At 33.5% G+C, this 115,343-nt stretch carries 117 protein-coding genes and 1 pseudogene (1 of these 118 only partly in view); 56 read left to right on the top strand and 62 right to left on the bottom strand.

Going from position 1 to position 115,343, the window contains the following annotated elements:
* Positions 1-365, bottom strand: partial view of an SDR family oxidoreductase gene (locus ACMT7R_RS00905; RefSeq protein WP_415309560.1) — the beginning only. It extends 469 nt beyond the left edge of the window; only the first 365 of its 834 coding nucleotides appear in the window; its start codon is at positions 363-365; the stop codon falls past the left edge of the window.
* A gap of 476 nt (positions 366-841) precedes the next feature.
* Here ACMT7R_RS00905 and ACMT7R_RS00900 point away from each other — a divergent pair, with 476 nt between their 5' ends.
* Positions 842-2,239, top strand: a complete 1,398-nt coding sequence (locus ACMT7R_RS00900; protein WP_415309559.1) for an amidohydrolase family protein — start codon at positions 842-844, stop codon at positions 2,237-2,239.
* A 472-nt stretch (positions 2,240-2,711) separates the two neighbouring features.
* Here ACMT7R_RS00900 and ACMT7R_RS00895 read toward each other — a convergent pair whose 3' ends face one another.
* A complete protein-coding gene (locus ACMT7R_RS00895; protein ID WP_415309558.1) occupies positions 2,712-3,086 on the bottom strand; it encodes a hypothetical protein in 375 nt (124 codons plus the stop codon).
* Positions 3,087-5,077: 1,991 nt separating this feature from the next.
* The gene (locus ACMT7R_RS00890; RefSeq protein WP_415309557.1) at positions 5,078-5,659 is read right to left on the bottom strand and encodes a hypothetical protein; all 582 of its coding nucleotides are present in this window, start codon (positions 5,657-5,659) and stop codon (positions 5,078-5,080) included.
* A gap of 487 nt (positions 5,660-6,146) precedes the next feature.
* Between ACMT7R_RS00890 and ACMT7R_RS00885 the strand changes: the two genes are divergently transcribed.
* A complete protein-coding gene (locus ACMT7R_RS00885; protein ID WP_415309556.1) occupies positions 6,147-6,674 on the top strand; it encodes a hypothetical protein in 528 nt (175 codons plus the stop codon).
* A 120-nt stretch (positions 6,675-6,794) separates the two neighbouring features.
* Here ACMT7R_RS00885 and ACMT7R_RS00880 read toward each other — a convergent pair whose 3' ends face one another.
* From ACMT7R_RS00880 to ACMT7R_RS00835, 10 genes are all read right to left on the bottom strand, one after another.
* Positions 6,795-7,070 (bottom strand): hypothetical protein, encoded by a 276-nt coding sequence (locus ACMT7R_RS00880; RefSeq protein WP_415309555.1) that lies wholly within the window; start codon positions 7,068-7,070, stop codon positions 6,795-6,797.
* Between the two features lie 129 nt (positions 7,071-7,199).
* A complete protein-coding gene (locus tag ACMT7R_RS00875) occupies positions 7,200-7,436 on the bottom strand; it encodes a hypothetical protein (protein WP_415309554.1) in 237 nt (78 codons plus the stop codon).
* A gap of 221 nt (positions 7,437-7,657) precedes the next feature.
* Positions 7,658-9,532, bottom strand: a complete 1,875-nt coding sequence (locus ACMT7R_RS00870; protein ID WP_415309553.1) for a YncE family protein — start codon at positions 9,530-9,532, stop codon at positions 7,658-7,660.
* Positions 9,533-10,076: 544 nt separating this feature from the next.
* Positions 10,077-10,241, bottom strand: a complete 165-nt coding sequence (locus tag ACMT7R_RS00865) for a hypothetical protein (RefSeq protein WP_415309552.1) — start codon at positions 10,239-10,241, stop codon at positions 10,077-10,079.
* An 851-nt stretch (positions 10,242-11,092) separates the two neighbouring features.
* Complete coding sequence (locus ACMT7R_RS00860) at positions 11,093-11,608, bottom strand: CHRD domain-containing protein (protein ID WP_415309551.1); 516 nt, start codon at positions 11,606-11,608, stop codon at positions 11,093-11,095.
* A 1,159-nt stretch (positions 11,609-12,767) separates the two neighbouring features.
* Positions 12,768-13,880: a glycosyltransferase gene (locus ACMT7R_RS00855; protein ID WP_415309550.1), complete on the bottom strand. Its 1,113-nt coding sequence runs from the start codon at positions 13,878-13,880 to the stop codon at positions 12,768-12,770.
* Positions 13,881-13,916: 36 nt separating this feature from the next.
* The gene (locus ACMT7R_RS00850; RefSeq protein WP_415309549.1) at positions 13,917-14,234 is read right to left on the bottom strand and encodes a hypothetical protein; all 318 of its coding nucleotides are present in this window, start codon (positions 14,232-14,234) and stop codon (positions 13,917-13,919) included.
* Positions 14,235-14,721: 487 nt separating this feature from the next.
* A complete protein-coding gene (locus ACMT7R_RS00845; protein WP_415309548.1) occupies positions 14,722-15,156 on the bottom strand; it encodes a hypothetical protein in 435 nt (144 codons plus the stop codon).
* A 98-nt stretch (positions 15,157-15,254) separates the two neighbouring features.
* Entirely contained in the window at positions 15,255-15,599 is a 345-nt protein-coding gene (locus ACMT7R_RS00840) for a hypothetical protein (RefSeq protein ID WP_415309547.1), read from the bottom strand.
* Between the two features lie 517 nt (positions 15,600-16,116).
* Entirely contained in the window at positions 16,117-16,371 is a 255-nt protein-coding gene (locus ACMT7R_RS00835; RefSeq protein ID WP_415309546.1) for a hypothetical protein, read from the bottom strand.
* Between the two features lie 400 nt (positions 16,372-16,771).
* On the opposite strand from ACMT7R_RS00835, the gene ACMT7R_RS00830 reads away from it, so the two are divergent.
* The 5 genes from ACMT7R_RS00830 (at position 16,772) to ACMT7R_RS00810 (ending at position 20,889) form a co-directional block, all read left to right on the top strand.
* On the top strand, positions 16,772-17,422 hold the full coding sequence (locus tag ACMT7R_RS00830; protein WP_415309545.1) for a DUF47 domain-containing protein: 651 nt from the start codon (positions 16,772-16,774) through the stop codon (positions 17,420-17,422).
* Positions 17,423-17,496: 74 nt separating this feature from the next.
* Complete coding sequence (locus ACMT7R_RS00825) at positions 17,497-18,504, top strand: inorganic phosphate transporter (protein WP_415309544.1); 1,008 nt, start codon at positions 17,497-17,499, stop codon at positions 18,502-18,504.
* A 446-nt stretch (positions 18,505-18,950) separates the two neighbouring features.
* Positions 18,951-19,322 (top strand): hypothetical protein, encoded by a 372-nt coding sequence (locus tag ACMT7R_RS00820; RefSeq protein ID WP_415309543.1) that lies wholly within the window; start codon positions 18,951-18,953, stop codon positions 19,320-19,322.
* Positions 19,323-19,344: 22 nt separating this feature from the next.
* On the top strand, positions 19,345-19,854 hold the full coding sequence (locus ACMT7R_RS00815) for a hypothetical protein (RefSeq protein WP_415309542.1): 510 nt from the start codon (positions 19,345-19,347) through the stop codon (positions 19,852-19,854).
* Positions 19,855-20,742: 888 nt separating this feature from the next.
* A complete protein-coding gene (locus ACMT7R_RS00810; protein ID WP_415309541.1) occupies positions 20,743-20,889 on the top strand; it encodes a hypothetical protein in 147 nt (48 codons plus the stop codon).
* A 302-nt stretch (positions 20,890-21,191) separates the two neighbouring features.
* On the opposite strand, the gene ACMT7R_RS00805 is transcribed toward ACMT7R_RS00810, so the two are convergent.
* Positions 21,192-22,304 carry a class I SAM-dependent methyltransferase gene (locus ACMT7R_RS00805; RefSeq protein ID WP_415309540.1) on the bottom strand — a complete coding sequence of 371 codons (1,113 nt, stop codon included), beginning with the start codon at positions 22,302-22,304 and terminating at the stop codon, positions 21,192-21,194.
* 89 nt (positions 22,305-22,393) lie between these two features.
* Here ACMT7R_RS00805 and ACMT7R_RS00800 point away from each other — a divergent pair, with 89 nt between their 5' ends.
* Positions 22,394-23,002 carry a TetR/AcrR family transcriptional regulator gene (locus ACMT7R_RS00800; protein ID WP_415309539.1) on the top strand — a complete coding sequence of 203 codons (609 nt, stop codon included), beginning with the start codon at positions 22,394-22,396 and terminating at the stop codon, positions 23,000-23,002.
* 229 nt (positions 23,003-23,231) lie between these two features.
* A complete protein-coding gene (locus tag ACMT7R_RS00795) occupies positions 23,232-23,387 on the top strand; it encodes a hypothetical protein (RefSeq protein WP_415309538.1) in 156 nt (51 codons plus the stop codon).
* Positions 23,388-23,534: 147 nt separating this feature from the next.
* On the opposite strand, the gene ACMT7R_RS00790 is transcribed toward ACMT7R_RS00795, so the two are convergent.
* Positions 23,535-24,554, bottom strand: a complete 1,020-nt coding sequence (locus tag ACMT7R_RS00790) for a D-glucuronyl C5-epimerase family protein (protein WP_415309537.1) — start codon at positions 24,552-24,554, stop codon at positions 23,535-23,537.
* Between the two features lie 287 nt (positions 24,555-24,841).
* A complete protein-coding gene (locus ACMT7R_RS00785) occupies positions 24,842-25,438 on the bottom strand; it encodes a TetR/AcrR family transcriptional regulator (RefSeq protein ID WP_415309536.1) in 597 nt (198 codons plus the stop codon).
* An 89-nt stretch (positions 25,439-25,527) separates the two neighbouring features.
* Between ACMT7R_RS00785 and ACMT7R_RS00780 the strand changes: the two genes are divergently transcribed.
* Positions 25,528-26,919: a phytoene desaturase family protein gene (locus ACMT7R_RS00780; RefSeq protein WP_415309535.1), complete on the top strand. Its 1,392-nt coding sequence runs from the start codon at positions 25,528-25,530 to the stop codon at positions 26,917-26,919.
* 560 nt (positions 26,920-27,479) lie between these two features.
* Here the strand turns inward: ACMT7R_RS00780 and ACMT7R_RS00775 are convergent.
* From ACMT7R_RS00775 to ACMT7R_RS00755, 5 genes are all read right to left on the bottom strand, one after another.
* A complete protein-coding gene (locus ACMT7R_RS00775) occupies positions 27,480-28,301 on the bottom strand; it encodes a hypothetical protein (RefSeq protein WP_415309534.1) in 822 nt (273 codons plus the stop codon).
* A gap of 449 nt (positions 28,302-28,750) precedes the next feature.
* Positions 28,751-28,954 carry a hypothetical protein gene (locus ACMT7R_RS00770; protein WP_415309533.1) on the bottom strand — a complete coding sequence of 68 codons (204 nt, stop codon included), beginning with the start codon at positions 28,952-28,954 and terminating at the stop codon, positions 28,751-28,753.
* A gap of 737 nt (positions 28,955-29,691) precedes the next feature.
* The gene (locus ACMT7R_RS00765) at positions 29,692-30,096 is read right to left on the bottom strand and encodes a hypothetical protein (protein WP_415309532.1); all 405 of its coding nucleotides are present in this window, start codon (positions 30,094-30,096) and stop codon (positions 29,692-29,694) included.
* A 311-nt stretch (positions 30,097-30,407) separates the two neighbouring features.
* Complete coding sequence (locus ACMT7R_RS00760) at positions 30,408-31,280, bottom strand: hypothetical protein (RefSeq protein ID WP_415309531.1); 873 nt, start codon at positions 31,278-31,280, stop codon at positions 30,408-30,410.
* Between the two features lie 258 nt (positions 31,281-31,538).
* Positions 31,539-31,883, bottom strand: coding sequence for a hypothetical protein (locus ACMT7R_RS00755; RefSeq protein WP_415309530.1), 345 nt, complete (start codon positions 31,881-31,883; stop codon positions 31,539-31,541).
* A gap of 497 nt (positions 31,884-32,380) precedes the next feature.
* Between ACMT7R_RS00755 and ACMT7R_RS00750 the strand changes: the two genes are divergently transcribed.
* The gene (locus ACMT7R_RS00750) at positions 32,381-32,779 is read left to right on the top strand and encodes a DUF1428 family protein (RefSeq protein WP_415309529.1); all 399 of its coding nucleotides are present in this window, start codon (positions 32,381-32,383) and stop codon (positions 32,777-32,779) included.
* Between the two features lie 497 nt (positions 32,780-33,276).
* Here ACMT7R_RS00750 and ACMT7R_RS00745 read toward each other — a convergent pair whose 3' ends face one another.
* Complete coding sequence (locus ACMT7R_RS00745; RefSeq protein ID WP_415309528.1) at positions 33,277-33,447, bottom strand: hypothetical protein; 171 nt, start codon at positions 33,445-33,447, stop codon at positions 33,277-33,279.
* Positions 33,448-33,785: 338 nt separating this feature from the next.
* Between ACMT7R_RS00745 and ACMT7R_RS00740 the strand changes: the two genes are divergently transcribed.
* The 3 genes from ACMT7R_RS00740 (at position 33,786) to ACMT7R_RS00730 (ending at position 35,701) form a co-directional block, all read left to right on the top strand.
* Positions 33,786-34,016 carry a hypothetical protein gene (locus ACMT7R_RS00740; RefSeq protein ID WP_415309527.1) on the top strand — a complete coding sequence of 77 codons (231 nt, stop codon included), beginning with the start codon at positions 33,786-33,788 and terminating at the stop codon, positions 34,014-34,016.
* A gap of 524 nt (positions 34,017-34,540) precedes the next feature.
* Positions 34,541-35,206 carry a hypothetical protein gene (locus ACMT7R_RS00735; RefSeq protein WP_415309526.1) on the top strand — a complete coding sequence of 222 codons (666 nt, stop codon included), beginning with the start codon at positions 34,541-34,543 and terminating at the stop codon, positions 35,204-35,206.
* A 69-nt stretch (positions 35,207-35,275) separates the two neighbouring features.
* Positions 35,276-35,701, top strand: a complete 426-nt coding sequence (locus tag ACMT7R_RS00730; protein WP_415309525.1) for a hypothetical protein — start codon at positions 35,276-35,278, stop codon at positions 35,699-35,701.
* A gap of 320 nt (positions 35,702-36,021) precedes the next feature.
* Here ACMT7R_RS00730 and ACMT7R_RS00725 read toward each other — a convergent pair whose 3' ends face one another.
* The 3 genes from ACMT7R_RS00725 to ACMT7R_RS00715 form a co-directional block, all read right to left on the bottom strand.
* Positions 36,022-36,759: an alpha/beta fold hydrolase gene (locus ACMT7R_RS00725; protein ID WP_415309524.1), complete on the bottom strand. Its 738-nt coding sequence runs from the start codon at positions 36,757-36,759 to the stop codon at positions 36,022-36,024.
* 86 nt (positions 36,760-36,845) lie between these two features.
* The gene (locus ACMT7R_RS00720; RefSeq protein WP_415309523.1) at positions 36,846-37,331 is read right to left on the bottom strand and encodes a hypothetical protein; all 486 of its coding nucleotides are present in this window, start codon (positions 37,329-37,331) and stop codon (positions 36,846-36,848) included.
* Entirely contained in the window at positions 37,297-37,554 is a 258-nt protein-coding gene (locus ACMT7R_RS00715; RefSeq protein WP_415309522.1) for a hypothetical protein, read from the bottom strand. Before ACMT7R_RS00715 ends, ACMT7R_RS00720 begins: the two co-directional genes overlap by 35 nt.
* 927 nt (positions 37,555-38,481) lie before the next feature.
* On the opposite strand from ACMT7R_RS00715, the gene ACMT7R_RS00710 reads away from it, so the two are divergent.
* The 3 genes from ACMT7R_RS00710 to ACMT7R_RS00700 all read left to right on the top strand — a co-directional run bounded on the left by ACMT7R_RS00710 (position 38,482) and on the right by ACMT7R_RS00700 (position 41,548).
* A complete protein-coding gene (locus ACMT7R_RS00710) occupies positions 38,482-38,703 on the top strand; it encodes a hypothetical protein (protein ID WP_415309521.1) in 222 nt (73 codons plus the stop codon).
* A 1,140-nt stretch (positions 38,704-39,843) separates the two neighbouring features.
* Entirely contained in the window at positions 39,844-40,212 is a 369-nt protein-coding gene (locus tag ACMT7R_RS00705; protein WP_415309520.1) for a putative quinol monooxygenase, read from the top strand.
* A 385-nt stretch (positions 40,213-40,597) separates the two neighbouring features.
* Positions 40,598-41,548: an alpha/beta fold hydrolase gene (locus ACMT7R_RS00700; RefSeq protein WP_415309519.1), complete on the top strand. Its 951-nt coding sequence runs from the start codon at positions 40,598-40,600 to the stop codon at positions 41,546-41,548.
* A gap of 258 nt (positions 41,549-41,806) precedes the next feature.
* Here the strand turns inward: ACMT7R_RS00700 and ACMT7R_RS00695 are convergent, their stop codons facing one another.
* Complete coding sequence (locus tag ACMT7R_RS00695) at positions 41,807-42,397, bottom strand: SRPBCC domain-containing protein (RefSeq protein ID WP_415309518.1); 591 nt, start codon at positions 42,395-42,397, stop codon at positions 41,807-41,809.
* 34 nt (positions 42,398-42,431) lie between these two features.
* On the opposite strand from ACMT7R_RS00695, the gene ACMT7R_RS00690 reads away from it, so the two are divergent.
* Positions 42,432-43,463: an AsnC family transcriptional regulator gene (locus tag ACMT7R_RS00690; protein WP_415310526.1), complete on the top strand. Its 1,032-nt coding sequence runs from the start codon at positions 42,432-42,434 to the stop codon at positions 43,461-43,463.
* Between the two features lie 428 nt (positions 43,464-43,891).
* Positions 43,892-44,656, top strand: coding sequence for a hypothetical protein (locus ACMT7R_RS00685; RefSeq protein WP_415309517.1), 765 nt, complete (start codon positions 43,892-43,894; stop codon positions 44,654-44,656).
* A 116-nt stretch (positions 44,657-44,772) separates the two neighbouring features.
* Here ACMT7R_RS00685 and ACMT7R_RS00680 read toward each other — a convergent pair whose 3' ends face one another.
* A complete protein-coding gene (locus tag ACMT7R_RS00680) occupies positions 44,773-45,282 on the bottom strand; it encodes a hypothetical protein (protein ID WP_415309516.1) in 510 nt (169 codons plus the stop codon).
* Between the two features lie 144 nt (positions 45,283-45,426).
* Here ACMT7R_RS00680 and ACMT7R_RS00675 point away from each other — a divergent pair, with 144 nt between their 5' ends.
* The 4 genes from ACMT7R_RS00675 to ACMT7R_RS00660 all read left to right on the top strand — a co-directional run bounded on the left by ACMT7R_RS00675 (position 45,427) and on the right by ACMT7R_RS00660 (position 48,150).
* Positions 45,427-45,723, top strand: a complete 297-nt coding sequence (locus ACMT7R_RS00675) for a winged helix-turn-helix domain-containing protein (protein WP_415309515.1) — start codon at positions 45,427-45,429, stop codon at positions 45,721-45,723.
* 66 nt (positions 45,724-45,789) lie between these two features.
* Positions 45,790-46,146, top strand: coding sequence for a hypothetical protein (locus ACMT7R_RS00670; protein WP_415309514.1), 357 nt, complete (start codon positions 45,790-45,792; stop codon positions 46,144-46,146).
* A 368-nt stretch (positions 46,147-46,514) separates the two neighbouring features.
* Positions 46,515-46,934, top strand: a complete 420-nt coding sequence (locus ACMT7R_RS00665; protein ID WP_415309513.1) for a hypothetical protein — start codon at positions 46,515-46,517, stop codon at positions 46,932-46,934.
* Positions 46,935-47,667: 733 nt separating this feature from the next.
* A complete protein-coding gene (locus ACMT7R_RS00660) occupies positions 47,668-48,150 on the top strand; it encodes a DoxX family protein (RefSeq protein ID WP_415309512.1) in 483 nt (160 codons plus the stop codon).
* Between the two features lie 291 nt (positions 48,151-48,441).
* On the opposite strand, the gene ACMT7R_RS00655 is transcribed toward ACMT7R_RS00660, so the two are convergent.
* Positions 48,442-49,047, bottom strand: coding sequence for a hypothetical protein (locus tag ACMT7R_RS00655; protein WP_415309511.1), 606 nt, complete (start codon positions 49,045-49,047; stop codon positions 48,442-48,444).
* Positions 49,048-49,339: 292 nt separating this feature from the next.
* Between ACMT7R_RS00655 and ACMT7R_RS00650 the strand changes: the two genes are divergently transcribed.
* A complete protein-coding gene (locus ACMT7R_RS00650) occupies positions 49,340-49,924 on the top strand; it encodes a hypothetical protein (protein ID WP_415309510.1) in 585 nt (194 codons plus the stop codon).
* 411 nt (positions 49,925-50,335) lie between these two features.
* Here the strand turns inward: ACMT7R_RS00650 and ACMT7R_RS00645 are convergent, their stop codons facing one another.
* Complete coding sequence (locus ACMT7R_RS00645) at positions 50,336-50,569, bottom strand: hypothetical protein (protein WP_415309509.1); 234 nt, start codon at positions 50,567-50,569, stop codon at positions 50,336-50,338.
* Positions 50,570-51,935: 1,366 nt separating this feature from the next.
* On the opposite strand from ACMT7R_RS00645, the gene ACMT7R_RS00640 reads away from it, so the two are divergent.
* Positions 51,936-52,694 carry a hypothetical protein gene (locus ACMT7R_RS00640; protein WP_415309508.1) on the top strand — a complete coding sequence of 253 codons (759 nt, stop codon included), beginning with the start codon at positions 51,936-51,938 and terminating at the stop codon, positions 52,692-52,694.
* A gap of 703 nt (positions 52,695-53,397) precedes the next feature.
* On the opposite strand, the gene ACMT7R_RS00635 is transcribed toward ACMT7R_RS00640, so the two are convergent.
* Positions 53,398-54,033 carry an MEDS domain-containing protein gene (locus tag ACMT7R_RS00635; RefSeq protein ID WP_415309507.1) on the bottom strand — a complete coding sequence of 212 codons (636 nt, stop codon included), beginning with the start codon at positions 54,031-54,033 and terminating at the stop codon, positions 53,398-53,400.
* 2 nt (positions 54,034-54,035) lie between these two features.
* Positions 54,036-54,335, bottom strand: coding sequence for a winged helix-turn-helix domain-containing protein (locus ACMT7R_RS00630; protein WP_415309506.1), 300 nt, complete (start codon positions 54,333-54,335; stop codon positions 54,036-54,038).
* A gap of 167 nt (positions 54,336-54,502) precedes the next feature.
* Here ACMT7R_RS00630 and ACMT7R_RS00625 point away from each other — a divergent pair, with 167 nt between their 5' ends.
* The gene (locus ACMT7R_RS00625) at positions 54,503-54,844 is read left to right on the top strand and encodes a hypothetical protein (protein ID WP_415309505.1); all 342 of its coding nucleotides are present in this window, start codon (positions 54,503-54,505) and stop codon (positions 54,842-54,844) included.
* Positions 54,845-54,949: 105 nt separating this feature from the next.
* Here the strand turns inward: ACMT7R_RS00625 and ACMT7R_RS00620 are convergent, their stop codons facing one another.
* Entirely contained in the window at positions 54,950-55,864 is a 915-nt protein-coding gene (locus tag ACMT7R_RS00620; protein ID WP_415309504.1) for a transglutaminase domain-containing protein, read from the bottom strand.
* Positions 55,865-56,299: 435 nt separating this feature from the next.
* Between ACMT7R_RS00620 and ACMT7R_RS00615 the strand changes: the two genes are divergently transcribed.
* The 5 genes from ACMT7R_RS00615 (at position 56,300) to ACMT7R_RS00595 (ending at position 59,897) form a co-directional block, all read left to right on the top strand.
* Positions 56,300-57,379: a multicopper oxidase domain-containing protein gene (locus tag ACMT7R_RS00615; protein WP_415309503.1), complete on the top strand. Its 1,080-nt coding sequence runs from the start codon at positions 56,300-56,302 to the stop codon at positions 57,377-57,379.
* Between the two features lie 469 nt (positions 57,380-57,848).
* Positions 57,849-58,367: a MarR family winged helix-turn-helix transcriptional regulator gene (locus tag ACMT7R_RS00610; protein ID WP_415309502.1), complete on the top strand. Its 519-nt coding sequence runs from the start codon at positions 57,849-57,851 to the stop codon at positions 58,365-58,367.
* Between the two features lie 62 nt (positions 58,368-58,429).
* A complete protein-coding gene (locus ACMT7R_RS00605) occupies positions 58,430-58,789 on the top strand; it encodes a hypothetical protein (protein WP_415309501.1) in 360 nt (119 codons plus the stop codon).
* Between the two features lie 5 nt (positions 58,790-58,794).
* Positions 58,795-59,433 (top strand): ester cyclase, encoded by a 639-nt coding sequence (locus ACMT7R_RS00600; protein WP_415309500.1) that lies wholly within the window; start codon positions 58,795-58,797, stop codon positions 59,431-59,433.
* Positions 59,433-59,897: an SgcJ/EcaC family oxidoreductase gene (locus tag ACMT7R_RS00595; RefSeq protein ID WP_415309499.1), complete on the top strand. Its 465-nt coding sequence runs from the start codon at positions 59,433-59,435 to the stop codon at positions 59,895-59,897. The genes ACMT7R_RS00600 and ACMT7R_RS00595 overlap by 1 nt, the downstream gene beginning before the upstream one ends.
* A 710-nt stretch (positions 59,898-60,607) precedes the next feature.
* Here ACMT7R_RS00595 and ACMT7R_RS00590 read toward each other — a convergent pair.
* From ACMT7R_RS00590 to ACMT7R_RS00560, 7 genes and pseudogenes are all read right to left on the bottom strand, one after another.
* Positions 60,608-61,501 (bottom strand): DUF72 domain-containing protein, encoded by an 894-nt coding sequence (locus ACMT7R_RS00590; protein WP_415309498.1) that lies wholly within the window; start codon positions 61,499-61,501, stop codon positions 60,608-60,610.
* Positions 61,502-61,571: 70 nt separating this feature from the next.
* Positions 61,572-62,171 carry a dihydrofolate reductase family protein gene (locus ACMT7R_RS00585; RefSeq protein ID WP_415309497.1) on the bottom strand — a complete coding sequence of 200 codons (600 nt, stop codon included), beginning with the start codon at positions 62,169-62,171 and terminating at the stop codon, positions 61,572-61,574.
* 761 nt (positions 62,172-62,932) lie between these two features.
* A pseudogene (locus ACMT7R_RS00580) lies at positions 62,933-63,139 on the bottom strand (GNAT family N-acetyltransferase); the annotation flags it as partial.
* Between the two features lie 91 nt (positions 63,140-63,230).
* Positions 63,231-63,398: a hypothetical protein gene (locus ACMT7R_RS00575; protein WP_415309496.1), complete on the bottom strand. Its 168-nt coding sequence runs from the start codon at positions 63,396-63,398 to the stop codon at positions 63,231-63,233.
* Positions 63,399-63,589: 191 nt separating this feature from the next.
* Complete coding sequence (locus ACMT7R_RS00570) at positions 63,590-63,742, bottom strand: hypothetical protein (RefSeq protein WP_415309495.1); 153 nt, start codon at positions 63,740-63,742, stop codon at positions 63,590-63,592.
* A gap of 35 nt (positions 63,743-63,777) precedes the next feature.
* On the bottom strand, positions 63,778-64,218 hold the full coding sequence (locus tag ACMT7R_RS00565; protein ID WP_415309494.1) for a hypothetical protein: 441 nt from the start codon (positions 64,216-64,218) through the stop codon (positions 63,778-63,780).
* Between the two features lie 845 nt (positions 64,219-65,063).
* Entirely contained in the window at positions 65,064-65,270 is a 207-nt protein-coding gene (locus ACMT7R_RS00560; protein ID WP_415309493.1) for a hypothetical protein, read from the bottom strand.
* Positions 65,271-65,750: 480 nt separating this feature from the next.
* On the opposite strand from ACMT7R_RS00560, the gene ACMT7R_RS00555 reads away from it, so the two are divergent.
* Entirely contained in the window at positions 65,751-65,894 is a 144-nt protein-coding gene (locus ACMT7R_RS00555; RefSeq protein ID WP_415309492.1) for a hypothetical protein, read from the top strand.
* A 67-nt stretch (positions 65,895-65,961) separates the two neighbouring features.
* On the opposite strand, the gene ACMT7R_RS00550 is transcribed toward ACMT7R_RS00555, so the two are convergent.
* The 3 genes from ACMT7R_RS00550 to ACMT7R_RS00540 form a co-directional block, all read right to left on the bottom strand.
* Positions 65,962-66,753 carry a hypothetical protein gene (locus ACMT7R_RS00550; RefSeq protein ID WP_415309491.1) on the bottom strand — a complete coding sequence of 264 codons (792 nt, stop codon included), beginning with the start codon at positions 66,751-66,753 and terminating at the stop codon, positions 65,962-65,964.
* Positions 66,754-66,755: 2 nt separating this feature from the next.
* Entirely contained in the window at positions 66,756-68,624 is a 1,869-nt protein-coding gene (locus ACMT7R_RS00545; protein ID WP_415309490.1) for a hypothetical protein, read from the bottom strand.
* Between the two features lie 133 nt (positions 68,625-68,757).
* Complete coding sequence (locus ACMT7R_RS00540; RefSeq protein ID WP_415309489.1) at positions 68,758-69,786, bottom strand: cellulase family glycosylhydrolase; 1,029 nt, start codon at positions 69,784-69,786, stop codon at positions 68,758-68,760.
* Positions 69,787-70,337: 551 nt separating this feature from the next.
* On the opposite strand from ACMT7R_RS00540, the gene ACMT7R_RS00535 reads away from it, so the two are divergent.
* The 3 genes from ACMT7R_RS00535 (at position 70,338) to ACMT7R_RS00525 (ending at position 73,314) form a co-directional block, all read left to right on the top strand.
* Positions 70,338-70,649 carry a hypothetical protein gene (locus tag ACMT7R_RS00535; RefSeq protein ID WP_415309488.1) on the top strand — a complete coding sequence of 104 codons (312 nt, stop codon included), beginning with the start codon at positions 70,338-70,340 and terminating at the stop codon, positions 70,647-70,649.
* Between the two features lie 157 nt (positions 70,650-70,806).
* A complete protein-coding gene (locus tag ACMT7R_RS00530) occupies positions 70,807-71,499 on the top strand; it encodes a hypothetical protein (RefSeq protein ID WP_415309487.1) in 693 nt (230 codons plus the stop codon).
* Between the two features lie 468 nt (positions 71,500-71,967).
* Positions 71,968-73,314 (top strand): thrombospondin type 3 repeat-containing protein, encoded by a 1,347-nt coding sequence (locus ACMT7R_RS00525; RefSeq protein ID WP_415309486.1) that lies wholly within the window; start codon positions 71,968-71,970, stop codon positions 73,312-73,314.
* A gap of 530 nt (positions 73,315-73,844) precedes the next feature.
* Here the strand turns inward: ACMT7R_RS00525 and ACMT7R_RS00520 are convergent.
* Positions 73,845-74,267: a DUF1428 family protein gene (locus tag ACMT7R_RS00520; protein WP_415309485.1), complete on the bottom strand. Its 423-nt coding sequence runs from the start codon at positions 74,265-74,267 to the stop codon at positions 73,845-73,847.
* Positions 74,268-74,847: 580 nt separating this feature from the next.
* On the opposite strand from ACMT7R_RS00520, the gene ACMT7R_RS00515 reads away from it, so the two are divergent.
* On the top strand, positions 74,848-75,414 hold the full coding sequence (locus tag ACMT7R_RS00515) for a hypothetical protein (RefSeq protein ID WP_415309484.1): 567 nt from the start codon (positions 74,848-74,850) through the stop codon (positions 75,412-75,414).
* A 530-nt stretch (positions 75,415-75,944) separates the two neighbouring features.
* On the opposite strand, the gene ACMT7R_RS00510 is transcribed toward ACMT7R_RS00515, so the two are convergent.
* Complete coding sequence (locus tag ACMT7R_RS00510; protein ID WP_415309483.1) at positions 75,945-76,202, bottom strand: hypothetical protein; 258 nt, start codon at positions 76,200-76,202, stop codon at positions 75,945-75,947.
* Between the two features lie 395 nt (positions 76,203-76,597).
* On the opposite strand from ACMT7R_RS00510, the gene ACMT7R_RS00505 reads away from it, so the two are divergent.
* From ACMT7R_RS00505 to ACMT7R_RS00490, 4 genes are all read left to right on the top strand, one after another.
* Positions 76,598-77,041: an MFS transporter gene (locus ACMT7R_RS00505; protein ID WP_415309482.1), complete on the top strand. Its 444-nt coding sequence runs from the start codon at positions 76,598-76,600 to the stop codon at positions 77,039-77,041.
* On the top strand, positions 77,013-77,402 hold the full coding sequence (locus tag ACMT7R_RS00500) for an MFS transporter (RefSeq protein ID WP_415309481.1): 390 nt from the start codon (positions 77,013-77,015) through the stop codon (positions 77,400-77,402). Before ACMT7R_RS00505 ends, ACMT7R_RS00500 begins: the two co-directional genes overlap by 29 nt.
* A gap of 729 nt (positions 77,403-78,131) precedes the next feature.
* Positions 78,132-79,010 carry a class I SAM-dependent methyltransferase gene (locus tag ACMT7R_RS00495; protein WP_415309480.1) on the top strand — a complete coding sequence of 293 codons (879 nt, stop codon included), beginning with the start codon at positions 78,132-78,134 and terminating at the stop codon, positions 79,008-79,010.
* Between the two features lie 236 nt (positions 79,011-79,246).
* Positions 79,247-79,483, top strand: coding sequence for a hypothetical protein (locus tag ACMT7R_RS00490; RefSeq protein WP_415309479.1), 237 nt, complete (start codon positions 79,247-79,249; stop codon positions 79,481-79,483).
* Between the two features lie 170 nt (positions 79,484-79,653).
* Here the strand turns inward: ACMT7R_RS00490 and ACMT7R_RS00485 are convergent, their stop codons facing one another.
* Positions 79,654-79,884, bottom strand: coding sequence for a hypothetical protein (locus ACMT7R_RS00485; protein ID WP_415309478.1), 231 nt, complete (start codon positions 79,882-79,884; stop codon positions 79,654-79,656).
* A gap of 317 nt (positions 79,885-80,201) precedes the next feature.
* Here ACMT7R_RS00485 and ACMT7R_RS00480 point away from each other — a divergent pair, with 317 nt between their 5' ends.
* Entirely contained in the window at positions 80,202-80,825 is a 624-nt protein-coding gene (locus ACMT7R_RS00480) for a hypothetical protein (protein ID WP_415309477.1), read from the top strand.
* A 421-nt stretch (positions 80,826-81,246) separates the two neighbouring features.
* Positions 81,247-82,533, top strand: a complete 1,287-nt coding sequence (locus ACMT7R_RS00475) for a PQQ-dependent sugar dehydrogenase (RefSeq protein WP_415309476.1) — start codon at positions 81,247-81,249, stop codon at positions 82,531-82,533.
* Positions 82,534-83,029: 496 nt separating this feature from the next.
* Here the strand turns inward: ACMT7R_RS00475 and ACMT7R_RS00470 are convergent, their stop codons facing one another.
* Both ACMT7R_RS00470 and ACMT7R_RS00465 read right to left on the bottom strand, forming a co-directional pair.
* The gene (locus ACMT7R_RS00470; protein ID WP_415309475.1) at positions 83,030-83,566 is read right to left on the bottom strand and encodes a hypothetical protein; all 537 of its coding nucleotides are present in this window, start codon (positions 83,564-83,566) and stop codon (positions 83,030-83,032) included.
* Positions 83,567-84,257: 691 nt separating this feature from the next.
* Positions 84,258-85,082 carry a class I SAM-dependent methyltransferase gene (locus ACMT7R_RS00465; protein WP_415309474.1) on the bottom strand — a complete coding sequence of 275 codons (825 nt, stop codon included), beginning with the start codon at positions 85,080-85,082 and terminating at the stop codon, positions 84,258-84,260.
* An 89-nt stretch (positions 85,083-85,171) separates the two neighbouring features.
* On the opposite strand from ACMT7R_RS00465, the gene ACMT7R_RS00460 reads away from it, so the two are divergent.
* Positions 85,172-85,831 (top strand): plasmid partition protein ParG, encoded by a 660-nt coding sequence (locus ACMT7R_RS00460; RefSeq protein ID WP_415309473.1) that lies wholly within the window; start codon positions 85,172-85,174, stop codon positions 85,829-85,831.
* A gap of 329 nt (positions 85,832-86,160) precedes the next feature.
* Here ACMT7R_RS00460 and ACMT7R_RS00455 read toward each other — a convergent pair whose 3' ends face one another.
* From ACMT7R_RS00455 to ACMT7R_RS00445, 3 genes are all read right to left on the bottom strand, one after another.
* A complete protein-coding gene (locus ACMT7R_RS00455) occupies positions 86,161-86,691 on the bottom strand; it encodes a hypothetical protein (protein ID WP_415309472.1) in 531 nt (176 codons plus the stop codon).
* A gap of 169 nt (positions 86,692-86,860) precedes the next feature.
* Positions 86,861-87,118, bottom strand: coding sequence for a DUF2283 domain-containing protein (locus tag ACMT7R_RS00450; RefSeq protein WP_415309471.1), 258 nt, complete (start codon positions 87,116-87,118; stop codon positions 86,861-86,863).
* A gap of 337 nt (positions 87,119-87,455) precedes the next feature.
* The gene (locus ACMT7R_RS00445) at positions 87,456-87,935 is read right to left on the bottom strand and encodes a DUF2299 family protein (RefSeq protein ID WP_415309470.1); all 480 of its coding nucleotides are present in this window, start codon (positions 87,933-87,935) and stop codon (positions 87,456-87,458) included.
* A 604-nt stretch (positions 87,936-88,539) separates the two neighbouring features.
* On the opposite strand from ACMT7R_RS00445, the gene ACMT7R_RS00440 reads away from it, so the two are divergent.
* Together ACMT7R_RS00440 and ACMT7R_RS00435 are read left to right on the top strand one after the other, a co-directional pair.
* Positions 88,540-88,923 carry a nuclear transport factor 2 family protein gene (locus ACMT7R_RS00440; protein WP_415309469.1) on the top strand — a complete coding sequence of 128 codons (384 nt, stop codon included), beginning with the start codon at positions 88,540-88,542 and terminating at the stop codon, positions 88,921-88,923.
* Between the two features lie 102 nt (positions 88,924-89,025).
* Positions 89,026-89,505: a pyridoxamine 5'-phosphate oxidase family protein gene (locus ACMT7R_RS00435; protein ID WP_415309468.1), complete on the top strand. Its 480-nt coding sequence runs from the start codon at positions 89,026-89,028 to the stop codon at positions 89,503-89,505.
* Between the two features lie 334 nt (positions 89,506-89,839).
* Here the strand turns inward: ACMT7R_RS00435 and ACMT7R_RS00430 are convergent, their stop codons facing one another.
* Positions 89,840-90,400 (bottom strand): hypothetical protein, encoded by a 561-nt coding sequence (locus tag ACMT7R_RS00430; protein ID WP_415309467.1) that lies wholly within the window; start codon positions 90,398-90,400, stop codon positions 89,840-89,842.
* A 233-nt stretch (positions 90,401-90,633) separates the two neighbouring features.
* Positions 90,634-91,065 (bottom strand): hypothetical protein, encoded by a 432-nt coding sequence (locus ACMT7R_RS00425; RefSeq protein ID WP_415309466.1) that lies wholly within the window; start codon positions 91,063-91,065, stop codon positions 90,634-90,636.
* Positions 91,066-91,911: 846 nt separating this feature from the next.
* Here ACMT7R_RS00425 and ACMT7R_RS00420 point away from each other — a divergent pair.
* Positions 91,912-92,163 carry a hypothetical protein gene (locus tag ACMT7R_RS00420; protein ID WP_415309465.1) on the top strand — a complete coding sequence of 84 codons (252 nt, stop codon included), beginning with the start codon at positions 91,912-91,914 and terminating at the stop codon, positions 92,161-92,163.
* Between the two features lie 588 nt (positions 92,164-92,751).
* Here ACMT7R_RS00420 and ACMT7R_RS00415 read toward each other — a convergent pair.
* Both ACMT7R_RS00415 and ACMT7R_RS00410 read right to left on the bottom strand, forming a co-directional pair.
* On the bottom strand, positions 92,752-93,204 hold the full coding sequence (locus tag ACMT7R_RS00415) for a VOC family protein (protein ID WP_415309464.1): 453 nt from the start codon (positions 93,202-93,204) through the stop codon (positions 92,752-92,754).
* Between the two features lie 426 nt (positions 93,205-93,630).
* On the bottom strand, positions 93,631-93,756 hold the full coding sequence (locus ACMT7R_RS00410; RefSeq protein ID WP_415309437.1) for a hypothetical protein: 126 nt from the start codon (positions 93,754-93,756) through the stop codon (positions 93,631-93,633).
* A 518-nt stretch (positions 93,757-94,274) separates the two neighbouring features.
* Here ACMT7R_RS00410 and ACMT7R_RS00405 point away from each other — a divergent pair.
* On the top strand, positions 94,275-94,730 hold the full coding sequence (locus tag ACMT7R_RS00405; RefSeq protein ID WP_415309463.1) for a hypothetical protein: 456 nt from the start codon (positions 94,275-94,277) through the stop codon (positions 94,728-94,730).
* A gap of 304 nt (positions 94,731-95,034) precedes the next feature.
* On the opposite strand, the gene ACMT7R_RS00400 is transcribed toward ACMT7R_RS00405, so the two are convergent.
* On the bottom strand, positions 95,035-96,099 hold the full coding sequence (locus tag ACMT7R_RS00400; protein WP_415309462.1) for an adenylate/guanylate cyclase domain-containing protein: 1,065 nt from the start codon (positions 96,097-96,099) through the stop codon (positions 95,035-95,037).
* 228 nt (positions 96,100-96,327) lie between these two features.
* Here ACMT7R_RS00400 and ACMT7R_RS00395 point away from each other — a divergent pair, with 228 nt between their 5' ends.
* Positions 96,328-96,510, top strand: a complete 183-nt coding sequence (locus ACMT7R_RS00395) for a hypothetical protein (RefSeq protein ID WP_415309461.1) — start codon at positions 96,328-96,330, stop codon at positions 96,508-96,510.
* A 15-nt stretch (positions 96,511-96,525) separates the two neighbouring features.
* Here the strand turns inward: ACMT7R_RS00395 and ACMT7R_RS00390 are convergent, their stop codons facing one another.
* Both ACMT7R_RS00390 and ACMT7R_RS00385 read right to left on the bottom strand, forming a co-directional pair.
* A complete protein-coding gene (locus ACMT7R_RS00390; RefSeq protein ID WP_415309460.1) occupies positions 96,526-96,777 on the bottom strand; it encodes a hypothetical protein in 252 nt (83 codons plus the stop codon).
* Between the two features lie 107 nt (positions 96,778-96,884).
* Positions 96,885-97,343, bottom strand: a complete 459-nt coding sequence (locus ACMT7R_RS00385) for a M23 family metallopeptidase (protein ID WP_415309459.1) — start codon at positions 97,341-97,343, stop codon at positions 96,885-96,887.
* A 119-nt stretch (positions 97,344-97,462) separates the two neighbouring features.
* Here ACMT7R_RS00385 and ACMT7R_RS00380 point away from each other — a divergent pair, with 119 nt between their 5' ends.
* Both ACMT7R_RS00380 and ACMT7R_RS00375 read left to right on the top strand, forming a co-directional pair.
* A complete protein-coding gene (locus ACMT7R_RS00380; RefSeq protein ID WP_415309458.1) occupies positions 97,463-98,071 on the top strand; it encodes a DDE-type integrase/transposase/recombinase in 609 nt (202 codons plus the stop codon).
* A 969-nt stretch (positions 98,072-99,040) separates the two neighbouring features.
* Positions 99,041-99,586 (top strand): isochorismatase family protein, encoded by a 546-nt coding sequence (locus tag ACMT7R_RS00375; protein ID WP_415309457.1) that lies wholly within the window; start codon positions 99,041-99,043, stop codon positions 99,584-99,586.
* 177 nt (positions 99,587-99,763) lie between these two features.
* On the opposite strand, the gene ACMT7R_RS00370 is transcribed toward ACMT7R_RS00375, so the two are convergent.
* On the bottom strand, positions 99,764-100,684 hold the full coding sequence (locus ACMT7R_RS00370) for an SDR family oxidoreductase (RefSeq protein ID WP_415309456.1): 921 nt from the start codon (positions 100,682-100,684) through the stop codon (positions 99,764-99,766).
* Between the two features lie 556 nt (positions 100,685-101,240).
* On the opposite strand from ACMT7R_RS00370, the gene ACMT7R_RS00365 reads away from it, so the two are divergent.
* Positions 101,241-102,794: an ATP-binding protein gene (locus ACMT7R_RS00365; protein ID WP_415309455.1), complete on the top strand. Its 1,554-nt coding sequence runs from the start codon at positions 101,241-101,243 to the stop codon at positions 102,792-102,794.
* A gap of 245 nt (positions 102,795-103,039) precedes the next feature.
* On the opposite strand, the gene ACMT7R_RS00360 is transcribed toward ACMT7R_RS00365, so the two are convergent.
* Positions 103,040-103,339, bottom strand: coding sequence for an antibiotic biosynthesis monooxygenase family protein (locus tag ACMT7R_RS00360; protein ID WP_415309454.1), 300 nt, complete (start codon positions 103,337-103,339; stop codon positions 103,040-103,042).
* A gap of 83 nt (positions 103,340-103,422) precedes the next feature.
* Here ACMT7R_RS00360 and ACMT7R_RS00355 point away from each other — a divergent pair, with 83 nt between their 5' ends.
* Complete coding sequence (locus ACMT7R_RS00355) at positions 103,423-103,881, top strand: hypothetical protein (RefSeq protein WP_415309453.1); 459 nt, start codon at positions 103,423-103,425, stop codon at positions 103,879-103,881.
* A 685-nt stretch (positions 103,882-104,566) separates the two neighbouring features.
* On the opposite strand, the gene ACMT7R_RS00350 is transcribed toward ACMT7R_RS00355, so the two are convergent.
* Positions 104,567-106,165 (bottom strand): ATP-binding protein, encoded by a 1,599-nt coding sequence (locus tag ACMT7R_RS00350; RefSeq protein ID WP_415309452.1) that lies wholly within the window; start codon positions 106,163-106,165, stop codon positions 104,567-104,569.
* A 443-nt stretch (positions 106,166-106,608) separates the two neighbouring features.
* Between ACMT7R_RS00350 and ACMT7R_RS00345 the strand changes: the two genes are divergently transcribed.
* Both ACMT7R_RS00345 and ACMT7R_RS00340 read left to right on the top strand, forming a co-directional pair.
* Positions 106,609-106,920: a hypothetical protein gene (locus ACMT7R_RS00345; RefSeq protein ID WP_415309451.1), complete on the top strand. Its 312-nt coding sequence runs from the start codon at positions 106,609-106,611 to the stop codon at positions 106,918-106,920.
* 108 nt (positions 106,921-107,028) lie between these two features.
* Positions 107,029-107,271 (top strand): hypothetical protein, encoded by a 243-nt coding sequence (locus ACMT7R_RS00340; RefSeq protein ID WP_415309450.1) that lies wholly within the window; start codon positions 107,029-107,031, stop codon positions 107,269-107,271.
* Between the two features lie 421 nt (positions 107,272-107,692).
* Here the strand turns inward: ACMT7R_RS00340 and ACMT7R_RS00335 are convergent, their stop codons facing one another.
* A complete protein-coding gene (locus ACMT7R_RS00335; protein ID WP_415309449.1) occupies positions 107,693-109,231 on the bottom strand; it encodes a hypothetical protein in 1,539 nt (512 codons plus the stop codon).
* A 927-nt stretch (positions 109,232-110,158) separates the two neighbouring features.
* Positions 110,159-110,917, bottom strand: a complete 759-nt coding sequence (locus ACMT7R_RS00330) for a DUF72 domain-containing protein (protein WP_415309448.1) — start codon at positions 110,915-110,917, stop codon at positions 110,159-110,161.
* Positions 110,918-111,192: 275 nt separating this feature from the next.
* On the opposite strand from ACMT7R_RS00330, the gene ACMT7R_RS00325 reads away from it, so the two are divergent.
* Entirely contained in the window at positions 111,193-113,289 is a 2,097-nt protein-coding gene (locus tag ACMT7R_RS00325) for a sensor histidine kinase (protein WP_415309447.1), read from the top strand.
* A gap of 623 nt (positions 113,290-113,912) precedes the next feature.
* On the top strand, positions 113,913-114,521 hold the full coding sequence (locus ACMT7R_RS00320; RefSeq protein WP_415309446.1) for a DDE-type integrase/transposase/recombinase: 609 nt from the start codon (positions 113,913-113,915) through the stop codon (positions 114,519-114,521).
* Positions 114,522-115,343 lie beyond the last annotated feature (822 nt).

The following is a 115,343-nucleotide window of genomic DNA, read 5'->3' as shown; positions in this document are numbered from 1 at the left end:
TGAGTTGTTCTTATTAGGCCATAAAAATTAGTTTCAAATTGTGTTTTTATTTCATCAATAGAAAGATCCTCAAGCGCTCCTGTCAGTCCATAACCTGCATTATTTACTAATACATCAATTCTATCTTTATCATCCTGTATTGTCTGGACTGCAATTCGGACTGATTCCTCGTTTGTTACATCCAACTGAACAAACTCTAGTGGCAGATTTTCTTCATCCTTAATAGACTCTAACTTGGATTTTTTCTGCAAATCGCGCATGGTAGCAAAAGTAAAATATCCATTTCTTGCAAGTACCAGCGCAATTTCATGCCCTATCCCACTAGAGCTTCCAGTAACTAAAGCTACCCTTTGATTTAATGTCATATAAAATAAGAGTGATTTCGCATATAAAAATGAAGAATCAAAATGCCATCTGACTTTTTAGTTCCTTTTGGTAATTTCTTTGATGGAAGATACATACCCTCATATACAAGAATTCGTATAGTTCGGGATACTAGTAACTAATATTATTCATGAGGAGCAGGTTATTTTGAGACTAATTAAATTATAACAAAATCATGTAATTTAATCAAGTTTTTTTTCCATATCTTCCAGCGACATGTTTTGCATTATTACAAAATCTTTAAACAGTCAGCAGAGCGATTATTTACTGCAAATATGGATGATTGGGACTAGATAGAGAAAGAACAACTAGATTTCTTAAAACGAATATAACTCTAAAAAGATTAACACGTATAATAACAAGAACTTACAATCTAAATCTGAGTAGTAATTTGCTATTAATGCTGAAATTTCATATATGTTGCAAGAAAAAAATAGCAATTTATTCCATAATTATTATGATTGTAATTTTTATAACTTGGTATCATATTTTCAGTATCTTTAGTACGGTCAAAGCAGAAACAATCGGATTAACGGATACTTACAATTTACCAAAAACATCGACATCAAAATTGATATCAATACAATCAAAAGAAGTAAATTTTACTCAAGACTCAAACAACTCATATGGTCCGTTAATTCTGTACAATGCCAATATTATTGATGGTAACGCTAATTTAAGATCCAATATCACAATAATAACCAATGGAGATAAAATCATAGAAATCATCGATAAAGATAAGCATAACAAATGTGATTTTTATAAAAAGTATCCTAATTCTGCACTCATTGACCTTTCAGGTAAATATGTTATCGCAGGTTTGATTGATATGCACGCCCATGTAGCAGGAGTCATGAAAGATTCATTTAACCAAACAAGATCCAATGATATGCTCCACGGTCTTTTGACTTTTGGAGTTACGACTATCAGAAATCCTGGTGGTCCCACTGAGCAATCTGTAGAATTAAAGAACAGTGTAGCCAGAGAAAGGATCATAGGACCTCAAATATTTACAGCCGGAACGTTAATAAACTCTGATATTATTTCAATTCCTTTTGTAGAAAAAAAAGTCAATTCAGTCATTGAGGTTAGCAAAGAAATTGACAATCAAGCCAAAGCGGGAGTAGATTTTATCAAACTTTATGTTGGATTGTCACCTGATTTAGTGAAGAAGGCAATAGATAAAGCTCACTCGTTGGGTCTCAAATTAATTGGCCACCTTTACTATACAAGTTGGACAGATGCGGCTAACTACAAAATTGACTTTTTAACCCATGGAGTTCCGGTGAGCCCGTATTTACTATCAGCTCAGAAAAAAGATATTTTTGTAAAATATGGTGACGAACCTTTTAATCATTTACTTTGGCTAGAGCTAGTCGATGTTAATGGTAAAGAAATCGATGAAATGATAGATGCGTTAGTAAGAAATAATGTATTTGTTGATCCTACGTTGAGTGTCTATGAATCAATAACAAATGACAATCCAATCAAGGGTCAATATACATGGCAAAAAGTCTTGGTCCTAACGAAGAAAATGCACGATAGCGGAGTAAAGCTTTTGGCCGGTACAGATATTCCAAACTTTGACCTTGTCCCAGGAAAAAGCCTTCATCATGAGCTTGAATTGCTTGCAGCAGCAGGAATACCCGCATCAAACATCATTCAAATGGCTACCAAAAATGGTGCAGAAGCCTTGGGGATATTAAACTCTACTGGAACGATCGAAGAAGGAAAACAGGCCGATCTATTGATACTTTCATCAAATCCGGTATACAATATTAGTAACACACAAGATATTGAAATGGTAATCAACAATGGTAAAATTGTTAACAGAAACGGTTTGCGGCTAAAATAAATATTTTAGATTATATTATTAACCTATTTTGAAATGCAATGCATTGATGATCCTACTAATATAGGTATTTGCTCAAAGAACTAAATGATCTTGACCCGTTTCATATATCAATGGTATTCTCAGAAATCAAAGAAAGGTCTTTGCAATTTATGTAGAAGGAAACTAGCAAACCATTCATCCAAGTAGGGATTTAATAAAAGATTGACAATTAATGGCCCAAATAGAAATATAGAATTGACCATTAAGTTGGCAAATGAAATAAACAAATGAGAAAGCAAGAGAATCAATTAAAGCATTGATGGGTTTCGTCGTTCGGATTGTATCTACAGAATAAATGACGAGTCTGTAACCAGTTATTAAGCAATACTATAAGAATTAAAAGTTTACGGTATTAAGCAATTTAACAGTTAGATCTCATACTTTGAAAAACCAGGCAGCCTTATTTAGAAAACAAAAATGAGATTAAAATGGTTTATTCGGATATTGCAGCAGAAAATACAGCAAATACAGGCACATTCCAATTACCGTTTGGGGATGGTGGTGGACTCAATAGGAATGAAACTTCTGATACAACTAAGTTATTATTTTGAAATGCTGTCAAGAAGGTATTACAAATATTAATATCTGAACTTAAGAACACCACCATACTTGGAGGAGAGTCTGTAAGTTGTAGACCTACACTACAACCCATTGTACTCTGAAATTGATAGTTCTCTACAATAGCTACATGGCCACTAAGTATTCCACTTAGTTGGGCATGTGAATCCACTGGATGATTTAGTGCTAAAGCGATCAAAGTCAACAACGATAAAGTTAGACCAAATTTTAGAAAAATTATATGACTCATAAATATTATGACCTTAAATACAGTAATATTTAAAGATATAATTATTAGGATAAAAAATCATTGAGTTTCAAACCCATTGTACACACGGGAATAAAAGACTATGACTATGACTAGGGTATGACAAGTTATTGAAGGTGATCTTATATTATTTCTTAATAATAGAACTAGTTCTAATATGCGTATCAAAATCTCAATTCTATGTATCATCGAATCTTGCTGACTATTATGATGTCATGACCAAATAACCTGTTACGATAATAAATCCAAGGATAATGAGCCTGGATAAATCTCAAAAAGAATTTTAGAAGTAATCGAATACACATTGTCTATATGTTTTGAGATACAACAGTTTCAATCAATCATAAATGGTATGAATGTGGCAACAACTTGCTTCTAAATCACTTTGATTTGAGGAGTTTAAAGTTAGAGAGCCACGTTAACTCGTGTTACCGACAGATGAGTTTTAATAATTATTATTATTTAACACTAATCAAGAGTATCTAGTACCTCATAATGCAAAGTATGATTCAAAAGAGTTATAACAAAAGTAAAAAACTCTAAGAATCAATATTTGTTCTATGTTATTTCCAATATTGGTATTACTTTAATAATGGCCTCTGATAGCGTTTATTCTTTTTGGTTAATGGGATAAAGATTTGTAATTTGACTTTCCCTACCAACACAAAATTTGATATGATTTATTTACATACGTTTGCATTAAATATATTATTACTATTATATATAGGAATTTGTTTTAGATATAATTTATAAAAAAAACCAAAGATTAATCAAAATATTCTACTTAAAAATAGAGCATAAAATTATTAGAAAAATATGGATGCATTGAGTAAAACACACATCTATCTCTTAACCCAATCGTCAAAGTTCCATCAACTAAATTCTTCGATCCACTTGTAGTCCGAATTTATTCATTAGAAATTTGGTAAATTTTCTCTTGTTCACTGTGGTCGGAGGGTTTATGGAAAAATTTAGTTGTTGCAGACATTTTTGGAAGAAACATGTCTAGCAAATATTATATGGATGTATGTAAGATTAAGGTTGAAATTGGGTGGGTTTGAAAATTTCTTTTTCACGATCTTGTTAAGATGGTAATGTATGTAACATTCTAAAATAAAGGAATGTATAGTGAACACGAATATAACGTTATGGTACAGTCAACACGTCTAAAAGAATACTGAAATATTTCTGACTGGAAGTGAAACGATCTTTATTATTAAATTCTGCTTGTTTTAGATGTGACGTTTTATCCGTACTATTTGTTTCAAATGAGTTAATGATGCGATTAAACATATTGCAATTCAATGTAGCATACCAAACAATTGCCACAAGTCTTGTCACAAAAAAGACTAAAGTACTATATTGTATTACACTATGTTATTGACACTTAGAATAAGATGTAAACAATGCGATTTTAACCATATTTCAAATATCTACAGATTGGAGGAACGCAACTTTCATAAGAATTTTTCAAACCTTGAAAGTTGTCCTAGTTGTGGATACGTATCTAAATGTAATGAATCAGATTATAATTTTAAATAATTTTACAAATTTTAAATTTTTTTTTGACCTCCTTCAATGTTGAGATTCAATTTCCAACGGCCAATCGAACATGATTTAGTGTGTTTATTGAAAGAAGAGGAAGAATAAGAGTCGTAGGCGGAGTAGACAAAAAAATTGTTAAATATACAATTCTTTTTTTGTGTCTATAAGATAGGTATACCTGTAAAAATTGACAAATCTTGACATACAATCGAGTTCTGCCGCTCTAAATTTGCCTTGCTGAAATCCATATCGGGATACATGGTGATACAAAGTGCAACCAAATTAAATTAAATACCCAGTTCTACTAATTCTGTATTATTTAGTATTTTTGATTCTGATGATTGTAAAGGCTAGGTACTAAATCCAATTTAATATAGACCAGTATTTAGAAATGGAAAATAAGGCAAGATTACACGCGGCCCTCATTTTCAATTTATAGACTGATTTTGCAATGATTGATTGATTCCTGAAATATTTCCTGGATCAATATTTAATTCACTCATCGTATTTTGTACCATAAGTGGAATCCATTTATCCATAAACTCAGAATCCTCGGACATCAAATTTGTAAACTCCATTTCCTTTTCGGGAGTTTGTTCTATACCATAGATCGGAGTATCACCAAAGTGGGCATTAATCTTTGAAGGATCCATAGAAATGGTTATTGTATTATTATTGTTTATAGTCCAAGTAGTAGGCACATTAGAAACAGGTCCGTCTCTCATGGTCACTGTCGCTGATCCTTGCATAATTGTATTATTACCATCCATTGTAACATCTTCCAAAGTTGCGTTGGATATCTGATGCATATGGTAGGCAGTTCCATTTTTCATTACCATATTAAACGTAGCATGAAAACCCGAATCTGAGAGATTGGAAGGATTGCCATAGCCCATATAACCGCCAGCCAAGACCCAGTCGTTGTTTATACTAGATATGGGACCATAACCATATTCATATTCAGTCATTGGTGCAGAAGATGCATAAGCACTTGATCCTGTTAAAGCCAATAAACATCCTGTTATCACAAATGTTGTCAAAATTTTAACATGTTTTGAGTAAGAAATCACAAGTACAAGTCATGGCAGACTGTTAATTAATGTTTATAACTGGATATATTCAACAGGATTTAAAAAGATGGTCAAAAACTGTAAACTATTTTATCAGTTATAAGATCCCGATAATTTTTAGTTGTTATGACATAATGGGTTATCAGGTGACATAAAGCCATCCTGGCTGCATCAAAGTATCTCAGGAAATTATGACAAAGCACATGTAAATCTATAATATTATGATTTACAGGTTAGTATCCAAATCATTTGACCTGTTACCTGGAACTCTTCTCTGTGACATGAATCAAGTTTGAATATAATTAATCGTCAATGAAAATATTGATTTATGATTTTATTAAGACAAAACTAAAAATTGAATCATCAAAACATCTTAAAAAAAGAATTCTTGTGATATATTTATATTCATCATTTCTTGACGTAGGTTATGCGAATCAAGTTAAACTTGGCTATTTTGGCCCAAATCATTCTAGTGCTTGGTGGTTTAGTTTTTTGTACTTCAATGTCTCAAGCAATGGCCCAGTCAAACTACACCATTAAAGTTGCAAAAACAACAGAAGGCGATTTTACTATTACTGACGGAGCTAGTTACATTGGAACCTACTTTGATACGACATATTCAATGACCGGTACAGTAAATGATTTTATCAAAGCCAAAGATGAGTTAATTACTTCCATACTTGACGATTTTGGCAAATCCTCAACAATTGGTTACATAAAGATGAACAGCACGACTACTCAAACAGATGCTAATGTGACCGAGATCGCGAATCCATTTGTAAGTAAAGAACAAATTGATGAAAAGATAAAATCAGTGCTTGCATATGCTTTGGACAAGATTGAGAATCCAGTTGGAATTATGCCCGATATAGGGGATTCAAGAGAGATTAGGTGTGTATTTGGCAACGTGTTAAACGACTTTTGGTGTGATATTCCCACCTTTATGAGCAGGTAAAACAAACACTAAGGAAGCAGGGTTTATTGAATCCTGTACCGTCTATTTTTCTTCAAGTTAGTTGAGTCTTATCTACTGCTAGAATACCATATTGACTAATTGTTGATAACAGTAGGTTTATTAGTCATCATTTAGGCCCATGCTTGTAATTCTATCAGCATATTTTTTATACAACTGATCAATAACTCTAATTCGCTGTGTATGTTTGCATTTCTTCGGATTCCCCGCCGAATACAAATATCCTTTGCAGGTGCAAAACCAATGATTATTATCCTTTAATCTATTAACCATATACCTTTCTCCTGTAGTAACCGATTTCACGTAGTAAACATCTTCCTTATCGTCATACTCTACAGATTTAGTAAAATTAGTTCGCTTTCTTTGATTAGAATCCATTTTTTTAAAAATTCCTTAATATGATCTCGCATACTAACCATATTAATTTATTATACATGTTTGTCTTCTCTTTTCATATTGGAGATGCAGAAATATTAGCACCCATTGTTGCATCAACTGACAATCCAATTAGTGAATCGCACAAACTATAGAAGACCAAGTAAAGTCAAAATGCAAAGTTGGCTTTAGAATAGCAGTTTGTTCGTACATTGCATTTGACCTCACAACTAATCTAATCAATCCACATGGATCAGATACTGTAACTTTAGAAACATCTGATGGTATGAAAAATATAACCGTGTCAAGATAGGTAGATAATGGTTTTATTCCTATCCATTGCAAAGATAACTTCTCTACAACAGACAAATATTTGGAATTAGAGTGCGACTTTACTAGGATACAAATGAGAGTAAAAAGGATTCTAAAACATTCAGTCTACTGCTATTCTGATTATCCATAGTATTTTCCATATCAGAGGGCTCAGGCAGCGGGCATAAAGATTCCTAAAGGTAAAGAAAAATAGAGCAATATATTCTTGATCAAAATCTGACTAATAAACAATCAAATAAATAATTGATAAAAAAGCTCTAATATTTTTCTGTCTCCGAAACTTTATTCATCAGCATATTATAATGAAGTTCGGTTATCTTGCCTTTTGAAAAAGCGTCTTTAATCTCCCTGATAAGTTTTAACTTTGATGAAAGATTAGCTCCTTTATCATCATCAAGTGAATCTATCTTTTTCATAAATATTTCGTGATATAGTATGGATATTTCTTCTTTTAAATTTGAATAATGAAATTGGCTTATCTTGCCTTTTGAAAATGAATCAGAGATTTCATCCTTGAGCTTATTTAGAGATTCAAGATCAACTTCGTCACGTCTACCTTCCTCGTATATGGTCTTTAATTTCTTTAGATGAATAATTGATTTTTTAATATCTCTTTTTGTTCTAGCCCACAAGATAATGCTTGGAATGGAAGCACCAATTATGGTAGATATAATTAAACCATATATTGGAATCCAGTATTCAATAGGAAGAGGAGCAGGCAATTCCCTAAAATTTGCAGTAAATGTACCATATTGATTTATGCAAAAGGATGTCTCAGCAGTATCATTATAGATTTGCCAGGTTTTTTGTATAGGCGTCATCAACGGATCAAAAGGATTTTTTGAATCTTCTACACATGGTTTCAGGGGCCTGGTGGTATTTGAGTCGATATTCTCATTCCAGTTTACAAACTCAAAACCACTATTTGCCTTTGCATTGCAGATCATTCCAGGTTCTTCGTAAAAGTATTGGTTTATTGGATATTCTATTTTCTCCTCTCCACAGATGATCCTCCCTGCGTTTAATGGAAATACATTAAAAGTTATTCCAACAGCAATTTTGTGTTTAGGGCCATGAATTGTAAAAAGGCTATCAGAATCCTCTGAAGTCAAATAGACAATGTTGCTGTTCTCATTGACTTCAATATTTGAAAGTGGCTCGGATATGTTGATGTTGGAAAGTTTATTAGTTTTTTCGTTCAACGAGTAAAGGTTATGTTTAGATAGTAAATAGACGACGTCGGAGTTTTCATTGACTTCTAACTCCAGGAGTGGTCCAAACAGAGGGATCACCTTATCCACTTTAATATTTGAAGTTCCATTTATAATTGAAACGTCGCGATCGGATATTATATAAACGGTATTGGAGTTTTCATTGACTTCCAAAGTACGTGGTGCATTGATTAATTCAATACCCGTCATGGTAGTATCATTATTCTGTTTATAAAAATTCTTCTCTGTGATTATATAAACAGAATGATCTTTTTCATTGACTTCAATATCGAGTGGCTCATTTTTATCTGGAATCGATATGTTTCCCAAAAGTTTAAGATCATTATCAAAAATGAGTAGTTCAGGAGGATATTGATTGATTACATAAACTTTCTCTGCTTCCTCATCTACTGCAATTTTGGTATAGTTTGCCTCTACATCATACTTCTTGACCAAATCAATACTTAGTGAATTGGAACCAGTATCGTCAATCAGTCTTATACCACCCTTTCCTGCCAAATACAGCTTACTTTCTTTTTCATTGACCTCAATATCGGTTAGTTCTTGCTCTAAAGGTATGTTTTGTAGTAACTCGTCAGTCCTTCCGTCTATTATGGAGATAGTTTCTGATGGAGATTTACCTGAAATGTATACATGGTGTATCTTGTCATTTTCTTCCACATCGTGGGGTATAGTATTAATAAAAATTTCCTTTAAGGTTCCCACATTGCTGTCTAAAATTGATATGGAATTTGACCGCTCGTTGGCGACATAGACTTTGTTTAAAAACTTGTCTACCTTTACCTCGTTTGGTTCTAGTCCTATTTCTAATTGTGGATTGGTTGTATGGTATTTTTCATTTATACTTTCTAAAGTCTGCCCTATTGCACTATCATTAATATAATAAAATAGACTAGCCAAAAAAATTATCACAGAAAGAAAGATAAAAAAACAATAGTAAGTCACCTACATCCACATCCGTAATCAGGTTACTAGTTGACAGAGTATTTCATAAACCATTCAATTTCCCATCTAGTAGATGTAGTATTTATAGGTTTTGTTGTATAACGCATCGTTACTACAACAACTTATCATGTGGTTTGTAAGTTAAAAAGCAAGTTCGATTTCATCAGGTTCGCTCTTCTGTTATTTGCTCGCTTTATTATGGTGAAAGAGGTCGGTCCTTTTCAGGCATAATCAACAATTGTCCACATATGTACGCAAAATATGTCCCTGAATTAATCAGAATATTTTGAATTTATGTGATCTTTTCTCACTATAGGAAAATATAATACTTAACTTGACAGTTTGAGATTTCAGACATGATGGTCTTTGAAAAGAATAGTCACAATTTTGGTATAGTTATCCTCATAAAATCAGTAATCTATGTCACTAAATTCTACCTATTGGAGAAGATGTCGAGAATCAAATCAACGACAATCAATCGTTTTTCATATCAGAAGATTTATCCAATCAAATATTTGCCAGTTCCACATGTTTGACAATAAAAATCATCTCCTCTCTTGTGGCTATCGAGGACGTAGAATTTAACACATTTGCTACAAAATACAAAATTAACTGGATTGCCATTCTTGTCTCTGGCATTCAACATTTCTTCCGTTATCTTCATCTAATGTTATCACCTAAAACAAAAGTCCTAATATAAGATATATGCAATATTCAACCTATTTGTCTTAACATCTTTCATAATTTTATATAACATTTATCTAGTAGGTTAGTTTTATGATAAATATTTACTATCTTAAAGAAACTAGAATAATTGTCTAGGAAAATGAAATATATTGTTATAACATTTTCGGGTTGCCAAATAGTAGAACCAAGAAAGGATCGACATATAAAAATTATTTAATCGCAATTCCTTTTTTTATTTATCGAAATCCACAAAAAAGGCGCTGGTGCATATTGTTGATTATTTTTCATGTAGCAATGAAACATAAGTGTATTGTTGACAGTCGAACAGTGTTAAATATCAAAGCATAATCAATACTCTTCTTTGCCCTATCGTTATAGTTATCTATGTATAGAATCTGTCATGACCTGAAAAAGATCCCCAGTGATGTGATTGGTCCTAAGCTGATAGAATATAAAAAATGGCTTGGCCAATCTTTGCGCTGCAGCTTTGCAATTAAAATTTTCTTGGTTCATGGTGTGAAAATTGTTACAGGATTCAAGCGCATCTATATCAAAATATTACCTGGTGTTCTGTTCATAGAACGGAGTCTGATTATGTTTTGGTCGACAGAGTCATCAGCGTTTCCATCACAATTATCAACTTCATGTACCCGATGGACAGGTTGTCTTGTCTTATGTATACCTTTGAAACATATCTCATTCTGTTTGTGTACTTTTAAACCGTAATAGATCCATTAATTACCTCATACTCAAGAGGAATATCATATAGAGTTGATTTTGACTAAAAAATTGGTATTATTCCAAATTTTTTAAAAAGAAATTGAAGAGTTATGGTATATCTGCTAATTGACCTCTTATTTCTCCGTCTGGATTTTGTTCGGTATGGACGTTAACATATGTGGTATTATTCTTGATTGCATCTATTAATTCAGCTACTGTTTTTCCTTGCATGGGGCCTTCCAGGTTATTTGCAGCTATACTACCGTTTATGGAAACACCGTTTTGAACAGGATTCAATGTAAACAGGGTTACTATTATTGGTCCATTCTCTCCAGGACTACCGCTATGTATATGAGCTTGTGTGACAGCCTGAATTCCAGAAGCATTCACATGGAAATCTATTGTTTCATTTCTTGGTTGAATTGGTACAAATATAGCTTCACCTAGTGCTTGAGTGTCAACCGGAGGAACTTCTTCTTGGCCCGTCAGATTGGCTGCAAACTCATGGTTTGCAAATACCGTGGAGGCAGCTAAACCAGTAAATATTGCGGCGGCAGTGATTCCAGCAATTGCCGTTATCATGGAAATAACCATATATTGTATTGTGTTGTTGCCGATTTTCATCAACTTATAAACAAAATGCTTGTATATAATATATTTGTCAGTATAGAATGTAATTTCCGAAAGATTTATGATTTTTGAGATTTGTTGAAAATTCTTTAATTCTTTAGAAATGTTATTTAATTTTGCATTATTCAATATCAACAGTTTATGGAAGTTATAACTAGATTTTACTAATAGGGTTGTTAATTCACGATTGATATTGGATTTATTACTACTTTTCAATCAATCTGTCAATGTTAATTCCCAATAGGAAATCTAAGGAAAAACATGATGATAAAGTAATAGCCTGCAAGAGCAACTGCTTGGATGAATACTTATAAACTTCGAGCTTACCAATTCGTAAACTACTCTTTAAGAAATGAGAACAAGTTCCAATTTGATTGTTAATTAATCAATCCTAAATAAACAACTTATTCGAATATTTGTGGTATATGGTCATCAGTACTAGTAGTAGTTATGTTATTATTATTGTTTGATTCACCATTTTTTCGTATTCAGTAATATCCTACTCTTTATTATTTTCTTCGCGTTGGTTTCCATTCCCTGCAAAGACAAACAGGAAACGAATAGACGAATAAAGTTAATCTATCTGTAAGTTTCATATTATTGATTAGCAATTATTGATCTTTAAAAATATTTCAATTACGAATGCAAATTACACAAAAGCATAGATTGAGGTACTGAAATTTGTTTGGATATAGAGTTTATAGGATTTACTACAGAATTGGATATAAAACTTGATTTATTTCGTTAAAAAATATAGGTATGTTTTGAAATTAAAGTAGTATGGTAATAGCCAAGATTAGATTTTATGGGTTGGCTTTAATAATTACATGAATTCTATTTGCTTCAGTTTTCCATGCAACAGATGTCAAAGCTACCATATTATCTGACATAGACGAGCCTACAGGAAACGCATATGAGGATGTATATATTGCTGAAGAAAAAAATGACACAGTTATTTCGGGACTGAATCAAACCCTGCATACTAATAATAATAATAATACCACAACTAAATAATACTTGCAGACGTTTTAGTTCCTGATACCATCTATAATATATCTTAATTTTAAGAATAAGATAATGAATTGGATCTAGTTTAGGTTGCTAGTAGGAAAGATTAACAAAATTTCAGATATTCAATCTAATTACATAACTTCTAGCAGATCTTGTAAGAATCAAAAATGTTTCGCTCAAAGTGTTCCCATAGTAGATGATTACGTGCAAACTTGTAGACCTTTAATCGTTTTTTGTGTAATTTGTTTAGATCTTCGAACAGTTCACCCAATTTGGCTACTAGATCAGAATAATTTTCAAATTGCATACAGTGTTCCTGAAGTGTTTCAGTAATAGATTTTAAACCGAGTGTATTTAAGACAAATAGCCCTGCATGTGCATATTCATATGCTTTATTGGGGCTGCTATACTGATGAAACCAATGTTTCCTGAAAGGTATTAGACCTATCGAATGATTTTGCATTTCCTGATACATTTGTTCCTTATTCAAATATCCTCTAAAAATTACCTTTTTGGAAGAATTGTCACTCCAGCCTAAGACAAACAATTGTCCAATATTTGAATTTTCAAAAATGCTAAATAGACCATCGATATTTCGATGACTGACTGTAAATTGACCTTTTGACTCTACTCCAGCGTATACTGAACTAGTAGATTCATAATAGATGGGTTCAGGTATAGATTCCACCTCTTTAATCGTGGGGAAATTGGGCACTAGGTAAATTTTTTTGCCGATTTTAAGCAAATCCTCAACAATAGAGTTTGAAACTGTAATAGTAGGCTGTTCTTCCACCAATTCTTTTTCAGCCTTGGACCAAATTCTCGCAAATCTATTATTAATTTGTTTTCTAAAAAGATTTTGACTCAAATGCTTGAACTCATCATTTCCGCGTCTCTTATGGGATTCAAAAGTTTCTAACCGAGTCTTGGTATACATCGTCCAATATTCATGGTTGTCATACACGAGTGGATAATCATCGATTTCTTTGACAATAGCGGCAGAGAAAATATTGTGAGCATGGATTATGTCTGGTTTAACTTCTTTTATAACATCAATTACTTGCTTCTTAACCGAGTTCCAATAGAAAGGAAATTTATTTCTAGCTCTTGTGCTCCAGTTTACATTATATACTTTGTTAAATATTGATTTGTGATTGAATGGGTTATTGCCTCCAAAATAAACTTCATCGCCCCTTTTTTTAGAACTATATGCAGATTTTTCAACCCTCCAATCGGGTAATGAAGAATCAGACAAATGTAAAATTCTCATCTTGAGTTTATAGATAATTTTCTAGTTTGTGAAGAGAGTTATTGCAATAATTTCTTTTTCAATGAACCTTTGAAAATCAGGTTTAAAGTACTTTTTTAAAGTGTGGTCGCCTGTCCAGATTTTCATCAGACTGTGGTGCTGAAATGTTAATTTCATCCAAATCTTCCAGTTATTCCATTGTTCTTCATTCAATTTATCTTGCTGATATTTATCGAAGCATTCAGAAAATGTGTTTAATAGATGATAAGCAAATGCTTCATTAGAATTCATGTTGCTTAATACTTTTATTTTTTCATTGCTCTGCTGCATTACCATGTGATTATATCCGAAATAGCTCACTCCAAAGAAACCATAGCCTTCTTGCGATGTCTCTTTGATTTCTTTAAGAACCCCAATTTGTTTGATAATTTAGACAATCTATTTACACTCCCCACGATTCTAAGATTACCATATACATGATTTTTACTCATCAATTGCTATATTCGCATTTTGAATGATTAATAGCATAAACAATTACCTAAATCAATTTTGTAAAATGTTATATTATATTTTTAGAAAATCCTTGCAGTTAACATTTGACAATTGCCATGAGAGAAGACATAGAAAATGTTTTCATAAATTATCATGTAAAATCAATATCTATGGACTATCGTTGTCCAAATACTATTGGACTTTAGCAACTATAATTTAGTTCATCCATACTAATGATTATTCTACTACAAGGTAAGAATTAACTATTGTTGTACTACATATGAAAGGCGATCTTTCGGACTCATGGTTGAATAAACGGAAATAGATAAAAAATCATAGAATTATAAATAAATAATTAGCTCTGTGCAGCTGCATTGCTACCAGAGTTTTCTTGGCTTTGAATGTTGATGTTGTTACCAGAGCCGATTGTGTCTCCACCAGATACTACTTGACTGTTTTGGCTAGAGGATTGTGATTGGCTAATGCTTTGTTCTGCAGAGTTTTCACCTTGACCAGTTTGTGCTAATGCATTGTTTCCGCTGTTAAACTGATGCTGGAAGTTTAAATTATTACATGACAGAAAAGTCGTTCCACCAGAAGCACACAGGGCGTTCTGAGCTGAGGATTGTGATTGAGATATGGACTGTTGGGCTTTGTTCTTCTTTTTAGTTGCAAAGGCGTCATCTATAGCCACTAATGGGCTTGCGAAAAGGGCTAATGCGACCACTATGGCGATTGATGCGACAATGTATTTGTTTTTGTTGTGAATATTTTTTGCTTTATTATTCATATATCTAGCTAAGATAGAAAAAATATATGGCATTTGCTAACTAGTTGCAATACTCTAATATTCTAGCAGTTTTGGAATTATTTCATAAGTTACGGTTATCAGTTCGACCAACAATGTGCTATTCCAAAGTGTTCTATATTATTATCTATTTTTTCTGATTGATTATCGATATTTAAAAGGAAAAGGTGTATCTGTCCATGAGGAAATTTGTAATCGATCAATTTTTGCAATACTTCTTTTCGTATATCAAGATTGATTCTAAATTCGTAAACGCTAATATCACATTCACTCAATTCGGGTTGAAACCTAATATGAAAAATATCTTGAGTTTGTATCATTTCTAATAAAACACTTGTTAATGCAGGTAGTAGGGGAATAAGCCTAGTCGGGTTATTCTCTATCATGTTATCATTCTTCTCTGTACTATCGCGATATAACGTCAAAAATACTCACCTTATGAAATAAGACTGCTAAATTTTCTATTTAACATTTCTTCAAATAAACGAGCCAGCCAATTGAAAATCCTCCTTGGATTGATCGGATTTCTAAAAATGAAATAACAAGTATTTGAATATACAATATCAAAATAATTGGTTTCACTCGTAATGATCGGATTATTCTATACAATACAACAATTCTAATAAAACTTCAGTACAATAAACTCTCAAATGATAATTGAACCTAGACGGCAGTACAGTATGTGTCATTACAATTTGAGATAGTCTATATCATGGCTCATGCATCAAAATGAATTAGTATAACGTGTGCACCACGCATAACCAAATCAGAATGATCAACGTCAAAGCTGGGAGAACTTAGCATTAGGATGGCATGAATCAAGATGATTTTCAAATTTCACTTGACATTTATTGTTATTCTCAATATTTGGATTGAGGAATATAATTAATTTAACTTGGATAATGTAAATATCGAATATCAAAAAAGTATATGTGGACTAGCTCATTTGCAACTGCCTTTTGACCAACCGACTTTGTATCCCTGAGCCACTTCACCTGTTCCAGGGTTATAAGACAGACAATGGTCATGATCGTACCAACCTTGTTTACATCCTTCTATCCATGCTTTTGACTTGCCCTTTTCATCTGAACAGTAGTGTGAAGCAGCATTTGCATTCTGATTAATCATCATTGGAGTCATTGCTATAGAGGCGATTGCGAGTGTTATCACCAATAGATTTATCGGATTATTCATCAATCTTTTAACATGCTCTTACATGTATATAAAGATTGTATCTGTTTTGGAGATTAGAGCATTTACGGACTTATCTTCCAAGATCCATTAAAAAGAGACGATATCTTTTTGAGTTATAAGAGATTACATATCAGTACGTAAATGATATCAATAATCGTTCTCAAGCGATGAGACTGGGTTCATCATGAAAGAGATGTTGCATAGAATCACATAAATCTCGATAATAGGCAATACAATACAATACAAAAGCAATAAGCTTCGAAACCAAAGATTTGGGAACAGATATTCACACACGGTCAATAGACTACCTAAAGTTACTTTAGGTTAAAGTGGGGTGTAATGTTGTCAAATATGGGCCAGAAAAGATAAGAATAAATGATGAAATTTCTTTTCAGAATGTCAAGTGGTTTCTAAGAAATGGCTCTCATGGATCAAAGGAAATGATAAGGTTATTATCCAGTTATTAGAGAAACAATCATCCAACCTAGTTGTGGCTACAAATTATTTGATTGAACTTGTACTTGAAAGTCAAGAAAAAAATATTTGCGAAGAAAAGGTTTCACAAATTAAAAATTTGGAACATGAAGGTGACCATATTACTCACTCTTTGTTTACCACTCTGTTTCAAACTTTTGTAACCACTTTGGACAGAGAAGATATTGCAGGTCTTGCTAGTGCAATAGATGAAGTATTAGATTATACTGAGGGGATAGCAGATCGATTCCTGCTTTTCAAGATAAGAAACCCCACTATTCATATGATTAATCTCTCCAAAATTCTGCATTCTGCAACAGAAGAGATACATGTAGTCACCAAAATATTAAGCGAAACAAAAAACGTTTCGGCATTGATATCACATTGTAACAGTCTAAAGAAATATGAACAGCAAGCTGATAATGTGTACAGAAGGGCAATAGCTGAATTATTTGAAACAAATAGTGATGCTATTGAAGTAATAAAATTTAAAGAGATATACGAGATTTTTGAGTCATCATTAGATAAATGTCAAGATGTAGCAGATATTGTAGAAGATATTGTCTTAAAATATGGATAGTTATTTGTTTGATATACAACTTAGATATTAAACGTAAAAAAATATAATCTATTGGCTAGTTCAATGTCAATATCATGGGAGAGGAATTGCTATATGTAACATTTGCTGCAATTATCTCTGCCCTTATATTTGATTTTGTAAATGGATTTCATGATGCTGCGAATGCAATAGCAACAGTAGTTGGAAGTAGAATACTAAAACCTTTACATGCAGTGACAATCAGCGCCATCACAAATTTTGTAGGTCCATTTATTTTTGGAACTGCTGTAGCCGCAACTATAGGACAAGGAATCATTAAACCTGAATTTGCGACTACAGAGGTGATATTTGCGGGCCTGGTAGGAGCAATAGTATGGAATATAATCACGTGGTATGTGGGATTACCTTCTTCTAGCAGTCATGCACTAATCGGGGGATTAATTGGTTCTGCGCTGGTTTCAGGCGGGATTCAAACTGTAGTTTTGGCAGGTACGATAAAGACCATTGTATTCATGGTTGTCTCACCTACAATGGGATTTTTGGTAGCATTCTTTTTAGTACTACTCTTGATTTTTATTTTTAAAAAAAAGAGAGCACAACTAGTCAACAGAATCTTTGGCAAATTGCAAATATGCTCATCGATATTTTTTTCTTTGACACATGGTGCAAACGATGGCCAAAAAACCATGGGTGTAATTACAGCTTTACTTATAACTGGAGGCTTTTTACAAACTGATGAATTCACTGTACCTATTTGGGTAATATTTAGTGCGGCATTAGCTTTAGGATTAGGAACTTTTTTTGGTGGATGGAGAATTGTAAAAACAATGGCATTTAAGCTCACAGATCTAAGACCGTATCAGGGTTTTTGTGCTGAAACGGGAGGAGGAGTCATCCTAGCAATGATGGCCTGGCTTGGAATTCCCGTAAGCACTACACATGCCATCTCAGGGGCGATAATGGGAGTAGGAGCTTCGAGACGATTGTCTGCAGTAAGATGGGGTATTGGACGACGAATTATATATGCTTGGATAATAACCATTCCGGCGAGTGCTGTTATCGCCGCTTTGACTCTCGTATTATTTAATTTTATTTTTAGATAGTCATCCACGTGAACTAAACTAATCAAGAAAACTGTTTTTTATATATTACCTATATTTGATGGCGTTCTTATACATTAGTATAAATTAATTATCTAAAAAAAAGAGTGTAATAATGCTAGTTAGTTATTCTTTTCTTAATCAAATACTTGGGTGAGGTAACGTTTACAAGTATCAAATAAATGGAAAACGATACGTTACATGATTTCTTGAGAATTTACTTTGCTAATAATATATGTCCGATAGTTTCCTTTCGAACTAAAGTTTTGCATTCCAAAAATAATCTCATTCGGTAGATCAATAGATCTGAAATATATTAAGCGACGCCGGCACTCAAATTATATGGTATTGTGTCGATTTTTGAACTATATTAACCCGCAACACATAGAATATATAGTTGTTAGGCGACAGTTCACAGCATTAATTACAGATAGGCGAATGTGAATAATATGGTAAATACTAATAGAAGACCCCTATATCTTGGGGCTGCAGTTTGTACTGGTGCAGCAGGAATTTTGCACCTCATGTTTGTTCCAAGCTCGATAATGGCAGGCATACAGTATACCTTGGTCTTTTTGATTTCTGGTCTGGCTCAACTTTTTTGGGTTTTACCAATGGTAAAAAGGTGGGGAAGGATTTGGAATATTATAGGATTAGCAGGTACGGCCGTATTAGTGGGTATGACTGGTTACGTTATCGTTGAATCGGTTAAAAATCCACAAATGACACCACCTGGGGTATTTGAATCAGCAATTTCAATAGAAATATGTCAGGTTTTATTTGTAATACTTACTGCCATAATTATATTTGCTAAAAGATAATATCCAAATATAGGTAATATTATTGGGCAGCAATAGAACAATTTCATTATTTTTTTCTTTGGTGACACTTGTTTTCCTATCTATATTTCCTCCCTATTCATCAGTAGATAATAACTATGTCATAAAGGCACAACAAAAGGAACAACTAATGGAATATACGAGAACCGGTGCGCCACTCAATATTGTCCCCGGTCTTACTAGCAATATTCTTACAAGTGTATCTTTTCTAATAGGAACATCATCATTCATTTTAGGATTGAGAATTCAAAGTACATCTAAAGCAATAGTGACAGTAGATGATACCGCCAAAAAAACAGGTCAACAACCAATTGCGTCTCAATTAACAAGTATTACCAAATATTATGAATTATTGATACTAGCACTGGTATTGCCTGCAATAGTCATCAACATATATGGAATACTTGCAGTTGCAAGTCATCTGTATTTTGAGGATGCTCCCTACTTATTGCTTCTTTTTGTTCTTTTCATTCCAATAGGAGTCATTTTGTTTCTCCTCAAAAAGCTTCATTGATAGAATCTTCCAAAAATAGTGCCAATCGCCAATATATTTAATAGCGGTATGATCAGGAGTGTGGATAGTGGCGGTTTGAATAAGAACGGCACTTTGTGAGATTTATGTCGCTACCGATTCGACTAATAGAATTGTTTACTATTTTTTCTTATAAAGCAAGCAAGAGTGTGGATTACCCTGTCACCATATAGAGTATTGTTTCTCAAAAAGGCTTTACCAACGCAAAACGAGTTCTTGGAATAAAATAAAGTAATGATAAAGGTTCTGTCGTTATTTGTCACAGGAGTATAGTAATATTATTTAGTTCGTAGTTTGGTTGGCTGACATAGACTTTCCAATTATTTGTTTTGCCTGGTCAATGTGATTCTTTGCGCCATCGTAGTCGCCATTATCTATTGACTTTTTTGCCTCATCCAAATGAAAATCTGCATCAGGACAATCGAAACAAATCGTCGCAGAAGACAGTTGATTAAAACTGAGTCCAATTATACCAAATAGACCAAAAGCGATTATAGCAACTGTGTAAGGTTTTTTAAGCTTAAAATATATCGATTATTTTTATCTATTCAAATGTAAAGATTTTAAGATAAAGAAACGACGTTGGTAACCAAAGTGGATATGAAACATATATCTTACCAATTTTGAATGCGCGATGTAGAAAATATGCTTTCAAAGTGGGGATGAATGCGGTCGTGGGAATCGATTCTTTTTGTAAGAGGTTCCGATGCGAATAAAAAATTTGAATTGCAATTACCATTGTGTAGTTATGACAATCATCTAGTCAACTACACTCTTATCTTACGTTCTTTTGAAACACAAATAGAGTCCTATCTTATGTAAGTCTCTTGCCATACCGCAAATAACAATATTATAAGGAGTATAAACCCAATGGCTGTAAGAATTTTGGCAATCTTTACCCGACCAGTCAAAGTGAATATCGCAGAAATTGCAAATGGTAAAATCATCTCCCAGGTTATAGCAAACGCCTCAGAAATTATTAGTTGTTTCTGGTATGCTAGGATTAATTGTAGTTAAACCCGCTAATATCAAGATACCAGCAATTACCGTTGCATCAATTCCAGCAATATCCCTATCTTCAAATAACTTCAAGTAAACACAAGATTAAAAATAAAGATATTGATTGCAGAGCTCGGTATATCTAGATGTAGGCATATTCTGATTCCAGAATTTTCAACTCAATTGAAACTGTACGCTTAGGATGATATTAGGTTTCAAAGGCACATCTGAGAAATTGACTCCCAGTAGATGGTAAAAAAAATGGATGTTTAATAGTTACATGAGGCGGTCTTGTTACTCCACGTATTTTTATTTGAGAACTAGTCTTGAGGGGGTTTTGCTTCATATACCATATTGACAAGAGTTTGTGTCACCAATCGAAAACTTTTGAATCCAGCTTTTTTCATCACCTCGGCAATTTTAGCTTGTCCAGCTTGGGCACCTAAAGCAAGCCCATTATTAGTCATTGAACTTAATACACATGCACAAGCGGATCCAGCGAACATGGCCCTTCCCAATGGAGTAAAGTTATTTTCCAAATTATCATTCGCTGAAGGTTCGACGAGCATGATGGTACCATCCTCCTTTAGAGAACACAAAGCATGCTGGGCAGCGCCTACTGGATCATCCATATCATGAAGTGCATCATAGATTGTTACAAGGTCGTATTTGGTATCTGGATAAAATAAAGGATAATCTTTTGCTGAATTGATTTCAAAACTGATTCGATCTTTTCCTAAGCCTTCGTTTTGTGCTAATACCCTTGCCTTGTCAATTGAAGGACCATGGTTATCAAATCCAATAAACTTTGAATTTGGATACGCCTTGGCCATTATTATGGTTGATAATCCATGCCCACATCCTACATCTGCAACTATCGCTCCCCTTTTTAACTTCTCTTCTACTTTGCCATTCTCCAAAGAAGGTATCCAGGAGGTGCTGATATTTGCTCGGTAATTAGGTCCAAAAAGTCTTTCAGTACCTTCAAAAAGATTATGGTCATGATCCCCCCACGCAAGGCCCTTTCCGCTCCTAAATGCACCAGATATTTTTTCTACATCTTTAAAATATGATGCAGCTGCTTGAAAACCTCCAACTAAGTAGAGTGGACTATTAATGTTGGCCAACACCATTGCGTGTTCATGCGGAAAACTGTATCTTTTGGTTACTTTATCATAAATTATGTATCCACCTGCTGCCTGATTTGCAAGCCATTCTCTAACACATCTTTCTGAAGTACCAGTTTTTTTTGATAATTCGTGGGAATCTAAAGGTGTGTCCGATTTGGCTAAAGCTTCATATAATCCGAGCCTATCGCCAACATTTACCATCACAGAACTTAATGTTGCGGCTAAATCTCCCATTACCTTTTCTGCAAACTCGTTTAGTTTTGCTTCATTAATCTTTTTAGTTTCTGTATTTTGTTTGAACATACAATCAATCTGTTCTATTCCCCTTATATGTTTTTTGATTGATCATTCAAACAAATAATATATAAGACCATCAGAATACTTTTAATAAAATGTCCCGATCCAAAGCAAGGGAAGAAAAATCTCGACTGATTATAAATACGGCCTTAAAAGTATTTTCAGAAAAAGGATACGATAATGCAACCATTGCCGACATAGCAAAATCTGCGAAAGTAAGCATGGGATTGCCGCTCTACTACTTTACTAATAAAGAGGAGTTAGCATGTGAAGCACTGGAAATCAGCTCAGAGCAAATAACGCTATCAATTCTTAATGATATCGCGGGAAACTCTCCGGAAGAGATTGCAACAAGTTTCATTAATTCGTTTAGAAAGAATATGAACAGGTATCCTGATTTTTATCCATTTTACTTTGAGATGTGGTCTGCAAGTAGAAGAAACAAAAAAATCAAAAAAGTGTTTAAAACCGCATTGGATAATACGATCAACACTACCAAGTCCGTCCTGATCAATGCTCAAGAAAAAGGTTTGATCACTGTTAGAGTAGAAGATGTAGAAAGTATTGCAGTTTCTCTGGTTTCCAAGGCTGATGGATTGGGATTATTACTTGTTCAGTATCCAGAACTTTTTGAAAATGAAAATATGTGGAAAATTGACATGAAAATGTGGCTATCAGTTCTCCAAGACAGAACAAAGGATTGAACCGATATTTGATATGGGTACAAAAAAAGGATTGGATGACTAGAATTCTGTTATCGAAAACGAAAGAGGAAACAACCTACAATAATTACGTGTAGATTAATAAAAATAATTAAAATGGGATTTCTCTTCTGCATGGACACGATTTGAGTGTGTCTAACTGTAGCAGAATAATTATTCTCGATATTAAGAAATATATAGACAGTCATACTTTTCTTCTATAGTTTCTGACATGTCATCGATTAATGACTGCGGAGAAAATGAATTTGCGTATGAAGAATCTAACTTGGTAGGAATATCTGAAAACACACCTGAAGAAAAGGATAAAAAAATACTTGGATCGATCAAAAAAGAAATTCTAGAAAATAAATCGGATAAGAAAGAATAACTCTCTCTATATATAGATATAGATACAAACAATATCTTCAAATACCAAAATAGAATGGCAAGAGTAAATTTAATTGAATGTCATTTCAATCCTACGTTGGGAGGTGTTACTTCAGACGCTAACAATATAAACTAATAATACTAATTTTTACATTTCGGATTTAGTTCTCAATTTTGATGCAGTTAATACCAAAAATATAGATATTGCCGTCATTATAGAAAAGTTCCATACTAAATGCCTCTTGTTAATGTCATCCCAGACCGAATTAGTTGATTCGTATAAAGCCCATTTCTTACTGTATGTTTGAAAAATTTCTTGTTTAGTTATATCATATAGTTTATTTAATAGGTCAATATGGATTTGGTGATACTTGAGTGCAGGAGTAAAGAGCACATCGTAATAAGAATATCCATTATTATCATATTTAGCCAAGTTTTTTATGACACTATTAACCCCGTTTACAAAGACATATTTCGCGTCGTCGGATCCGGTATAATTATAGTAGTCATATATACCCAATAAAGCAAATAACATTCCATTTAGAACCCTTGACACTTGTGAATTGTTATCGTCTGTTGCATATTCTTCATACCACCACTCAGTAGGTGAATCCTTGTAAGTAATCCCACCATCTCTTACATCTACATAAAAGGCATTTAAGAACTTGGTTGCAGTATCAAGATATTTGATGTCTCCTGTGAGCTCATGGGCTCTTAATAGCGGCATAAGGGCCTCACCATTTGCCATCGCAGATCTCCAAGGCGACTGTAAATTGTATTTTGGAAAATCAAAACTGTATTCTAATAGTGAATAATTACCATTAGATATAGAATTGTCCACAAGCCAATCAACGTTGTTGATAAAATATTGTTTTGCTGTAGTATTGCCTGAATTCTTGTATTCTTCATAAAAATCCATTGCGGTATGTACTGTAGTAACAGGATTTCTTTGTACTTCAATATCCATTCCGCTGATTCCTTCCTTATAGTTAACATAAGGTATTCCTCGCGCGTCTATTGATATATAATTAGAACCCTGTTTTGGGGAAATAATAGTATTGGCCATAAACAAGTCTTGGAAATATAATGTTACAATAAAAGCGGCTAGTAAAGAAAAAGATAAGACAAAAATAATCTTTATTGCTTTATTTTGATCAAGGAACTTCAATTATTTACATTCTAACAAATTCTTTATGAAGTTATTAGAAATTGCTTAAATTCATTAATAAAAAAATATAGGATTTATCAAATTATGACATTTTAGAAAGAGATATTACTATAATTATTTCGCCATTAGTATAATAGAAAAATTATTGTGTTATTGTTTGGATACTGGATCACGTAAAACTTTATCAAACGCCTATCATAGTATACTGCTACTACGTAAGAGATTAATTAGATGGGATCAAATCCCGCCACACAGAAAGGCGTACTATGTTTACACAAGCTTGAAATCTATGGTGATCCTATAAATGAGGATATCATATTTCTTACCTGTATCCAATATCCCTCATCATCCAAATCCTTGGATGGATGCATTAGCTTTTCAAAGGCAATTCCATTGAACAATGCCAAGAGTACTTTGGACATCTCCTCAGTATTTTTTGTATCGAGTTTCAATAATCCGTTTTGGACTGCTTCATCCAGTATTTTTTTGATTGATTTAGTTACTCTTTCGCTACAAATTATCAATTCGTTTTTGATCTTTTCACTTCTCCTTGATGCACACCACATTTCGAACAAGAATGCAAAAAAGTCAGGATTTTCCCTAAAGCTTTGTATACTATCCTTGATGATATTATCCGCTATCTCTTCTACGGTTTTTCCTCTAATATCCCTAATCGTAGATTGAATAATATTTTCTGAGGCATAAGCTAAGACTTTGCTTACCAAATCTTCCTTGTTAGAAAAATAGTAATGTAATATTCCTCTACTAACACCAGACTCCGTTGCTATGTTAGCTATTGTAGTATTTTCATATCCATTTCTAGAGAGAACTTTCAGTGAATTTTTCAAAATTTCATTTATCTTTTGTTGCTTGCTTTCACTCAATCTAATTATGTTAAAAGCATTCTGATAATATAAATTAGTTGGACCGCCAACCAAACATTAATAAATTAGAAGTTAATAAAATAAGTTGGATGACTAACCAAATCGTGAAAACACTAACGAATGAATCTAAGGACAAAGCAAAAGAGATAGCAATAATTGGTGGCGGCTTAGCTGGCCTGACCGCAGCGGTTTATTTGGCTCGAGATGGAAAAAAAGTTACGGTCATAGAAAAATCCAGTGAATTTGGTGGAAGAGCCAGAACTACTGTTAAGGATAAATTCTACTTTAATCAAGGAGCTCATGCTCTTTATCTGGATGGAATCGGACCAAAAATATTGGAAGAGATGAACATAAAATCCAGTGGCAAAAAAGTTGACGCTGCCAAATATTTTGTAACTAAAAAAGGAAAAATGTATAAAGTGCCTATAAAATTAAGTCAACTCTTTACTACAAGGTTACTAAATGGACTAGGCAGTAAAATCGAAGTCATAGGGTTTTTTACTAAACTAAACAAATTGAATCTGAAGGAACTCAATTCGATAAGTTTCCAGGGATGGTTAGATAAGAATTTCAAAAATTCTGATTCTAAAGATTTTATAAAGATGTTAGGTAGGATTGCCACATATACTTATAACGCAGAAAACGTGAGTGCAGGATTGGCTTTAAATCAGATTAAAATAGCTGTAAATGGGGGTGTTATCTATATTGACAAAGGTTGGCAAACCCTAGTAGAACAATTAGTTGAAATTGGAAAACGGAACGGAGTGAAGTATATAAACGGCAAGAGTGTGGTTGCCATAAAGCAAAGTTATAACGCGGATAGACAAAATACTCAGCCATTTTGGAATATCAGCTTATCTGACAATACTTCTTTTGAGTATCATAACATAATTATCGCTACTAATCCTTCCCATGTTTACAGTCTATTGAAAGATAACGCCCTAATTGATCCTGCATACCTCAATCAACTCGAAAAAATAAATAGACCTGCAAAAGTAGCGACATTAGATTTGGCACTAAGCGGCCTTTCTAATCCTAATGTTTACGGAGCATATGGTATGGACAATCCTTTGTATCTATCGCTACATTCTGCCTTTGCCAAATTATCGACCGACGGAAATGGAATTCTATTTCATGTAATGAAATATTTGGATCCTTCTGCGAAGCAAGATCCGGTACAGGATAAAGCAGAGTTAGAAGAACTTTTAGATATGGCTCAACCAGGGTGGAGAAAAATGGTTCTAAGGCAGCGCTTTCTTCCCAACATGATCGCTTCTAATACCGTTATTAACATTAATGATGGAATTTTGGAAAGTAGACCTGATGTAGTTGTACCAGGAGTGGATAATTTGTACATTGTCGGAGATTGGGTGGGACAAGAGGGGATGTTGGCAGATGCAAGCTTTGCAAGTGCAAAAGCTGCAGCATTAAAAATTTTGAACAAGAAAAAAGCAATACCAATACATGCTGGTACATTATAGGAGTATCAACTACGCCCTTTATCGTTTCTTGTGGAATATCCCATATTTTTTAATGAATGGAATACCACTGAGGTAAAGAGACCAAAAAAGGTGACATGTTACAAGAAACCTAATGCTTGTATATATGAAAATCAGTAACTGCAAGAATCTGGGCAACGTCTGAGTCTTTTTTTCTCTAACAAAAATTGAAGCGCCAGTTATTTTGTATCATGTTGGCTGATCGCCACTAACTTTGGGAAAGAAATCAAATAATATAACGGTTCAATTGATAGCTTTAGTAGTTTCATAGGAAATGATCCTAAAAACAAGTTGGAATGGAAGAATCATGTAGATATTAAGGATTTAATATGCCGATAGAACTAAGAGAAACTTTGGCAGTTCTCATAATTACTACATTGACATGGAGGCTTAGATCAGATAATTCATTTTATTTGATAATTATCATATTCATAAGTTACCATAAATGAATCAGATACAGTTCGTATGGCTAACAAACTAAAGTTTATTATGTTTAGAAAATACATCCCATTCATTTAATAGTTATATTTTTACTCAGAGGTTCATTTCAAGAATGGCTTAAAATCCACCAATCCAGGGATGTCCAACAGGTCGAGTTCATTTGCCATTTTTGTAGCTTGCTCAGTTTCCCCGTCTTCATTCATACATTTTGCATAAAAGACACAGTAGGGACACTTGGTGTTTCTCAGTTTTACATTAATCCTTGGTAATATAGCTACATCTGTTTCCTTAAGAGCTTTTAAAAAAAGGTTTTTTCGTCGCATCATCTCGTTTTTGAAAAGTTCTCTGGCTATATCGTCCTTTGGCAACGATACGGACCAACTTTCGATGTGAGGACCTTTACCATTAAATGGTCTGAAGAAATAATCGCCTTTTTCATCAGATTTTATCCAACGCATTTCTTTATTACCGTATCTAATTGATATGATCCCTTTTTCTATACCGGTTATGGTCATATAGTAAAGTAACTGTCTAAGATATGATTTGAATCTATGATCTGTGATATCCAATCTCTTGGTACTTTGCGTATCCTTTAGTTCTATAATTACATCCTTATCCAAAATATCTGGATGTGCAATCAAGCCGTCAAATTCTAAGTCAGCTTGTGCTACACCCATATTGGCAAGTTCAGTTATTACGAATTCGCTTGACTCTCCCCTTATGAAATGATGTATGGATTCTTCAGAAAGGGGTTCAAGATCTGGAAATTTACGACCGTAATATTGTTTTCGAATACATGTGGAAGGCAAGATATCAGAAACATGTACCTCATTCTCAGACCTCTTTCTTTTTTCATATCTGGATTTGAGTGAATTCTTTAGGAGATCTGTAAATTCACGGTCTGAGCGAATAACTATAGTCATAATAATGGACTATTTACATACATCCCTATCACAAATTAACATTACTTTGATGTCACTAAAGAACCAGCTTTCATTCTAATTGATTATAAGAGGTTGAAAAATTGCAATTCGGTACAAACTGTGCTCAAAACAATTATTATATCAAGCATCATTGAACTTAGACACGTGGGAATCAAGTTCGTAATAGTAACAGAAATCAAACATAATCAGGATACAACTGACTGATTGAATGCTGGAATTAGTTTAATTGTCAAGTTACAAATCAACAATAGTTGTTTAGAAAAATCAAATATCATATTACATACATATAGATTGCTTTCATGGTTGTCTAATTTCCTGTATATTTGCACGATATCCCATAGCATTCGTAACAACAAAAAAAGGTATGGAAATCTAATAATCTTTTTCGTCATCTGAAATGTTACTTGTTGTAATCGTTTTTGTTTTGTTTACATGGGACCCATAGGCACTACGCCGGTTGCATTTTCAGGCGGCAAGGTTTTATTTAACACATTTACTGTCGAATTTGTTTCATTAATAGTAGTTAATGGTAAATCAGATGTTGTTGGACTTTGAGCATGAATTGAGCTGGTTAAAAGTCCTATGGTTATGGTCATAGTTATGATTGCGATTGTAATCGTGAATATATTCATTTTGTTCACTACTTTCTAACATTTCTATCATGCTATTTAATGCATAATCTAATTGCTGTTTATCTTCTTGAATATTGGGCGATATTTGATCCAAAACCAAAAATAATACATATTCTAGGTTTTTGAAATACAGTTGTCGATGTATAAACACAATCTTCACACCATGCAAATGTTGAGGACGATTCTATTAACTACACCACTTCATGAATTTGTATATTTGACAAGAATTTCTAAAAACAAACAGTCAAGGTAGGCTCTGACTACCAATATTTGATGAGATAGACTTGGTATTTATATAACTATTTTTGCATCGGGCAAACTTGAGTTTGCATGAATTGCAAATAAGAAGACAGATCTAAGAATATAGCCATGAATCCAAATTAATAAGCTAGACAATGGAGAGAGGATTAAACTTGAGAACTGTAATGTAAACTGGGTTGTTTCATAATTCATCTGACTGCCTCAGTGACCAGTTCCAGGATTTCTTTTATTTTACGTTTGTGCGGATTTTATCTTTCCAATCGCAGGTAATTTTTTGACAAGTCTGAGATAGAATTTCTGAAAAATATTATATTCAAAATCATGTTTTTACTGAGTAAAGGCAACAGTTCTCATTATCGATTGGATTGTTCCCGGAAATGGCACATTCCTATGTAAATATATCAGGCGAATCCATTTCAAAGCAAAGTAAAACCAGTCAATAGAGGCCTGAGGATCTTTGAACAAAAGGATAAAAGTTATTTTTTTAACTTAAAAATTTTGTCATACTTTTGAAATATCTTGAAGCCAGATTTGACAAATTTAGTTGATTCGTAAATTTTTACAGATGGCTTGATAAATTTTAGAGGAAACAATACGGGTATAAGAACAGTCAAGAGAATATCTATCCAATACTCTTTTAAAAAGTAACTCAAGTCTCTACCTACATATAGATATTTAACAAACAAGTCCACCGAAAGTAATAAAAACAAAAGCCAAGGGACAAACTCGAAATAAACTTTGTATTCTTTCGGTATAGGTATAATAGGTTCACTCAATCCAAACAAGTCATAATCAAAGGACAGAAAACCAATTACTAACATGATTAACAATACGAATATCGCCAGATCGTTGACAACAAGTAATTTTTGAACTTCTTGCATTGTTATATCTTGAAAACAATCTACACATCACATAATATATTTAGAATGTTACAGGTATCCAGTTAAAATTTTGAAAATAATGGAGTTATCCAAGATCAACATGTTAAAGTTAATAATATTAATATATCGTAAATTGAGTCAAGACTCATTTGCCGCTGTCTTTAATCTAAATAAAAGATTTTGCGGAAGATGGAGATATATATCAAGTACCAACCATTAATTAGTCAAAATTAATAAGGAGAGAATCCAACTTACCCTGTGATTTTACCAAATCAATGAAAAAAAAGTAATTAAGTCAAAATATTTGGTTATCATCTTATTTTTAAAGTCTGAATCGCATTATCTATGACAGGTTGGAATTTAGACAGGTATGCATAATTTATCGTTTTATTTGAAGAGTATTCACTAGATAATACCAATTGTAGGATATACATTGTGGCAGGTGTATCATATTTGTAAGACTTTGTTATTTCCTCATGGCTAAAGTCAATGCCTTGTGCTATTGGTGCTTTATCGGCTGTTGAGCACTCCATTGTTGAAATTTGAAACTGCTTATCGTTTATCGTAGATGTTGAATTGGGGGTTATCTCTGCGCAATCAGTGGAAAAAGAGGATGGTCCAGATAGAGAGGATGACATTTGTCTTTCTCGTAGATCGTCCTTATCTTGTACAACAAGATTCAATATAGGTAGAGTTTCATTATTTGACAAAGAATTTAACTTTGTGAAAAATTCTTCAGTAGTTCCTGGAAGCATTGTAAGAATAATCCCGCTATTCCCGTTCATACTTTCTGTTGCATACCAACCCACAGGAATTTCAAATTCTGTTATACCATACTGAGGATTTGTATATTTGCCTGCAACGTCTTGCCTAAATTCAGATTCAGAGCTATCAGCAGATACAGTAATACTATCAATACTGCCGCTACCCAAAGTAGGATTATCACTTGAAATCTTGAAAACAGATGGTTCAACTTGACTATCAATAGAGATAAATTTAGGCTGATAAGGTTCTTCGAGTTTCATCAGATAAGAGGATTCGACGGAATCATGCATTGTAATGGAGAGAGCGTTTTCAGCGTTGTATACAACGGTTCCGGCTGTAAACACTCCAAAGAAAATGAAAATAACATGATAATAACGTCCAAAAGAAAGGTTATGTGAAACAAGGAATCTGTTTAACATCGGAGTGTATTAATTAAATAGTTATTTAAGAATATCTTTACAAGTGCAACCTTTTTTTGTTGAAAAAGAAAATAGACGGATATAGTTTAGCAATGGCAGTATCCTATAAAAAATCTCTAAGTGTTTCTCTCAGTTTCATACCACCTTGTTATCTCTGAGAGAGAACCAGACCTTCTAAGGCAGGCATATTAGACAAGATTTGACATCGGAGTGAAGTAGAATGAAAAACGAGATGCACACTGTAACAAGTCCCGTCTTTCAAGCAACAGGCAAGTGCCGTAAACTGCGGTTTGCAAGTTCGGTTTGCCTCGCACTGTAATTCACCTCCGTGTTTACAGCGGAAGTCTTGTATGCATTGTTCAAGAGTTTGAAATTCCGAATCATGGTGCGACGTTGGAGTGGGGGGAATAAATTTTTGCTGATCATCCTGTTGGTAATCAAATCTCTTACAAGGATTGTAACAGAGGACCCGTCTGTCTTTACTTCACATTTAAAAGTTCGAGTAGTCTTCTTTTTCTTGTTCTTTACTTTGGTATAACTTAGTGTCAAACCTTTACTAGCCCTATCTAAATTTATTAGTTTCTGAACAGCACTGTTTGTCATCGAAGCGACAGCTTGGTTACCATCTTCCTCGAAACTAAAATGATACCTCTAAGATTCTTGACTTTTATAGTGCGTAAAAGATCTTGTTTCTGATCAACCATTATGGTTCCTCCGATGTCAATACCGAACAGCTCAAAACCAATGTACCATTATTTGACATATCTTTCTCTAATTTGTTACTAATTATTAGACAATTCCTGCTACTAGGTAGTATTCATCTAACTTACAATCATTTGTCTAAATAACTTCAAATAATTCAAGTTCATTTCAAATATTTTGCAAAGCCATTGTATTATAGTCACTTTAATTGTTGACAATTATCTCTAATCAAGTACACATAGCATAATACGATGCAACGTTGAATAGAATCAACGATCTTCCTTATGAAGGAAAGACTAGAAAATTATTGTTATGATCAGTTATCCAAATAACTATGTAACGCCGGTATACTTTTGATCCCTTTGTTATTTTTATAATATCAAATCATTTCAATTCATATGAATAACCCAGATAACTACGAACATCAATTAGATCTAGGCAGCATAATCCAAATTGTTTTTATTCGTGTCCCAAAGAAGAATCGCGATGCGTTAGCAAAGATTGGCAAGGAGACTGATAATTTTTTCAGGAAACACGGAGTGTCAAAATTTGTGTATAGACTGAATGAAAAAGAAAACATTACGGATTTTGTAAATATATCAAAGATCATTTCTGCTAATGATGACGAGGATGTAAATTTAGAAATATTGTCATATAGGGATGTCAAGCATGTAGAAGATGTTATGAAGGCAATGCAAGACGATAAAAGAGCTAATGAGTTGTATATGGAATCTATGAAAATCATTACACCCGGATCAATAGTGTTTGGAGATTTTAGCCAGTTGAAAGCTAGTTGAAAGATTCACCATGAAGATAAATCAATAATCTATAATTTTTAAAATTTCATAGGGCCAGAAAATATTTTATAATTTTCCTAACTTGGGCTCTGATAGAATAGATTCTGCAATATGGTTTAAGATACAATGCAATTTTTGAATCAAATTCAAGGAATAAAAGGGAAAAGTTTCGAGTCACAGCATCATCACAATTATACAAGATACCATATGAATTAGGAGTATGCGGATTCGGTTTCCCGCAGTAATAGGGCTGTAATTTGCATTAGCATTTTTAATCAAAACAATTAGCATTTACATTTGCCAGTTCTAATTATCCAGAAAATACGGAATGAGGATACAGAGATCTATTATTCTTACGAAGTAACTGTCCGTCGCTTTACGGATAAACTACATTGACATGGTCTTGTGGACTTTTATATTATAACTTGGAACCCAGGATATCATGATGTTTGTTTGTTTGTTTGGATGTTAAAGTTATTAATACAGTCACAAATACTCTAAATCCCCTTGGGTAACATCCCCCTTAAATAATTGATTAATTTAACGAATTTGGAATAGGTATTTTTTATTGGTTTATCTGCCCCAGGATTCATAGGCGTATTTATCAAGCCGTTAGTCGATAAACTAAAGTGAGGAGTGTAAAGTGGTCTGACATAATAAGCGCCCAATTTTTCACAGATTTTCTAAAGAATCTGTACAATTATCAAAGTTCATACTAGTATGAAGAGGGAAATTCAAATCGATCTGTAAAATGATAAATATCGATAGTCACCATTTAAATAAAATGTTAAATACATATTATTAGAAAAGGATGACCCGGGTTTCTGTTCCGTTCACCGAAGGTCATTATTAAGGTAGAGAGGAAAGGCCAAACACGGAACTGGCTCATAATAGCCTCTCTATCGTTACAATTTGTTATACTTGATTTATTTCACATCACCTAAGGTCATTGTTACAAAACGAAATGAGCATACGAGCTTCATTTCCTACAGCTTAAGGCAATGAGATGGTGAAAAATTCAAATTTTATTAAGGAAACGGAAGAATATATCAAAAAGATAAATGCAGAGGCAGTGTATTTTACCGCAAATGAAGAAGAAAGAACAGCCATTTTTATAGCAGATATTTCCTCTGCAGATCAGATTCCCAAAGTTGCTGAACCACTGTTTTTTATGGGTGGAAAAGTATTTTGCAATAATTTAATGACCATGAATGATTTAAAAAAAGGATTATCTTGATCTAATAGTCAAATCAAGTTATAATATAACACAGTAAATTGAAATATTTTCAACGGTATGATCGCAGCTCTCTTTTATGCAGCGAACTAGATTTGTGCTCAAATTAATGTTAAATCGAGTTCTCATAATTGTGGTAATATCAAAGTGACAAATAGTATAGTTCTATAACATGGAATATCTCAATGAGTCGTTTGACCTGATCATGTATATTTGTGTTTAATGTCTGATAGTACGGATATAAATATTAGTAACCATCTTGGAGAGCAGGGATTAAGTTTCTCATGGTAGCATAGTTTTGATGCGTTCGTGGAAGACTTTAGTTGTTTTTCACTACTCAAATAACAAGGAATTTACCTACCTAGGTAAGTAGAATAATTATTTTCCCAAGCCTGAAACTCCTTAAATACCCTTAAATAATTTTTTGTATATTTAATGAATGCAAAGAATCTATGTTTAATCATTTTAAAATAATTATCATCCTCTGTGTGATTATTTATGGTATTGGTATTTCAAGTACATCGTTATTGCAAAACACAACCTTGGGATACGATACAGAAACGCGGATTGACAGAGATCATGTTTATTTCAAGAACATGGATTTTCAAAGTATGGCGATAACAATTTCAAGCCACGGGGAATATGAGTATACTTTAGTATCCATACCATCAATGTCAGATGATCAAGAATCACCAAATTCAAATACAATCATCGCAGACTCTTACAATCAAAGCATTACTTTAACAGAGTATCCCGTTCCAGAAGGTTCAAGACCCCATGACGTAGCTCCGGCTACATCAATGTCTTTTGTCAATAGTAATGTTTCAAAGAACTTGTTTAAGGATATTGTTTGGTATACAGCACAGTCTTCTGGAGAACTTGGAAAATTAAATACTACAACTGGAGAGACTTTGCATATCTTCCTTGGGGAAGGTTCGGCACCCCATGGTGTTATAGCAGGTCCGGACGGAGCACCATGGATCACCGACGGAGGTTTAAATGCGATTGTTAGAGTAGATCCTTTTACAAAGAATGTTACTGTTTATCCACTTCCACAAGGTGTTGGATATGCAAATCTTAATACGGCTACATTTGACAATAATGGAACTTTATGGTTTACAGGTCAGAGTGGAATATATGGAAGGTTGTTTCCATCGACAGGAGCCATGGAAATATTTGATGCACCCAAATGACCAGGTCCTTATGGGATCACAACTACACCAAACGGGTCGGTATACTATGCATCACTAGCAGGCAATTATGTGGGACTTGTAGACACAAAAACAGGACAAGTAACCGTTTTAGAACCTCCGACACCAGATCAAGGGTCAAGAAGAGCATGGTCGGACTCTAATGGGAATATTTGGGTATCTGAATGGAATGCTGGACAGTTGGGAATGTATGACTCTCAAAAAGATCAATGGAAGGAATGGAAATTGCCAGGAGGTAATCCAAAGCCATACGCAGTTTATGTAGACACAAATGACAAAGTATGGATAAGCGATTTCGGCTCCAATTCAATATTTAGATTTGATCCGTTGGATGAATCCTTTGATAAATTTGATATTCCTAGTCCAGAAGCTAATGTAAGACAGATTCTTGGTATTGAAGACGAAATATGGGGAGCAGAATCGGGTACCGACTATCTGTTAGTGATAAATACAAATGATTCGCCTGTAGCAGACTGAGTATGCTAAATTGATAAAACCAGTATTAGATTGTGAGGACAAATTATTTTTGGCATCATCCTCACAATAAACCGTTTTTAGTATGATAGTAACAAGTAATTTTTTAATACATAATTTAATACCATTGTGCGATAGCAAAGGGGATTAAGGACTAGGTTTCCGGTAACAATAGTAGGAGCAGAAGTGGTAGTGGTAGTAAATCTCTAATATAATGCAATATTATTGTCGTTAAAATAACCTAGAGTAGGTTATATTTCAAATATTAAATTTTAACTCTGTAAGAAAAGGTCAAAACGAGTCAAACAGTCTTTTCTAATTTCCTATCTGTTTTTTAACCAATCACCTACCTTGGGCCATAACTGCAGATGAGCCCTAGAACTTATACAAGCTCCAACATGACCGGAATCAAATTCTATAAAGGATTTATCTGTACTTCCTATTGCATTATTTATTGCCTTATTTGATTTAGGATCAACCAGATCATCCTTTTTTGCAATTACATTTAAGAAAGGCTGCCTAATTTTACTTAAATCAATCTTATCGTTTTTCCCTATTATCATTTCATTTTTTATAAAGAGATTTTTCTTATAACAGTCATTCACAAAATGTCTAAATATTTCACCAGTAATTGGAGGGCTATCATACAACCATGTCTCTGTGGCAAGAAATTGCACCATGGAATCGATATCTTTGGGTTTATCCCCTTCAAAGAAAAAGTGAGGGTATTTATGCAAAACATCTATTGGACTCCTAAGTAAAAAAGAGCTGTTAATAAATGCACTAGGAGTAATACCAAAGGCATCTACAATAGCATCTGCATTTATGTTTCTTGCCCATACACTCAAGAGATTATTGTCTATGCTAAAATCACCACGTGTGGCAAATGTTACTATGTTTTTTACCTTTTCAGGATGAAGAGCTGAAAACATAAGAGCCAAGTCACCTCCCCAGCAATAACCTAATAAGGACACCTGTTTTGAACCCGAATGTTTTATAATGTGATCAACAGCCTTGACAAGATAATTGTTCACATAATCCCCTATCGTTAACTCTGTCATATGAACTCCGGGTTCCCCAATCTGTCATAAATACATCAAAGCCTTGTTTTTGAAAATTCCTGACGATACTCGAATTTGGAATCAGATCAAGTATGTAGTTTCCGTTGATAAAAGCATAGATGATTAACAGGGGAGGTAGAATCAGCAGGAGGAGAATATTGATTAGATGATTGAGAGGTATCAGAAAATTTATTATCTATAGTCCTCTCTTCGCTCTCTCCTCTTTGCGTAGCATCATTTTCATGAGGCAAGTAATAATGAAATAATGAATACTTATTTTCAGAATGGATCTTGTGTGATGGTGTCCTATACATAATTTCTCTTACGGGTTCTACATATTCATTATTCCAAAAGGCAGTTGCATTGAACATTTTCTGAAAGAGCTGGCCTGCACCAGTGGTTTTTGCAAGGTTGCAATAACTTTCAATAAATTCTGAAAGCGAATTCACAAAGTTTTTTTCTCTAAAGTTTGTATCAAACTTGTCGCGTATTTCAGCAAGTATCACCTTTTCAGCTCTATTGTAGAACTCTTGTTGTTTAGAGTAGTCTATAAACGGCGGGGTTATTATCACCGATGACTTGTTTTTTTATTTCTTCTACTACATGTCTAGTCTCCGTAAATGACACAAAAAGGGCGTCGACAAACGAGCTGTTTAATCGTGAATAGAATTCCATCGATGCTGTAAATGCGTTAATATAAATATCTATTGACTGATGTTTATCATGCCCACCAGTGGCAGTTACATTTGTAATATTGGTCTTTTTATTGAAATTAGTGTTAGAATCTATATTCATACTCCCAATCAAGCATATATTAAGAAAGCCGATTCAATAATCCAACAAGGCGTTGTTTATTTAAGGTTCACCTCATCTTCTCTTTATGTAAAATATTGACTTGCTCGAATGAATTTATCTGCATCTATGAAAGTATAAGGTTGCCAGCATAGCATTAGTCATCTGGATAAACCTACTGGTCTAAAAATAATCCTTTTATGCTTATTTAGCATGGGTACATGGGGATTATATTCCCTGTAGTAGTAAGGACCCAATGCAGTTTGAGATGTAAAGTATAATCAAATTAAGCAGAAAAAAATATCCAAAAACTAGATCAATTGGCCTGTTTGAAAATTGAATCTAGAAAGTGAGATAGTGAACACAATTAGCATGTGCAGGCATTGGATCTTGGTATTGAGATCTGTTGGCGCATCTCAAGACCTTTATTGGCTTTCGCCAAAGCCTACATCCTTTTGCAGAAGGAGAATACATATACGTGAAATTATAATAAATTATTTTCTAAAGCGGAATTTTTTACCCTTGTATCTGATGTTCCTTTTTTATCCTTTGGTAATGGTGACAATTTAAGGACATAATTTAATAATTTTATTCGCTCCGAAAGAATAGAATTCCATAATAATAATAATTGAAAATTGATCATTTTTTGGTCAAAAAAATAATAGGATGATTTTCGTTATATATTCAATATTTAAGGATGTTAACGTGGAGTATATAATTTGTTGAAATTTTTTGGAGTTAAATACTAAAAATTGAACTGAAAGAAATAGTAATAAATAACTGTACACTTGCAAATAATTCAATTTGACCTCCAGCATCAGGAATTTTTAGAATAAATAGATATTGCTTAATAGAATTTAATTATGTGAGAGAAACCCAATTCTTTGAAAAAATTAAATACTCGTTTAAATAGCATTAATTATACGATAGATGATGAACAATAAATTGGTTCTTTCAGGATCTTGGGCTCTAATGATTCTTCTTTTGGCTACATATGTTGGATGGACACCTGGTGTATCTGCTCAAGGCAATTTAAATATAAACGAGTCACAAGTAGCAAATCTTGAAGGAGGTTTAGCTCAAATTTCTAATACAACTACAAAGGAAATTATTTCCTCCATTATAACGCCTTGGAACACAGGGAATAAATGATCAAAGTGATTGCACATGAGATTGACTATTTAATCAATCATATATAATTCGGCCGCTATTAATTCTTTAACAAAAGATATTCAACTAATAAAAAAAATATTTTGTTTTAGGTAAACTATAATATCGAGCAAACCAACACGAGATCGCTGTGGACTTTCATCTATTATGTTCTGGAAATTAATTACGATTCAATAATTCTTTGATGGATGTATATCCTTGACATACAGTACTCAAAGAAAATATCATGAGATCCTAAATGGATTTTTTTGAACAAAACTGAGAGGGTCGGCGTTATCGCTGACCATATTAGATATAGATACAGATTTAATAATGTTTTAATAACGATTTATCAAGAATTCGAATACAATCGTTTGCAGTTATTTGCTGGTTATTTTTATAGTCAGAGCTAAGCACTGTGTGTCATGCAAGGACAAAGACTCTACAAAAAGTGCAAAAGATGTGGTAATAGAGTATTTTTAGGCCACAGATCGCCAAGACTGGCAATCTGCCAGAGGCTATTTGAGTGACAATTTTTCGTACGTGTCTCCCGTTAATTCGTCTGATAACGCTGAGCCATATCTGAAATATTTTGAACGTCAATACCAGATAAGGGGATGAATTAAATTAAATATAAAGAAAGTTTTCGCAGATGGTAATGATGTTTGCATTCTCCAGGAGTTTAATTCTCAAATCACGTGTTTTTGGATAATAGTTGATAAGGATAGAAAAATAGGTTTGATTAGCGTGATTCTTGATCCAAGACCTTTCATGCAGCACAAGTAGATGCAACATCTTCTGATATATTAAAATAGTAATGACTTTAATAATTCTAGTATATTTGAATAGGTGAGTCGATTAATAGATCAAAGATATTTAACTAGATTTGGAGAATATTCTGTTCAGACTGTCAATAAATAACCCTAGTCCCTTTTGCAAGTCATAGCTAGCTTGTTCTATTATGGAAGTAGATCCAACGACTAGTAGAAGTATGGTAAATAGATAAACATAAGATTGGAATTAAAATTGTATCAAAGACCCGCGGCCAATTTTTCATCTTCATATGTATTAAATCATTAACAGGTGAAAAACAGGAAAACAAAATTGACAACCAACTTATACTTGGTTTGGAGTCAAATGATCATGTCCAAAAATATACATATTAGCGCTGAATTTACAATAGAAAAAGACAATGTTAAACAATTTAAAAAACTGATTAAACAAATGAGTAACATGGTTCAGGCAAACGAACCAAATACATCAGTCTATGAGGCATACTTTAGCGAAGATGGAACAAAATGTATGGTTCATGAAACATATACAGACTCTAAGGCAGTTTTATCTCACAACGACAGTATGGCTTCAAAAACCATTCTTCCCAGAATATTTAATATCGCTATATTAGATAAGCTTGATGTTTATGGTAATCCTAACAAAGAATTGAAAAATTTGCTAGCAGGTTTTAATTCACAGATATTTAACTTGTATACAGGATTCAATAGGGAGCTTTGAACGGATATATTATAACACTATACTTTAGTTTCCTTGATTAAGAACTTATATAAAGGCATAATTAAAAAAAACCACGTCTACAAAACTTTTTTTTTATATAATAGTTGTTGATTAATGATATTTTGATCTTGAATCTGTTGATACAAAAACTATTGTACAAGTCAATCACATATTACTCGTATTAGTAACAATATTAAGCAAAGTGTACACGTATGAATATCATTATCTTCTTTCACAGATGCAAATCTGAATCGTGTATAAGGGAATTCAAGTTATTATATGTATAATTCCTTAACTTCTTAAAGTATAAATAAGATCATTTAATATCAATAGGACAATAAAATTGTATTTAAGAAATAAATTAATTTTGTATACTATGGTGGTAATGATATTATTTAATGTATTATCAAACAACACTTTATTTGCTATGTTACAAACATATGGCAGTACAGAGCCAAACATCAATAATCCATTCGCATCTGCTTCTTCTTTTCAATCTAAAGCAGCTATTTTAGATAATATGCCATCCCACAACGTTACGGTAGATGATATAAATATTGCGTATAAGCAAATGGGTTATGCAGATGGTAAACCCATCATTCTGATCACTGGAGCCAGTTCAACTATGGATATGTGGAACCCTTTGTTGTTGGAAGCTCTGATCTCAGCAAATTATAAAGTAATCATTTTTGAAAATAGAGGAGTTGGCGATTCCACTGTAGGGACTAAAGATTTCTCAATTAATCAATTCGCAGATGATACATTGGGTCTGCTTAATGTATTAAGGATAGACAAAACTGATATCTTGGGTTGGTCTATGGGAGGATTCATCGCTCAACAACTTGCAGCGACAAATCCAGACAGGGTTTCAAATCTTATTTTGTATGCTACAAGTTGCGGAGGCTCAAACGACAGGCCGACTCCCCCTGAAATAATAGCGATTGACAAAAATACCACGATGTCTCAGTCAGAAAAAATGCAAAAACTAGCACCCATGTTCTTTGCTCCTGCTAGCTGGTTTGAGGCACACCCAGATTACACAAACTACTTTCCAATTCCCAAAGAATATCCAATTTCTCAACAAATTCACCAAAAACAATTAAACGCCTCAACCACCTGGGCTGGTACATGTAATACGCTCTCAAGTATCAACGTGCCTACCTTAATCATAGTTGGAACAAACGATGATCCAGCCCCCGACTCTTTGACATTAGCAGACGGAATTCCAGGATCCTGGCTCATTCGTATAGGAGAGGCAGGACATGCTTTAATGTACCAACATCCTGACGATTTCAATAGAGTATTGAAAACCTTTTTGGATATAAATAAAGAATAAGAATTTAAGAAATATTACAACCCTTTTGTTGATCTTTGTTCTATTGTATCGTTTTTTTTAAAATTTGGAGACCTTTCTCCTGTATGGGATTAGATAGTCATAAATATTGTTTGTTATTGTTTCTAGTAACAATATTATTATTTTTGTACGTTGAATTCCAAATGATACGAATTTGAGACCCAATAACTCTAAATCAGCCTAGCAAATACACCCACATTATTGATTTTTAGGTGAGGCTACCTATTATCTGTAGCCTACTCATGTGGAATATAGTTCTTTGACTTCTGCAAAGCGATGTGCCCAATTAGGGGGTTCTTGGTTGGACAGAACAGATTCAAGTCGATCTAGATACGCATGCCAACCAGGGGCAAAGGTTAAGGCTGTTGATTTTGTGAGATGAGTGTGAGTTACAACAACAAGCGTACCTGATTTACCGTCCACCTCAAACTCCCACCTGATAACCGATTCTGGTTCTCCTTTCGAGAACATTTGATTGGGAGCGATATGCCACTCATGTTCAAAAACACGGTAAAGATCATAGCATAGAACTTTTCCGGTAACATGGGACCCGGATACAACATTCAAAAGATCAATCGTACCATCCTTGTTCTTTTCAAATATCCCTTTGTAATCTGGCAGCCATCTGAATATCTCTTTTTGATCTGTAATTGCGTTCCATATTATCTCTTTTGGATGATTAATTTGTCGTTCAAATCTTATTGTTCCATAATTTCCGTCAATGATTACAGTTCCTTTAGAAGTAGATTTTAGTATTTCTTCGCGTCGTATCTCATTTGAGGATAATTGTTGCTTAAGATATTTGTTTGTTGTTGTTCTTATTTCTTTCATAACATAATGATGTCCTTACAGTTACTTATCTTTGGTGGAAGCAAAACTCCCAATATCGGACAACTTTATAACTCACTTTTACGACCAACAAATGATGAGTGAGCACAAAGGGGCAATCGTACTCGATAAAACTGATCTTACTATCCTTTCCACATTAGCTAAAAACAGCAGATCTTCATATAACAGTATAGGTTCAGAGGTCGACCTGACTTCAAAGAGTGTAAAGGCTCGAGTAAAGAAAATGATTCATCAGAGAGTCATCGAAAAATTTGTAGTTAGGGTTAATCCTGCAGCTTTTGGGTTCAAGGCAGTAATTGTACTTGTAAGTGCCAGTAATGGAATAAACAAAGATGAGGTGATCAAGCGCCTTAAACATCTTGGTAAGATTGCATACCATGTACATCATATGGGAAGAACGTGTGTAGCGGCTCTAGTTATCAAAAAACCATTCGATGAGATATTCGTTAAATCGTTAAGTCATCGCCTAAAACCTGCAACTGTATTGAGTACAATTGCTCTAGAACGCCGCGTTGAATCAATTAAACTGAGTGAAATTGATTTGAGAATAATAAAGTGTTTACTGTCCTCGGGAGCAAGAACAGAGATCTCTGATATTGCCAATGAAGTTGGTATATCAGAGAAAACCACAACCAGGCGTCTTACTAGAATGAAGGATTCAAACATTCTAGATTTCTCAATCCAGTGTAATCCATCTATGATGATAGGATATATTCAATTTGTTATTCTGATTATAACCACAAAATTTTATCGCCAGAGTGTACTTTCACGGATGAATGCGGAATTTCAGTCAAATATATTGTACAGTCCTAGTGTGATTGATTCAGAGGACAGATTGACTTTTGTACTCTATAGCGAAAATGTATTTACAATTGATTCTGTTTTAACTAATGTAGATTCCTTCGAAGGTGTTCAAAGTGCTGATATATACATACTTACAAAATTGCAATATCATGATAATTGGGTAATGAAAGAAATCAACAATAGGATTTCAAGTCGACAACCCCATTTGTATGAATCCATTAAAATAAATAATTCCATAAATTAATGACAGTTTTTGGCCATATAGATTAGGTATCTAACAGTAATCCGGTTATGAAATAAATAACCATACTAACCAAGACAATCTTAAATCAAGCCGAAACTAAAATAAAAAAAGATTGTTATTTGTTTTGAGCGGTTAGCTCTGTGATAAACCGTTGTCGCCGCCGTTTTCTTAGTTTTGTAAGCTAGAGTTATTGCATGATAGGAATGTTGTTTCACTTCAATAAGCAAACAAGGCATTTTGAACTGAAGACTGTGATTGAGAGATTGATTGCTCGGCTACATTACCACCTTTTTTCTTTTTGGTTGCAAAGGCGTCATATATAGCCACTAGAAGCCTTGTGATAAGTGAAAAAGCAGTGAAACGAAAAAGGGTTTAATCCGACGCAAGCATCACAAAAAGTTAAATAATGATTTAGAATTGGAAACATCATGGAAAAATCAGTTATAGTTGTATTGTTTATTTTACTTTTAATTGCAGTATTACCCACTAACGCCTTGCTTGCATCTAAAGGAACTGAGAGTATTGTAAATCAAGATATGATTAGTATGAACTCTAATATTTCTAGTTTAGTATACGATTTGAACTCAAGCCCATTTAATATTTCCTATGCTGACTGGACTGAAAAATGGTGGCAATGGACATATTCGATCCCTTGGAATAAGAACCCATCATATGATGATACTGGTGAGCACTGCGACGAAAACCAACAAGGTCCTGTATGGTTTTTGACTCAAGCATTTGAACATCCAGTCGAACGTACCTGTAACATACCTCAAGATACAGCGTTGCTAATTACAATACTAAATTCCGAATGTTCTTTTGCAGAATTTAAAGAACTAAAAACTGAAGAAGAACTACTAGAATGTGCCAAAAATATGCAGGATCTTGTTACTGGAGCAAAAGCTTCCCTAAATAATATCACTATACCTAATATGGATAAGTATCGCGTTCAAACTGATTTGTTTAACTTTACATTGCCTCAAGATAATATATTGAATATAACTGCTCAGACAACACAAGCCGTAGCGGATGGAAACTGGCTTTTTCTAAAACCACTGCCTCCAGGTAAGTATGAATTGAAGGTTAAAGGAGAAATAGATCCTAAAATATCTGTAAATGAAACAGGTGGCAATGAATACAATGGGCCAATTGGTTGGAATCAAACTACCACGTATAATTTATTGATAAAATAACAAATTCCACATTAAATCAACTATGCCCCCACATCACGCATATATATGCTCTTTTGACATCTATGCAATGGTAAATTTAGAATTCCCTTAATTTTATTCCCTTCTTCTGGACCCGGTCAAGTAATCTTTTCAGCTGAAGCGGCAACAGTATAGGTTACAGTGAACGGTTCACCCCCTATTGCGCCAGCTGTATGAAATACCACAGCATTACCTACAAAAGGTATACTACCAGAAGTATATGATGTCCCACTTTCTGGTTTCATCAAACTTATAGCAACCTCTGCATTACCAAACTTTTGTTTTAATGGTTCGCCGAATTGTAATAATGATTGACTCGAAACCGCGCTGCTGTTGTATCCATGAAGAACAGCTATTTCTACTGGTTTGCTTGCTGTCCAGGTGATATCTCCCCTCCAAATCGATCCATCGTCTCTAGGAGAAAGTGCCATCACTATTTGGTGTCCATCGTTTAATCCCGGTGTAGATGTTTTGGTATCCTGTATTATTGTGTAGTTAGAAAACTCCTCTACTTGCGCGCTAGCAGGAGATGACCACGTAAACAGAAAGAGCCCAGGAACTAGAAGGGCTACAGCCAAAATAACCATTTTCATGTTTTTAAGTACCATTGATGCTCGTAAACTATACATGTGCTATAAGGCTTGTTTACCTGTCCTACGTAACTTAGTTACGTGGACTTTATAGACTAAATATGAAAACAAATTAAGGATCATGAAGTCATATAACGCCATGTCTAGGATATTTGAATCAAATTGGTACATGTACATCGAGATCGGATTTACATGAGGAAGGACATTTTATTGAAGCTCAATGAATTTGGAGAGCTAAACCAGAGTCAATTGATGAGCTATTGTGGATTAAACAATGTCACCCACAAGCCAATTATCGACGATCTGGTAGAAAAAGGTCTAATAATTAGATTTGAAGAACCTTGGGGCAAGCAAAATAGAATTATAAAGTACAAAGTTTCGCAGAAAGGAAAAGAAATCGCAAAAGCAATATTTGAACCGTATGAATTACTGTTTCCAAGGAGAGCGGAGAAAAATTGAATAGGTTAACAAACACAGTTACGTCTTTTTTGATAACACACTGGAGAGGATATACAGACGACTGATATGACAGATCACAAGGAAGGGACCACCCGTGAAAGTCTACTTGAAATATTAGACAATGTCATCCATCAGTTTGATTTTACTAGAAAGTTGATGATTGTGATGATTATTTCATTTGTGATAATTGTACCGATAATTGCGATTCTAGGACTAATGTCACAATCAACTGCCGGTGTAGGGAAATTCATTCCGATCATAGGAGGTGCAGTATTTCTAGTATGGCTTGGAGTTGGTATCAAACAGTGGCTGGTATTTTCAAGATGGAAGCACAAGTATCAAGAATTTAATGCACTGCAGAAAAAGCTTGAAGAGAGTCTTGATTTTGAAAAGGACGACAATGAGAATAATAGTCCAAATTGATTCAGAAAGTCAGATAAAGTTTTTTGAATAGAAGATAAGTCATTATCAGTAGCCACACGGTGGAATGTGGACATCAGTAAGATTGAATACAGCTGCAAAAAGATGTACACTCCACAAAAGTATGGAATATAGAATCAATTTTACTCAAGTGTTAGGATAAAGATTCAAAACCCAGTATGAATAATAATACCATTATCATTTATAGGAGTATTTAGTTTAGGTGCGCAAGACGGATAAAGTTTCTAGTGAAAATGGGGTTAATCAGGCGCTTTAAATAATAGTGTATTAGACTCTTGGTTCGTTTAAAGTCTTAACAATGCTATAATCAGTATTTCTTAAATATGAATATTTTTTAAAAAGAAGGTTATATGCCTAGCGAACATACAAGGAGACAGTTTGTAAATTGGTTTAGGAAAACATATCCTCAGGAGTTTTATTATTTTCACAAGCTAGAGTCAAACCTTGCAAAACTATATTCACATGATTATCTGGCTTTGAATGAAGATGAATTTGCTGAGATCTCACTAAATATTCGAAAACTTCAAGGCGACAAATATCATTTAGTCGCCAATCCTTATGCGGCCATTTTCCTTGGCTCACTCTGCAAAACAATTATGGAAGAATTCGCGAGTAATTTAGAGTCCATTATCTCAACAAAAGTCCAAGATGAATTTGAGAAAAAACTATCTACCAAATGTTCAAAATGTGAAAATATGAATTTATCAGGATCAGTATTTTGCAATCTTTGTGGAATACGTTTAGATCCTGCCAACAAAAAATGGAAATAGAAATAATAAGAACACCTGACAATATCATATATCTATATTTATACATACTTTACATACGTTTTAGATTGATCTGTTATATGGTATTTTTTTATTTTTTTATTTTAAGTAAAATAATATTAATTTAATAAAAATAAAGATTTCAATTTGTTCTTCGTCAGAAGCTTGATCCCTGGTTTATAGTCAAAATTTCTTTGAACCTAGTGGATAGTACTATATTGGATCTTTAAGATTTTGAAAACAAACAATTTAACACAGAGTTTAAGGCTTCATAGATCTCTTCATATGACTAATATATGGTATCATACATCAAGATCGACTTTAATATATCCTGGAGTATGCGATTTAGCTTTTAAAGAAGCAACGAAAATACATGTAAATCATTTTGCAAATGATTTGATCTTTGAGGAGTTGTTGAAAAGTTAAACAAATTTAGACAGTGTAATGTCAAATGAAACTAAAATATTTGACAAAATTGTTTGAAATAATTCGGATGCCGGATCCCGGAGAATCATATTCATATTATCATATTATTAAAAGATAGATTATCATCGAGTTCAGAAATGCGAGAGAATATGATTTAAGGTTGAATAGAATCTAGTCACCAAGAATACAAACAAAAAATACTATAAAATCATAGATTGTCCTCATAGTTATCCAAAATAAAAAAGCTATTCATAACTTAACTGAAATTGGGTTGTTAGATTTGATTGAAAAAATATAAAAATTGTTGATAATGAATAACTATAAAAAGTATAATTTATTCTTTGTAGTGATGTACTTACAAAAGGTTTCTACTTTCGCTCCATTGCCCATTAGGATTATGGCAGGTGTTGCCTTTATTTTCCACGGCTTACCAAAATTTGAAAATCTTCAAGGAACTCAAGGTTTCTTTGCTTCCGTGGGTATTCCAGCAGAACTAGCCATGATAATAGGTCTATTAGAGGTAATAGGTGGAACATTATTAATTGTTGGATTAGTTACAAGGATAACTTCAATTCTCTTTATTATAGAAATGATTTGTGCTGTTCTAATAGTCAAATTAGGTAATGGTCTTATGGGACAAGGAGGTTACGAGGTCGATTTATTATTGATGTCTATCTCAATTAGTCTGCTATTATCAGGACCTGGCAGAGTATCTATAGAAAGGGACATATTAAAACGTGAGATCTTTCCCAAGATATCATACAAGAAAAATGGCAGTGCCCAATCCTCATAAAACGAATTAGTAAGAATCCAAAATTTCTCTTTTTCTGGTGGCGTGGTATAGCATAGATAATTCCAAAGAAAAAATTATCAGAAATGGCATATTCATGCGCAGCAGGGAGACGGTTCAAAATTGAATCTAACTACATCTACAAGATGGTCGGGAGTGTGTGAGTTATACCGGCATATAATTCAGATTCGTTGTTAGCAATTTTGCAGAAATAGTCACCTTATAGAAATAATTAATTATATCTAGATAATCAAACAAACTTAAAATACAGATAAAAAAAATATTGGTTTTGAACTAGTCTTGTGCTATTGCGTTACTTCCAGAATTTTCTTGGTTTTGGAAGCTAAAGTTGTTACCAGAACCTTCTGTATCTCCGCCGGATACTACTTGGCTATTTTGTTCACTTGATTGTGATTGAGCTATTCCTTGTGATGCTGAGTTTCCACCATCTCCATTACCATCCTGAGCTAAAGCATTGCTTCCAGAATTTTCTTGGTTTTGGAAGCTAAAGTTGTTACCAGAACCTTCTGTATCTCCGCCGGATACTACTTGGCTATTTTGTTCACTTGATTGTGATTGAGCTATTCCTTGTGATGCTGAGTTTCCACCATCATCATATTTATCATTGTAGTCATATTCGTCATCATCATCGTCATCGATTGTTTTAGATCCAAAATCACCATCATAATCCTCACCATAATGAAGTCTTAGATCTTTATCACATGCTTTTTCGTGATCTTCATAGTAATCTTCATCATCTTTGCATTGTTCACTATCCACACCATTGGTTGCAAAAGCGCTTTGAAAATTCGATCCTGCGGCGGATCCAAGCGTCATTAATACGGCAAATACTGCTACAACTAATACTGCAGTTAATTTTGTGTTATTTTCCTTTAACATTTTATTGCTGAATTTTTATGCAAGAATATTTGATATAACACTTTTTTAAGATATTTATTAAATTTAGTTCTAAAAGATAATTTTAGAATAATTTTCTACTAGGTTTATATAAAAAGCAGTAAAGAAGTGACTTAACCATAACATAAATATAAATATAAAATTTGAGATATTGTTAGGGTTTAATGCATGACTAATCTCTCCCTTTATCTTAAATTTATGCAAAGTATTAAATAAAATTTTTGCATAGATTACATGAATTTGAATTGGGGTAAAATTATATCTTGATCCCAAATTGGGAGTAGTATTCCACTATCCGGCTGAATGGAAGAGATTAGAAAACTACAAGATGCTATTTGATGTTGATGCCGTCTTGTTATTCAAAGAATGTACTAATTTTGGAATCGTAAGAGTTTCAGTAGATGAGCTAAAAAACCAAGTTAACGACATGTTACTATGTGGATGGATTCATCCTCCTCATCCTTCTTTTAGAAACAGCAAAAACCCACATCGGTATCAGTACTATCGTCCTCCCAGCTATCACCCACTTGCTATGGCCCTAAGATCATCTATTCAAATTGATGAAATAATCCTAGAAGATGTAATCATAAATAAACATCCAATAATAATAAATAAGAATAATAACGATAAAACTCAAAACATTAATTCGGCTAGCATTCTTCTCAGCATTAGAGATGACAAATCAGGATTGAATCTATTTCATGAAAGGTCAATAGTAATGTATGAAAATAATAAAAGTCATGATAAAAATGAGGATAGATGTTTCATGATTGCGTTTGTAGATTTACCTGATAATTTTGAATCTGGAAAAAGCCAGTCTCAATTAAAGCTTATATTTGATTCATTTAGGTTCATTTAGGGTACAATAAGAGGATATTTTAACCTCTATTGATAGGTATAGTTTTAGTAGTCATTATTAATTTTTGGTCATTCAGGTTAGGTGCATACATGTGAGCAATTGTTATTGAATTTAAAAGTCTTTAATACATATTGCAATTCATTATCATTGTCGTAATATGGTCTCAAATAATAGAATAGTAGAGATAATAAACAGTGATGCTAATGATTACCGGAGTGTAATCCTCAGTCTTGGTAAATAACCTCTAAAAATGATTCCTAGGATAACATATGTCAAAAAGAAAAAACAAATCAGCCGAGTTTGTTGTGGAGAATCCTCCTGTATAATTATTTCGCCAAATTTAATCTACTAACTCATTTTTTATGTAGAGGGAGACTTTTAAGATGTGTTTAGGACACCCCGTTATTTTCACTACTCTTTTGTGTAAAAGTCTATTTTATCTTCCAAGATTTTATACTCATTCTTATTATTATCATTAAGCGGCCTAGAATCTTGTCTATTGTGCTTACGAACCCCTATCACAGGTCCATTGCAATAATCACATATATCTAATATTACATCATAGTAAATCTCCTTCTGTTTATCAAGGGTAACTATCTTTAAAGGCACAACTACGATTGGAGTATTACATATACGACACTTCATACTTACTGAATAGTTATCGCAACTAATAAACCACTATGAATTTAAAATATTTTGGTTTATGATGTTTCTATTTTTTCGCCTTTCAAATGATAGTAAACAATAGCTCATAAATCAAATTAGAGTCTCAACGTATAATCAATCTTTTAGCAAAACAAGTTGAATCTGATAATACATTAGAAGGTAAAAAGCAATAGTGACACTATTGTTCAAAATACTAGGATACAGAACCGAATCTATTACAGGACTATCAGCAACAACTTTTCTTATTTGAGATTCATTGTCCATAGATAATAGAATCCAATACTATAATATACTGAATCTCATGTGTTAGGATAAAGATTTTGAATGCCAGCAACGTTTAAAGTTCTTAACATAGATTCAAACTATCATAACTGTTTCATTGTATTAAACCTCTACAAAAGATACAACATTAATAGTCAAGTTGAAATTACAGCTTAAATTATTACTAGAGAAAGAGAAAAATATGATATTGTCAACTTAGTGAATTGATAAATCGGTGGTTCTAGTCCAAGGATCTTGTCACGGTGGGTAGTGTTTGAATAAGATAGTTTCTTTTCCAAGGAAATACAATCATAAGATTTATGCTCCTATGTTAGATGGATTAGGCTTAACAAGTCATCTACTAGGTGAAAGGATTGATTTGTCTACACATATCGAGATATAGTTCAAGTGTTTGAAATTCAAAATCTTTACGACAGGTATCTTGTGAACGATAGTTATGATGTGATGGGTATCAGCGGTGTAGGTTAGAAAATACCGGATAGGAAAAAGTTCATGGTTTTTCATGATACATATATTCTGCTTGATGGCAAAAATGCTTTTGATTTAATACCTGGATTAAGAGATATTTATTAACCAAAACGTCTAAAAAACCAGAAAGAATGGTTTGTGGCTTCCTATATTCCAAAGAAATTTTGAGTTACCAACCCCGAAGATACAATATGATGAATGTTAGTTTATGCGCAATCCCATTTCATACTCATGATGAACCTCTGACTATCCAGTAAATTAAAGCAAAACAGCTACCTAAAATTATATTGTATGTACCGATTTTGGAGATTCCATGAAGTATTTTAGGATCAAAAGGAGCAAACAATAGGAGTTATTTTGAACTTAGAATGGGCCACAATTAAATGATTACTACACCAGAAGAGTTTTCCAAGTTATTTTTTAGGATAATAATATATGACTAGCATAATAGATTGATAAATCAATAAACTTGCAGATGTATCAAGTCGCCTAAAAAATGCAAATCGGTTAAATGCTTTCTAAATGTCTTTATTAACTTGTCTGACATTTTCATATCCCAATATAGTTAACTAAGAGACGAACAAGATAAACCAAAGTGGAGAAAACACAAATAATAAGAAACTTGGAAGCATTATTTCAGGTTTGTTATTCAAAAGAACAAAATTTCTTACGTACAGGAGGAGGTAAACAAAACGATGCAAGAGTAACTTTTCATAAACACTTGATAAGCACTCTAAACTCTACTATCCATTTAATGATATTTTCAGATACCACATTATCAACAGAAGATTGGTGGGCAAAAAAACTACCTAAATATAAGATAAATAAACGGATCTTCTCAACTAGTACACTAGAGTCTCGTCAAATAGAAAAAAGATATATTGATCGGTATTTGCAATTTTCTTTTTTTAATTCCGTTTTTCAAACCTTCGAGTCTTCGTTTAGAATAATTTGTGAAAAGTGTTTTGGAGATGAAAATTATATCAGTAAGGAAAATGGAGAGAAGAATAAACGAGACATAAAGGATTTATGTGAAGTGATTCTAAAGAAATTAGATTTATTGGATAAAGACAGAGAAAATTTTTTAGAAATAGTTATCCATTTCAAAAATTCCCTCCACAATAATGGAGTCTATATTAGTGAAAATCAAAAGTCTACTCCTACGACATACAGATGGAAACATAATTCATACTTATTTAGTCACAGCAAACAGATTAAATTAGAAAGCAACAGCGATCTTTGGACAGAATATATCAAATTTACACGTGAACTAATTAGTATTTTTACAGAAGTAATAGATCATCCTACTGTCAAGAAGTACAGGTTTATTGAAGATATCACAGAAATAGCATAATATACAATATAATTTCATGTTATGGACAAGTATATCTGTGCCTCACAATAACGATTCTCCTTTTGGGCATCAAATGCCTTGGGGTAATGAATTCTACTTCATTTATGTAATATGACGATCCACTGAGAATCACAATTGACATTTTTAGGTCCGATGTAATCCAGCTATAAACATTCTTAAATTTAATGAATTCATCGAGACGAACCCCCCCCCCTTACAATCAGAATTACTTAGTAGCTATCGCATGATTCACGGTCAATATATTCTGGTAACATAAAAACAAGTTTTATACCGATATCCTATCGGATTTTTCTGCCCCCCAGATAAACGAATTATGGTAGCAAGAGCCTATTCTAATACTTTATTCCTCGTATAATTTTGCAAAAATAGAGATTTAGAACTTTACTTGATTTTTATATATGCTCATTCAAGTAACGACAATACAGACCCATGTTAGATAAATTAGTAAAAGCCGATCAGTTCACAAAGAGTATGAATAAATTAACTTTTTATTGCTGGGAGTTGGCTTGATATTTGAAATTGTTCGAAATGAACAATCATCTGCACACTTCTTTCATGCAAGGCATGCATAATTGTGGGATTTGATACGAGTTTAATTTGACCTAAAATAGAAAAAACTTAATCTTATCCCATATAAAATCCAACAAGGGTTTCTACCATGGTGTTTTAGTTTTTGAATTCTTCATACTTCTTGATCCTCAAGTAAGTTGGTATCAAATGCTACTGCTTTATTAGGTTCGGATGCATAGATAACGCAATGATGAGCTTTTAAAAGATTTTGTATCCATTTTGGTCTCATCGATTTTTCTATTTTAGAGATATCATAAAAACATAATTGTGAATTATCAAAACTATCAAAGTTTTTATGCCCAACTTCTTCCAAAACAATTCCTAGTTTCATTCCTTCCATTGTTTCTGTATTCGTTATCGTTCTTCCTGCAAATCTAAATGGGGGCTTCATTCCTACAGTAGCATCTTTTCTTATATGTCTAAGCGTGTTCAAAGTTTCATGTTTGTTCTCATCTGATCTTTCGATGGTATAGATACGCAACAAGTTATTATTTTTATAAAATCTTACATCGATACCTTCCTTATTTAGTCTCTTTTCAATTTCATCTGGATTATCTGAGGTAAAGAAAATACATGATTCACCATTGGTGAGACCATTTAAAAAATACCTAGCTATTATTCGAAAGGCATATTTTTGATCATCATATAAAAGCACTATATGTCTATTTTTTTCTAACTGGTCAACAAATGTAAGTGGGCGATAATTCTTTTCACGATTCTCATCAGCAACTTCATCTTTTCTATTCATTGTTAATTTCTCAACCCCACTACTGTCGATGAATCAAAGTATCTTATACCCATTTCTATCAAAAAGGAAGCAATCCGGTCAAAATCTCTTATAAAGTCTCTTCCTTTTGGAGTTATTTGAAGTGGATCCTTTATTATCATCTTATTGGTTTCTAATTCATCAAGATACTTGACAAGTTTATCATATGCAAGATTGCTCCTAAGCTGCACGCGAGTAGGTTTTACTTTACCATTTCCACTACAGCTCTCGCTGTCAGCTAGCTCATCTAAAATACCTTTGAGTATATCATGATACAATTCCATTTTATTTCGCTTTGGCTTTGGCAGAGTAATTAACAACTTTTTTTCTTATTAATAAACCTCCCCTTGGGGAGTTATCCTTTTTATTCATCCTATCTAGTGTAATTTTGAAATATAATATGAATAATCAACAACACATTAACAAAAACCACTATAGTTTTTCTGAATTTATGATCGCACGATCTCCAAAAAGTAACTACGCAGCATTAACAGAACTTGAAAAAAAGTCATCTGAAATGTTTGAAAAAGAGGAGATACAATACGAGTTATTTCGACTTGCAGTAAATACTAGTTGGGAAGGATTTGAAAACATTTCAAAATTAGTTTCAGCCAGCTCAGATGATGAAGACGTATGGGTAACAATCATGTCATATAAGGACAAGAAACATAGAGATGAATTTGTAGTAAAAATGTCCAACGATAAAGAATGTCAACAAGGTTATGAAGAATGGGCAAAGCTTCTTTCCCCTGACTCAAAAGTAATAACAGGAGAATTTGACAGACAATTGTAAGGAAATTTATATTTTTTCAACTTATCAATTTTTATTTCCCTTTTTTTGCCGGTGCTATTTTGTCAATCTAATCATACGGATAAGCCTGCAATAAAAAAACTAGGGCTAAATTTTTTGATAAAACTTTTGGAATTTATCTAATTGGGTTTGTTTTAGTTCAGATCGACGATTTAGGACTTGATTCCATTTCATGGTATAAGAAGCTGTAACATCTTCCAAATTTGATTTAGAAAATGCAAGTACAAATATGTATTTCTTGTTCCAATTTTTTTCATAGTAAGAACAATGATCAAAGGAGATTGGATAAGTCAAAGTTGAGTCTATATGAATCCACCGTCCACCAATAAAAGACTCATTCCAGCAGTGATCCAAAAAATCATGTACAATTCTTGTTTTAATTGAAACAGAGTTTAGTATTGCTCCAAAGAGAAATGTCCATTCACTACATCTACCTATTCTATTATCAGCAATTTCTTTGATTTTACCATATCTAGGAAATGAAAATACAGCACTGCAAAAAGAACAATAATAATTTTCAATACCCCTTATCTCCCACGTATCACCAGGAATATATTCCAAAGCTAATTGTCGACCGCAGTTATCACAAGAGGGATTTTTGTCTACCCATCTCATAAAATCCTTTTTAAACCAAATTAATAACTCCTTTAAAGAGTCTAAAAAAGAAATGGGTAAAGATATAGTAGAAGAAGAATAAGAAAGATCTTCTTTAGTATTATAAGTATCATCATCCCCTCTATCATCAGCCAAATCATTGCAGATACTATGATTAGTGCTACTATTACTATTGTTGTATTTATCGAGGTTTGCGCCTTTAGATGTGTTTGTTTTTTTGAGTTCTATTTTTATATCTTTTTTTATTTTTTCTGGGACAAGCAGGTTAACATATTGAAGAATATCAGGATCATCGTATTGGCTTGTAACCTGTTTGTACAGAATGAAATGCTGTTTAGTAAAGGGATAACTAAAACTATTAGTGGATAAATTAAACAGATCAAACAATATATTTTGTATAAAGCAAACCAAGTAAAAAAAATTGATCTTTAATTAATGAATCAGTGAAAGATGAGATATCTTATTGTTCCATTCCAATTATGTTAACATTAAGTAAAAAATTTTGTGAAGTAAATTTAACAAGAATTAGTCCATTGGATAAGACAGATTTTTGTCCGCAAGTGTCATTCTTGGCACAAGATTCAAGCTTGAATAGAATCCATGATCAGGGAAGTTTCAAAATTGTAGATTTTCTTGACTACCCTTATCTATGATTATTGTCTATCATTTTGTCAACAATAAATAATCACTGGAAGCAACACTTGCAAGAATTCAAAGGATTAGGATCTGTGGGAATAAATCGTACGAATACATCCAAACACATTTGAATACATCAACACGCAAACAATACGTCTTTGTTATTAACTTCTGGTTTCAATTATCATGATGGGCAATATGCTTTCAACGATATCAATTCAAAGATCAAAAGCAATAATGCTAATAGCAGTGATTAGTTTTTCTTTCATTGCTTCCTCACATTATTTGGAAAATCATGAATCAGTGCTAGCCACAAAAGCAGCGACAACAGCAACAGCAACATCTAGTACCGCTAACCAAACAGCTACAACAGCAACAGCAGCAAATGAAACAAACTCAAATACTAAAGAATTCACATTGGTTGCCGAAGAGGCTACACTGGATATATCTCCAAGTAAGAAAATCAAAGCTTGGACATACAATGGAAGTATCCCAGGACCAACACTTAGGGTAACTGAGGGTGATAAAGTAATAGTCCACTTTATAAACAAGCTAGATTTACCTCATACAGTTCATTTTCATGGTGGCCATAACGGTACTATGGACGGAGTATTTGAGATTGTCCCACCAAATAAGACATTTACTTATGAGTTCACAGCAGCACCTTCTGGAGCTCTTATGTACCATTGTCATGTGATGCCAGTTGTTGAACATGTTAGGATGGGATTATATGGAGCATTCATAGTTGACCCCAAGGCACCTTTACCGCCTGCCAAGGAGTTTGTTATAGTATTTGGAGATTATGATACCAAAGATATACACACGTCAGATCCTGAGAGTGCTTTCTACAATGGCTATGAAAACATTTACTATGATAACCCCTTGCCAGTCTACACAAATGAAACAGCCAGGGTATACATGATTAACCTATCCCAACTGCCCGCATATGGATATCATATTCATGGAACTCTCTTTAAAACCTGGATTTCAGGCATCTGGATGAATGAACCGGTACATACTCAAACGTGGGCAACATCTTCAGGAGATGCAGCAATATTTGAAATGAAATGGCCTTGGGAAGGAAAATATGTATTTCACCAGCATGGTATTCCAGAGGACAGAGGCGCAATGGGATTCTTCAATGTGACTCATCCTGTGGCTGGTCTAGTGGATGGAAAAGACATTGCTATTTCAAAACCGGTGAATATGATTAGCTGGCAAGAGAATCTTACAAAGGTGTTGCAAAATGCTACATCAGGAAAGTGATGAGAACCAAAAATTGATCACTCATAGTGCAATCAAACAATGATTGAGGAGAATCGTCGTGAGGCAATCTAAAAAAGAGATGATACCACATTTTACAAAATATAGGACCGAATCCTCAATTATTTTAGATTTAGATCTCGTCAAGACTGTTGAGAGAAATTTAATTTTTTCTCTTTTTTTGTACTGCAGTGCTTTTTCACACAATATAGCATATTTATTTTAAGTGTGTGAAGACATAGTTCAAGATCGAATAGAGCCAATCATGGAACTAAACAAAATATGAAGGATATTTATTAATAAAAAAACAGGTAGACACACCTAATTTGCTACTAGACATTGGACGAAAATGTTGCGCTATCTGCAGCATTTTAATATCAAAAAATCTGACGAGCGATTTCTTTATTTAGAATCTAAATGATTAATAAACTAAAAGATAATATAAGATCTATCATATCATTAGATGAAAAGCATGGTAAAGGTATCTAGCAAACGCAAAGAAAGAATCCAATTACTCAACTATCTTGCTAGAGATATAAGCACAAAAACAATATTCTTTCATCAATGGATAGCAAACTATCTTGGACTAAGCGAGATCGACCATAAATGTCTTGATGTAATACTGAGATCAGAAAAACCTCTGACAGGAAACCAATTAGCGGGCGAAACTAGTCTTACCGCCGGTGCTATAACTGGCGTAGTAGATAGATTAGAGAAAGCAGGATATGTGTATCGGCAAAGAGATCAACAAGACAGACGTCTCGTATACATTGTTCCTTTTAGAGAAAAGGCGATGATGAACATAGGTCCCTTATTTGAAATAATGCAACAGAGTATGGATAAAATACTTTCAGAATATGATGACAAAAAATTAGAAGTAATATCTGATTATCTTTCTAAAGCCCTCAAGGCCGTGGAAGGCGCCACAATCCACGTACGGTCGATGGCAGAGTCAAAAAGAAAACAACGCAGTAACAACATTAACTTTTAAGTTCACAATCTAAATCATTTAGTAACTAAAACATTTATATAATTAACTAACTAAGAAAGTATATGGAAAAACAGCTTTTCGAAAGCAAGAAAATACAACTTGTTCTCAAAAGAAATAGACAGCAGGAGTTACATCTACATCTACCAGAAACAAAGAAGAAAAGCTCAAGCAATAATTTTTTTGACATATTTTTGGCGAATATCGGCGAGATCCACAACTGGTTTGATAAACTCAAGATTTCAGAACGGGAGTCAATTATAAGCACCCTAGATTTTACGAAATTATTCAAAGGAAAAAATCACGATCAAGAATTAAGGGTGGTTTTAGAGCAGAACGAAAATACATTTGTAAACAAGGATGTAGAATCGTTCAGCGATAACGTATACGGCCGCCAAAATCCATTAAACAACACGGAAAAATGATCCCTTTGACAATAACCAACTCGAGTAATAATAAAATATACAATAAGACAAATGCATACGAGGCAGCAGTACAACCGTCCAACAATGTACAGAAAGTTAGACAACTAATCGAGATACTCAATACGGGAAATTTGGAAAATGTACAGTATTTAATACATGAGAAATATTTCAATCATGAATCTCATATTGATGCGTCTTCCATTGAAGGTCTACCAGAAAGTGTATTACAACAGATTAAAATCCGAAACCAGCTTAGTGGTCCCGCAGAGTTTACTGACACGGTAAAATCATTACGAAATGCATTTGCCGATCTTAATTATGAAGAAAAAGAAATTTACTCAGATAATAACACGGTAATTGGGTATTATGTCGTTAGTGGAACCCATACGGGAACCTTTTTTGCATTTCCTCCAACTGGTCGCAAATTTAGGTACAACGCCATTCATACTCACAGGTTTGAGAACGGCAAGGTTATAGAACACAAGGCCTTGCGCGATGACTTGATGTTAATGCTGCAACTTGGACTTGTAACTCCTTTAGCACAATATGAATCACTTTTTAGACTTTGGAAGGGAGGCGGTGATGATGGGGATGATGAAGGGGACGGAAGTAATGATGGTGAAGGAGCACGTTTACAAAAATAATGTCTAATGAAGACATGATTGCGTTGCAAGCTCTATATAGAAAAAAAATAGAAGGGTGGAATGAGGCCGACGGGCAAAAATTTGCAGAACCATATTCGGAAGATGCAGATTTTATAGGATTTGATGGAACACACTTGTCTGGTCGTTGTGAAATTGCCGAATTTCATCAAATGCTCTTTGATAAATTTCTTAAAGGAAGTCTATTGATAGGTAAAATTAAGAGTATAAAATTTCCGATTCCAAATGTAGCCATCATAGTTGCCATAAGTGGAACAATTGAAGCCAATCAAACAGGCATAAATCCCGAGAGAAATTCCATACATACGATCGTTGCGATAAATCATAAAGATAGCAAACAATGGTATTTTACTGCTTTTCAAAATACTAGAGCGACGTATATGGGACGGCCTGAAAAAACGGCACAATTGACCCAAGAGATCGAACAATTAAGAAAATCAGGCTGAAAGACAATTCAGATAACTAATGAGAAAATTCAACTCTGGTAAGAACAATCGATACTTGTGATACTGGAATGCCTGTGATGAAAATAGTAATCAATGTAACGACCTTAATCTATTGATATTCTCATGTATGGTCAATGGATATCGAGATGTACTTTTGTAACACTTAATAGTGTCAAAATGTATATATAGTATGTGGAAAACAAGAAAGATTCTTCAAGTTCTATGATGTCTATATCTTCACTCTATAAGGCCATCGCAGCCAGGAAAGAAAACAAATAATTCTGTACAATAACTTAATTTTTCGTTCCAAATATTTTAATATATTTAGGTTGGATCCAAGGTCATCTGTAGGGACAAGCCTCGAAACATAATAGAATAGAATAGAATAGGATCTAGTGTCAAAATGATCAAGACATCGGGATAAAGTCAAAACCAGGAGAGTACAAAATTATTACGTACTATACACAACATCATCGAATATGAGCATGTAGGAACATCGCTTAAGCTTGAATAAAGTCTTTATTATGGTAATTTGGTACATAGTCGATTAGACAGCAATAAATATTGTGGATTTGCTATTGATTATTACTAAATACAAAATTTCAGCATTGATTTAATTACGGATGCAGTTGTCTTGGTACCCTTAGGAATGAGATGGCGGCACAGAGAAGAGAAGAAAAGAGTGTATAGGTGTGATTAACAAATAGCGGTCATAATAGATTATTTGACAAATACTTTTTGGCGTATTCTAACACCTTTTTTTCATTATCAGGTAGAGGTTTATGATTTATCATTTCTTTAAATTGTAAGGCGTTTACTAGTGCTTTACCACCATAATGATTATTAAAATATACGAAAATAGTATCGGTTTTTTGATTTATTCTTCCAATTTTTTCAACCCAAGGCTCTAGTTCCCTTTGAGAGTATAAATAATTATACCAATAGTGGCCTTGAGTTGTATTTCTACCGTGGAGTCGGACTACGCTAGTTGATCTAGAAGTTATATTATTTTCATTAGATAGAAACTCCAAGTGTTCTCTCTCAGGAGAATCAGTTAGAACAGAAGCAATGTCATAATGCTGTAGTAATTCTAGTACACCTTCCGTATTCCATGATGTATGTCTAAATTCGATTGCAAAATTATTATTACTCTGTACATTGGTATTATTCATTAATACATTAAGAAATTCTTCGAGTTTTTTAGATTCAGTTATTGTAAAACTTGGAGGTAATTGTATAATTATTGCTCCTAGTTTATTGGAATTTTTTAGGGGAGATATTTTGTCAAGAAATGTCATTAAATCGACCATTACATCTTTATTTATATCTAATCTTTTGTCGTGAGTTATTATTTCTGGAACTTTAACTGAAATCTTAAAGTCTGGAGGGGTTGTCCTTGCAATTCCCACAAACAAACCCTGAGTCATATGCTGATAGAATCTATTATAGAATGTAGCATCCATCTCAACTGTGTTAAAGAATTGTGAATAGTAGGTTAGTTTTCGTGTTTTATTATCAGGATAGAATACATTTCGCCATCCGCCTTTTTCAGATGAATCACCATAATTCCAACCCGAACAGCCTATGAATAATTTAGAAGACATTTGCTAGATCATATCATTAATAGAAAAAATGATAAAAAGATTTACGAAATTGTATAGAATAATTGTGTTTTCATTTTCTCTTTACTTGATAGTGAAGCAAAACTATTCCAGAGTCAAATGGTATCGATTCAATAAGAGACAGTTTACGAATCTCTTTTAGGTCCTTAAAAATGGTCTTTCCATTCCCAATTGCCACAGGATTTACAAACAAACAGTATTCATCGATCAAATTTTCTCTGATCAATGAAGAATCAAATGAGGCACCACCATAAACTATGATATCGCCTCCTTCTTGTTGGTTCTTTAACTTAGTAATTTCCTCTTTGAGATCACCTGTTGCTATTTTGGTGTTTGGCCACTCTGATTTGTTTAGTGTCTTTGTAAAGACAATTTTTGGTGTTTCCAGCATTTTTTTAGCAATAATATATTCAGGGTCTTGAGGATTATTTAGCACATTAGACCAATAGGAAATGAATTCACTAGTCATTTTTCTTCCCAGTAGAATGGTATCAACAGACTGATGTAACCTATTTACATATTCTTTGAGTTTTTCATCCCAATTCCAGACTAACCACTCCATTTCATTGTGGGGTCCAGCAATACAGCCATCTATCGACATTTGGACCTGTAGTTTTAACGTTCTTTTAGCATTTTGATTATCGCAGTTCATCTATTCTATCTCCTCCAGTCTTCTAATGATCCTGCTTGCTTATCTCATTCTTACTTAATTTCACCGACTCAAGAAAACGTTGTTGAAAGTTAGAATTAATCATGAGTAATGAGACATTTGGATCTTTATAAGTATACAAGGGATCGAAAGGGCTCTGTTAACTTAAGCGTTTGAATTAGGGTATTTGAATTGTCATTGGACCAAACTACTCACTTTCGACAAGTTTGTTTGGAGTTTATGCACGATTTGAGACATAATGTTCTGATATTATTCATCCTAATCCATATGAAATATTGGAAAACATTTGAAAAATTACGTTAAGTTAACAGGGCCATCGAAAGTATATTGTATGTATAAATTATTAGTATCCCAAATGTAAATACCCTGATATTACAAACCATATAGATTTGTTATATCAGTGGTTAGTGGATTTAAAAAATTCGACACTGTTTATTTCAAATATTTTCTCTAAGGCTAGATAAGTCCATGGAAATATGATTCAAGAGGAAATAGATTTAATAATACGTGATCAACTTAAAGACGTTTTGATTTAAGTTAATTATTATATCATTCCTATATCAAGTATTAAGTAGTTTGAGCTCGGGAAATTAGTGACGTTTTCGACCATGTTGGAGAGCTCATGAATGAAATCAAAATGAAAATTAGAAGTTTTCCTATTTTAAAGATTATATTTTTATTGCTTACTTGAACTGCTAAATGCAAGTTGCCTCCATAATTGATACTGTAGAAAAGAGTTGCAACTAGATTTTTTTTGTTAATAGATGGTGCGACCTGTCAATGAATCCGATCTTACTATAGAATTCATATGTATCAAGGTTTGCAGTAACTACCTCCAAATGAATCGCCTTGATCTTAAATGGTTTTGTATTCTGCAGGACTAATTCGATGGCTTTCTTACCAAGCCCTTTCCCTCTCATTGTTTCAACAATAAAGAACTCATCAATAAACGCATCTCGACTGTGAAATTCTAAAAATTATCCAAAAGTTAGTATGATATACCCGATATTTTTGTTTTTGGCATGATTCGCATCAATTAGATCAAAACCAAACCCTTCCTAGCAGGGACTTCTTAATCAAATCTTCCAGAGACTCCCTTACTAGACCAGCATCAAAATCATGTCCATCATATTTATAATAAGATTTTACAAGTTCCATGAGAGTGTCAAGATCTTGTGATCCGGGTTCAACTAAATATAAGCTTGACAAGTAATTTTTAGTTTATCTGATATACAAATATATTATATCTTAAACAGTTACTGGAAGTAATATCTTTGCTTAAAATTTTGTTCCATATTGAGAGATTATATACTTGGTGTTAAAAGCATACTAAAAGTAATAATAATATCTTTGTAAATCATAAACATACTGAAAAATCAAAAAAAGAAAGGGTTTTGGACTTAACTTTGGGCGGCTGCGTTGCTACCACTGTTTGTTTGGCTTTGAACGTTTACGTTGTTGCCAGAGCCGATTGTGTCTCCGCCAGATACTACCTGGCTGTTTTGGTTAGCAGGATTGTGATTGGCTGATGCTTTGTTCTGCAGAGTTGCCACCTTTTCCATTTCCACCTTGTTGTGCTAATGCGTTGTTACCAGCAGTTTTCTTGATTCTGGACGTTGATGTTGTTGCCAGAGCCGATTGTGTCTCCACCAGATACTACCTGGCTGTTTTGGTTAGAGGATTGTGATTGGCTGATGCTTTGTTCTGCAGAGTTGCCGCTTCCTTTTCCATTTCCACCTTGTTGTGCTAATGCGTTGTTACCAGTATTCTTTTGATTTTGGAAGCTAAGGTTATTACATGACACAAATGTTCCACTTCCAGATACACACAAGGCATTCTGTACTGATGATTGCGATTGCTCTATTGCTTGTTGAGCTACGTTACCATTTTTTTTCTTCTTGGTTGCAAATGCATCATCCATAGCCATTATCGGGCTGGTAATTAATGCCAAAGCGACCACTATTGCGATTGATGCGACAAAGAGTTTGTTTTTGTTTTTGTTGTGAATATTTTTTGCTTTATTATTCATATATCTGCTAAGATAGAAAAAATATATGGCATTTTCTAACTAGTTGCAATACTCTAATATTCTAGCAGTTTTAGAATTAAATTGCAAAGTAAGAAGACAACAGTACAAAATGCTATCGTGTTACTTCTCATTGATTAAGGAAAATGGGTGCTTGAGCTATACAGTAATCTAACATAATCATTTTAATAGAATATATAAAGAATGTGGAAAAGTATAAAGATTTTGGACTTGTTTAGATCATGTGTGCAAAGGCAAGTGTTCTGAGGAAAGATCCATCAATGCATCTACATTCATGAAACTAAACTCTAAATGCAGTGTTTGCCAAATAGCCTTTAACACAACCGAAATCAAATGTTATTGTTGTCATTCAAGACTAAGAAAAAGAAATTCATTGAGTAAAAGCGATTCATTAAAGACTATTCAAATCATGGCTTCCAAGAAAAGATACTAGTAAGAAAAAGTCAATAAATCAGGTTATGAATATCCCACTGCCAAGTGTAAGGGAGAATCAAATTCCAGTCAATTTCTGATTATCTCGCACATATGCCTGTATGTATTACCCGGGAGATGTCGTCAATACACACGACAGACTAATTAGATCCAGGCGAGTGCATGGAGGAGGTTTCAATTCCCGTTGTTATAATATCACTCCTAAACATAGTATCAACCATTTGGGTATATAGAAATAGAATTCAAGATCGAATAGAATCTAATAAATGAATATCATGACCGATGTGGACAGTAGGTTAGTGAATAACTTGATTAAACACAACAAAAAACATTGCTAGGTAGTATTAGCCTTTGCATATTTCAATTAGAAGAAACAAAAAAATATGTTTTAGAATTTAGTAATCTTTTACTTCTTCTTTAAATTTTTCTTTGTTGTATTCTGTACCCGTATCTTTATCTGGGTCCTTTATCTTGTTTGCCATGGCCTTCGCACCTGCTTTAATTTTGTCTCCTGCTTCGTCTAACGTGCTTTCTGTATCATTAGCGGCATCACTAACATCATCTTGAAGATCATCTTTTCTATTGAGTGGTTCTTCTGACATTGTAATTGTTAGTTTAACAATCTTTATATCCTGTATCCATAAATTTTCTAATTTATCAGAATATAATTGCTATTGATAATTGAATATGAAATTATCAATTTTTTTGAATTAACCCAGGTCCCTAATACATATTCCTTTGTCCTTTTTTTTGTACTGGCCAGTTTATGCACTTGTACCAGGTACTAATTATTGTTTTTATTATTAATACCCAATCTATTATTTTGGGAGAGTTCCTTGAGAGAAATTCACTTCTTATTTATACGGCAATACCAATAGAGTAAGGAGCATTTAGTTTAAGAGCGTGAGAATAGAATTTGAGGTTGAAGGGAATCTCATTTGCCAAATATTACTTAAAACAAATCGATGACTTTATTCTTTATTGTTTGTCTTGTTGCAAAGGCTCATGACGAAAATGTGGAATGACCTATAGGATCATAATATTTCTTAAATACCGTAGTAACTGAAAATGAAAACTGAAGCATGAACCTAAGTGAGGAGTTGGATATATCTAATATGATGACTGACTCGTGTTGTCCTCAAGATAAAGGATTTGGATTTTTTGATCTAATTAGGATTGCAGTTGTTGATGTTGTTGTTGTTCTTAACATTTTGGATTTGATATGACTATTGTTGATGCAATCATAATCATATTTACCACGGGGGGAAAATAAAAGTTTAGGCATTCTTTGCCTCAAGGTTTACGGTCACGGGGCATCATTCTAAATCTTTTGAGCAAATTCTCAGATCCTTTTTTTCTTACAAAAAATTGTTCTCTGTGTAATTTTAGCGGCCTATCCTCAGCTCTTGTTAATTCAATTTTTATCCGTGATGGAGTATTAATTTTGAATATCAATCCTTGTGAAGGATTGATATTAATCTTATTTGGAATGATTTCTTTGTTATTGCATTCTATATTAAATGGTGTAAGAATTTTCCTCATCTTTTCAAGTTCCGGATAGTTTACAACTAGTTCTGCCTTGGTGTTATTTACAGTATTTGTTATCAGGTATGTACCAGGTCTAATTATCATCGATGAAAAAATCACATCATTCTTTAATTCTTTGCTATCAAATGTTTTTGCTTGTGATCCGTTATCGGTTTGATAAAGTTCAATTGAATAACCTCCAGCACCTACAGAGACATAGAAAACAACATAACCTCCTTTTTTTATTGTATAGGAATCTGCAAGAGCACTCAAATCAATGTTTATCTGATTTGAAGTAACATCATTAGTCTCTTTATTAATATCAACATTTTGAAAAGAATCTCCGGAATTTATTTTAGCTAACGATGGAGATTTATTTAAAAGTCTATCCTCAACTATCTTTAGTTTAAATCTACCAACTATACTCGATCCTTTCATGACAATACCATGGTACTCTTTAAGATCTGTAAATCTACATACTATTGTTGAATGTGTAGTAAGAGATCCGCTATCGATATTGGTTTGGCTAAATAAAAATCGGTTTATCTTGAAGTTCATTTCTAATTACCTATATCTCCTTCGAGTATCAACTCATTACCATTGTTGTTAATACGAACATCCAGAAATTCAATAGGCAACTTTACTGGAATCAATGGAATAGCAGAATCTCCTTCAAGAACTTCCAACGGATCTTTAAGTTCCAAAATCGTTAGAGCAATGAACTGGGCCAATCGATCTATCAAGTCCTGAAATATGTCAGCATTGCTAATTAGACTCATGACAAACTCGCCCAGGTCGTCATCAATATCCAAAATGTTTCTAATTATTCCTTCTATCCCACCAAGTACTGAATCTATAAAGGATATTGCCCAATCGGGAAGTCCCAAAGAGCTAAGAAGACTAACTATTGCATTTACAATTAGATTGTGGAATAAGTCTCCAATCGAATCTGCGATGTCAATTATATCCAAGTCGATTGGTAGTGTGGGAACTAGAGTAAATTGCCATCTGTTTGAAACGCCTGAGCCAACTCCATAAAAGATTTTGGGAATGGCACTAAGAGTGATTTCAGACGTTATTAGTCCGCCGAGATCTATGGGTAAAGAAATATCAGGTTTTGCTTCAAAAATGTCAATTGATGGAGCACGGATCAAGCATCCGCCAAAAGGATTGGGTACAAGGCAAAATCCACCAATTGTTTGAGTAGGAATATCTATTGCTAAACTAAGTTGTAATTTATCCCATTTTAGGTCTAATTCACTTATCAGAATAGAACCATTATCACGCAAATCTACAATACCATTATCCAAATGTGCAGAAACTGTATAGCCAACTGAGAAGATACCTGATCCACCTGTTGGACGTGATGCTGTAAATTTAAAACCTTCAAGAAGTGCACCATATATTTTTTTGAATGTGGTTTCTGATATAGCGACTGTTAAATCGAAAGCACCGGTTCTTGATCTTGACTTGGTGGTTCTTATTATAGTTCCACTGCCACTACCGCCGCCACTACCGCCGCCACTACCGCCGCCACTACCGCCGCCACTACCGCCGCCACTACCCGGTGAGAATATGACGTTCAAGTTTAAATCATCGAGGTTGATAAAGGTCTTTAACTGATCATCTTCAATAGCCGGATTATTAGGAACGGTCGTTGCTCCTGAAAGTCGCAAGTTTCCTGACACCTGCAGATTCCCAGTAGACGGAGGAATGTCGATTACACCGAATGTCAGGTTAGAGACAATCTCTGCTACATGAGGAAATATTCCATGATTAAGTACTGACTTTGCATAACATTCTATGGCATTTTCCAGACCTTCAGGTTTTAAATCAACTATCTCGATGCCATCAATTTTAATCTCTATTTTTTGACTTGCAGGCATTCCAGATACTTTACTGCCCCCTGTAGCATACAGGTCAAGACAAAAGCATTCCAGTTTAGAGGTAGATGGTCTAATATTTGGTGGTAGCCTATTAGGCACAAGTGAGTTTGGCGGTCTCCTATTAAGTACAGGCAAGTCATTGATGCAATCCAAACCAGCACAAACCTTGAAGTGAACAGCTAACCTCTGACTAGCCAATGGATCAAGTTCTGGAGGCAATGGAAAAATATTACCTTGATGAAAATCAATCTCAGCTTTAGAAAGCTGAATTGCAAAATTAATGGCTAAATTACTTGAACTAGACTGACCTAATGGGAACCCAATGACAGGAAGGGGGTCAAGTATTGTAAGGAGGGGATTTTGTTGTCTATTTACTTCTGGGACGACTGTAATCTTTTCGCATAGTAGATTTGGATTTGAGGCCAAAAAAGAAGTACCATAATTAAAAAGAGATGGGCGCTGTTGCATTAGATGCTTGACCACTCTATTTATTCCTGCATCATGTACAGCAGCATAAATATCGCATTTTTCTGTAAGGCTCAATGAATTTTACTGGATAAAGATATACTTATCTTTTGCTTTAGGCAAAATCGAAAAAAGTTTGCCAATAGTCTACAAGGATCCCTTACCCTTAAAAGAAGGGCCTTGTACCAATTAGTTAAAGGTTAAGTTTCTTTCAGGAATTTTTTATGGCTTTGACAAAACTCTCAAAGTTATCATTAGGTGCTATTACCCCATCAACGTTTTTTGCCAAATTGAATGCAGGGTGATCATTGTCTTTAATATATGACCATTGCCAAAACATCACACCAAAAGGTAAGAACTTTCTGAAAGTTCTTAAATATCTTGCATGTTGACTTGAGCTAATTTTTACTCCTTTGCCTGTACCAGAATTATACTCGCCAGCCAGAACTGTATCAATTTTCATTAGCTTTGAGACCAATCTAAAATATAATATTGCTATGAAGTAGGGAGGATAGGGATGAATATCAAAGATTATCGTATTTTTTACAGGCAATAATGGTTTGATCTTGGCTTGTATCCAAGGAAAGTTAAGTGCAAGTAAACGACCAGCATAACTATAACAAAATATTAAAGGCTTGTCAGTAATATCTATAACCTTACTTAGCAAATTGTCATGATATTTTGAAACCTTCTTGAAATCACCATGCCTAAATACCTGGGGTTCGTTTAAAAGCTCAAATGCGGCAGTGGATTTCTTATTATCCACAGTCTGTATTACTTTTTGAATGAATTCAAACTGCTTGGTCCATCCATCCTCCCCGTCAGTTGACTTTATTGTTCTATCCCACCAATGATTCCAAAATTTTTCTACCTCTTTTTTCGAAGGATGTTTGTAAGGATCACGATTGAGTGAAATGTCTTGAAATATAGGAGATACAATAGAATTCGGAAAGCCTATTCCGTATCCAAGAAGCGAAGAACATTCCCATTGATGATTATCATATATACATGAAATATTGTTCTTATCAGCTTCATTTGAGATAAGATTTAATTCCTCAATAAAACCAGCCGGATCTTTTTCATAAGATTCCCAATAAACAGGTATTCTTACCATATCAATACCATGACTCATAAAAATATTGAATGAATCTTGTACGTACTCTTGCGGCGGTTGCAGAGGTTTTGAACGATTTTGATAGTCAGAAACCTTGATTCCATCAAAATTAAGTCCAATTCTCATTGTTTGTTTATTTATCTTTTGTTCGTTTAGCTATTAACATTTTTGGAAATTTGGATATCCATTTGCAAGTCAGGTTGTTATCCAAGTTCCTAGAGGTAGGTTGTGTAACATATAATTTCAAAACAAAAAGTATAATAGAATTATCATGATTGTGCTTATTATTTGATTGATCATTTAGGACCAATGTTTTGTATATTCAGTACTATTACGGGTAACATTATTAAATTCTAAACGGTTATCTCCGTAAGGGGCTAATTTATCAACCTGAATTGCAGGTTATTTATAATAACATGCAAATCTCTGTATGTCCAATCTACTAGTTATAGATATAGAAAAAAGTATAAAAGACTATTAGTTAGAGAGGATTCATATTTTGTTATTCAAGGTCAGAAAGTGGCCCATATGGAATCATTCAATTGAAATTATCATACGAGCATGTATTGTTTTAAAATATTAAAAATGGCGGAATTTTCAAACTTTCAAAGATATCATGAAATAAATTAGTTGTATATTGGATTAATACTTAAATACACAGAATCTAAAATACTGTCATGAAATTTGAATACATTTTTTTAACTTTGGCACTATCTATAGTTTGGGTTTCATTTTTTAATCAGTCTTACGCTCAAGTGACATGGAATACTATTGAGGAAGAGGATGGTTCATTCACCATTCAAATACCATCGAATTGGAATATAAGTGAAGTCTCTGACGCCGAAAAATTAGCCCCAATAGATTACATGTTGCGCTATAATGATAAAGGGAATTCATTTGCTTGGATTGAGCTTTTGATTAGCGAACCGTCTCTATTCAAACGCAAGTGCTGCTTTAGAATCCTATATAGAATACTACCAGCAGTTTGATGATTTCAACCTAACAAAGCCAATTGAGTGTGGTACCTATACCTTAAATGATGAACCTGCTTGTTCCTTCTTATCAAGTCAACAATTACAAGGCGAACAAAGAAGAAATGTATTAAATGTAGTATCTCTTACCCCAGGTGGCATCCAAACTGATGCTGTGTTTGTAACTTCAAGTAATATATACGAACCATTTTTGCCCGTAGGAGAATATATCATCAACTCTTTAGATATAAACTCAACAGCCGTTACACAGGCGTTAGAAAAGAAATCGATAGAAAACATAGAGTCGGAACTTCCTATTATTCCAACGGAAAATCGGACCATGCTATTTGATGAAATTCCATCTATCCCAAAAGATAATACCACTATACAGCGACAACATTCTGAAATTTCAGATAATTCAACTGGAAATGCATCACAAACTTTTAGATCTGCATATGATACTTTTGTTTCCTCTGATCCCCTTGGGTTTGGAGTATATGATAAAAAAATATCTAATTCCTTTAGACCAGGTGAGGACTTGATATTATATATCGAGCCCACTGGTTTTGAATACGGCACTGTATCTGATGAGGGCAACAAAACATTGTATACCATAGAATTCTCTGCGGATTTTGCGATATCCGATATTGAAGGAAATGTATTGACCGAACAACTAGGACTTCCGGTTAGTGAAATAATCACTCATCATCAAAACAAAGAGGTATTTATTCCATTTACAATAACTCAAACTACTCCTTTTCCCCCAGGAAATTATTTCATAAATTATACCATTCATGACATCAATTCTGGAAAGAGTTTTGATATTGTAAAGGAGATTGTAATATCAGATCAAACACAATTGGCCTGACAATATATTTTTTTAAATTTTTTAATTATTAAAGCAATATTAGTTTCCTTTAATCAAATAATTTTGATGATTAACTGGAAACCTAAATTCCAATTAATTTCTAACCAATTCTACGCTAACTTAGAATGAAGATTCAAATCTTGGTGTTTCATCATATCATTGACACACAACAGAACATCAAGTTTGGGTGCTCGTGGATTGAGTTACCAGTGGTAGAGAGTATATGTATTAATTCAAAATAACAGACCAATCAAGTTATTTGATATAAGATAGGAAAATAAGAAACAATGAGTTGCGAAAACATACCTTGCCATTATGCGAGGATAATATAAAACCGTTAAAATATTTAAAATAAACAATTAAGATTTTGGATTTTTGGTGAAAATTTATTGTTTTGTATTGTAATTCTTTAAAGTTTAATAAATAGTATCATATCCCTAATCTAATGTTCATCAGGAGTATATTTAAATGGTAAGAGAAAGTACATGCAATCTCGATTTTATGGTACTTGTTCCATTATTAGTATTGTTAATTTTGACTTTACCAGTTACTATACTTCCGATTGAACCCAACACTCTATCTACAAAGTTTGTATTGGCAACTTCAGATGATGTAGATGGAGAAGATCAAGTAAATATGGACACTGAAGGTGAAGAAAGAGATGAAGATCAACAAGAAGATGATCAGCAGTCTAATTTTCAAGAGTCTTTATCCCCGCAATCTTCTACAGACTTAAAAACTAACCTTAATCTAAGACAATCTCCAGGGAACGAAGATGGCATCTTAGAGTCCAATGAAGATGACTCCACTGCAGTTGTAACACAGCCACCGGTTTCAGATGATATCATAGTCGCTCATGATCGAGATTCTGATGGAATTGTCGATACAGAAGATAACTGTCACTTTACAAATCCGGATCAAAAAGATAGTGATGGAGATGGGTTGGGAGATGCCTGTGACCCGGATCAAGTTGATGGTGACAATGACAACGTACCAGAGTCTATAGATAATTGCTTTGCCGTGGCCAATTCTGATCAAAAAGATAGTGATGGAGATGGGTTGGGAGATGCCTGTGACCCGGACTTTATCGATACTGATAATGATGGCGTAGTAGACACAAAAGACAATTGCGAAATTAAATTTAATCCGGATCAAAAAGATAGTGATGGAGATGGGTTGGGAGATGCCTGCGATTCTATAACTGCGGGTGTGGAAACGTACAATCCCGGTCCTTTTGGTCGCGAAACCCCATCTATTTCAGAAAATAGTGGTTTTGTAGAAGAACAACAACTACAACAACTACCACCGTCTTCGGCTTTGTCTTCACCCGCCTCGTCATCATCATCTTCTTCTGGCTCACCTAACACTCTGAACGACATCGCATCATCGCCATCTTCTGATGCTAAATCCTCATCAACCTCCACAAATACCGAAACAGGGATGACTCAGGAAGCCTTACCTACAAATATGGTTACTCAAAAGAAACCTGATACCCTCTACACCGGACGCAATAACGGGCCAATTGATGTTTCCCTTCCCGATCCTGTCCTTGTACCAGGACCAAACGAAGAGAGAGCCGGCCAAGACGAAGAAGATAAGGAAGAATGCGTTGTCAAATACTGTGATTTGCCTATTCCAATATCCAATGATGAAATTTGTAGAAACGAAAAAGACGATAATCTTGATGGAAGAATAGATGAAGATCCCTATTGTACTGAAGTTCCGGGGGAATCTAAACCCCGTCCTTCTAATGACGGCATCTTAACACCAGAAACATCACAGGGACCTTCTCCATTTGGAGAATCTTCGAAATAATAAAATACTTTGTTTGTGTTTAGATACTCATATTATTTAGATTCCTAATCACTGTCTTCATCCATAGGAACATAAGCAAATGTTGAATAGAAAATAGATTTCATTTGAGACGAGTATCATGAATAAGTCCAAGATCCTTGAATGATAATATAGTTACCAAACCAGCTATCTTTGCCCTTGAAGGATTAAAACGAGAGAAAAATAATCCTTGTCCTAATATTAAAGAAATAGTTATGCTTTTATTTTATTTTATAAAAGTAGGTAAGTGGATTTATCTGTGGTCATCGTATCAATGATACGAATCGGTAAAGTGATTGTAATTTGTATAACATTGGAATTAAAGGTAAAGTTAAAGAACAGTAACTAATAGACTAACCTTATAGCTCATTGTACTACCTTATTTAGTATCGCTGTATTATACAGGATTACTTTAATCGTAGAATTAATTAAATCAAAATTTCAATAAAAAATGAATATCATCAAACTTGACAATTTGTTCAAAGGTCACTGATTTGATCATTATGTTATGGTCACGAATTAAAAGATACTTGTACTAATTTATTAAAACCACCGAATGACACTACTGAACCTGGAGTAATCAGTTGCATGAATTCTTTATAAAGTGGTTCCATACTTGTATCGGTCGCCATGCTCTTTGAAAATTCTTTTACATGTTCTTCATCTCTATAGGATTGGATCTCAAGCCAGACCTCTTCATCCTCAGATGCAGAAATGGTTTTTGACAGATTTACAAATTCCATTATGTTCTCTCTATTTTCAAGAGAAAACACCTCGAAGTTAGAGGCACCGTGTTTCATAAAGAAATCTCTAGATTGTCTGTTAACTTCCATCATTGCATCATGGTTTTTCATTGGGGCACGGTAAAGGAAAATCTCTATATGATTATGGGGAATTTTTTCTTTAGAGGAGGAGTTAGTACTTGTATTACTCATTAGGATTCATTAACTTAAAGATATAAAAATTATAAAGGGATCAAAAGTATAGTTGCTTATCATCTTAATAAAAGAGAAAGGATTCGGATACAATCCATAGCAAATTTGACATCGATATTTGGAAAATGGTAATAATCTCGGCAAGATCTATCACAATTATCTTTTAAAAGATCATTTAGTTTAGACGTATAGAGATACGGTTTAAGGTTGAACTGAATCTACTATAGTTTCTAAATTAAATTATTATTTGATACCGCTTTTTCTAATTTCCAATAGTCTATGCACTATATAGCATTTTCTTGATCATAGAATTTGATCTTAAACTATTTTACATTCTAAGCATAAATTTCATCCATTAACCGGAAGGGAGATCTCGACATTACCAAATGATAGATCGGTTTTGAATCCTGCCTTTAAAATCTTTCTCATCTGATCTACCTTACCCCTAGCATAAGAATTGAACTTCATATTTTAATCACATATTTCACGTGTAAGAGATATCTTCTATATGATCAGCTTAGAATTAGAAAACGTACTTTTGTTCAATAGCTCAGATATAGAACTATAATAATATTTTGATATGTCGTCAATCACTAATTACTTTGGGAATTTGTTTCGTGATCAAAGCAGAATAGCATTTGCCATGGCATTGATATCCGTTTTGACAATTGGTATGATTATCCAATCTCTACCCCAATCAAATGCTTTAGACATTAATGATTTAACAGGTTTTGAAGGACTTTCAGAGTTTGGATTAAGCAATAATTGTGTCGCTATTGAATGTAATAACCAACAGACTATTGATAATAGCAAGACTATTACTGATAACACAAACAGTAATATTGTAACCGAGAGCGATGATACCAATATAAGTTCTAGTGGAAATGCAAACCAGCCCAATGGATCCAATCCCCCACTTACTTGCGTTCAATGCTTTGAAAATGCAAATCTTACTCCAGAACAGGAAACAGATCTCTTTAGTATTATACCCGGTCAGCCAAATTCATATGCAGAACTATGTCCATTGATCCAGAATTCAAACGCGGCAAACTTTGAATTGGCGTTAATCGAAGGTGCATTTTTGAGCGAGGCTCAAGCTAAAGCCCTAGTTGATTGTCTGATAGAGGCAGGCATTCTCGTAGAATAAAATAGACTTTATTCCATTTCTTTTATCTCAAGACTTGAAGAGATGAAACCCGTATCCGTGCAGAATTCAAGGGGTTCTAGAATTAGATTATTTTGTTCCTCTACCAATTCCAACAAATCAATCTTGTAGCTGTAAAGGCTCCGAAATGCCGCTAGGAGTAAGAGAAACTTTGGCGGGCCCCATAACTACCACATTGATCTAAAACTTTAGATCAATTATTTCACTTTCTATAACAGTAATATAACATGTGGTATCACCTCTTTTTACCGGGTGGGGATACGGTTCAAGGTTGAATGGAATCTCAAGTATCCGAATGAATGTGAGAGAGTAAACAGAAAAGTATTCGAATTCAAAGATGATCTCTATCTAAAAAAATTTTTTGTCGACCTCCTTGAGAACATGTATTGATAACCTCTTCACCTTTCCATAGTAACTCGTCTACCAGATATCTTTCATCAAAGGAAAACACACTTAAAAAATATAGTAATAAAGACTAATACTTCTATAACTAATCGTCTCAAGAAGTATGGCTAGTTTGTTTGGTTACCGGTTTGGTTAGTTGACGTAGAATTCCCAATTAACTGTTTTGCATGATCGATGTGATTCTTTGCACCTTCATAGTCGCCGTTATCTATAGCTTTCTTTGCGTCATCCAAAATTAAGTCTGCCTCAGGACAATCGAAACAAATAGTTGCATAAGACGTTTGATAAAAGCTAACCATCGATATACTACAGAGACCAAACGCAAGCAGCGCAAAAGTACAAGAAACTTTATGTTTAATATGCATTAAATAGTCATTGTCTAATCAATTATAAAAGATTTTAATAAGCAATTATAACACTAATGTTTTTGGCCTAATTAAAATAAAATATAGTTCTTAGATTTTTTGTTATCTGTTGCAGCAACACAAGCCGTTCTCTTTTATTTTCATGTTTTTATCTTTTGTTGTTTGACAATATATTTTTTGTATTTGATTGTTCATCAACGACTATTAATGAGTCCACATAATTAAACTCCTGACTTTACAATTGTAAAATATTCTTTAGGAAATACAATTCTTTACAGTTGTAAAGCCACTGTCTTATGCATCTCTATTTCTTAAGAAACTCTAGGTATGTATACGGACAAAGAAATATCATTAGCAAAAAAAGTTAGCTCATTGATGTTTAGGATGGCGGCCATTTGACATCAACTTCCCCTTCTCCTTCTTCTCCTTCACAGACCTCGACATTAGTATCAAATCCAAATAGATGGAAAGCACTAACCCTCTTATCATTAGCTCAATTTATAATAATCTTGGATACATCCATCATTGGAGTAGCTCTTCCTACCATTCAAGATCATTTTGGAATAACTCAAACAAACTTGCAATGGATTTTTAATGCTTATGTAATTACTTTTGGTGCTCTATTACTACTTGGGGGTAGACTATCAGATATAGTTGGACAACATAAAGTATTTACAATCGGATTTTTGATCATTACTGGCGCATCTGTGATGGCAGGGATAGCAATATCAAATGATATACTCATAGCTGCTAGAATTTTACAGGGGTTTAGGGGCTGCTTTGATTGCACCCTCAGCTCTATCCATAGTAATGAATCTGTTCTCAACAAACAAGTCTGAAATGAATAAAGCAATGGGCATATGGGGAGCTGCTGCACCTGCCGGTGGAACTGTAGGGGTATTTTTAGGAGGTATCATTACAGCCTGGTTTGATTGGCCATGGGTATTTTTGATAAATGTTCCTATTGGCATTGCAGTATTGGCATTATCTCCTACATTGCTTCCCAAGGGAGTAAGAAGGAAAGGAAGTATTGATTACTTGCGTGTCCTCACAATCACCTTATCTTCAGGTCTACTGATATATTCAATTGTAACAGCCAATGAAAAGGGATGGTCCTCAATACAAACGGTAATCCTATTGTCTGCAAACGCTATTAATCCGGCTTCGTCATCGCTCCACAACACTATCCCATTGACATAGTTCAAAGTTTTAATTATTCCAGTATCCAAGTCTTGATATTTGATTATCAGCAACAATGGCCTCATACGAGACAGAAAAATAATCGTTTTGTAAATAAGGCTATCAATTCTTATGTAAAGAATTCTATCAAAACAGAAAAAACATGGGTTTATACTAGATCCTATTAGAGATGAAGTCTTAAAATGAGTTACGAGAATGAAATGTGTCAATATATGGAATGTAAAAACCAGGCGACAGGTTCGACGACAATAAGATTGCATGGATTCAAAATTACCATATATAATTGTGATAAACATAAACAAAATTCACTTGATCTGTCTGATAAGTGGTTAAAAGGAAGGATTTAAAATGACAGATTTGTGTAAAACGAAATGATGACTATTGACTAATATAACCGAAATAAATGATCTGCTACTGCTATAATATTATAACATAGTTAGGTTGTAAAACGTTACATAAGTGATAGCGAAAAACATCAAAAAGGTATGGAACCAAGCGTCAATTATTCAAGGCATTGTGACAAAGTAAAAAATCTCGGCAAATAATAGTATTGTTACCATGTATAATATCATATAGTTTGGACGCGCGGGGATCAAGTTCCCAATGGCAGTAGGGTTCTAATACGATCAGGATATAAAATGGGTTGATAGTAGAACAAACTAAATTCACTAAGAATTATCACCAAATAGCAAAGGCTATAAAATTTGCTTTGTATTAGAACACATTCACATGTCTAATTCACAATCGGATCAAATTAAACAAAGTCAAAGACAAAGCTGGGATAGTGTAGCTTCTGGATGGCAAAAATGGTGGAGGATTTTTGAAAATGGAGCTCAAACTATAAGTGATAAATTAATAGAACTTGCAATTGTAAAACCCAATTCAAAGGTATTAGATATCGCAACAGGTATAGGCGAGCCGGCTATTACTGCAGCTAATCGTGTTGGTAATGAAGGATATGTGTTGGCCACGGACTTGTCACCTCAAATGCTATCTATAGCAAAAGAAAGAGCCAGATCCCTAAACCTTGATAAGATAATGGAATTTAAAGAAGGCGATGCAGAAACAATATCTCTGCAGCCATCGACATTTGATGCGGCTCTTTGTAGATGGGGATTGATGTTTCTACCTAATTTGGAATTAGGGCTCACAAATATTTACAAATCATTAGTAGACGGCGGACTCTTTGCTGCAGCCGTTTGGTCTATACCCGATAAGGTACCACAGCTATCTATCCCCATGAATATAGCTAGGCGTGAAACAAATGCACCGTTGCCTCCACCCGGCTCTCCTGGACCATTTGGTTTAGCGGACCCGGAATTACTTTACGAGGCTTTCAAAAAAGCAGGATTCAAAAATATCAAGATAGAAAAGGCCAAGGTGACTTTTCGATTTGATACTGCAAAAGATTTTACAAGGTTCACTCAAGACATTGCAGCTCCTGTCAACACCATATTGAATAACCAATCCAAAGAGCGTACTGAACAAATATGGAATATGATAACTCAAGAGGTATCTAAATACACAACTGATATAACTGACAGTAGTGACAAACAAATACCCATAAGTATCGATAATGAAGCTTTATGCATAGTTGGTACCAAGTAACCCATGCGACAATTATTAAGTAGATTATATCTTATCCTATTTTATTAAAACTTTCCAAATCTATTCCTTAATTCTATTATATATTCGTCAATGGCAAACTCGTTGAATTTGTCAGATTCTAAATCTAAAGGTTTGTTTCCCTGTGAATAATAACATTGTTACTATATGAATTAACATTTTATATGTATACCTTTATTCCACCGTCGATAGGACATGTGGATGAAGATCCTAATTGAGTGGAAGTATCTTCGGGAGTAATTATGAAATTTAGCTTGGAATTATCCGGATTTGTAAATCATGACATCCAAGACATAACAGCATTGAAAATAGGAGTAAAGTCTTGTATTGGCTTGGCTATATATATCTGGAGCAATCAAAAGAATGCACTCTCACCGTACAAAAATGATCTTTTACTAACCCACTTTATGAATACAATAGTGAGAAGTACTTGCATCAAATTAAATATCCACTAATTCCTCTTTGCATTACCATAGGGCTAAAACCAACGTGGTATAGGTTAGATCAATGCGTGATTGTTATTACCATACTCAGTTTCATTTACTTTGGGAGCGTGGAAATGCGATTCAAGATCGAATCTATTCCTACAAGAAGCCAATAAAATAAAATCAAGTGCTTTTTTTATTTACATTGTTACAATGGTCGACCATCTGTAAATATTTAACTGAGGTAACGTTAGCAAGAATACAGCAGAGGGAGACCGGGGTTTCGGCGGTATTTTTCCAGATAAAATAACCCCGAGAAATTTTTTTATTGATCTATCTGCTATTGGTGGTGGCTTTATATAGAATTTCTTTCTAATTCCTATTTGTACTTTGTCACTTTCCATAAGGATATGGAAGGTGATTTTAGTCACCAGTTAACTAGTGATGCATTTAAAAATTTCAATCTCGGTGATTATGTTTTGATGAAGTCGAAAATCGAGCGATATTTGAACAGAGGTGATCAAACCAGTTTTATTTCATGATTTCTAAAAGTAATATATATGAGATCATAAGCATCAATTCTTTGAACTATAGCCTAATTGTCAATTTATCTTTAAAGTTTATATTGTTCTTTTTTATTATTGCAGAGATAATTTCATTCTCATTTTATTTTTTCAACCTTTTTCCTCAATTTAATATCCCGAATATCATATCATCTGGAATAGCCGGCTTTTTAATTCTGATTTATTTGACAAAGTCAAGAGCGTCTTCAAAATTTATTGACGGATCTCAAATATTTATTCTAACCTCGGTTGTCCTCTGGGTCACTGCTGAACTTCTATATGGATACTATGATGGAATTCTAAAAATAGATGCCTATCCGTCTCTAGCAGATTTATTTTACTTATCAGGCTATGCTATGTTCATATCATCTTTAATTTTGATAAACAAGATGTACAAGGTAGAGCTTTCATTCATAGTTAGTTCAATAGTTACTTTTTCTCTAATTGTTTTCTATATCATGTATATCTCAATATTCATATTTGATGTATTTGATTATGGCGGTGCTATTCAAGATTTAGTTTTATTGTTTACTTATCCGATAGCCGATCTGTTAATAATAGTAGTAGCTATTATGTATTATTTTAGAGGTAGATCCATTTCTCTTTACAAGGAACATACTTATTGGGTATTCATTTCTATTTTTGCATTTTTCTTTTTTGCGGCAGATTTAACATTCGGGTACAATGATTTGTCCAGTATAGAAAGTAATGAATATCTTTTCGATTTTTATTACAGTCTAGGATATTCTTTTTTGGGAATAGCAATTCTTTTTAGGCTCAAGGATATTCAAACTCCCAAAAATTATTAAATTAATTTTTAAGAATTTTAATACAGAATTTAAACAAAGAGATTTATGATTGTTTGTTTGTTCATCAAATTCTAATAAATATGAATCTGCAAATATTCTGTTAGTAATAGCCTGTGGAAGTTGAGATATGGTTCAAGATGGAATAGAATTCAATAATGGTTACTTGCATATTTCGGATTCTAACTACCTTTCCTGTCTCTAAGTTTCTCTTCTATCAAATATTGATTTTTGAATAACTAAATGATTATACAGGACAGAAAGTAACCGGTGGACAAAAAATTGTAAAGAAAATTGTTTCACTCAATAATATAATCAAGTCTATCCCTTTAACTATTGATAATCATAACAATGATGGCACACAATAAATTGGATTAATGAAAAATATGCCTTATTTATGCTATCGAGCATACTAATAAACAACATGGTATTTAGAAATGATTTAATCAATAATAATACCGGCATGCATATGGAAAAATTAAATGGATTTTTTACAACATCTTTAACTTTAGTTCTGGCAACCGCACTACTCTTTCAATATCAATTCCCTCTTGCCATGGCACAGTCAGTCAATGATCAAAGTTTGAATGTGGAAACATTTGTTGAGGGTTTAAATTTACCTACCAGTATGGCCTTTTTGGATAGTAATAATATACTGGTTTTAGAAAAGGATGGATTGGTGAGACTAGTTTCAAATGGACAATTACAGCCTCAACCAGTTTTGGAGCTACCCGTTGATTCGCAAAGTGAAAGAGGACTGCTAGGTATTGCTGTACAAGAAGATACCAATACTAATAACAATTCAAATCAAAATATGGACACCAAGAATGTTTTTCTTTATTATACAGCAGCTGATCAAGATACTGACGAATTAAGGAACATGGTTTACAAGTATATCTGGAATGGTCAAACACTAGAAAATCCAACTCTAATTTTAAGTCTTCCGGCAATACCAGGACCTAACCACGACGGTGGAAAAATAATGATCGGACCTGACGATTATCTTTATGGAGTCATAGGAGACTTGAATCATGATGGCATGTTGCAAAACTTTCAGGATGGTCCTAACCCCGATGATACCGGAATTATATTTAGAATAAATACCACCGACGGGGTACCAGCACCAGACAATCCATTCTCCACTGACCAAGATGATCCATTAAGTAAATATTTTGCATACGGCATTAGAAATTCTTTTGGATTGACCTTCGACCCAGTTACTAAAACTATCTGGGATACCGAAAATGGACCTGCTTCTAATGATGAAATCAATATTGTCGAACCGGGATTCAATAGTGGCTGGCAAACAATAATGGGTCCAATTTCATCTTCGGGTAATACCGAAGAAGATCTAGTGAGCTTTGAAGGTTCTTATTATGCCGATCCGGTTCTGACATGGTTGGACCCTCCAGCTCTCGCAGATATAGAATTTTTAAACTCTACTAGTCTGGGTGAGGGCTATTACAATAATGTGTTCGTAGGCGATTACAATAATGGATATTTGTACTATTTTGAGTTAAACGCCAACAGAAATGGATTCATTCTTGATAACATTCCAGATTTGATCGTGGACAATGAAGAGGAACAGGAATCCATTGTTTTTGGCAGCGGTTTTGGAAGTATAACAGATATAGTAACAGGACCTGATGATGGATTTTTGTACTTATTATCACATGCGAATGGAATTATTTATAGGATTACACCTGCTTAATAAGTTCAATACTTCTAAATATATACATATTTTTAGTGATTTAAGATACTAGTTGTTGAAAACAGACCTAAAATGATGAGGTATCGGAACCTGTAAAACTAATAAACAATAAATATAAAAGCGTCTTTCTTTACACGGGTCAACATTATTCACCCAATATGAGGGATGGTTTCTTGAAGGATTTGGATATCAAAAACATCCGATTTTTCAACATTAACAGAAAATATTCAAGAACCATTATTCAATATATATCCCAAATGTAGACTGACTAATACATCCAATAAGTTGTGGTCCTAGGGATACGGTTCAAGGTTGATGGGAATCTTCGCATCCCATGATACATCCTGGTCGTATGATTTTGGAAATAATAAGGACCTAAAATCAGTAGTCTATTATTGAAATATCAAGAAATCATAATCGGATACAAAATATCACTTTAGTACGAAATATCCCAATTATAAGGGTTCGATAAATTAAATAAAGTAAAAATTAAGTCTTATTGATAGGTAATGTTTAGTTGTGGAGAAACCTCATTAACTCTTATATGTATGGTGGATGTGGGAGGAAAAACAATATCATCGGTAGAATTGTTGTAAATTGCAATATCCGTAAGGTAAGTGGATTTATTGTTTACTATATCACCCGAGTATGTACAAAGGTCTCCAGCTTCTGAACTCAATGGAGATAAAGCTAAACCTACTAAAGGTTCGGGATTTGCTGGCCCAAAGAGGAAAACAATAGGTGTAGTAAAGTCCTCGTTACATGGAATTTTTGCAGTAATATGACCTTTTATAAGACTATATGGAGAAGAGTCATAAAGATGAAGATAATTTCCTTCAGGTAATGTTACACCCTCTAATAACAATATTTGAGAATCACTGACAATAAAGTTTTTTGCTACATTTGTGTCTTGGGATTGTACTTTTTTCTCAGTTAACTCCTGACTTTGAGAAAATGATAACTGTATTCCGATGGGCGAAATTACCATAAATACTGAAAATAATAAAATAAAGGTGCTATTTCCTATTTTCATTGCAAGAATAATTAAGTACTTCTATAAATATATATCTTGGTCTAAAACTATCAATATTTATTGGAATAAAGGACACATACGAATTTCAAAAGATATTGGACCTCTTTAGATTCTATGTGACAGCAATTTAGAAAAATACAGCTTGTTACTAATAATTGATCTACTCTGTAATTAAATTTATAAATTAATACTATTTTCATAGATTACTAGATAATGTTTGCTTTCATCTACAGTAATACCGAATAGAATAATGAAGAAGTAAATTATATACAAATTTCAATGATAGTAGAGAAATATTTTCAGGCAAGATCTACCTGAGCAATACTACAAGAACATATCATGTTGACCAGAGACAGTCCCCGCCATAATGGCCATTGCATACTCGAAAAGGAATAAATGGATTTGTGGAGTTACTTCATAATGAATGAGTTCGAGTTAAAATACAATTTGCTATTGGATTGACACTAATATTTGCAAATGGATTCAAACCCCAGTGAATTATAAGGTCATTTCCATATTAGCGATCAGTTAGTTTGGGCGCGTGGGATACGATTCAAGATTGGATAGAATCCAAGCATTAGAACCAATGGAACAGGCAAAAAACATTTGAATTCAAAATAAATTATTTTGTGATCGACGATAAATTACTGAAACGTGTATATTTTTGTATTATTTACCACCTCTGTCATTTTTATTTTCTTGCTACTGTCAAAAGATAACCCAGTCGTATATTATTTTCTACCACATATGGTTCTATGGCACGTAAGAAATCATCTCTAAACGAATTGATTTGTTCAACACTATCTTGATTCTTTAAAACCTCAATTGTTTTGAGCAAAGGACCATAGTTTGTACTCATAAAATTCCAAAAGTGACCAGGACTGAGAATGGGAAATAATGTTGTTCCCCTTTCAAAGTAGATTTCTGAAACCCCATTTAATCTCTCTTTTACAACTTCAGGATTTCCCCAAAGTATTGGTGAGGGCGGTGCATCAGGCTTTTTTGGCAAATATTTACCATTGACTCTAAATATAGACCCAATAGCCAATTCGGGTGGCCAAGTTGCAAATGCTATCCTCCCACCTTTCTTTGTTACACGAATCATTTCTTTACTGGCAAGGTCAGGTTGAGGTGCGAACATGTGTCCAAAGCTTGAAAGCACTACATCAAAGGATTCATCCTCAAATGGCAGATTCTGGGCATCTCCTTCCTTCCATACTATACTATCTAGTAACGCTATTTTTTCTTCCTCTGCAGCCCGCTCCAATAGTTCAGATGTGATATCAATTCCAGTTACGTTCGCGCCCTTTCTTCTCGCGGTAATTGTAGTGTTACCATTACCACAAGCCACATCAAGAACAGATTCTCCGGATTGCACATCAACTAGCCTCACCAAATGATCAGAAATAGGAGGTAGCATGGTAGATATACTACTATAATCGCCCAGTTTCCAAACATTCTCTGATTTTGAATTCAATGATTTTTCTCTATTGTTTTCTATATTTATTTGACTCATAATTTGATATCACGATATCAAATTATATATAGTTTTCTATTACTGATATCGTGATATCACTTAAATGGAATGATGTATATAATAAAACTGTGACACGCAATTTAATAATCCGTGGCTTTGACGACGAGATCCATTCACAATTGGGCAATCAATCAAAAAAGAAGGGTGTCTCTATCAATTCCATAGTCAAAGACGCCGTGGACCAATGGCTAAAAAAACAAGATGAAATACCAAAAAGACATCACCTGCTTCTCTATGATAACGAAGAATCTATGCAACGTCTGATGAAGTCACTAGATAAGATGACTCAAAAAGAAGACTGGTTTAAATGTTTTGTTCGCTCTTCAAATACTTCAATCACAAAAGTCCTAGAAGGCCTACATTGGTTCGATGGAACAATATTGCAGTACAAACAATCTCAGAAAGATAAGATGAAACATATTAAAGACATATTGCAAAATATTTGGCAAAAGTCTAACAGTAAAGAGATCTTGTTGGTAGATTTTCTCATCAACGATATTGCATCTTCATCAATTCCTGAAGCGGTTTCACTTGAAAAGCAATACGATAAGAATAGGCTGGAGGGTCTCGTATTTTGTGCCTATGAGATGACCAATCTTTTTAATGCATCCTCATCAGAAATTATAGAGATGTTTGATTCCCATGATCAGGTATTTCTCCTAAAAGATGATCAAATATTTAAAATACATATAACCAAAGAAAATACACACAAACTATTATTGAGTTAATTCGTTGCTCAGAATGAAAAGTAAATAAAAATTTAGTGACAACTTATCCGCCTCATGATAATATTACCTAATAAGAGATCGTTTGGTTGGAAAGCTTGGGGATTAAGTTCCTTGAGGTAATAGAGTTCTACTATAAGACTTGCTAAATTCAATCAAGACTTATAGAAAATGAAAAGGGTTAGGTTCAGGTTCAGGTTCGCTTCCAAAATTCTACGACTGAGGAAAAGTATCTAGAATTAAAAACAAAATTAGTAAATGGGTTAGCTCATTCAAGAAACAGATCTCGAGTGTATTAGTAAAATTGGATCAATATTATGATCATATGTATATCACGTCACGGAACCTGTAATCGATTGATTTCCAAAATGAGTACCGATTTTCGCTGGATCAAAATATACAGAAATATTCTTTTCATTCAATGTAATGGTCGCAGGCACTTTAGAATAAAATAATCCACCATCATTCATTGTAATTGTAGTTGTTCCTTTTATAATGGTCGAATTAGTTAGATCAATGGGAGCATAAGGGATCACTAGATCTCTAACCACATGTTCATGAGCTTCCGATCCATCTGGTTTGACCATATCTATAACTGCATCAAAGGCAAGCACTAAGGTTGGAGACTCTGTTAACGACCAATTACCCGTATTTATCCAGTCCGGATTACCTGATATATCAGTTTGTGTATGGTTAAAAGTACCTGTTTTTGTAATATTTTGTTGTTGAGCGTTCACAAAATATAGAGTTTCATTTGATACTGTTACTACTACACCTAAAGATAAAGATAAAGCTAATACTACTATTGCAAACACATCTGAACTATTGTAATTATTTGATCCTTTAAATTTATGTTTTATCATGTTTCATAGTTCAAATGTCTGATTATCTGACTGGAAGATTTAGTGATTTGTAGTAGTCACTAACCCAAAATTTGGCCCACCACAATTGGGTATATTTTACAGTCTTACATTGCAATATCTAAACCATGTCTACCAGTTAGCATTAGTGCTTCTTTAGTCCAAACATCATTTACTTGACCATGCCACTCATTTTCAAAGATTTTTTGAATTTGTCAGATTCCAAATCAGAAAAACTATTCTCAATTTTTCTCTCCACGTTATCGTGTCTCACATTATTTTTCACGCCTACAACCTCTACTCCGACGGGCTTGTCGTTTTTATCCAAATGAATATACATATTTTTGCTTATAGGTTCAGTTTTTACTATTTTATTGTATGTGAACTTAACATATCCAACATCAACATCAACATTATAATAAGTATTCATGCTTTCTCACACTAAGCTAAACTAGATCGAGTCCAACCAATAAAAGTATGTCGGATTATTTTCTGCTGGTATATATAAGATACTCAGTCATGAATAAGACAGATTCATTCTAGTGATGAGAAATTATCACCAGTGATACAGTAAAATAGTATGATCAGTCATTATTCGTCCTCATTTTTGCAACAGTATCTAAAACTATATTCTCTTTAGGTAGAGCAATCACAAATGTGACCCCATCTCCATTTTGTTCGCACTATTATAACCACATATAGTAACAAGGGTTTTGGTGCGTGGGGACATGATTTGAGGTTGAATAGAATCAGGTGGCCTTATTCAGTTATTGATAATCTAGCGTAAATTTATCGAATTCTATAGCGGTTATTAGACATGCTCTAGCAACTGCATGAACAGCATTCATAAATAATTCTCGTGTCAAATTATCAGAGAACAAAGGGTATATAATGGTCAGTCCAATGGAGTTACCCTCTTTGTTAGTTTGCAATGAACAGAACACTCCTACTTTTAACAGATCCTTGGTCAATTGGGTCTGAAAATCATTTACTATTTTGTCTTCAACATTCTGTAAAGTTTTACCCTCTTGAGTTAATAGGCGAGGACTAGATATAATTTCAACTCTTCCAAGATCATTTTTATAAACGTAAACTCCAATTTTAAAATCTTCAAAATAACTGGTATTAACAATAGAAACTGCATTATCATCATCTATTGTTTCATCTACATTACAGATTGGATCCTTTTTGAGCCAATCAATTATATTCTCGTATTGTGACCCAAGGTTTTTTCTTACTTCTGACATACATAATATTGCTTTTTATACTATATTAAGAACTACTTTGATAAAAAGTCAAGACATATTTAACCAGTTGAAACAATTATGGTTTTAGTGAATATACCATATTATCTTAACAATGGCTGTATTTTCCCTTTATTCTTTTTCATGAATGGGATAACGACTTCGAGTTTTATTCTCTTTGCCAATATTATACAATTTTGATGAACATATTATATACTTTTGTATTCAATGTATACTGACTTTTTTAAGTATGAATTAATAAATTATAAAATTTATAATAAAAAGGCAAATTCATAGAAAAAATTTTAATACAGGTGATAAATTTGCTGGGACTATTTATTAGTAGCAGTACAGTTCCGTGGAAATTAAGTTCCCCATGATGATGAGATTCAAAGTCCTAAAAAGATCCAACTACTCAGAATCCTAGTTTCGCCAGTTTATAGTCAAAAGTACCGTCTGATGTACATGTTTTTCCAATCATACGAATGAAAATTTGATTCCAATATGATATCCATACTGATGCAAACATCCATAAAATCCAAGATTTACATATGTAAAGTCCGGTATTTTTATATCTTTTAATCCTATGTACGGTATGACGTTTGTCATGCAAAAAGATAAAGATTCAACAAAAAGTGCCAAGGAAATCGTTATGGAGTTCGTAGATGCTCTGGAGCGAAGAGACTTTAAAACTGTTAGAAGTCACGTAAGCGATAATATATCGGTCATAGCACCTGGACCTGTTGAACTAACTAAATTTAGCCAAGCTGAACCATATGTAAAATATCTAGAAAATGCGAACCTACCACCATTTGAGATCAAAAAGGAGTTTGAAGATAACAGCGATGTCGGCCTTCTCTTTGAAATGAATTATCGCGAGCCACCCGTGACGATCTTTGTATGTGGGTGGTTTCAAGTCAATGATGATAGTAAGATAAGTTCAATTAGACTCGTTGCAGATATAAGATCTCTGTTAGAACATAAAAAATAGAAATATTACAAGGTAACATTATTTTATGACAAATAATATACACAAGACAAAATGGGGTAATCGGTTTATCATTACTGATATAATTCAAGGGGAGATATCACTGTGAAGATCCTCGATGCAAGTGAACCAGAATTTGGCGGTTCAATGACAGAAGACGAAGTTAGAGATTTCTTGGTCAACAGCAACAAGAATGTTCACATTTCAACTTTAGATCAAAAGGGAGAACCCAACATACATCCTGTATGGTATTATTTTGATAACAATAACAATAAGATCTACATAGAAAGTGGAAGAGAATCTAAGAAAACTCAAAACCTAATAAGAAATAATATCATATACTATTGTATAGACGATGACAGAATACCTTACAGAGGAGTCCGCGGTAAGGGAATAGTAAGGATATCTGATGATGTTGACTATAACCTGCCCATAATTGAAAAGATTGTAGTCAAATATCTTGGAAGTATTACACATCCAATGTCACAGACTATCATAGATAGTATCAGAAGGGGAGATGCCATCTTGTTGGAGGTGACTCCAAAGTTTTATGCAACATGGGATCACAGCAAACTAAAAAGGTAGAATTAAAATTGTAATATAATGATGCAATTAAGTAAAATTTACAATCCCCATTTGGATGGATCTCCCTACTGCTTCGTAATGATTTTGTAGTGAAAGTAAAAGTAAAAGTGACTAAATAGTTGCTGGTCAATATCCAAATATAGGAAAATCAACAAACAAATGGCTTGTGGGTATACGGTTCAAGGTTGAATAGAATCATAGTTCACAAATCCTTGCAATATTAAGAGTCATTGAATTATACAAGTCATTTTACCAAAATTGAATACTTGACGCTAATTAAGAAGTATCTGTGTAAACAAACTTCAAGATATTAAGATACAAAAAAATAGAGGATTTAGTTCTTTATTACCTTGTCAGCTGGTCGAATGTCTTTAACACAAACAGCTACTAGTTCATCCTCGTCGTCGAAGATCGGCTCGAGAACAAACGAAACTACATTTTGAACATTAGTTCCAGGATTTAGTGTGAGTGGTGCACCAGTTAATGCGTTAGTTCCTGTAAATTTGGCTGGAAGGTTTGACATTACTGCCTTATTCTTATTTACAATAACTTCACCTGGAGATTGGAATGTTATCGAAGTTACTGCTGGATCAGATTCACATGGATCACCCGGAATATCTGCCAATGATACATAGTGATTATGCCATCTTGGATCATTAGCATTTCTTTGGTCTTCGCTATCTAATACACCTGCGTATGTTGTACTAACCATAATGGCACTCAATTGTTGTGTCGTTAATATACCATATCCAAATGCACCGCCACTACCATCTTTTGGAATATGACCATGGGTCTTGAGAAAAGCACTTATTTGTTCAGAATCTGTAGCATCCATGGTCGCTTCTCTTAAATCAAAAAAATCTTCATTAGTTGTTTCTAAAGAGTCAAAAGCCATGGCACGTGGTGATGTACCAATACCAACAATATGGAAATTGAAGTTGTGATTGGAATCTTCATGATAATTCTACTAGTTTACATTATTTATGTTTATTGTGATTCAATAGCAATAGTTATAAAAAACCCGGTATATCTTAAATCTCTCAGTAGTCCATATGCTTCAAAATAATTCCGATCTCCTGTGTATATGAATGAACCCATTGGTCTTTAAAGATAAATCTAAGAAAAAAATTAATATTTGAAAATTAGTGTCTGCACCGAGTTTGGTTCAACTTTTATGTTATTCGTCACTCTATACTCACCATCAGGGAAAAAAGCAATCAATATATATACTCCTGGCTTCAAATCTTGAAAAACGTATTTCCCATCAGGTTCTAGACCTATGCTTACAGTCTGAAATTTGCCGCTTTGCTCAGCTGCAACCATGATTGTTCCAAGAATTGGTACTTCAGGCGAGCCAATTACATATCCGTTAACAGCTCCTAAACCGTTTTTGTAAACGGGCAATGGATTGAAAATAGAACCCATACTCACATTAGGTAGTGGTATATTTACCAAGAGATAACCCCCAATTATAAAAGTCGCAGTTATTGCTATCACTATACCCATTGTCTTTCTGTCTGCATGACCATGGCCTTGAATTTGTTGTTGCTGTTGATACATATCTACATCGCTTTTGCATACTATTGGTGTTCATTGCATATTAATCACAATCTCTATGGCGTTTGTCTTATTAAAAGGTTTATATTATTTCCTAAGAGTTTCATACCTTGATATTTTATTTTGAAATAATTACTACAAATGACAAAGAGATATGATTTTTCTATATAATATCGAATTAACAATGTAGTGCGATAACTTACAAAGACTGAAAAATAATGAAAGGCACAACTTTGCGTATCCACTTAGACAGACAAATAAGAAGCAATATAAACATGATCGTTTTGAAAGTTCAAACCCCAGCCAATTATACACTCATTACTATATACAAGAACATTATGTCTTGGCGCGTGGGGATTAAGTCTCCCCGTGGTAGTAGAGTTCCAATGTAACTATATTTTAATTTCAGAACTTTAATTGGATTTGTATAGATTGATGAACCCCCGTTGAGCTAGTAATAGAGATATTTCCTATAGTATTATCATGATCTGGTCTTACGGTATAAACCAGCATACATTAAAGTACAAGTCAGCAGGAGTTCCTATTAAATAGATATTGTAAGATAGACAAGGATAGTTATTGATATTTAGTGATTCTTATCGATTGTTAGATTGGCTAAATCTTTAACTGATGTGATCAGAGTTTCTTAAAATTTGTTATTTATTATTAATTTGAAAATATACTACTATCAGATTTCAAAAGGATTATTCAGTGTTAGAAGATGATATTGCAATATAACAGATTTAATCAATACATTTTCTAAGTTCTGATTCTCTTTTCATGGGTTTTATGATCATTTAATAAAAATATCTCTCAATATTTTTATAGCAGATTACTATATCAACGGTAATGGATACTAAAGTCAGTTTATTATCTATTGTCATAACAGTCGCATCGATGGCACTAACTCCTTTGATAATAATTCAAAATGCAGATGCTGCATCATTTTCTTGTGCCGCCCAGAAGGGAAAATCTAGTGATTGGATTCAGGGTTGTAAAGACGGTTGGTTTGATCATGATAAATGCCTAGGAAAATCAACGTATTCAGGCGACTACGGTAAAGGATATGAAGTAGGTTGGTCACACGGCAGCTGCAAATAATTGGTATAGATTATTTTATTCACACTCCTCTCCTTTGCTAAGTTATTACGATGAATCTATATCATTTACAATAGATTGAATCGGTTCTCCCCTGTTTTCTTTTTTAAATCTCAAATTTATGAAATCTCTGCTTTCAGTCAATCCTGTTATGACTCGATCATCTTGGATTCTTCCTTTTTATGATTATGACAACCCTGAATAAATTGACTCCTGGTACAATATTTCGCTTTTTATTTTAGCAGCTTTAGAATTAGTCAAAGAAATCAGAAACTACCGGGGTTTGATAATATCTACCAGGAAATGCATTCTTTTAACTGATTAAGCATAATTGTGCTTCATCTATAGTAGATTATATTCCTCTATTAGTAACAGTCTTGGCGCGTGGGGATTAAGTTCCTAGTGAGTAATAGAGTTCTAATTTATTTGTACCTAACTAAGTGGACACACATTACACCAAGAGTATAACAATACCAATTTGGAGTAAGTAGTCATGTAAAAATAGATTGAAATAGTCCAGGACATGAATCGATAAAAAATATTTATCAAAAGTTATGCAATCTATGAAGGAACTAATTTGATTTTCAATATTTAATCCTTATTTTGGATTTTCTTCATCTGTTCTTCTGCCAACCTTTTGAGTTCTTCCCTTGAAACGTCTTTCTTGTGAGTTGCGATATACCAGTTATTGCCTGCAGAATCTAAAACTCCCGCACCTCTGTCTCCATAAAATTCATCGGTGGGTTCTCTCATTGAAGTGGCACCGGCCAATAGTGCATTTTTGTAAGTCTCATCTACGTTCTCAACATACAGATATAAAAAACAAGGCATTGGTTTCATATTTTCGTTGGAATCAGATATCATGATTTTAGAGTCACCGATTTGAACTATAGCATGCATAATTGAGTTTTCTGTTTCAAATCTATCAATTTCTTTTGCATCAAATGCTTGTTTTAGAAAGTCTATCAGTTTGGATGCGTCTGAGGCTATTATATACGGAGTTACTGAATGAAAACCATGTGGAATTGGATTGATATTTGTCATAATTGATATTGTTTTTTATACTATAAATTTCAGCTAGTCATATCCAATTGCCAAATTCCACATCTGCTAATACAATCACAATGAGAGTATATTCTTAAAACAGAATTTCAAGTTTGATTGCTGCATATCACTATCAAAACCATTCCTAAACTTAATATAGTTAAGAAGCAAGTGAGGATTTGAAACGAGCTTTCTATGATTATAGGCTTGCTACCTCGTCAGTTCTTTTGAACTTGTATATATATCCATTGCTTTGATTGGTAATCATTAATAATGTTTCATGTATATGATAACTTGTGAGTACCATTGATAATTTTCAATTGCTGACATGCAAAAATTGTAATCATTCTAAGAAAGAGCACAGATACGAACCCAACGGCCCAAGGTTTTATGATCATCATTGTTTATTTTGTAAGTGCCAACAATTTATGTAAATGATGTCTTCTTCTTATGGCATTTGATTTCACACTCATGATGTTTGCTTGCAGCTACTTGAGCATAGTTCATATTGTTGATGTTTCGGGTCACCTTAACAATTATTCTTAAAGTCAATATTTCAAACTCTCCTCACAATTTCTTCAGACTTAGCAATTGATATTAGATAGTATTTTGATTAATGTTTCATAATTGGGTAACGACAAGTAGATTTGCAGTTTTTATTTATGTCACCCTATGACAATATCATTTAGTTTGGGGGTGTGGGGATACGGATCCATGTTGAATAGAATCTAAGCATTATTTCACCCTACAACAGAAGTGAAACTTTAAGCTTCATCATAAAAGCAGAAAATCTCTGAATCACAGCAATTATGGCAAACTGGTTAAGAAAAAGTCCATGTCTAATCATAGGATACTTTATTCATTTGGTAATCCATTGATGAATAATCTATATCTAAAAAGAAGTTCATCAATCAAAATTTACCTCGTATAAGCTACTACTACTAACCATTCTGAATTACTAATTCTATAATAGTCTAATCCATTATATTGTAATTTTTACAAATATGGTAGATAAAACCCATTACCAGATTCCTTATATAATACCTCTAAAAAACAAGAATGAATAAAATATGAATACCCATATTCTTCCCGTAGGAATAATTATCTCTCTAGTATTGGCAACAACTTCCTCAGTAGCACTGACACCTATTCAATCATCATTTGCTATTTTCGTGGGTAATGGTGCCGACGGCCGAAACGCACCACCTGCAATCAGCGGAGAAAATATCTATGTTGCATGGTGGACAAATAAAACGGCAAACAACAATGAAGAAGTAATGTTTAGAGCATCTACTGATGGAGGTGCAACATTTGGGAACAAAATTAACCTTAGCAACACAACTGACTCAAACTCAGTGGATGTAATAATTGATTCAGAGGATAATAGAGTGGTAGTCACATGGTGGGAAAGAAACAATACGGCTGATGAACCCGTGATGAGAATAAGCGATGATGCAGGAGAAACATTTGGACCAATGCTACAACTATCTCAAAATGGGACTTTAGACAATCGTGCCGGCGAATAAGAAAAGCAATAGTTTAACGCAGTAAAGGACCCTGAGATTACCTTGGGTTTTTTGAGAACTTTGAACTTAATTGAGCCAGTCCAAATTTTATCTCTACATTCGTTGATTGATCGTCCTGTTACTATGTTCGATATCATTTAGTTTGGGCGCGTGGGGATTAAGGTGAATAGCAGTTGGATTCTAATATATATGATGATTTTAATATATAAACTCAAGAGAATTATATAGTGGTTTTGAATTAACTAGGATATGTTTTTTTATCAAACATAGTAACATATGTATTCAACACTGTGAATACTAAAAATTACCTTTGAGCACTATTATTTACATATAGTTCATATGTATTTCCAGTAGTGTTATTTACATAATTCCACTCAATGCTTTTAATATTTAGTTTTTTGAACTTTTCTTTGTTTTGGATGTCAAGGTTTTCATAAACCTCCTCTCCTATGATTATTTGGTTTGGTTTTGCAAAATTTGTCATTTTCGAAGCGATATTTATTGTATACCCTAGAATATCTAAGTATGGTTTTTTATGAACTGTAATGCCTTTATTCTTTCTAATATTATTATCTTGATTCACTTTATAGTCACCTTTCTCGCTATTTTGAATTATGTTGATACCAGTAACGTCTCCAGTAATAGTTACTGTCTCCGGTCTCAAACCATATTGGACTATTGCGTTTTCTCCTATATCAATACCTATTCTTACACCCAGTTCTGCATAACCATTTGATTCTAAAATAGTGTTCATCCCTTCTTGAATTATAGTTATCATCGAATAGGCACAGGCAACAGCATTTGTGCAGGGAAGATATAGATCATCTTTTTCTGTAAAAAAGAAGCACATAATTGCATCTCCAACATACTTTAAAACATAGCCACCGTAAGCCTCTATCACCAAAGACATTTCTTGAGTAAATGCCTGTATTATTGGAACAAGCCGCTTAAGAGGCAAATTCATTGAAAGGTCGGTAGAACCTACAAGATCTATATGTAATATTACCAATATAACATTTGTACCAATAAAGCTTTCCAAGAGTTCTTGTGTCTTTTCCTGGGAAATATTGAATTCAGATTTCACCTTAATATTATACCATGTTCTTTTTTGAGCATCTTTAATCGCAGATTCGATATCAAAAACAGTATCTAGTAACAACATGCCTAATTTGGGTACTTTTGATGCCTGCAGAACTGATTCTTCCTTAACCTTGTTTAAATCTTGATATTTACCTATAGCGTCATTAACCTCTTTTATGCTCAAGTCTAACTGCAATGCAATCGTTTCAACTGGAATATTAGACTCATATAACGAAATAATGGTCTTGTTTGGATGAATTTCGATATCCCGGTTATTTATCGAACTCACATGTATTAGAAAACAATTCACTTTTATATGTATTCAATGAGAATTATATTTACCTCTTTAAACTTACTTTTTTGCCCACCCTCATGTCTTGTCTATAATGTTAAATGGCCAAATGAATCAACTTTAGTATATTAATGATAACATGTACTGGGATATATTCAACTAAACAACATAAGGTCATCTCCGTCATGTCTAATCATATTATCACCATACAAGGAATCACACAATTTGGGCACTGAGATTAAGTTCCTTGTGGTAATAGGATTCTATTACATGTGGTGTAAGATTAAGGTCAGAACTACTCAAATATATGTTCCTCAAAATGATATTAGAACTCATAATTTGAGTGTAATGATTATTCTAAATCAAGGAAAGATGGATAGGATATTAGATTTCATCAGAAAAGACTAAATCTTCAGTCAAAATTTATTTTGGACAATCCACCTCATAACTAGTCATGGTATCGGGATCTTCAATACCGCAGTGTCCATTGTATTTCAGGATTGGAGTACAGGTCATGTGTCCTGGTGAGACTTGTTTACAAATTCCCCCTGCTTCACCTCGTTGTTTTGTTCCATCGTCATCAATATCATCGTCACCGTTGGTTTTTATATCAAGAGTTAAGGCAAATGAAGACACAGGGTCAAACATTGTTGCTAAACCAAGTGTTGCTATCAACGCAAAAACAACAGGAGTTAAAAATAAAGTCTTTAACCCACTGGGATCGAAGATCTGAGATAAACAACAAAGGATTTCCTTTGTCTTGCAAATATCGATGTCAAGTACTACAAAATGTTTCTAAATTTTTTAATCTCTAATGTTTCAAAATCGCTCCAGATATTATACCCTGTGAATAGAAATACCTGAAAATGTAAATGCGGAATATAGGTGTAGCCCGTCATACCAACTTTGGATATAACTTCACCTGCACGAACCTTTTGATTTAATTTGACATTTGAACTTTTATAATCAAGGTGATCATATCTGGAATATTCTCCATTTGAATGCCTTATTGTAATAAAATTAGTATAAAACCAGTATGATGGATCGGGTCCCCCAACATTCGAATCATCTTTGATATAAGTCACTACACCTTCTGCTGCCGCGAGAACAGGTGTATTTTTAGGAACAACAAAATCTATAGCATTACGGAGTTTACCTGTATGTGCAGGAGAAGAACGCCTATCAATCCTTTGTAACATTTCTCTAGGGACAGGAATCCTGTACGAGTTCTTTGCCTTCATCTATGGAAAGTATTCACTTTGTATATATTTTGAATCAAAAAACTATAAGAAGATCAACCAATTATTGGGCTCTGTTCAGTTAAGAAAAACCTATAGCTTGAAGACGTCTTATTTCATATGTGTTTACCAGAAATAAAACGCCTCCGGAATACGTCTATCGGGGCTTGTATTTGTATTTTTCAGGGCTATCTCTTAGGAGAACATCTGAAAGATTATCATACTGTATCAAACGAAATCATGTCACTATCTGGAACTGGATTCAAAAGTACCAACCTAAGATTATCAAGACAAAACAAAGACGAATATGTGAATTCATTGTAGATGAAACATTGCTTAAGGTAGGTTCAGAATACACATGGTTATGGGTTGCAATAGATGCAAAAAGTAAGGAAATTCTCGCACTATCTATCTCTAAAGAGAGAAACATGTTTGTTGCCGAACGGTTTCTGTTAAACATAATCAGAGACTATGGAAAGCATCCAGTTTCAACAGACGATGGTGGTACTTGGTACCCCATGGCTTGTCAATTCCTTAAATTAGAACACCATCTCCATTCCTCCTATGAAAAAAGTTTGATTGAAAGAACAATACAATACATAAAGGATAGGACAGAGAATTTTGATGATTACTTTCCCTGCAGAATAAAGAACTGCAACCTAAAACATGTAAAAAACTGGTTGAACCTGTTTGTCGACTATCATAATAAGGAATTAAAACCTGTTAACTGAACAGAGCCAATTATTGGGTTTTTAGATTAATATACCAATATGATGTATTTATAATGACCCGCTTATAGGAATCATTCTTGAAAACATTAGCATGTAATTATCAGTAAAATTATTCAAATTTTCTAAAGTTAAATTATCTTTCATACTAACATAATATATGGACGACGAAGGAACCCGTCCCCCTCTTTTTCATCATTCATGAAAAAATACTTTCTACGGTCACTAGCAATACCATTAATTAAGAATAGTTATCAATCGTTGGAATCTTGTTTCCAGTGATAATAGGGTTCCGATATACCTTCAGGATATGTTGTATAATCTAATAAAACAGATACATATCTAAAGTTTAGACAAAAAAATAATCCAAGTAGATAGCAAATGCAAATATGTTAATTTAAAAAGATGGATTGATAGACTTATGATATCTAGTCTTTTGTTTTATAAAGATTTTCGGCTTCTTCTTTAGTAACTCTAAACCTCAATTTGTTTCCATCGTAACTTTCTACAAGATTCATTGGAATGGATTATACTTCTTTATCGACTATACCAGTTTTTGTAAACAAAATCTTGTCTAACTTCTTAAACCTCGCCGAGGTCGGCGTCATTTAAGCCTCTTGCTTCTTTCTTTATGACATCGTTCCAATTTCTATTGTTACTCAGCAATACTGTGCCATGGAGATTAAGCTTTTAGTGGTAATAGGGTTCTAATGGAAATACGGATTTTGTTATAACAAAAGGGATGTAAAGGATTTAACGGGATTGAAATTAAGTCGAGGTTCACAATGCTCTTGGAGCATATTTCATCCCCCTCAATATTCACATTGATATTAATTAATGATAAGATTTATTAAAATAAGTATAGCCGATAACATCAAAGATCTGCACATCACTAGTATTAGAAAGAAAAATATCTGACACCAAAAGTATTATCACTGTGGGAAAAACCTGGCTAGATACGCAATTTTAGTATTGGACATGTTAAATGACTTTATTAAGGGTAGTTTAAAATGTGAAAGGGCATTAGAAATAATTCCAAATATTCGCACTTTGTTAGATATAGCCAGGAATAATCAAATTCCCATTTTTTATTGTGTAGATGAACACCTGCCTACTGATAGTTATGAATTAGAGCTATGGGGACCCCATGCAATGAAAGGTACAGTCGGACAACAAATCATTGATGAACTGAAACCACAAAAGTATGACACAGTAATTACAAAAAGAACGTACAGTGCATTTGATCGAACTAACTTGGATAGGTGTTTAGCCAGAGTATATGATGGAAAAGGTGCTGACTCGATAATAATTACAGGAGTACACACACATATTTGCGGAAAACATACATCATATGACGCTTTTACAAGAGGTTTGAAAATCGTAATAGCAGAGGATGGAGTACAAGCCTTTTCAGAAGAGGATCATCTCTTGGGTCTTGAATATATTAAAAAAATTTATGGCGCTGATATAAAGAAGATAAACAAGATTATCGAACTTCTCGTTGCCAATAAACAATAACTAAATCAGTATAACGAAAGAAGACGGGTAAAGTTCCTTATATGGATCTTATATGGATCAGAACTATAAATTATTCAAATTTCAGTTAACTGCATTAAGTGACAATTTAAAAGATGTTTCAATATTAGAAGTTATAAAAAGTATTTAATTCATTATGCTAACTAATGCAGTTCTCATCTATTTTAACAGATCACTTTTTAACAATGCATGAAATTCATTATCAGTTAGTTCTTTTTTAAGCCTCGAGTATTTTTTTGAATCGTTTCCAACGGTTATCCTTAAGAGAGGACTAGAAGTATTCGATTCATTTGAGACGATTCCAATACTAGTGATTATTTCATCTGCAACAACCTGCGGATGAGGAGCTTTGCTCATTGCATTAAAGTAAAATGTCAAGAATCTTTGCATGGTCTCATTGTAAAAGGATAACGAAGCACCTTTATTATCATCGCCAAATGGATTATACTGAATTCCTTTTTTATCCACTCCATATTTATTTGACGGCAAAACTAAATCTTGTACAAATTCTGTGTTTATTACTCCAGGCTCAATTAGTATCATTTTGATCCCAAAAGGTTCTAATTCGTAAGATAAAGCCTCACTCATTCCCTCTACGGCAAACTTTGTAGCAGAATAAACAGATTGAGAAGGTATTCCCGCCAATCCCGACATAGAACTAACGTTGATTATTATACCACTTTTTTGTTGCCTCATGGTTGGAAGAACTTTTCGAGTTACTCTCATAACACCAAAAACATTAGTCTCAAATTGCTTTTTAATCTCCTCCATTGTAAAGTCCTCCAATGCTCCAAACAAGCCATAGCCAGCATTATTAACTAGGATATCAATTCGACCATATTCATTTACTATTTTTGTTATTGCTTTATCTACCGAATTAATATCATCAACATTCATTTCAAATAGGCTTATTGGAATATTTTCTTTCCTAGCTATCTCTTCTATATCAATTGACTTTTTTAAATCCCTCATGGTTGCACAAGTTAGAAAACCACTTCGAGCAAGTGCCAAAGATGTCTCAAGGCCTATGCCTGTCGAGCTTCCAGTCACTACAGCTATTTTTTTGTATTTGCCAGACATTACATGAAACCTGAGATTGAACAGGACTAAAATGTTTTATTGTATGTATAGAATTATTGTTTAAACATCATAGCACTTTTAATTCCCCGCTATTGTTAGAGAATTGATAATAAACTGGTAGGATTCTATAACATCCAATTGCATTACGAATTCTTTGATTAGATTATGCAAATTAGTGTTTAATATCGAGGAATCTGTCATGATAGTTAGTAACAGTCTGGGCGCGTGGGGATGTGGTTCAAGGTTGAATAGAACCCTAATACAGGGTAATCGTATTAGGTACCATGACAAATAATTTTGAATTTGAGTCTTTTGAAAAATTGATCATTAGGAATATATGACATCAAACGATGAACTCAATGCATCTAAAATAACAAAATTGAGATGTTTATTCCTACAGAATATGATCATTTACTACAAATATCTTTTATGAGCAGGGAAAAATTATTTATTAAGTTAAAAGACTCGGAGAAGAGAATTGTAACAATAAAACATCAGTCACATCCATGAATATTGAAACATCAATATTTTTATAAATACCAAATGAACAACTTGATTGAAAATTAATAAATTGTTATCTCCCTATTTGAAAAAAATTTCAAATGAATATGTAAATGCGTTAATAATGAGAGATAAAGATCAAGCAGATAAGATAATATTTAAAGAAATTAAAAATAATGTCAACGTAATCGACGTTTTCAATATTATTTACTATAGTCAATATTTAGTTGGAAAGTTATGGGAGGAAAATAAGATATCGATATCTGATGAGCATTATGCAACGCAGATCTCGTTGGATTTGATAACCGCCTTTATACAAGATCCATACCAAGTTAAATTCAGTAGGGATGTGAATATTGGAACCGCATTGCTGTTGGTTGTAGAAGGTGAATTTCATTATGTGGGATTAAAAATGTTTGCAATCTTGTTGTCAAGAATGGGTTGGAAGGTAGAATTTTTGGGTCAGAGTCTTCCACTGGCGGACCTAACTACAGTGTTATCAAAATCCTCTAAAAAATATGATCTCATATGTATCTCTATTACCATGATGGAAAATTTACTGGCATTGATCAAAACTTTGAAAATAATAAGAGATCAACCTCCGTTAAAAGACTCCATCGTTATTGTAGGAGGCCGCTTATTCAAATATCAAAAAGTTAAGGATTTTGTACTGGATCAACACCAAGAGGTACTTTTAGTAGACCATGTTGCTTCAGATATTTCTGATGCCTTACGATTTCTATCATCTTTGCAGAAACTGTCGGCAAAAACCATTGCAGATTTAAAAAAAATGCTTAACATTGAGGAATCAAAATATCGGAACCTAAAAGAAATAGAGAAATTGAAAGAAGAATTTGTCTCCATGGTAAGCCATGAAATGAAGAGTCCTGTTACTACAATCTTATTATATTCAGAAATGATGTTAAAAGAAAAAAGGGGTGAATTAAATGAATATTATAAAAAGGCCATCCAAACCATCAGACGTAATGCGGTCAATCTTGAATCATTGATATCCGACAGCCTTGATGCGTATAAGCTTGATTTAGGCAAAATAACGATATCAAAAGAAATGGTGGACGCAAAATCATTGATAGACGATGCGATCAATAATATAATTCCACTTACGACATATAAAAGAGTAAAATTAGTTACAGATATAGGAGTTCAACATCCAATATTCTGTGACAAAAAGAGAATAGAGCAAGTTCTGGTGAATCTAGTCAAAAACTCTATAGATTTCGTTCCTTCCAATGGAGGAAGGATATTAGTATCGGTTAAAGAGGCGGAAAAAATTAATAATGAGAAATTGATCCCTTTTGAACTAAAAGAAACCGTCCAATGTTATAAGGACAATGCCGCTGTAAAATACTTTGTACTATTTGGCGTAAAAGACAATGGAATAGGAATTCCAGAAAATAAGATGGATAAACTATTTACAAAGTTTTATCAGATAGACCACAAATTAAAGAGAAGTCATGGCGGATCGGGCCTAGGTTTATCGATATGTAAAGGAATTGTAGAAGCACATGGCGGGGGAATATGGGCAACAAATAATCATGATGATAATGGTGCCACATTTTATTTTATTTTACCTGCTACGGACAAATAGTTTTATTCTATTTTATTTTTCATGGTTAAAATGATTACGCAAAAAAATTGCGATTTAGGAGTAAATTGTCATTTAGTTTAATGTTATTTGCTCGTTGTAAAAAATATAACAGCAAATTACACTATCTGGTTTTATTCCCAAATTCATATAACTACATCGAGGCATCATTTACTGATCATATTACTAAATTATTCTTTATATTATCCGTCAATTAAAATTAGTTTACTTTGGCATAATAGATGCTTTTAGTTTGTTATCAGATCATAAAACTCGACAGAATTGGAAATAATTTCAGGCGATAATGATTTACTATTGCTATGAGAAATATTGTGCTCCTTACTTGCCATATATTTAGCAAAAGATCCTTTATCTTTGAAATGAAATATTCCTATAAACAAGTTATTGTGTCTCTGGCTTCTCAAAAAGTTTAATCCAACAAAACCATCAAATGAATCAACCATTCTAGATCTGTTCCTAAACGCTTCTTCGAATTTATCTGCAACGTGGGGTTTTACAAGAACTTTCGAAATTGCGACAAATGTCATTATTTACTATAATCTGTGATTTTATAATTAAGTATCTCTTATAAAAGATTAATTAGTTCGCTCTCAATGAAAAAGGATATAGGATGCGACTAATCACCCCAGACGGGTCTTTTAATGATGATGCAATATCAAAAATTGCTGATGCTGCCACCAATATCTATTTTACTAGGGATTCAATGGCAGTAAGGAAATGGGGGGAAACTGGAAAACGGCATACTTATAATGATACAGTCAGAACACTGAAGCAATTAGCAATAGCAGTTTATCTAACGGAAATAAACATTTTCACAGATTATATAAGATGGCTATGTAATGTTCTGCAATCACGATATATAACTAAAAATGTTATAATAAATCACACTAAAATACTAATAGGTCTATTTAAACTAGAACTCGAAAAATTAAATGATGGGGGAAAAAATTACACTGAGGAAATGAGAATATTGCGATTATATTTGAAGTATTTAGACCAAGGGTTAAAAACAATAGAAAAACAAGGGCATGATAGAATAAATAGAATTACGAAAGCGTTTAGTTCTTAAATCAAGAAATTCAAGAATGTCGCCGTGTGAATTTTTTTGCTCGTCGGTTATATCCCTAAGATTTGGAAAGTATCAACATTATAGTATTCCTTGCATTTCTGTCCGTATCACAGTTTGTGCGCGTAGGGATTAAGGTCCAAGGTTGAACCCGATCCCAAGACTGTCCATTACTATCCGATAAATTATTTCATAGGCAGAAAAAGATTGTTTTACCCGTCATAATCTTATTCGCTATTATTTTTGGTTTCTTTCATCAAGACTAGGACAACTATACCAGAACCCAAACCTATACCCAATAATACAAACCTTCCTTTACTACTGTAATATCAATAATTATAAAACAAATACTGTAAATGTTTGAAGATCTAGCTAATGTGAGGAGAATTTGCGATAAAAAATAAGTTACATTCTGATTTATGCAAAATATTTCTACCTACTAATTAATAATGTTTTTAGCGGACGTCTTAACATAGAATCCACCCATCATTTAGGCTTGAAGTTTACATCTGGAAGAGTTGAAAAATACTTTTCTAGATGTAGTATTTATCAATCTACGCCTTAGTAATAACATCAATATCATAATTGACTAAGTCAACTAATTATGTTATTTCAAATGCTTCAGATGCAGATACAATGAATTTTATTATTTAATAACTAAAAAGGTATAACCATAAATCATCTCGATTTAAAAAGGTATTGCAAATCTAAAAGCCGCCCCCTGATTATATTCTTTATCAATCCATATCTTACCACCATGGGCCTCAATTATATCTCGACATATTACCAAACCTAAGCCGGTTCCACCGTATTTTCTTGTAAGAGCAGTGTCGATTTGATAAAACTTGTGAAATAGTTTATTCATTTTGTCTACTGGAACACCCGGACCATTGTCTTCTACAGAAAATACAAGATGCTTTTCCCCAGGAATTTGAACATTATCTGTTTTCTTTAATTCCTCCACTTTTAACATAATTTTTCCGGAATTATTTGGAATGAAATCAAGAGAATTCTTAATCAAATTGGATAGAACTTGTTCTATTCTTTTCTCATCACAAACAACCTTTTGTACTGTTGTATTAATTTCTGTCATTATGGTAGCCTGCTTTTCTTCGATTCCAGTTTTTAGATCATTTATAACGTTATTAAAGAGATGTAATATTGGGAGATCTTTTCTGTCGAGCTTTATTATACCCATATCAAATTTATAAATATCTAGTATATTCTCCACTAGCGATTCCAGTTTTTTTTCATTTCTATAAATTATTTGAACAGCCTTTGCTTGTTTTTCGTTTAATTCACCAATTTTATGAGGCTTTAAGAGCAATTCAGTATACCCTTTAATTGGAACTAATGGTGTTCTTAGTTCATGGCTCATCATAGAAATAAATTCATTCTTTGCCCTGTCGTTTTCTTTTAACTGTACATTTAGTTGTGTCAACTGGGTGGTCATTTCAGATTGCTTTTTAACGTCTCTTTTGATAGTAGAAACCATAGAATTAAATGACTCCGTAAGCTCTGAAAGTTCATTTCCGCCCTTATAGTCAACTGATACATCCAAATTCCCTTTTTTTATCTCAGAAGTAGCTCTTGTTAGTAAGGTGATGGGTCTAAGCAAACGTTGGAAGATAAACAAAATGAATAGAATTAATATTACAATCAAAACTCCAAAAATGATCTGCAATTTGATTAATTCATCCCAGTTGCTTTCAACTTTTTGACTTATTTGGGTAACCAAAGCATCCGATGAATTAACGAGATTAAAAGCTTTTGAAATAAGTTCTTCTTTTAAAGAATTATCTAAACCGGTGTGTACTGTTTGATCAATCTCTGTGTTAGTTTTAATATTCTCTATTGCGAATCTATCATAGATTTGGTCTTGTATCGTTGTTTTAAGATCTGTCCAATGTGAATCTACTTTATTCCAAGCATCCAAAAAATCACTAGGAAGCGGCTTTAACTGTACTGCTGAAGTAATACCACCATCTTTTAAGACCATGATGTTAGACGCCAGTTGTTGTTCTGCGTTACTTATGCGAGAAGTGCTGTAATTTTCGAGACTTGTGGTAGCAGAAGAGGATTTACTCAAAAATTCGGATATTTCGTAAAGGAGATTTATTGTAAGAAAACGATTTTTACCCGCTATATTAATAGTATTTCCCAACAAGGTTTGCTGTGACTGAATATATGTTAATGTACCGAAAATGGCAATAATAAAAATTATTTGAATAAGCGACAGCAATCCGATTTTTACTATTGTTTTGGAGAGAACGCTTTTTAACACCATTTTCTATAGATGCCTTTACAGTGGTGATGATATAAAGATATCAATTTTCTCTAATATCACACTTCATTATATAAGAAGCCTCCTCCTTTACCTTCTTTCTTCTATATTTCTTAATAATAGAACCATCTACATTGTATTCATTAAGAGATATACGAATACTTCAAGGTTGAATCGAATCCAAGCATCTAAGATTGGGGGAATTGAATCTCTTTTGATGTTTAAAGGTGCAAGATAACATCTCTGCTTATATGATACCATTTACCATTACTTTGGCATGAATTCAAAATTTGTTTTATTTAGCATCTTAGTTGCAATATTGACAGTAACTGTGACCGTTGTAAGTGGTACAATTGGGCTTCAGGCCTATGCAACTCTTCATCCCGATAGGGCGAACCTGCTGAGGCAGCAGAAGCAAAGGCCCTACTGTCATAACAGGTGATAACGTGTACATCGTATGGTTTACCAATGTAGGTACAGTAAATTCAAACTATGAAGTAGATTTTAGAGCATCAACTGACAATGGACAGACATTTGGTCCCATAACCAATGTAAGTAACACCGATAATTATGATTCAGTTATTGCAGGAATATCTGCGGAAGGTGATAATGTAATCATCTCTTATTGGGAACAAAAGGACACATCGTTTCTACCTTACGCAAAAGTATCAACAGATGGTGGACAAATCTTTCGAGAAGGACTCAATATCACAGACAATGCTTTTGGAACTATTAGTGGAGTAAATGAGGGCCAATAGAACATAACAGAAAATTCACTACCTATTTCCATTTTTCAAAATAATTACCAGGTTCTCTATAAAATATCAGTAAACTTATCTATTTGATATTCTTCATCTTTTGTGGCTATGGTCGATATTGAGGAAGCGTATGTTAGGGATTTATACAAAAAGCACAAAGGTAAAGAACTTTACAAGGGCTTTTACTCTATTGGAAAGAAAATCTATCAAGACGACGGTGAAGTAGTTAATGAGGGCTTTGTTTTGGATAAAGAGGCTTTGGAAGTACTGAGGGCAAAAATTATGGCCACATTGATTGAGGATATACCCATAAAGGAAAATAAATCCAAACGCAAAGACCCAATTCAATAATTCCCTTTAAATTACAATATCTTTACCAAATCGGATCATAGAGTTTTCATACGCTGGGATTCGATTCAAGGTTGAATCGAATCAGCCATCATCAAAATTCGATAATTGTTGATAGGGTCAAAATCAATATCATTTGAGATTCCGATAAATAGTTCGAGTCATATGTTGATAGTTTCTATTGTAAAACGTGGTATCCATTTCAAGTGTGTTGAAGAATTATGAATAGCATATGGGTTTTCGTGTTTTATTATCAGGATGGAATACATTTAGCCATCCCACTTTGTGAGATGGATTGTCATAATTTCAACCTAAACATCCTAGTAGAGATGCAGAAAACATGTGGGTTAGATTCTGCGATCAATAAAAAAGAATGAAGAGCTATTACGAAGACATAAGATACAAGGGTGTTTCAATCTATATGTTAGTTTTCACTTTCATCGCTGTTACCATCATCCTGTTCATTACTAACTCCATCACCATTGCTATTATCACTACTGCTGTCTTCACCGGAATTACCTTCATCATTACCATTCTCATTTTGTTCCGCTTGTTCGGGTTGTTGTTCCTGATCATTTATGGGATCTGGTTCTGAGTCTTCATTCGTATTCATGTTTCCATTATTTTCTCCCTCACTACCGTTAGTGCCAGTGCCATTATTGTTATTTGTATCTGTAGTATTGTTTTGACTGCTTGTTTCATTAGTATTATCAGGTTCTTCAATTACCTCAAAAGTTGCTTCGGCAGTTTCTGGATTATATCCCACTGCATTGACTGTGGCTGTAACATCAAAATTACCAGGGTTAGATCCTGGACCAATTTCAATCTCGAATGTTGCTATTCCGTCATTATTTGTTTGTCCACTTTCTGCTGTATCAAGATCACTAGTGTAAAATACCCTCAAATCAGTAGTTGCATTAGCAATTTTTTCTTGTGTATTTTCATCACTAACTATCACATCTATTGTTTGAAAATTTCCTCTCACCAAAGGATCATCTTCAACAATTATTTCAATGTCAAGATCAGCACCGGTAGGAGGAAGAGAAGGATCAGAATTACTGTTACTGGATCCTGATCCGGAAGATCGACCAGTGTTATCTCCATTTACAAACCCCTGATTTCCGCTTAAAGGCGATGGAGTGGCAAATTGACTTCCATCACCATTATCAATAAATCCTGTACCTGCTACATCACCACCAAAACCATCATCATTAAAGAAAAATTTTGTGTTGGTTGGAAAAGTCATTGAACTTTGAGTAGAATCCATGTTTAGTGAATAGAATTTGGCTTTGTATTTGGTATTGTTGTCTGTGATAGTGATATCAAATGGTACCATCTGATTCTGAGGCAAATTGCCAACGTTTAGACCGAAACTTTGAGTCCCTATTACGCCTAAGCTAGAATTATCATAGAATGTTGCAACTAAATTTATGAATTGTTCGGGTGATGGTCCTTGATTTAGTATATTACCAGCGATGTGAGGATCGGCAATATCGTCTAAAAATGCACTAGTTCCATTTAATACAAGGTTTGCTGGTTTCTCTATCGCAGGTTGCGAAGTAGTTGTAAATTCCATAAAGTTAAAGGAACCCAAAATTTGTTGGGGATTTTGTATTACTATATCAAATGGAGATAGTTCCGTTTGTCTAAGAGTCGATATTGATGAAAACCCCGAGTAATTGCCAACTAAGAGGTTGTTGTTTGTATCAGATAAAAGCGCAGTAATTTGGATATTTGTTTGAGGATCCGGTGATGTGTTATTTACCTCACCTATAATATGAAAATTACCAAAGTCATCTATGTAGGTGGATGTACTTATGATTTGAATAATGTTGTTAGTATTCAGTTGAGCAAAAGCAGATTCTAGGGTCAGTGAATCAAATCCTCCATAGCAAGAAAATGTCATGGAAACCAAAGAAACCATACATACAGTCAAAATTACAATGATTGAAAATGATTGCATATGTTTAGAACGTATATACAACAGTCTGATATTTAAGAATACGAGGATAAACCTTCTCATTACGATTGTAATTAAAAGTAAAATGAAATAATAAGATGATAGTTCTAATGTTTTCAACAATACATGATTAACCAAGAGAAGATCCATGATCCATGGAAATATGGTTCAAGGCTGAATAGGATCTTTGAGTCCCAAGATTATACTAACCAAAGTAATTTGTAGTACTAGTTCCTCTTCCTCGGATACGTCATAGGCATGGGTCCCCAATCAGTAAACGATTTATTGAAATTTATTAATATGTCTGAAAATAGACTGGAAGACTTAAATGAACCACCGATCTGAAAACAATTCCTACAAGTTAATCGATCGGAATCGATCGGGTTTGACTGATTTTAATTCCACTTTAGTAAAGCCCTTGTAATAAAAGGTTAAAATAAACGTATCCAATTGGCAACATATACCTTCAAGAGTAAGGATTAATATTGCGTTTGTTACGAGCTGATGGATAGATAGCGTGTCATCAATATGAAAAAATATTGTTGTAGAGAATTACATGATTTAGAAGATGACTCTTTTCAGAGAGGTTTTGGAATCAACGTAATAGAAAAAAACAGGGTAGAGATATTCTGTATGGACGATGACGGTTACCCTAAACGTATTGATGAGTACATTTTTAATTTCTGTCCATTCTGTGGAAGCAAACTCTAAAATCAGCTCATGTTCTTTAACAGGTCTGGTTTATCTTTTCTATTATTGTTGATACAACACATCTATTAAAAATTAGTTTACTTTATTGATAGCTATAAAACATTGTATCGAGTTACCAAGTATTTTAGTAATATTGAACATGATTAATAAGAACGATCCTGGCATGATTTACAATTTCACCAATATATTTTAGCAGATCATTTCTATTAATTTTTTATTCTATTGAGGTTCATACATCAACCTTGAGAACTCACCCGCTAATTGCGGCCCAAATCCAGCATAATTGTTATTGAAGGTAACGATGATGTCTTTAATATGATGATCCCTTTTTGCATCTACAATATGGTCGACGTATTCTTTTAACTCACCTTCCTTGTCCATAACATCTAATCCAAAATTCCTCTCTTCAGTAATCCTATCACCAATGAACCTCAAGTAAATAGTATCAGTTGTTATAAATGTCGGTGTTTTTAAATCAGTCCTCACGCGCCATATTAGCGTGATATCATTTTGATTCAAGAAATCATAGATAGGAAAATCAAACCACGATGATTCTCTAACTTCTAATGCGTATCTGTACCTATTGTCTAATTTATTAATAAAGTGTTTTAGTGAATCTAACCCTACCTTTGCTGACATAAACGATGGAAGTTGAATTAAAAGCATTAGTGTTTTTTCCAATATTGGTTCTAATGCATAAAAAAAGTATTCAACGTATTTTGAAACTCTTTCCAGTTTATTGACATGTGTTACTACTTGTGGAAATTTAAATGAAAATTTAAAATCATCTGGAGTCTTGTTTTTCCATCCTTCTATAATATTTCTTGATGGTACATAATAAAAAGTTGAATCGACTTCTACAAAATCAAAAAATCTTGAATAATATGAGAGTCGCTTCCAATTTTCGAGGTTATTAGGATAAAATGTACCCTTCCATCCGGAGTACGTCCACCCAGAACATCCTACATAGAGATTCACAAATAAAAGAGTAATTTCTTGTTTTAAAAGAATTAAGATTGGATTCGACTGGTATGTTATTATTTGCTTATGAGTTCTAAGCTACTGGTTCCTTGGTATTTGATAGGTATCGAGAATTAATAGCTCCAATATACTGCTTTTATATTAGTCAGTTTCTTATATGTTGATTAGATACAACGAAAAGTAGATCAGAGCCCTCAAAATCTAAAAATCACTCAGATATAGAGAATATAGTAATCAAAAGTATTGGATTTATCAAAAATTCATCATGGCAAATGAACCTTACTCTTGATAAGTCAACTTTATCTGTAATGTTTGAGAATCCCGCTTTCTATAAAGACTCTCAAGATTATTTATGCAGAGGCGGAAAAATCAGATGTATTACCGAGATAACTCCAGAGAACACCCAAAAATGCAAGGAGTTGTTGAATTTGAATTACGAGTTACGTCATCTGGACGAGATAAAATGTGTGATGGTTGTTAATGATTCAGAGTACATGGCAGCTACTGTTTTTGGTAAAGGTCAGCCTATGACACAAATCATTTATAGCAATTCAGATGATGTAGTCGTGCAAGGGCAGTATTTGTTTGAAACATTATGGAGTAACTCTATTTCTGCTTTGAAAAGAATTAAAGAAATTGAATTGGAAATTGAACCGATCAAAACTCAAGTATTAGAAAATGCGCAAGAAGCAGCATCGAATATATATAAAGTAATCATGGAATCAAAGAATCTATCTGTATGCTGTACCGCTGACTATATGCAATTAATTAGTAAATATTATCTTGACATCAATAAAAAGATGATAGAGAAACATCACGAAGGAAAATCTAAAGCTATCAGATGGATCACTTCAATAAATGATAATAAAGATATTGATGTTGTTAATGCATTTACAAGAGATCCCCTAAAGATAAGACATACGTCAGAAAGACTACCAATAAATTTTGTAGTAAGCGACAAATATATTGCTTCCACTACAGAGAACACGATAGGGGGTAATAATTTCTTCTCTCATTTGCTTCTCAGTAATGACCCATTGTATGTTGAACATTTTTATCATATATTTAACAAAATATGGAAACAGTCCGTAGTAGCAGAAGATAGAATTAAGGAATTGACGGATTCGGAATTCTTCAAGGCAAGGATAATATCAAATCCGCAAAAATCTTTACGCCTGATCAAAAAATATTATTCGCTAGCGCAGAAAGACATACTGATCATTCTTCCCTCATTTAATGGTCTGATTCGGATGGAAAGGTCAAAAAACCTAGAAAAATTAAATGAATTGGCATCTGATGGGATTTTGGTAAAGATTCTCATTATACAAAGTCAAGGAATGGATTATCTAAGAGAAATAAAGAAAAATTACTCGCATATTAAATTTAGAACAACCCAAATTAACTTTCCGATTTATCATAGAATAACAATAATCGATAAAACCACAACAATCATACTAAAGATTAAAGACGATACTATAACAAATACACCAATAGCTTTGGGCATCACTACTTTTATTGATGGTCAAACTACGGCTCTATCGTATACAGGTATTTTTGAAACTATATGGAACCAAGCAGAAATGTTTGAGAGTTTAAAGAAAATCAATGAAAAACTTCATTCACATAAGAGAATGCAACAAGAGTTTCTTGGCATGATTGCCCATGAACTAAGAAATCCAATTCAGCCAATAATTGGTTTGACAGAATATGTAAAAGACAAGATAAAAGATAAAAGACAAATAGAGTTACTCGATTCGGTTATCAATTGTGGACAGAAACTTAATGCATTAACTGAAAATCTTTTAGACGTTTCACATATAGAAGACAATATATTTAGCATAGATAAGAAGAAATTTGATCTCAGTAAATCAATTTCAAATATAATAAAGATCTTTGATAACTTATTAAGGAAAACAGGTAAAAAAATAGAATTTAGATTTAATTACTCTGAGAAAGAGTACTTTATTGTAGCTGACAGGAATAGAATTGAGCAAGCACTTTCAAATTTGATCCATAACTCAATAAAATCTATATCAAGAAAACCAAATGTAGAGAAGCAGGGTATCATATCTATAAGAATCAAGGAATTGACAACCACAATGACGACGTTCACAAATTCATCTAGGTATGGAAAAAAGAAAGGACAAATAATTGAAATAAGCATAGAGGACAACGGCCAAGGTATTGACTCAAAAATTATGAGAGATTTATTTAAAAAGTTTAAGTCAACGGATGGCTACGGGCTTGGGCTATATATTTCCAGGAAAATTATAGAGGCACATGGCGGAAATATCTTCGCAGATAAAAAAAAGAAAGATGGAGCAAAGTTTATTATTAGTTTGCCGATGCTCACCAAGGAACTTAAATAAATGAAGTAAATTTACTACACTAGTGTAGTAATTTTTGGGATTGTTCAAGATTGAATAGAATTTGGTATTAATTTTACATTAATGCTTTTCAGCAGAATTCAACTCTGACATATGTCATAATATCCTTACCCTCGATAGTAACATTTAGTTTGGGCGCGCGGGGATTAAGTCCCCAGTGACAATAGGGTTCTAACAGATAGATGGAAAAATTGTATTAAATTCCTTTGGAGAATGATAATCGTTTGTAGTTGCAATTGCTATGTGAAGAAGTAAACTACTAACCTGATCCTAGCTTCAAAAATCCAATAAAGAATTACTTCCATCTCGTCTTGTAAATGATCACTATAGTTTTCAAAGACGAAATGAAAAGATAGTCGGTGATTTATTACTTAGATTTTATGAACCACATTTCAGGCTCACGATGAATTTATAATATCTGTGAGATTTTCATAATTCATAATATTTTATATTGCGTTTTAGAAGGGAAAATCAAACGAATAATACTGCAATAGAGAAAAAATTGAGCATTTGGCAGCTTGATCTGCTTATAAATGGAATCATGTATAGATATGGCTCTGTTAACTTAAGAAAATGATTTAGCTTGAAGATGCTCTATTTCTGTTATGTTAAGCAAAAGAAACAGAACACCTTCTTTAGATATTAGTCGCGCTTTGTATTTGTATTTTCTGGGATTATCAACCAGAGGCGTTGCCAAAGCAATGTTCTTTCTACACAAAGTCAGGAGAAGTCATGTAGCCATATGGAATTGGATTCAGAAACATAATCATCAAAGGATATCATCAAAGAGGAAGAAAATTTCAGAGTACCTAGTAGATGAAACCATTATTAAGGTTGGTTCAGAATACATCTGGCTATGGGTAGCAATAGAGCCTAAGAACAGGCAAATTCTCGCACTATCTATCTCCAAGGAAAGAAACATGTTCGTTGCTGAGAGATTCTTATCAGGTCTAGTTAAAATTCATGGAAAGCATCCTGTATCAACAGATGGTGGAACATGGTACCCTCAGGCTTGTAGGTTCCTAAAGATAAGACATCATCTTCATTCTCCTTTAGAGAAAAGCTTGATTGAAAGAACTATGCAATATATTAAGGACAGGACTGAAAGTTTCGATGATTACTTTCCGTGTCGAAAAGCAAACTGTAAACTAAATCATGTGATAAATTGGTTGAATCTATTTGTATGTAAACACAATAAGGATATAATGAATTAAGTTAACAGAGCCATAGATATATTAAGGAAAATTAATTAAACGATTGTGTATCAAAAGACACAGTCAAATTTTTCTTGCAAAGAAAAATAAATTAAATTTTTGAGTAATAAAGAAACCTAAACCTGTGATTGTATAATATACCGATAATATATGGATAAAGTTATAAAAGAAATAGGTCAAGCTTTTGGTTGTAGCATGAATCGTATTGTATGCTAAATTTGGTTAATATTTCAAAGTCCATCGATCTATTATCAATCAGATAATTAGTTTATGCTAAATGAACTATATTTGTAGTGAAACTATATTTTCTTAAGTTCTCGTCAATAGGAGTCAGGTTCCCAACGATAGGAGGATTCTATAACATTTTAGTAGCGTAAATTCTTTAATCTGATTGAGAATATTTGTGCTCAATATCTGATGCTTTGTTTGAATGTTTAGTAACAGTCTGGGCGTATGGGGATTAAGTTCCTTGTGGTAATGGGGTTCTACACCATATAAAGGAGAGAAATTCATCAAGAATCCTATTAACTTTAGCAATTACTATCAAGTTAAGATGTAATATAATACAGAGGTGTTGTTGTATTTTTTCAAACTGTAGTGTTGTCATATGTTGATTGATGAAAAGTAATTTGAAACATCTATGTCCACAAAATCTCGTAAAAATGATGACGTACCTATCACAAGATAAAAGTAAATATGCATTTCTCATTGTAAACAAATACTCACAATTATTTGATCATAACACTACGAAATAATAGTAATAATTTTTTTTGAATATACACATAGATTTTTTAACCATTAAAAGGAAGAACAACATACTTG

It is taken from the genome of Candidatus Nitrosocosmicus sp. FF01 (assembly GCF_047711275.1).
In the GTDB taxonomy this organism is placed as follows: Archaea; Thermoproteota; Nitrososphaeria; order Nitrososphaerales; family Nitrososphaeraceae; genus Nitrosocosmicus.
Note: the sequence above shows the minus strand (reverse complement) of the source record. Positions and strands in the feature narration are given on the sequence as shown.

Excerpts from the sequence above, each read along its gene's own strand:
- ACMT7R_RS00585 (WP_415309497.1), bottom strand. The coding sequence starts at position 62,171 with ATGAACTGCGATAATCAAAATGCTAAAAGAACGTTAAAACTACAGGTC.
- ACMT7R_RS00385 (WP_415309459.1), bottom strand. The coding sequence starts at position 97,343 with ATGAAGGCAAAGAACTCGTACAGGATTCCTGTCCCTAGAGAAATGTTA.
- ACMT7R_RS00370 (WP_415309456.1), bottom strand. The coding sequence starts at position 100,684 with ATGTCTGGCAAATACAAAAAAATAGCTGTAGTGACTGGAAGCTCGACA.
- ACMT7R_RS00595 (WP_415309499.1), top strand. The coding sequence starts at position 59,433 with ATGTCTAATGAAGACATGATTGCGTTGCAAGCTCTATATAGAAAAAAA.
- ACMT7R_RS00795 (WP_415309538.1), top strand. The coding sequence starts at position 23,232 with ATGTCATCGATTAATGACTGCGGAGAAAATGAATTTGCGTATGAAGAA.
- ACMT7R_RS00800 (WP_415309539.1), top strand. The coding sequence starts at position 22,394 with ATGTCCCGATCCAAAGCAAGGGAAGAAAAATCTCGACTGATTATAAAT.
- ACMT7R_RS00350 (WP_415309452.1), bottom strand. The coding sequence starts at position 106,165 with ATGGTGTTAAAAAGCGTTCTCTCCAAAACAATAGTAAAAATCGGATTG.
- ACMT7R_RS00535 (WP_415309488.1), top strand. The coding sequence starts at position 70,338 with ATGAAATTTGAATACATTTTTTTAACTTTGGCACTATCTATAGTTTGG.
- ACMT7R_RS00880 (WP_415309555.1), bottom strand. The coding sequence starts at position 7,070 with ATGGATTCTAATCAAAGAAAGCGAACTAATTTTACTAAATCTGTAGAG.
- ACMT7R_RS00325 (WP_415309447.1), top strand. The coding sequence starts at position 111,193 with ATGAACCTTACTCTTGATAAGTCAACTTTATCTGTAATGTTTGAGAAT.
- ACMT7R_RS00805 (WP_415309540.1), bottom strand. The coding sequence starts at position 22,304 with ATGTTCAAACAAAATACAGAAACTAAAAAGATTAATGAAGCAAAACTA.
- ACMT7R_RS00680 (WP_415309516.1), bottom strand. The coding sequence starts at position 45,282 with ATGGTACTTAAAAACATGAAAATGGTTATTTTGGCTGTAGCCCTTCTA.
- ACMT7R_RS00355 (WP_415309453.1), top strand. The coding sequence starts at position 103,423 with ATGCGACTAATCACCCCAGACGGGTCTTTTAATGATGATGCAATATCA.
- ACMT7R_RS00565 (WP_415309494.1), bottom strand. The coding sequence starts at position 64,218 with ATGAATAATAAAGCAAAAAATATTCACAACAAAAACAAAAACAAACTC.
- ACMT7R_RS00430 (WP_415309467.1), bottom strand. The coding sequence starts at position 90,400 with ATGGCTTTTGACTCTTTAGAAACAACTAATGAAGATTTTTTTGATTTA.
- ACMT7R_RS00420 (WP_415309465.1), top strand. The coding sequence starts at position 91,912 with ATGGATACTAAAGTCAGTTTATTATCTATTGTCATAACAGTCGCATCG.
- ACMT7R_RS00655 (WP_415309511.1), bottom strand. The coding sequence starts at position 49,047 with ATGTTAAAGGAAAATAACACAAAATTAACTGCAGTATTAGTTGTAGCA.
- ACMT7R_RS00660 (WP_415309512.1), top strand. The coding sequence starts at position 47,668 with ATGAATAACTATAAAAAGTATAATTTATTCTTTGTAGTGATGTACTTA.
- ACMT7R_RS00825 (WP_415309544.1), top strand. The coding sequence starts at position 17,497 with ATGGGAGAGGAATTGCTATATGTAACATTTGCTGCAATTATCTCTGCC.
- ACMT7R_RS00885 (WP_415309556.1), top strand. The coding sequence starts at position 6,147 with ATGCGAATCAAGTTAAACTTGGCTATTTTGGCCCAAATCATTCTAGTG.
- ACMT7R_RS00475 (WP_415309476.1), top strand. The coding sequence starts at position 81,247 with ATGGTATTTAGAAATGATTTAATCAATAATAATACCGGCATGCATATG.
- ACMT7R_RS00775 (WP_415309534.1), bottom strand. The coding sequence starts at position 28,301 with ATGACTATAGTTATTCGCTCAGACCGTGAATTTACAGATCTCCTAAAG.
- ACMT7R_RS00820 (WP_415309543.1), top strand. The coding sequence starts at position 18,951 with ATGGTAAATACTAATAGAAGACCCCTATATCTTGGGGCTGCAGTTTGT.
- ACMT7R_RS00760 (WP_415309531.1), bottom strand. The coding sequence starts at position 31,280 with ATGTTAAACAGATTCCTTGTTTCACATAACCTTTCTTTTGGACGTTAT.
- ACMT7R_RS00335 (WP_415309449.1), bottom strand. The coding sequence starts at position 109,231 with ATGCAATCATTTTCAATCATTGTAATTTTGACTGTATGTATGGTTTCT.
- ACMT7R_RS00550 (WP_415309491.1), bottom strand. The coding sequence starts at position 66,753 with ATGAACTTCAAGATAAACCGATTTTTATTTAGCCAAACCAATATCGAT.
- ACMT7R_RS00750 (WP_415309529.1), top strand. The coding sequence starts at position 32,381 with ATGAATAACCCAGATAACTACGAACATCAATTAGATCTAGGCAGCATA.
- ACMT7R_RS00665 (WP_415309513.1), top strand. The coding sequence starts at position 46,515 with ATGCCTAGCGAACATACAAGGAGACAGTTTGTAAATTGGTTTAGGAAA.
- ACMT7R_RS00715 (WP_415309522.1), bottom strand. The coding sequence starts at position 37,554 with ATGAATATAGATTCTAACACTAATTTCAATAAAAAGACCAATATTACA.
- ACMT7R_RS00500 (WP_415309481.1), top strand. The coding sequence starts at position 77,013 with ATGAATCTGTTCTCAACAAACAAGTCTGAAATGAATAAAGCAATGGGC.
- ACMT7R_RS00590 (WP_415309498.1), bottom strand. The coding sequence starts at position 61,501 with ATGTCTTCTAAATTATTCATAGGCTGTTCGGGTTGGAATTATGGTGAT.
- ACMT7R_RS00405 (WP_415309463.1), top strand. The coding sequence starts at position 94,275 with ATGAATACCCATATTCTTCCCGTAGGAATAATTATCTCTCTAGTATTG.
- ACMT7R_RS00455 (WP_415309472.1), bottom strand. The coding sequence starts at position 86,691 with ATGATAAAACATAAATTTAAAGGATCAAATAATTACAATAGTTCAGAT.
- ACMT7R_RS00540 (WP_415309489.1), bottom strand. The coding sequence starts at position 69,786 with ATGAGAATTGGACTTAATTTTGATGGAATCAAGGTTTCTGACTATCAA.
- ACMT7R_RS00440 (WP_415309469.1), top strand. The coding sequence starts at position 88,540 with ATGCAAAAAGATAAAGATTCAACAAAAAGTGCCAAGGAAATCGTTATG.
- ACMT7R_RS00635 (WP_415309507.1), bottom strand. The coding sequence starts at position 54,033 with ATGAATAGAAAAGATGAAGTTGCTGATGAGAATCGTGAAAAGAATTAT.
- ACMT7R_RS00780 (WP_415309535.1), top strand. The coding sequence starts at position 25,528 with ATGACTAACCAAATCGTGAAAACACTAACGAATGAATCTAAGGACAAA.
- ACMT7R_RS00865 (WP_415309552.1), bottom strand. The coding sequence starts at position 10,241 with ATGAAGATAACGGAAGAAATGTTGAATGCCAGAGACAAGAATGGCAAT.
- ACMT7R_RS00695 (WP_415309518.1), bottom strand. The coding sequence starts at position 42,397 with ATGAAAGAAATAAGAACAACAACAAACAAATATCTTAAGCAACAATTA.
- ACMT7R_RS00645 (WP_415309509.1), bottom strand. The coding sequence starts at position 50,569 with ATGAAGTGTCGTATATGTAATACTCCAATCGTAGTTGTGCCTTTAAAG.
- ACMT7R_RS00630 (WP_415309506.1), bottom strand. The coding sequence starts at position 54,335 with ATGGAATTGTATCATGATATACTCAAAGGTATTTTAGATGAGCTAGCT.
- ACMT7R_RS00555 (WP_415309492.1), top strand. The coding sequence starts at position 65,751 with ATGAACCTAAGTGAGGAGTTGGATATATCTAATATGATGACTGACTCG.
- ACMT7R_RS00610 (WP_415309502.1), top strand. The coding sequence starts at position 57,849 with ATGGTAAAGGTATCTAGCAAACGCAAAGAAAGAATCCAATTACTCAAC.
- ACMT7R_RS00510 (WP_415309483.1), bottom strand. The coding sequence starts at position 76,202 with ATGCATATTAAACATAAAGTTTCTTGTACTTTTGCGCTGCTTGCGTTT.
- ACMT7R_RS00320 (WP_415309446.1), top strand. The coding sequence starts at position 113,913 with ATGTTAAGCAAAAGAAACAGAACACCTTCTTTAGATATTAGTCGCGCT.
- ACMT7R_RS00360 (WP_415309454.1), bottom strand. The coding sequence starts at position 103,339 with ATGACATTTGTCGCAATTTCGAAAGTTCTTGTAAAACCCCACGTTGCA.
- ACMT7R_RS00700 (WP_415309519.1), top strand. The coding sequence starts at position 40,598 with ATGATATTATTTAATGTATTATCAAACAACACTTTATTTGCTATGTTA.
- ACMT7R_RS00670 (WP_415309514.1), top strand. The coding sequence starts at position 45,790 with ATGACAGATCACAAGGAAGGGACCACCCGTGAAAGTCTACTTGAAATA.
- ACMT7R_RS00810 (WP_415309541.1), top strand. The coding sequence starts at position 20,743 with ATGGCTGTAAGAATTTTGGCAATCTTTACCCGACCAGTCAAAGTGAAT.
- ACMT7R_RS00515 (WP_415309484.1), top strand. The coding sequence starts at position 74,848 with ATGTCGTCAATCACTAATTACTTTGGGAATTTGTTTCGTGATCAAAGC.
- ACMT7R_RS00770 (WP_415309533.1), bottom strand. The coding sequence starts at position 28,954 with ATGAATATATTCACGATTACAATCGCAATCATAACTATGACCATAACC.
- ACMT7R_RS00625 (WP_415309505.1), top strand. The coding sequence starts at position 54,503 with ATGATCGCACGATCTCCAAAAAGTAACTACGCAGCATTAACAGAACTT.
- ACMT7R_RS00425 (WP_415309466.1), bottom strand. The coding sequence starts at position 91,065 with ATGTATCAACAGCAACAACAAATTCAAGGCCATGGTCATGCAGACAGA.
- ACMT7R_RS00615 (WP_415309503.1), top strand. The coding sequence starts at position 56,300 with ATGATGGGCAATATGCTTTCAACGATATCAATTCAAAGATCAAAAGCA.
- ACMT7R_RS00765 (WP_415309532.1), bottom strand. The coding sequence starts at position 30,096 with ATGCAAGAAGTTCAAAAATTACTTGTTGTCAACGATCTGGCGATATTC.
- ACMT7R_RS00560 (WP_415309493.1), bottom strand. The coding sequence starts at position 65,270 with ATGTCAGAAGAACCACTCAATAGAAAAGATGATCTTCAAGATGATGTT.
- ACMT7R_RS00415 (WP_415309464.1), bottom strand. The coding sequence starts at position 93,204 with ATGACAAATATCAATCCAATTCCACATGGTTTTCATTCAGTAACTCCG.
- ACMT7R_RS00470 (WP_415309475.1), bottom strand. The coding sequence starts at position 83,566 with ATGAAAATAGGAAATAGCACCTTTATTTTATTATTTTCAGTATTTATG.
- ACMT7R_RS00705 (WP_415309520.1), top strand. The coding sequence starts at position 39,844 with ATGTCCAAAAATATACATATTAGCGCTGAATTTACAATAGAAAAAGAC.
- ACMT7R_RS00525 (WP_415309486.1), top strand. The coding sequence starts at position 71,968 with ATGGTAAGAGAAAGTACATGCAATCTCGATTTTATGGTACTTGTTCCA.
- ACMT7R_RS00725 (WP_415309524.1), bottom strand. The coding sequence starts at position 36,759 with ATGACAGAGTTAACGATAGGGGATTATGTGAACAATTATCTTGTCAAG.
- ACMT7R_RS00450 (WP_415309471.1), bottom strand. The coding sequence starts at position 87,118 with ATGAATACTTATTATAATGTTGATGTTGATGTTGGATATGTTAAGTTC.
- ACMT7R_RS00605 (WP_415309501.1), top strand. The coding sequence starts at position 58,430 with ATGGAAAAACAGCTTTTCGAAAGCAAGAAAATACAACTTGTTCTCAAA.
- ACMT7R_RS00465 (WP_415309474.1), bottom strand. The coding sequence starts at position 85,082 with ATGAGTCAAATAAATATAGAAAACAATAGAGAAAAATCATTGAATTCA.
- ACMT7R_RS00895 (WP_415309558.1), bottom strand. The coding sequence starts at position 3,086 with ATGAGTCATATAATTTTTCTAAAATTTGGTCTAACTTTATCGTTGTTG.
- ACMT7R_RS00860 (WP_415309551.1), bottom strand. The coding sequence starts at position 11,608 with ATGAAAATCGGCAACAACACAATACAATATATGGTTATTTCCATGATA.
- ACMT7R_RS00445 (WP_415309470.1), bottom strand. The coding sequence starts at position 87,935 with ATGTCAGAAGTAAGAAAAAACCTTGGGTCACAATACGAGAATATAATT.
- ACMT7R_RS00845 (WP_415309548.1), bottom strand. The coding sequence starts at position 15,156 with ATGAATAATAAAGCAAAAAATATTCACAACAAAAACAAATACATTGTC.
- ACMT7R_RS00755 (WP_415309530.1), bottom strand. The coding sequence starts at position 31,883 with ATGACAAACAGTGCTGTTCAGAAACTAATAAATTTAGATAGGGCTAGT.
- ACMT7R_RS00520 (WP_415309485.1), bottom strand. The coding sequence starts at position 74,267 with ATGAGTAATACAAGTACTAACTCCTCCTCTAAAGAAAAAATTCCCCAT.
- ACMT7R_RS00685 (WP_415309517.1), top strand. The coding sequence starts at position 43,892 with ATGGAAAAATCAGTTATAGTTGTATTGTTTATTTTACTTTTAATTGCA.
- ACMT7R_RS00710 (WP_415309521.1), top strand. The coding sequence starts at position 38,482 with ATGATGAACAATAAATTGGTTCTTTCAGGATCTTGGGCTCTAATGATT.
- ACMT7R_RS00495 (WP_415309480.1), top strand. The coding sequence starts at position 78,132 with ATGTCTAATTCACAATCGGATCAAATTAAACAAAGTCAAAGACAAAGC.
- ACMT7R_RS00900 (WP_415309559.1), top strand. The coding sequence starts at position 842 with ATGATTGTAATTTTTATAACTTGGTATCATATTTTCAGTATCTTTAGT.
- ACMT7R_RS00340 (WP_415309450.1), top strand. The coding sequence starts at position 107,029 with ATGGTCGATATTGAGGAAGCGTATGTTAGGGATTTATACAAAAAGCAC.
- ACMT7R_RS00740 (WP_415309527.1), top strand. The coding sequence starts at position 33,786 with ATGGTGAAAAATTCAAATTTTATTAAGGAAACGGAAGAATATATCAAA.